Here is a 115343-nt window from a genome sequence, read left to right on the forward strand (position 1 = left end):
AAAAACTCGCTTCGCTCAGACAGTTTCCCTTCCTTTTTCCTCCCTGCAACAGAAATTCAAGGCGCCATCTAGGGCAGGAAGGTCAAAGGACAACAGCCACACCTTCTGGGCGCCAGCCCAAATGCCAAGGCCAACCTCACGACGGGTTGGCCTTTCTCTTTTGACGTTGAGCCCTTGATGGCGCCTTGAATTTTCGTAAGCGGGCGGAAAAAAGAACGGGAACTGTTTGAGCGCAGCGAGTTTTCCCGTTCTCCGCCCGGTTACGCAAATTCAAGGGGTCTTTCGCCATCTCGGGCGCGCCTTTCTTTTGCTTACTTTTCTTTGGCAAGACAAAGAAAAGTGAGTCGTGCCCGGCAGGGTACGAAACAGGGATAGACCACAAGAACAAAAACAAACCCCAGCGAAAATTCACTGGGGTTCAATTTCACTCAGCAACCCGCCGAGCAATATGCTCCAACGCCTCCTCCACCTGATCAATCAAAATCAGGCAGAGATCCCCCGGCTGCAACCGCCCCAATGCGGTGTCGATAGCCAGAAATTCACCACGGATTTCATCAACACGGCTCGTGCGCGACGCACCCTGCAGCCCTTCACGCAACAGCGCGAGCACTTCACCGTCGGCGCGCCCGCGCTGGCATTGGTCTTCGTACAGGACCACATCATCAAACACGCCGCCCAGAATCTGCGTCTGCCGGCGGATATCCTCGTCGCGGCGATCGCCCGCCCCACTGATCACCACCGAGCGGCGCTTGGCCGGCATGGTGGCGACGGCGTTGCATAGCGCCTGGATGGCGTCGGGATTGTGGCCGTAGTCGGCGATGAGCGTGGCGCCCTTGTAGTCAAATACGTTAAAGCGGCCGGGCGCGGTGGCGGCGTCGTTCACAAAGGTGGCGAGGCCGCGGCGGATCACTGCCCAATCGATGCCAAGCGCCCATGCAGCAGCAATCGACGACATTGCGTTTTCCACCTGGAAGCCGATCGTGCCGTTGCGCGTGAGCGGAATGTCGGCCAGTGCGATGCGCGTTTCGCTGGCGCCTTCGGTAGCCACAATCTCGGCACCATCGACGAACACCACGCGCTTGCCCTGCGCGCGGTGCAGGGCCATGGTCGGCAGGCTGGCGTCGTGCGCGAAGAACGTGACCGATCCGGGGCAGCCGTCGGCCATGCGCGCGACCATCGGGTCGGCGGCGTTGAGCACCGCCATGCCGCGCGGCGCCACGTTCTGCACGATCACGCTCTTGAGCACGGCCAGGTCTTCCACCGTGCTGATGTAGTTCAGGCCCAGATGGTCGCCTTCGCCCACGTTGGTCACCACCGCCACATCGCAGCGGTCGAACGCGAGGCCTTCGCGCAGCAGGCCGCCACGCGCGGTTTCGAAGACGGCGGCGTCGACGTCCGGATGCAGCAGCACGTTACGCGCACTGCGCGGGCCGCTGCAGTCACCGGTGTCGATGCGCTGGCCCTGAATGTACACGCCGTCGGTGCCGGTCATGCCCATGCGCAGGCCGCTGGTGGCGAGCAGATGCGTGATCAGGCGAACCGTCGTCGTCTTGCCATTGGTACCGGACACCGCCACCACGGGAATGCGCCCGTCGTCTCCATCGGCAAACATCGTGGAGATGATCGCCTCGCCCACCGCGCGGCCCTTGCCGTACGACGGCTGCAGGTGCATGCGCAGGCCGGGCGCGGCGTTGACTTCCACAATGCCGCCGGCCTGGTCCTCGAACGGCTTGAGCATCGTCTCGCACACAGCGTCCACGCCGCAGATGTCGAGGCCGACCATCTGCGCTGCCGCCACGGCACGCGCCGCGATGGCGGGGTGCACGTCGTCGGTCACATCGGTGGCGGTGCCGCCCGTGGAGAGGTTCGCGTTGTTGCGCAACACCACGCGCGTGCCCTTGGGCGGCACGGCGTCGGCGCTCAGGCCCTGCTTGGCGAGCGTGGCCAGCGCAATGTCGTCAAAGCGGATCTTCGTGAGCGACGTGGCATGGCCCTCGCCGCGGCGCGGGTCGCGGTTCACTTCATCGACCAGCTCACGCACGGTGTGCTTGCCGTCGCCAATGACTTGCGGCGGGTCGCGGCGTGCAGCCGCCACCAGGTGCTTGCCCACCACGAGCAGACGATAGTCATGGCCGGGGATGTAGCGCTCGACGATCACGTCCGACGAAATGTCGGCGGCCACTTCGTAGGCCGTCATCACTTCTTCGCGCGTGCGGATGCGCACGGCCACGCCCTTGCCCTGGTTGCCGTCGCGCGGCTTGACCACGACTGGGCCGTGGATTTCCTGCGCGGCTTCCCAGGCTTCCTCGGCGCTGCGCACCGACCGGCCCAGCGGTACCGGCACGCCGGCCGCGTGCAGCAGGGTCTTCGTCAGATCCTTGTCCTGCGCGATGGATTCGGCCACGGCGCTGGTCATGTCGGTTTCGGCGGCCTGGATGCGGCGCTGCTTGCTGCCCCAGCCAAACTGCACCATCGAGCCCTGCGTGAGACGACGGTACGGAATCCCGCGCGCCACAGCGGCGTAGACGATGGAACCGGTGCTGGGCCCCAGGCGCACGTCTTCGTCCAGCTCGCGCAAGCGGTGCAGCGCCTCGTCCAAATCGAACGGCTGGTCGTCGCGCGCGGCCAGGCAAAGTTGGCCGGCCAGCTCGAATGCAAGTCGGCCCACTTCCTCTTCGCTGTATTCCACGACGACCTGGTACGTGCCGGGTTCGAGCGTCGGCTCGGTATGGCTGAACGTCACCGGGCAACCGGCGGCAGCCTGCAGGCCCAACGCGGCGGCTTCCAGCGCGTGCGCAATCGATGGCGCATCGGCTTCGTCATCTGGCCGCAAGGGGCCAATCGCCGGAAAGCGCGCGCGCAGGCGGTCTTCGAAGCCCGGCAGTTCGGCCAACAGTTGGGATTGGTCCGAGCAGGCCACGATGGCCTCGATGGCCGTATGGCGGCACCAGAGATTTGGGCCGCGCAAGGCCCGGATACGAGAGACTTCCATGCAATCAGCTTTCCGTTGTGCTTTGGGCGTTCTTTTGGATTCAGGCCCGATCGTCAGTTCTGGGATTCGGCGCGGCCCATCCACTGGTGGACCTGCTCGACGGTGCCCTCGATGGCGCACTCGTCGCATTGCAAGACCAGCAGGTCGCCTGCCGTGAGCTGCGAGAGCGCCGCATCCACGACATCCCGGCGCTTGGCCCCTTCGACAACGACTTCAGCCACGCGACCGCCCGCCTGCAACCCTTGCTTGAGCAGCGCGCGCGCCTGGCGATCAAACTCGGCATCGGTGCGCTTGACGCTGGCGTCTTCGCACAGCAGCACGCGGTCGAACGTCTGGCCGATGACGGTGCCTTGTGCAATCAGGTCTTCGTCGCGGCGCTGCAGGCCGGCGCCAAATACGAGCGTGCGGCGTTGGGCGGGGAAGTTGTCCAGTGCAGCGGCCAAAGCTTCCAGCGCCGAGGCGTTGTGCGCGTCGTCCACCACGATGGTGGCGCCGTTGTGCTGGAACAGCGTGAAGCGGCCCGGCACATCCACCTGGCCCACATCGAAGGTGACGATGCCCGCGCGCATCAGGTCGTTGGAAATGCCCAGCGCCCAGCCGGTGGCCACGGCGGCCAGCACGTTCTCAAGTTGGAACGGCACGCGGCCGGCGTAGGTCAACGGAATGGCCGACACGTCGGCCAGTGTCAGTTCGGTCGCGCCAGTAGCGAGCACCACCTTGCCGTCACGCACGAACACGGCCCGTTTGCCAGCGGCACGATGCGCGGCAATGGCTTCCAGATCGCCCGACAATGCGAAGAAGATCACTTCGCCGTCGCACAGCTCGGCCATTTCAACGAGGCGCGCATCGGCGGCATTGAGCACGCCCACACCGCTTTTCAGCACCACGTCGATCTGCGTGCGCAGGACGCTAACCATGCGGTCTTCGTCTTCGACGTAGAAATCGCCCAGGTGATCGGGCTTGCCGAAGTTGGTCACCACGCCGACCTGGCAGCGGTCATACGGCAATCCTTGCGAGAGGATCATGCCGCTGTCGTTCTCGAACACGGCGGCTTCCACCGCGCGGTTCATCAGGATGCGATGGCAGGCGTCCCACGCGGCGCGGTCGCTGCGGGCGCCGGCTTCCACCTGTCGGCGATCGAGGTAAAGGCCGTCACTGCAGCCCAGCCCTGTGTGCTTGCCCGAGAGCTGCAGCAACTGCGCGACAAGCTTGGCCACGACGGTCTTGCCGTTGGTGCCCGTGATGCCGACGATGGGAATGCGGCCATCATCCTGCGCGCCGTCCTTGTCAGAAAACAGGTGATCCACAATCGCGCGGCCCACCGGGCGCGGTTCGCCCTCGGCGGGCCGGATGTGCATCAACAGACCGGGCCCTGCGTTGACTTCCACAATGGCGCCACGCTGTTCGCCCAGCGGGCGCGAGATGTCGTCGGCCACCAGGTCCACACCGGCAATGTCGAGCCCGACCACCCGCGCGGCCAGCGATGCGTGCGCGGCCACGCTCGGGTGCACGCGGTCGGTCACGTCAAAAGCGACGTTGCCGTTGCGCTGGATCAGCACGCTGCGGCCCGCGGGCGGCACGGCGCTGCCATCAGCATAGCCCTGGCGCTTGAGTTCGAGGCGCGCGGCGGAATCCAGGCGCACGCAGTTCAGCGGATGTTCTTCGGTGCTGCCGCGGCGGGGGTCGGAGTTGATCTGCGATTCGATCAGTTCTTCGATGGTCGACGTGCCATCGCCGACCACCGACGCGGTCTCGCCCATCGCGGCCGCTGCCACGCGGCCGCCCACCACCAGCAGGCGGTGTTCGTTGCCGGAGACGAAGCGCTCGACGATCACGCCGTTGCCTTCCTCGATGGCCACGGCGTAAGCGGTTTCCACCTCTTCGCGCGTCATCAGGTTGGTGAACACACCGCGGCCGTGGTTGCCGTCGTACGGCTTGACGACCACCGGCACGCCGATGTCTTCAGCGGCGTCCCAGGCGTCTTCGGCGCTGTCGACCATGCGGCCTTCCGGCACCGGCACGCCGCACGACTGCAGCAGGCTCTTGGTCAGGTCCTTGTCGCGCGAGATCGATTCGGCAATGGCGCTGGTGCGGTCGGTTTCGGCCGTCCAGATGCGGCGCTGGCGTGCGCCGTAGCCGAGCTGCACAAGGTTGCCGTCCGACAGGCGGATCGACGGGATATTGCGGTCATCGGCGGCATCGACAATGCAGGCGGTGCTGGGGCCGAGGCAATGTTCGTCCACCAGGTCGCGCAGCGTCTCGACGGCGGCATCCACGTCGTACGGGCGGTCTTCGATGGCCGCCATGACCAGATCACGGGCGGCGAACAGGGCAGCGCGGGTCACGTCTTCGTGCCAGGCACGGACGATTACCTTGTAGACGCCGCGCACCGGCGTCTCGCGCGCCTTGCCAAACCCGCCGGGCATGCCGGCCAGGTTCTGCAATTCGAGGGTGACGTGTTCCAGGATGTGGCCGGGCCAGGTGCCTTCCTTCAAGCGCATCAGGAAGCCGCCGCGCACGCCGGGGCTGCAGCGGTGCTCGATCAGCGTTGGGAGCCATGTCGAGAGGCGCTCGTAGAAACCCGGAATCGTGTTGGAAGGAAAATCCTCCAGTTCACCAATGTCGACCCATGCCTCCAGCACTGGCCGATATGTCCACATATTCGGGCCGCGCAGCGACATGACATCGAGAATCTCAATGTCCTTCTTCTTCATTGAATTTGCTTGGAAGCAGGGGGCGATGTACCCGTGAATTGGTCCGTGGAATCGAACCGTTACCTTTCAATAACGTTACAACGGCGTCGGCGTTGACGTCTTGAGCCCGAAGTGCGTTGTGCAGCGCACCAAATGCCGTGCTGGCGTGGCTATGTATACTTGCGAGCAAAATTTGCAGGCCGCAACAATTGCGACGCCACGCTCTTGCCTCGATTTATGTTCGTCCTTTTCCCGTTTTGGGCTGTTTTTTGGCCATTTGGACGCGCTTTTTGAATTCTTTGCGCCACTGATGACCCAGTCCTCCCCATCGTCCGCCCCCACCGTCGCCCGCGCTCAGGAACCCTGGAGTGTCGCGCTGGGCTCAAGCCTCGCTCCAGAAGAAACCGTCCAGGCCGGGCTACAGCTGGATTTGGACGCAAGGCTGCATTTTACCCAAGGGTGGCTGGTTGTTACGAACCGCCGCCTGGTCTGCCAGGCGCCTGGTGAAAAGGTTTTACAAAGCTGGGATATCGCCCCCGGCATGACACTTGCCCACAGCGACCACGCCGGCGTGGGCACGCTCGAGCTGTCCGACGGACAGCGCCGGCTGGCAAGCTGGCGTTACACGCTGGGCCACAACACCGACGCACTGCGCCTGGCCGACGCCTTCGACGCCCAGCGCAACGCCCTGGCCACCGGCGCCCAGGCCGCACAGCCCGACGCGGAGGTCTGCCCCACCTGTAAGGCGCCCCTCCCGCCCGGCGAAGATAACTGCCCGCAATGCAGCCGTGAACTGGAGCAGCCGCCCTCGACTTGGGCGCTGCTGCGCCTGTGGCGCTTTGCCCGGCCGTATCGGTGGGAATTGCTGGCCGGCTTCGCCCTGCTGCTGATCGGCACGGCCGCTACCCTGGTGCCGCCGTACCTGACGATGCCCTTGATGGACAAGGTGCTGATCCCCTATCAGAACGGCCAACCCGTCGATTACCGCCTGGTCACGCTCTACCTGTCGGGCCTGTTTGGCGCCGCGCTGGTGGCGTGGGTGCTGGGCTGGGCGCGCACCTATCTCCTGGCGCGCGTGTCCGAGCGCATCAGCGCCGACTTGCGCACGACCACCTACGAGCACCTGCTCAAGCTGTCGCTCGAGTACTTTGGCGGCAAGCGCACCGGCGACCTCATGGCGCGCATCGGCTCGGAAAGCGACCGCATCAGCGTGTTCCTGTCGTTGCACCTGCTCGACTTCGCCACCGATGTGCTGATGATTGCGATGACGGCCGTCATCCTGGTCTCGATCGATCCGTGGCTGGCGCTCGTCACGCTGGTGCCGCTGCCGTTCATCGCGTGGATGATCCACCTGGTGCGCGACCGCCTGCGCCACGGCTTCGAGAAGATCGACCGGATCTGGTCGGAAATCACCAACGTACTGGCCGATACCATCCCGGGCATCCGCGTGGTCAAGGCCTTTGCCCAGGAAAAGCGCGAAGTGACGCGCTTTGCCGAGGCCAACAAGCACAACCTGGCGATCAACGATCGCGTCAACGCGGTGTGGTCGCTGTTTACCCCGACCGTCACGCTGCTAACCGAAGTCGGGCTACTGGTGGTGTGGATCTTCGGCATCTGGCAGGTGAGCCACGACGCCATTACCGTCGGTGTGCTGGTGGCGTTCCTGACGTATATCAGCCGCTTCTACACACGTCTGGATTCCATGAGCCGCATCGTGTCCGTCACGCAGAAGGCGGCGGCCGGCGCCAAGCGCATCTTCGACATTCTCGACCACGTATCGAGCGTGCCCGAGCCGGCCAAGCCCGTGCACATCGAGAAGGTGAACGGCGCGATCGAGCTGCGCGACCTGGGCTTCCGTTACGGCAACCGCGCGGTGATCCGCGGCCTGAACCTGTCGATCCAGCCGGGCGAGATGATCGGGCTGGTCGGGCACAGCGGCTCGGGCAAGAGCACGCTCGTGAACCTGATCTGCCGCTTCTACGATGTATCGGAAGGCGCGATCCGCCTGGACGGCACCGACATCCGCTCGCTGCCCGTCTCGGAATTCCGCCGCAACATCGGCCTGGTGCTGCAGGAGCCGTTCCTGTTCTTCGGCACGATTGCCGACAACATCGCCTACGGCAAACCCGACGCCACGCGCGAAGAGATCATTGCCGCCGCGCGTGCCGCCCATGCACACGAATTCATCCTGCGCCTGCCGCACGGCTACGATTCGCTGGTGGGCGAACGCGGCCAGGCGCTGTCGGGCGGCGAACGCCAGCGTATTTCGATTGCGCGCGCGCTGCTCATCAACCCGCGCATCCTGATCATGGACGAGGCCACATCGTCCGTGGACACGACCACCGAGAAGGAAATCCAGAAGGCGCTCGACAACCTTGTGCAAGGGCGTACGACCATCGCCATCGCGCACCGTTTGTCGACGCTGCGCAAGGCGGATCGCCTGGTCGTCATGGATCGCGGCCAGATCGTCGAAGTGGGCAACCACGATGAGTTGCTCGCGCGCGAAGGGGCTTACTACAAGCTCTATCAGGCGCAGGCCCGCAATGTCGACGCCGACACCGATCTGACCAGCGATGGCGAGCGCGTGGACGCCGCCGCGCCGGCTTACGCGCAGTGAACCGCTATTTGAAATGACTGCGATGCAAACGCCCGATTTCTCCCTGAGCCGCAACGGCTTTGGCAAGCTTGTGATGACCCTGGCCGACGGCACCGTGCATGAAGGCGTGGTGCCCGTGCGAGCCTTCCCCATCTCCGCCGCCGACGAGGGCTTGAGCCTGATGAGCACCGACGGCCGTGAGCTGGCATGGATCACGCAGCCGGCAGCGTTGCCCGCGCCCATGCGCGCACTGATCGAGGCCGAACTCGGCGCGCGTGAGTTCATGCCCGAAATCCGCAAGATCGTCGGCGTATCGACCTACGCCACGCCGAGCACGTGGACGGTGCAGACCGACCGCGGCCAGACCGACCTCGTGCTGCGCGGCGAAGAAGACATCCGCCGCCTGACCGGCACCACGCTGCTCATCTCCGACAGCCACGGCATCCACTACCTGATCCGCGATCTGCTGACGCTCGACAAGCACAGCCGCAAGATCCTCGACCGGTTCCTTTAAGCTCGTCCAGTCACGTTGCCGTTACCGGGGTGATGGCCGCACGGCTGTCATGACTTGGTCGAGTAGGTTTTCAGCCTGTTTCCAGCTGGCCCGCTGGTTGTAATCGCCCGCCGTGGTGACCATCACCATGTCGAGCCCCGGCACGATCCACAGACGCTGGCCGCCGTTGCCGATGCCACCGATCCACGCCTGTTCGGTGCCGCCGGCCACCACCTTGCCGAGCCACCACTGATAGCCGTACTGCAGGTCCATTCCGGTATCGATGTGCGGGCGTGTTGATTCGGCAATCCACTCCGCAGGCACAATCTGCCGCCCATTCCATTGGCCGTGCTGCAGCACGAGCTGTCCGATGCGCGCCAAATCTCGGGGGCGCAGGCGCACGCCGGCAAACGCCAGCGGGCGGCCACGGTAGTCGTCCACCCATTCCCAGTCGGTGATGCCCAGCGGTTCGAACAGTTGCGTGCGCGCGTACTCCGGCAACGACATGCCCACGCGCTCTGTCAGCAATTGCGCCAGTACCGCCGTGTTGCCGCCGTTGTAATTGAACTGCGTGCCAGCCGGCGCCGCCATCGGGCGGTCGAACACGTAATGCGCCTGAGACGTGTGCCAGAACAGTCCGAACTCGTCGTTGTTCAGAAAGCTTGTCGCACGCCATTCGTTCCAGGCAAGGCCGCTGGACATCGACAGCATCTGCGAAAGCGTAATCGCCTCGCGGCCATCGCGATTCAGATCGGCCAGCCCGGGAAACAGCGACAGCACTGGCGTGTCGAGCGGCGGCATCTTCCCCTGCCCTTGCGCAATGCCCCACAGCAGGCTCGTCACCGATTTGCTGATCGAGCGGATGTCGTGGAGCGTGCTGGCGTCGAACGTGCGCGCGGTGCGGAACAGATCCTTCACGCGCTCATCTTTGCCGGCGTGATAGACCTCCGCCACCAGATGGCCATGGCGCACCACGAGCAGGCTGTGGAAGTTGATATCGGCGTCGGCAAAACCGCGCAGCACGGCGCAGAGTTGGCCGGCATCGAAGCCGGCTGCGGCGGGGTCGGCTTCGGTCTGCCAGCCGTCGTTCAACTGGGCTGGCGCGTCGCAGGGCGCTGCCTGGGCGCCGCCTACCGCGCAAACCAATGCCAAAGCGATGCCGATGCTGCGCAGTCGTAGCGTCATCCCAGCCCCCGTTTGATGTGTCATCAAGTATCGTAACCGGCACTTGAAAGGTCAAACGCTCTGCGATGAATGGTCGATTTGGGCGTCCGAACGGCGCTGGATCGGCCATCCGGGGGAGTGTTCAGCCCGCGTCGGAACCTGGGCCCGCGTTACCATGTCGGACCCTTCTTATTCATCAGTCACATCACAGGCACCTATGGTCACACGTCGAACCCTTCTTGCCTCCGCATCCGTTACCGCCACGCTGGCGGCGCTCGGCATCACGCCCGAAGCGCTGGCCGCCAATCGCGTCAAGCTCGGCGATGCCGCGCCGTTTTCATTCGATGCGCTGATCGAACGCGCCCGCTCGATGGCCGGCAAGCCTTACACGCCGCCCGCCACGGCACCGGCTGACATCCTGTCCAAGATCGATTACGAGGCGCACGGCAAGATCAAGTTCGACACCGCCCACGCGCTCTTTGCCGACGGCCCCGGCCAGTTTCCGGTGACGTTCTTCCACCTGGGGACGTTCTTCCGCGCGCCGGTGCGCATGCACGTGGTGGAAAAAGGCGCCGCACGCGAGATCGTCTACGACGAATCGTATTTCGACATGCCCGCCGACAGCCCGGCGCGCAAGCTGCCGCGCGGCAGCGGCTTTGCCGGCTTCCGCTTCCAGGAAAGCCGCCTGGGCGATCAGAAAAAACTCGACTGGAAAAAGAACGATTGGGTTGCCTTCCTGGGCGCGTCGTACTTCCGCGCCATCGGCGAGCTATACCAGTACGGGCTGTCCGCACGCGGCATTGCGCTCGACGTGGCGCAGGCCGGCAAGCCCGAAGAATTCCCCAACTTCACGCACGTGTGGTTCGACACGCCGGCAGACAACCGCGCCGATTCCGTGACGATCTACACCCTGCTCGACGGCCCGAGCATCACCGGTGCGTACCGCTTCGTAATGCACCGCACGAAGGGCGTGGTGATGGACATCGACACGGCCATCTTCCTGCGCAAGGACGTGGACCGCTTCGGCATCGCGCCGGCCACGTCGATGTACTGGTTCTCGGAAACCGCCAAGGGCACCGCCACCGACTGGCGCCCCGAGGTGCATGACTCGGATGGCCTGGCCCTCTGGACCGGCAACGGCGAACGCATCTGGCGCCCGCTGAACGATCCGCCGCGCACGATGGCGTCTGCCTTTGGGGACAACAACCCGCGCGGCTTCGGCCTGCTGCAGCGCGACCGCGATTTCAACAACTACCAGGACGGCGTGCATTACGAGCGCCGTCCGAGCCTGTGGGTGGAGCCGCTGGAAGGCTGGGGCGAAGGCGCCGTGCAGCTCATCGAGATCCCGACCGACGACGAGATCCACGACAACATCGTCGCCATGTGGGTGCCGAAGGCACCGGCGCGTGCGGGCAGCCAGTACCGTCTGCGCTATCGCCTGCACTGGCTGGCCGACGAGCCGTATCCGACGCAACTGGCGCGCTGCTTGGCCACGCGCATGGGTAACGGCGGCCAACCGGGCCAGCCGCGTCCGCACGGCGTGCGCAAGTTCATGGTCGAGTTCAAGGGCGGTCCGCTCGAGAAATTGCCCTTCGGCACCAAGCCAGAGGCCGTGCTGAGCACCTCGCGCGGCACGTTCTCGTATGTGTTTACCGAAGCCGTGCCGAATGGCGTGCCTGGGCACTGGCGCGCGCAGTTCGATCTGACAGTCGACGGGAAGGAGCCAGTGGATATGCGGCTGTTCCTGCGCGTGGATGGCAAGCCGCTGTCGGAGACGTGGCTGTACCAATACCACCCGTTCCAATCGCCGGTGGGGCCGGTGGCGTCGTAAACGCCATCGCGGCGGTCGACAAATAAGGCGGGGATTCCCGCCTTTTTCATTACTGGTAGGACAGTGTCACCACAGCCAGTGCTGGTTCCGCCCCCGCCGCCCGCGACAAGGTCAGCGTGCCGTTGTTTGCCGTCAGCAGGTTGGCCTTGAAGCCGCCGTATTTGGCCAGGACGTCCGCCTTGCCGCGTGCATCGCCCACACGCAAGGGCTTGAGCGACGATGCCGCGCACGCCTCCACCGATACATCAACCGGTACGACGCGCATCGCCGGCGAATGAAACTCCAGTACCACCTGATCGCCAGCTGCGGACGCACGCGCCTGCACTGCATTTTCCGCGCCGGTTGACCGCTGTACCGACTGCAGGCGAAAACCTGCCTCGACGATGGCGCCCGTAAAGTGAATCACGCCGTCTTGGCTACCGGCCGCAAGCGCGCTACTCGCGCCGAGGGCGGCCGCCATGGCGACCGCCGTTGCCTTGTCAACCTTGAACATGAGGACCCTCGATGTGCGCATCCGCCGCCTTTAGGCAGACCGGCGCAATAGTTTTTTACGATTTTCATCGTCCTCAGGATCAATCTCATTGTGGATTGCGGGCATCCCTGATTGCGGGTCAGACGGCGAAGCCCGCAGATGCCCTCTCACGGCGCCGGCCACACCTCCAGCGCCTGCATCAACTGCTTGCCCAGCGGAATACGCTTGGCCATGTCGCCCTCGCGTGGCATATCGATGTTCAGTGCGAACGCATACACGTGGCCTGCACGCTCCACCCAGCCGACCCACCAGCCGATCTGCGGCTGGTATTCCGTGGCAACGCCCGTCTTGGCGTACAGCGCGGCATCGCCCTGCTGCTCGATCAACAACATGCGGTGGACCATGTCCCACGTGCGCGGCTTCACCGGCAATTGCTTGAGCGCCATGCGGCTGGTGAAGCGCGCTTCTTCAAACGCGGAAATTTCCAGCGGGCCGCGTAGCCAGAATTGATCGATCACGCTGCCGAGCTGGCGGTTGCCGTAGTCGAACGCATCAACGTAGGCCTGCATGCGTTCAAAGCCGACGCGGCGCGCCACCTCCTGGTAGATCGGCACGGCCGACAGGCGAATCGCCTCGGGCAACGCCATGTCGTGCTCCCACTGCTTGTAGGCCTGCGGCTTGCCGCCGTAGGGCAGCACTTCGTGATCGTCGCGCACAGCGCCGGTGTCGAAGGCGATCAGGCTGTTCGGAATCTTGAACGTCGATGCCGGATGGATGCGCCGCGCGGCGCGCGCCGGATCGACGACATACGTGCGGTCGGCGCTGATATCCATCAGCACGAAGGTGCCGGAGACGCCGGCATCGTCGAACACGCGCTTGAGGTCATTGCGCACGACCAGCTCGGCGTGGGCCGTGGCGGTGCTCATAGCAACGGCGCACGCCGTGAGGGCAAACGCGAAGGTCTTCGACCAGCGAGAGAACATGGAAAGCTCCTTGAATTGAGTGATTGGCTGCCGGCAACCCTCGACACGCGGATGAGCCGGCGCTGCGCATCGTAGGGAGCGCGCCGTGCCACCGCCAGCGCACCCACCTCGCCGCACGTCACGCGCGTAACTCCTGTAACAAGGGGCTTGGCGCACAATGGCGCCACGTTTCGCTTCGCCAGATTGTTAGCATGACGCCGCCCCCCCTGCCCGCCCTCCATGTCGAGCTGACCACACCGCAAACCGTCGACGGCCGGCGTGCGCCGTTCCAGAGCCTGTGGCTGCTGGTGCGGCTTGCCTACGCGCACCGTCTGTCGCCGGAACAACCGCTGGTGCGCCTGGCCGACCTGCGCGGCGCCGTATCGGACGCCAGCACGCAGCGCATGATGATCAGCCGCGCCTTTCGCGACTGGCAGAACTGGGGCGTGCAGGCCGGCTGGGGCGAGGCGCGCGATCGCGAGCCGCGCTTTCTCAACGCAGACAAGCGCAGCCAAGGGCCCTTCTGGCTCACCCCCGAAGACGCAGAGCGCGTGGTCTGCGTGGTTGAAGGGCGCATTGCCGATGATGCCGATGTGCGTGCCTTCCTCGGGATTGCCGCGCCGGATGGCAGCACGGACAACACCACCGAAGCCAATGCCAGCGCGCTGTCCGGCCCGGCGCCTGGCACGCCCAACCCCGCGTTCTGGCACGCCTTTCTGACCGCGCGCCACGCCATGCGCGAAGGCCGTCTGCTGCATGCGCTGGGCGCCAGCACCGGCGCGTCCGACACCGAGCGGGGCGGCGCCCTGCTTGCGCTGCGCCACGCCAGTGACGCCGCCGACAACGACTTCCAACGCGCCCTCGTCACCCTGGGCGAGGCAATGGCCGCGCGCCGCCTGGGCGACTCCACACGCGCCAGCGCCCTGCTCTCGCAACTGCGCGCGCACCGCCGGCAGCGCCATGTACTCGGTAACGATTTCCTCGCCGCCATGGAGCGCATCGTCACCGCATGGTGTGCGTATGACCGCCGCGACCTCGACCTCGCCGCCGGCCTGCTCGCCCGTCTGGCCGATGCCGAGCCCGGCCGCAGCCTGCTGCGCTATCACCCACAGATCCGCTTCGAGTGGAACAACCTCAGCGCCCTCATCGAACGCGCGCGCCTGCTCTACGCCGATGCCGATGGCCTTGCATTGGACGTACGCGCCCAGGCCGCACAGCGCATCGTCGCGCAATTCGAAACCGCGCTGGCTGCCGCACTGGAAAGCCAGGCGTCCGACGCGGTGCAGCAAGTTGCCGCCAACCTCGGCATGACGTGCTGGCTGCTGCGCGATGAGCTTGGCAACTCAGCGCATGCCGACGGCACGGTCGATGCCGTCCGCTGGCTGGCCATGAGCGAATGGCAAGCGCTGCGCAACGGTGGGCCGCTGCAATCGGCGTGGAACGCCATCGCGCTGATGCGCATTGCACGGGCCGACACAAGTCGCGCAGCGCTCACGTTGGCCGACCTCCGCACGCAGGCGGGGCCGTTTGCAGAAGCATTTGACTCGCGCTACTGGCCGCAGCGCTGGACCGATGTGGCCGCACTGCGCCTGCGCGAACACGACAGCGGCCGTCATCGCTACGGCCATGTGCAGGTGAGCGGCCTGCTGCTGGAGCTGGCGTGGTTTTCACACGCAGACGGCGATCACGTCATCGCCCGCACAACGATGGAGCGCCTCTCGCAAGCCATGCAGGACTTGGCGCCGCACGATCGGGCGTACTTCGTCCAGGCGCTGAAGCAGCTGACGCAGATGGCGGAAGCGGCGCCTTAGGCTGCACGTTAAACGGATCGGCAAAGTAGGCGCAGCTGCGATGCACTGACACACGCAATGTCACGTAACCGAACCGACGCGATAGGCCAGCCAGGCTTCTTCTCTTGCGCGACAACAATCAGGCCACCAGCGGCATCAGCAACATCCGCGCAGCCAGCTCCTGTCGGAAGCCTTCCAAGGCCCGCATGGCGGAATCGGCACCGCGTGCCGTGTTCTGCAAGCGGATGCCTTCGACCTGACGGATGCCCACCGTGGCAAACACATACCGCAGATACGGCATCAGGAAATCGGTCTGCGCGTGGGCGCCATCGAAGTTGCCGCCGGAAGCAGACACCACCAGCACCGAGCGATCGGTCAGCATGCCCACCTTGCCCGTGGGCGTGCGGCGGAACGTGCGCTCGGGCCGCACTACCAGATCGATCCACGCCTTCAACGCCGAAGGCACCGTGTAGTTGTGCACCGGCGTGGAGATCAGCACGGCATCCGCCGCTTCCAGCTCGCCGATCAACGTTTCCGACAACGCCAGCGCGGCGCGGTGCGCTGCAGTGCGGTCGGCATCGGGCATGAGGCTGGCCTCGACAAAGCCGGCATCGGGATGCGGCAGCGGTGTCGCCGCCAGGTCGCGCTCGATGATGCGCAGGCTACCGACGGCTTCAGCCAATTGTGCAATCACCAATTGCGCGCCACGCCGGCTGTGCGAGCGATCGTCGCGCGGGCTCACGGTCACGTGCAGCAACGTTGTCATCGTGCAGCTCCGGGTTGCATGTTTATGCCAAAGCGCAAAGCACCTGCGAGCAGCCCATTGCGATAGTAGAAGCGATGGCCGAGCACGTTGGACAGCGGCGTGTCGAGCACGAGCCGTGCACAGCCCAGGCGCTCGGCTTCGGCCTTGAGGTGGTCCATCAGCACGTTGCCGAGGCCGCTGCTGCGCAGGTTGGCATCGGTCACCAGATCGTCGACATACATGAACGGACCGTAGACGAGGTTCTCCTGCTGCCGATACCCCGCCAGCGCAACCGGCACGCCATCGCGCCAGACGGCGATGAGGCGATAGCCGTCTTCCACCTGCCGGCGCCAGCGCGCGGCCAGCTCGTCGGCGTCGGCAAGATGCGGCCGCAGTTGATGCATGACGGGAAAGCACGCACGCAACGCGGCTTCGTCTTCGATGGGGCGGATGGTGTCCATGGTCATGCTTCCTCTGCGGCCACGGCGGCCGGCACGTGCGGCGCAAAGCGCATCGCGACGGCAATACGGTTCCACGCCTGGATGTTGGCGACGGCGGCCGTGAGGAACGCGACTTCCGTCCTGGAGAAATGCTGGAGCACGGCGTCGTATTCGTGATCTTCCACGCCGTGGTCGGCGGCGCGGGCCAGGGTGGTCAGCGCTTCCGTCCAGGCCAGCGCGGCACGCTCGCGCGGCGTGAAAACCGCCGGCGTGTCGCGCCAGACCGCCACCAGATCGAGCTTGGCCGGCGCCACGCGCAGCTTGCGCGCCAGGTTCAGGTGGAACTGCACGCAGAACGCGCATCCGTTGATTTGCGACGCACGCAGCTTGACGAGCTCGGTCAGCGGCTTTTCCAGCCCTGAGGCATCGACTGCCTTGCCAAGCGCCTGCAACGCCGGGGCCACGCCGACGGCGGTGTCGACAAATTCCGAGTAATCCATGCGAGGGGAGAGATCTTCCATGTCTGGCTCCTGTTAAAGGCCCGGGTTGGAGGAATGGTAATATCAGTGCTCGAACATCATATTCGAACTCTGACATCATGAGCAAGCGCACCCCTACCGCCGGCAAGGAAAGCGACCCGCCCCGCACCTCGCCCTCCATCCCCGAGCCCGGACAGGGCAAGCGCGGCGAAGAAGGCTATCTTGGCTATCTGCTGCGCCAGGCCAGCGCCGCGCACCGGCTCCGCATGGAGCGGGCCATGGCCGACGTGGGTGTCACGCTGCCGCAATTCCTGGTGCTCACGATGCTCCGGGCCTACCCGGGCATCTCGAATGCCGACCTCGCCCGGTTGACCATGCTCACACCCCAGACGGTGAGCGTGATCGTCACCAACCTGGAGCGCAGCGGCGCCATCACCCGCCGGCCCCACGCCGTGCACGGCCGAATCCAGCACATCGATGTCACAACGGAGGGCTCTGCCCTGCTTGCAGCGTGCCGAGAACGCTCCGGCGGCATCGAGCAGGACTTGCTGGAAGGGTTCTCGGCCAAGGAAGAAGAGATCGTGCGGCGTTGGCTTGTACACGTCGCAACACTCGGCAGCGACAAACCCGCCCCCTGATTCGCACGTCATTTTTCTCCGCTGTCCTTGACTTCTGGACGGCTGCCACTATCATCCGATGTATCTTACGATATATCTGATGATGTTCTTCAGGAGAATGACAATGCGCGGTTGGTTCGGACATCACCACAAAATGTGGATTGCAAAACACTTCATGATGGGCCGCCACGGTCACGGCGGACACGGCTTCGGGCGTGGCATGGGCGGTTTTGGCGGCCCCGGCGGCTACGGTGAAGGCGATGACGACGGTGGTAGCCCGTGGCGCGGCCGCCGGCTCAGTTCGGCCGACTTGCAGCTCGTGTTGCTGGCGCTGCTCAAGGGCACGCCCCGCCACGGCTATGAATTGATCAAGGCAGTGGAAGAGCATTCGCTCGGCTTCTACACGCCAAGCCCGGGCATGGTGTATCCGGCGCTGTCGTACCTGGAAGACCACGGCTTTGCTTCCGTTACCGCCGAGGGCAACAAGAAGCGCTACGGCATCACGCCCGAAGGCGAAACGTGGCTGGCCGAGCGCCAGCACAGTGCCGATGCCATCCTCGCGCAACTGCGCGCCATGGGCGAGCGTGTGAAGCGCATGAACGAGGCCATGGCCTTCGACCGCGAAACCGACAACGCCGCCGAGTGGACGGACACGGGGCATGACCCGCTGCGCACCGCGCGCTGGCGTCTGAAGTTCGCGCTCATGGAAAAACGCTTCGCCTCGCGCGAAGAACAGCAACGCGTGGCAGACATCCTGCTACGCGCCCTCAAGGAAATCACCGGCGAGCGGTAAGCGGCAAGCAGCAGCATCTGTTCAGCCGCCCCGGGGGATGTTTCGTCGCCCGGGCACCGCGTCGGTCCAGTCGGTTCATTTCGCAGCCATCTATGTTTGCTTTCAATCGCACACAAGGTCTCATGTCGCAGCTGCTCAGTTCTGTCAAACCCGCCACACGCCGCATGCGTGTGCGCGCTATCCATACCCTGTCGCCGCGCATGCGCCGCGTGGTGTTTACCGGCGTAGCCGCTACGGATCTCGCCGATCTGGCCAGCGCTGCGCCCGGCGCGGCCATCAAGCTGATGTTTCCGCACGATGCCGCAGGCAGCGGTCGCACGCTTGGGCGCGCTTACACCATCCGCCGCTATCACCCTGCCCGCGGCGAACTGGAAATCGATTTTGTCGTGCACGACGAAACGCCCGCCACGCAGCATGGCCCGGCGGCACGCTGGCTCGAACACGCCGCCCCGGGCGATGAAGTGGAATTTGCGGGCCCTAAGCGCGGCTTCCGCGCCGACCCCGCTGCACCGTGGACCCTGCTCATCGGCGATGAAACGGCGTTGCCCGCGATCTTCGCAATTCTGGAAACATTGCCCGAGCACGCGCAGGTGCTGACCTATATCGCCATCGGGGACGCTCGCGCCAGACTGCCCCTGGAAGGCGCCTTGGCAAGCCACCCGCGCAGCCGCAACATCCATTGGGTAGAGAGCGATACGGCGCACGCCGGCGCAATGATGGTCGGCGCACTCAGCGCCCAGTCCATGCCGACCGGCACGCCGCAGGTGTTCCTGGCCGGCGAGGCGTCCTTGCTCAAACAGGTCCGCACGCTGCTCGAAGGCGCCTGGGCCGTGCCGCGCGACGCCATCGACGCCAAGGGCTACTGGACGGCAGGGCTCTCGCGCGAAGAACGCAAGGCGGCCGAGGCGCGTTGATCTTCGAGTCGCTTCAAGTGGCGACTTCGGCACTGGGCGCGCCACCCCGCACCCAATCGCGCAGCAGGCGCTGTCCGTAAAGCAGCGCCGCGTCCATCGCTTCGCGCGGCGAGCCAAACGTACATCCGGGCCGCACCGCTTGCGAGCCCGACAACGATTGCCCTTCCGCGCCGCGGAACACCACCTCGACACGCGCCTCCCAGCCCCGCCCACCGGCGGGAACCACACGCGGGACGATTTCAACGTCTCCACAGATCTTGTGCACCTTGTTCCTCCATCTGCAGCGCCTGAACGGCGCATTGCCAGCAAGGTAGCAACGGCCATGCCCATCTGGGCACCGCCTTGTGATTTGATCGAGATCAACTGCCGGCGCCCGCATCACCTTTAGCCCGTCGCGGGCGTGCCGATGCAAAGGAGGAAAGCGCGTTTCTCGCGCGCCCCTCCTTCCGTCCATCTGCGCCCACGAAGCGCGGCACAACCATGCGCAAGAATCTGCCGGTCACCCAAGCCGAAACCGCCCTCAACCCGACGGACTACCTCATCTCCCGGACCGACCTCAAAGGCCGCATCGTCTTCGCCAATCCGGCGTTCGTGCGCGTCAGCGGCTATTCGCAGGAGGAACTGGTCGGTGCGCCGCACAACCTCGTGCGCCACCCGGACATGCCCGAAGCCGCGTTCGCCGACTTGTGGGCCACGCTGCAAGCCGGCAAGCCGTGGCGCGGGTTCGTCAAGAACCGCCGCAAGGATGGCGGTTTCTATTGGGTGCTGGCCAACGTGACGCCGGTGTTTCAGAACAATGCGGTGGTCGGTTATACGTCCGTGCGTTCGATGGCCACGCCTGCGCAGATCGCGCGCGCGCAACGCGCCTACACCGCCATCAACGAGGGCGATACGTCGTACACGGTGCGCGCCGGCCGCATTCTTCGCACAGGCTGGCGGCGCGCCGCGAATCTGTTCCAGCGCGACAGCCTGCGCTTCAAGGTGATCGGCCTGCAAACACTGATTGCGTCGGCCATCCTGATCGGTACGCTGTGGGCGCACATCGCGCTGGAAGCCGCCGATCTGCATGGCGCAGCGTGGCTCGTGTTCAGCCGCGACTGGCTGTGGCTCACCGGCGTCGGTTGCGCGGGGCTGGCGACGATGTCGGGCGTGTTGCTTGCGCGAACGCTCATCCGCCCGCTGGAAGAAGCCGCCATGCTGGCCACGCGCCTGGCAGCCGGCGATCTGACCACCGTGGTTGAAGCCCGCTCCAGCGACGAACTGGGCGAAGTCATGCGCGCCATGGCCACCATGCGCGCGAGTCTGTCGTCCATCGTGCGCGATATCCAGGACGGCGCCGCCAACGTCGCACACAGCACGCTGCAGATTTCTGCCGGCAACCATGACCTCTCTGCCCGCACCGAACAGCAGGCTGCCGCACTGGAAGAAACCGCATCAAGCATGGAAGAACTGACATCGATGGTTGCGCAGAATGCGGACCACGCCCGCGCCGCCAGCGCGCTTGCCGAGGAGGCCTCCACGATCGCGGCCGACGGCGGCCAGGTCGTGCAGCGCGTCGTGCACACCATGGACGCCATCCGCGCAGACAGCCAGCGCGTGACGGAGATCATCGCCACCATCGAGAGCATCGCGTTCCAGACCAACATCCTTGCGCTCAACGCGGCTGTGGAAGCCGCCCGCGCAGGTGAAGAAGGCCGCGGCTTTGCGGTCGTCGCCGGCGAGGTACGCAGCCTCGCGCAACGCAGCGCGCAGGCCGCAGCACAGAGCAAGGAGATCATCCGCGCCTCCGACCAATCCGTGCGCGACGGCGTTGACCTCGTCCACAAGGCCGGCGCCACCATGACGCAGATCGTGCAGTCGGTGCAGACCGTCACGCAGCTCATGTCGGAAATCTCGGCCAGCTCGCGCGAGCAGAGCAGCGGTATTGCGCAGATCAACGCGTCGGTGTCGCAGCTCGATGGGGTCACGCAGCAGAACGCCACGCTGGTGGAAGAGGCAGCGGCGGCCACCTCGGTGCTGGCGCGCCAATCGGAAGATCTGAAGCACGCCGTCGCGGTGTTCCGCGCCTAGCGCCGCAGCAGCAGCAGCGCCTTACAGCGTGAAGCGCGTGTCGCTTTCCAGCAGTGCCGTCACCGCCTCGGGCAACAGTGGCTCGCTAAAGTAATAGCCCTGCAGCACGTCGCATTGGTGCGACGTCAGGAAGGCAGACTGCGCGGCATCTTCCACGCCTTCTGCGCACACTTTCACGCCCAGGTTGTGGGCAAGCACCACGACGGTCGTGCAGATGGCGGCATCGTTGGAATCGCGGTCGATGTCCTTGACGAACGCGCGATCGATCTTGATGAGGTCGATTGGCAAGCGCTTCAGATAGGCCAGGCTCGAATAGCCTGTGCCGAAGTCGTCGATGGCAATGCGCACGCCAAGCTGCCGAATGGCAGTGAGGTCTTCGATGGTGCGCTCGGTGCCCTCCATCAGCATCGACTCGGTCACTTCCAGTTCAAGGAAGCCCGAGCCGAGGCCGTATTGGCGCTGGAGCTTGAGCAACGTCGGCAACACGGTGCCGCGTTTGAACTGCAACGGCGATACGTTCACCGCCAGCGTCAGGTCATCGGCCAGGCCGCGCTTGTGCCACTCAGCGTGCTGCTGCGCGGCCTCGGTCAGGACCCAGTTGCCGATCTCGACAATCAGCCCGCTCTCTTCGGCCACCGGAATGAACGCGGCCGGCGGCAGCAACCCGCGCGTCGGATGAACCCAGCGGATCAGCGCTTCGAGCCCGCACACGCGGCCCGTCTTGGTGTCGATCTGGGGCTGATACAGCAGGCGGAACTGGCCTTGTTCCAGCGCTGCCCGAATCTGGTGTTCCAGGTTCAGCCGGTACGACACGCCGATATCCATCTCGGGCGCGAAGAATTCCAGGCGATTACGGCCGTTCTGCTTGGCGTAGTACATCGCCATCTCTGCATGGCGGATCAGGCTATCGGCGTCTGTACCGTGCGCCGGGTATTCGGCCACGCCAATGCTTGCCGTCACGAACACCTCGTGCCCTTCCACGCGCACCGGCTCGGCAAACAGGTCGAAGCCGAAATCGACACCGCGCGAACCCGCGTGCGAGATCACCAGTGCAAATACGTCACCGCCAAAGCGCGCCACAGTGTCCACCGTATCGGCCGCATCGCGCAGGCGCTCGGCCACACGGCGCAGCACCTCGTCGCCCAGCAGGTGGCCAAGGCTATCGTTGACGACCTTGAAACGATCAATATTGACGAGCGCCACATAGAAGCGGCTGCGCTGGCGTGCGGCCATCTCCACCGACTGCTGCACACGGTCGGCCAGCAGCGTGCGGTTGGGCAGGCCCGTGAGCGAATCGATGGTGGCGTGCTGCGCCAGGCGCGTGCGCGTCATCTCCTGCTCGGTCACGTCGTCCTGAATGCCGACGTAATGCGTGACCGCGCCTTTGGCATCGCGCACCGGCGAGAGCAGGAAGTTGTTCAGGAATGCGTGGCCGTCCTTGCGGAAGTTGCGCAGCAGCACGCGGATCTCGCTTTCGTCGCGCAGGGCGGCACGCACTTCATTGAGCGGGGGCTGCCCCGGCTCGGACGAGTGCAGGAAGCGCGCATTGCGGCCCAGCACTTCTTCTGCGCGATAGCCCGTCATGCGCTCGAAGCCGGGGTTCACATACACGATCGGAAGGTCGGGTTGCTGCGCGTCGGCCACGGTAATGCCGGACGGCACTGACTCGACCACGCGACGCAGCAACCGCAGTTGCTCGTCGGAATCGCGCCGCTCCGTGATGTCCTGCATGGTGCCGAACAGGGCGACAACCTCGTCGCGATCATTGCGCTCGATGTTGCCGCGCGAAAGCACCCAGCGGTGTTCGCCGTCACGGCGGATCATCTCCAGGTCCAGCGCGTACGGTTCACCTTCGGTCACGGCGCGGCTGGCGGCCTCACGCAGGCGGTTATAGCTGTCGGCGGTAAAGAACTGCGCCTGCTGCGCAAAGGCCGGAGGCGCGCCCAGCGGCATGCCCGTCAACACATACATGCCCGATGACCACGTTGTCGAGTCGCGCAGCACGTCCCAGCGCCAACTGCCCAGGAGCGCAATCTGCTCGGCTACCCTCAAGTTCGCTTCGCTGCTGCGCAGCTCTTGTTCAATCGCGGAGCGCTGCGAAATGTCGGTCACCCCACCGACCACGCGCACGGCGCGGCCGTTCTGATCTCGATACAGGCTCGCGCGAATTTCCACCGTGCGCGTGGCACGGTTGGCATCGATCACGCGGCAGACGTGCTGCCAGCTGTCGCCGTCCGAATTCAGTACGGCGCGCAGTTCCTTGGCGAAGGCATCGACGTCGTCCGGGTGGACGAATTGGTGGAAGGTGAGCGTGCGCGAGGTACCCCCGCCTGCGCCGTCGTCGTCGCCAGGGCTCAGCAGCGCATCACTGCCAAGCAGCCGATGCAGGCTGGCGTTGGCCCAGGACTCGCCGGTGGCGATATCCCAGTCGAAGATCCAGTCGTTAGTGGCACGCGCCACGCGCTGAAAGCGTTCGGTCAGGCGGTGAACGGTGGCGTCGTGGCGCTGGATGGCGGCGCGCATTTCGTTGAAGGTACGTTCCAGCAGCGAGAGTTCATCGCGCGAGGTGCCGTGCTCAGGCACGCGGGCAGAAAAATCGCCCGTTGCGTAGTGGCGTGCCGCATCCACGAGCGCATCGATGCGGGGCATCACCATCCGTCGCAGGGCCATCTGGATCAGCGCCAGCAGCATCACGACCATCAGCAGGATGGCGCCGCCGCCAGCCAGCGTCACGTTGCGCTGCTGGCGAACGATATCGGTGGCATCCACACCGCGCACAATGCGCAAATGCCCGCCGGCCGCATGCGGCACCACCATGGCGGCGTAGGCACGGCGCACGCCGTCGGTGTCGTCCACCAGCAGCGGCTCGCCCGGCTGCTCCCCTGCTGCAGCCAGCAGCGGCCCCCGAACCACCGCCGGCACTTGCGCTGCACGCAACGTGCCCTGCGTCGACAGCACGTTGCCGTCGGCATCCACCAGATAGACCGGCGCTTGCGGCATGCCGTCCACGGCTGCCGCAATCAACGCGCTCTGTCGCACGGCTGCATATGCCACGCCGCGGATCGCGCCGTCGCTGCCTGTCATCGGCCGCGCTGAAATCAACACGGCCTGGCTGGAGGCGCGCCCCGTCACGAACGTCGACAAGGAAGGCCGGCCCGTCGCCAAGATCTCGTTGAGGTACGGCCGGTCCGACAGATCGACGCCAAGCTTCGCCGTGTCGGGCGTACATACCAGCTTGCGGTGCGCGTCGATGATGCCGAGGTTCGCGAGTTCGCTCTGGTTATGGAAGACGCGGTTGACGAAGCTGCTGCACTCTTGCTGCTCCATGCGCAGTGCCGAATCGTCGGCAAGCAGCACCGAGAGAAGCGTATTGGCGTTGGAGAGCACCATGCCGACGCGCGCGGCGGCGGCCTCGGTTTCGTGGGTCAGGTGCTGAGCAAGGTGATCGTTGAGCCGGTCACGGTAAAGCGCCACACCGGCAATCGCCACAACGATGGCCGGCAAGGCGGCCACCGCAGCCAGGGCAAGCAAGCGGCCGCGCAGCGTGGTGGGAAAGAAAGCGTGCTTCGGCACTTGAATGACCGGTAGAGCCTTATGAGGAGAGCGAATGCACTCTGCGGTTGCACGATGCGCGGCTCAAGGACCATCCCCTCGGCGCACGATGCAGTTGCGGCATCGTGCCGGCGGACGGCTGACGCAGTGCGCAAGCATTTTGCTTGCAATTCCTATCGCACGCAACTTGTGGATAGTCTGTAGGTAACCGTGCCGCAAATCGGCATGGCAGGCGGCATGACAGGTGGTAGCGGTGTTGGCAAAGCGGTGCCCCAACACCCGTTGCCGCGACGCTGCTCAACAGCAAGGCGAGCTCGTGGTCACGGTGCCGGCAGCGTCTGGCGCGGGACGTCTGTGCGCGGCAAGCGCCCATAGAAAAAGCCACCGAATAGCGGTATCCGGTGGCTTCAAGAATACGCTTTGAACGGGGAAGTTCAGCGCAGTTGAAGGATAGGCAAGCCCCCCGATCACGCCAATACCCAGGATAGGGTAATTTGGGAAAAACCCTGCATGGCAGCGGGTTTCACCACCCTGCGCCTTTCGCGTGTGCTTTCTGCACAACGCCTGACTCCGTAACAACCCGTCCTCCGAAATATCCATCCCAGCGACCGGGTGCCGCAGCCCGTCACACGGGATGTTGCGTTATAATGAAAACGATTCGCATTTAGCCTCCCTGCTTGTACCACCCTACGTTAACGATCACGCACGATGCGGCTTTCCGAGCTTTCCCGCCGGGCGACGGCGGTGGTGGATCACGTTGAAGACCGTGAACCCGCCGATCCCATCAGCCAACGCCTGCGCGAACTCGGGTTCGTGACGGGCGAAGAGGTGCGCGTAGTGGCTGTCGGCCCGTTTGGCGGCGATCCGCTGGTCGTGCAGGTGGGCTTCACCCGCTTTGCACTGCGTCGCCAGGAGGCTGCCCGCGTGCGCCTGCGCGCCCAATCGGCAACGCAACCCGCTGCCGTCATCGCCGCTCCCGAGACGGCCCCGCCCGCCAAGGTACGCGAGGCGGCATAGCCAGCCTCCCATTGCCGCCGCCTTCCGGCTCCGCTTATCCGGCTTCATGCAGATGCACGCTTCTTCCTCCTCCGCTTCCACCCCCGCATTGCGCGTTGCCCTAGTCGGCAACCCCAACTGCGGCAAGACCGCGCTGTTCAACCTGTTAACAGGCAGCCGCCAGAAGGTTGCCAACTATGCGGGCGTGACGGTCGAGCGCAAGGAGGGCCGCTTTACCGCGCCGTCGGGCCGGCATGTGCAGATTCTCGACCTGCCGGGTGCCTACAGCCTGATCGCCACCAGCCCCGACGAAGCGATCACGCGCGATATCTGCCTTGGCACGTTCCGTGGTGAGTCGCGCCCCGATTTGCTGATCTGCGTGGTCGACGCCACCAACCTGCGGCTGCACCTGCGCTTCGTGCTGGAGCTGGAACGCCTGGGCTTGCCGATGGTGCTGGCGCTGAACATGGTCGACGCGGCCGAGCGACGCGGCATCCGCATCGACCGTGCCAAGCTGGAGGCCGCCCTGGGCGTGCCGGTGGTGCAAACCGTGGCCATCAAACGCAACGGCGCGGCCGACCTTGTCGCCCATATCGATCACGAAAAGCTGCCGGCCGTGCCGGTTGGGCTGCCGGCCGACGCCGATCCGCACGTGGAAGTGAAGCGCCTGCTCGATGCCGCCGTGACCATGCCGCGCAGCACGGCCGAGCTGGACGACCGGCTCGACCGCATCGTGCTGCACCCGGTACTGGGCCTGATGCTGCTGGCCGTGCTGATGTTCTTGATGTTCCAGGCGGTGTTCTCGTGGGCGCAGCCGCTCATGGACGGCATCCAGGGCGCCGTGGAAGCCGTGGGCGTGTGGGTCGGCAACGTCATGCCCGACGGCATGCTCAAAAGCCTGTTGGTGAACGGCATCATCGCCGGCACGGGCAGCGTGCTGGTGTTCCTGCCCCAGATCCTGATCCTGTTCCTCTTCATCCTGTCGCTGGAAGAGTCAGGCTATCTGCCACGCGCAGCCTTCCTGCTCGACCGGTTGATGGCGGGCGCGGGGCTGTCAGGGCGCTCGTTCATTCCGCTGCTGTCCAGTTTTGCGTGCGCGATTCCCGGCGTGATGGCCACGCGCACGATCCAGGACCCGCGCGACCGGCTGGTGACGATTCTGGTTGCACCGCTGATGACCTGCTCGGCGCGGCTGCCCGTGTATGCGCTGCTGATCGGCGCGTTCATCCCGGTGCGGCAGGTGTGGGGCCTGTTCAATCTGCAGGGGCTGGTGCTGTTCGGGCTGTACATGGCGGGTATCGTGTCGGCTCTTGTCGTCGCTTACGTACTCAAGTACCTGAAGCGCGATCGCAACGAGCACCCGCTCATTCTCGAGTTGCCGTCGTACCGACTGCCCAGCGTGCGCAACCTGATCGTCGGCCTGATCGAACGTGCACGCATTTTCCTGCGCCGCATCGGCACGGTCATCCTCAAGATGATGGTGCTGCTGTGGTTCCTCTCGACATTCCCGGCGCCGCCGGCCAACGCCACGCTGCCGGCCATCGATTACAGCTTTGCCGGGATGATCGGCCGTGCGCTTGAGGTCGTGTTCGCGCCGATCGGCTTCACATGGCAGATGTGTATTGCCCTGATTCCCGGCATGGCTGCACGTGAAGTCGCCGTGGGCGCGTTGGCAACGGTGTACTCGCTGTCGGCCACGCATGAAGATGCGGCTGCGCAGCTGGCGCCGATCATCTCGCAGCAATGGTCGCTGGCCACGGCATTGGCCTTCCTGGCTTGGTACGTCTACGCGCCGCAGTGCATCTCGACGCTGGCCACCATCCGCCGCGAGACCAACTCGTGGAAGGTCATGGCGGGCACCGCCGGCTACCTCTTCGCGCTGGCCTACCTGGCCGCTTTCGCTACCTACCAGATCGCACGGGTGCTGACATGAGCGTGTATCACGTTGTCGAAACCGGCGTTGTCGCCACGGTCGTGGCGCTGAGCGCGTTGTCGCTGACCGGCCGCTATGCGCCAGCGATGCGCGCCCGCACGGCGGCGCGCGTGGCAGGCTGGTGTGATCGACCGTCGCGGCCGGGCTGGATGCGCGCCTTCGGCCAGCGCCTGCTCACGCCGGGCGAGTCGCCCTCGTGCCACTCCGATCCGCTTTCGGGCAGCGCCTGCGGCAGCGGCTGCAGTGGCTGTGCATCGGGTGAATCGTCGTCATCCTCGGCGGTTGAACAGCCGATCCACTTCGTGCGGCGCAAATAACGGCCGACGCAACGTCACAACACCAACGGGCTCGCATCACGCGGGCCCGTTTTGTTTTTGCGCAGCGCGGGCGTAGACTGGTCCAAACCTGAACGGGGGACGCGTCATGACCGAAGAGCTGCTGGTCCAGTTGATTGCGGAAGTCGAGAAGGAAGACCCGGTGGATTTCGCCAACCTGCCCTTTGACGAGCAGATGTTGCGCGACCTGGTCTGCAAGCTGGTGTCGCGCCAGCTGACGCAAATGGAAAATGCCCATTTCAGCCAGGATGAGGTGATCGTCTCGCTCACGGCGAGCATCGCCAAGCTGGTCCTCGAAAACCTCGTGCTGAATGCGCGCCTGCTGGCACAGCAGGGGCACGGTGAAAGCGCACGCGCGCTGCTGGAGCGGATCTCCCGCCAGGCGAAGGGATAGGCGGCGCGGTTACCGGGCCGGCACTACGTTGTACTGCGTGCGGGCGCGCGTCAGCAAACGCTTGGCGACGGACAGGCCGCGAATGGCGGCGGCATCGTCGTCGGCCGGAAAATCAAATTCGGCGCTCCAGTTGCAGCCGGTGTGATCGGGGCGGTGAATGCACATCGCGCGCAGTTCGCACTGTGCGCATTCCGGGTGTTGCTGGACGCAGCGGGCCAGCAATGTCTTGAGTTCATCTTCGGACTTCAGACGGCGTTGCATCGGCATCTCCTGAATAACAGGGAGTTGGAACACCGAGCGCGCAGTGAGTTTCGCCATGATTGCGCCGATACTGTTTCAGCAAGTTACCGGATCACGTCACGCGTTCAACCCAATCGCGCCCGACATACCGGCGCCCGCCTGACACGCCGGGCATACGCCGTAAAGCGCCAGCGCGTGATCGCGCAGCACAAAGCCGCGCTCGTTGGCCACACGCTCCTGCCGCGACTCGATGGCGCTGTCGTGAAACTCTTCCACGCGACCGCACGTCAGGCAGATCAGGTGATCGTGGTGCGCGCCCTCGTTCAGCTCATACACCGCATGGCCGGCCTCGAACGCATGACGCAACAGCACGCCGGCATCGACCAACTGATTGAGCACGCGGTAGACCGTTGAGATGCCGATGTCGAGTTCCGACGTGAGCAATTGGCGGTACACATCTTCTGCGCTCAGGTGGCGGCCGTGTTCCGTACCGGCGGTGAGGATTTCCAGGATCTTGACGCGCGGCGAGGTGGCTTTGAGCCCCGCCCGGCGCAGGTCGGTCGAGTTTGGCATGGCGTTCGTTGGGCGAGATTTGGGTACGGCAGGCGGGGTATTGCAGCGGGCGAGGACCGGAAACGACAAGGCCGCAAGCATGCAGGCCGGGTCGACAAGTCCTAAAAAAAAAACGGCATGGCTGGCAGCCCGGAAAAGTCGCAGTCGGGAAAGCGGGGTCTGAGTGCTTTCCCGACTGTCGGGCGGCTTGCTACTGCCAAACGCTCTGTGTGTCAGAGCGGTCCCCACAAAAGATCGGGTGCCGGGCGCTGCCCATGGAATAGCGAGCGCACGCAGCGAAATTCGGTTCGATGCGGCGTGCGTTTGAGGGATGTGCCCTAGGGGGCGGATCCATCGGCTGCAGCGCCGTCGATGGACACACTATAAATGCGAATGATTCGCATTACAAGAGTTTTCTTTGCGATCTATTGAAGACCCCGATCTGAGCGCGGCTTTCTCGACGCCGCAAGGGGCATCACCCCAGTGCGGTAGCGCGGGCGTAGCCGGACCCACCCTCAAGGCTGACGATCGGACGGTGTATCAAGCGTCCGCTACAGTCCTTTCACTGCCGGCGTACGCATCGATCTGGCGACGAGTCAGCAGATTGGCTTGCTGCTGATCATGTCGGTTGCGAGCAAAGGGGCTGCGTGGACGTCGTCGGTGAGTGCTTCGGCTTCGAACTGCTGATGGCTACGTATGGGGCGACAAGGCAGCCAATTGACTAAGCGCCCGGTTGAACGCGCCCGGGTTGGCGATGTTCATGCCATGCGACGCGCCCGCGATGGTATGACGCTCAGCCTGCGGAATCCACGCATGGAGTTTGTCGACGGTGTTCCGGAACATGCGCGGGCTCTTCTGCCCGTCGATCAGCAACGTGCGGCACTGGATTTCGCCGGCCGCCTCAAGCGTATAGGCCGGGAGCGGATCACGCAGCTGCTTTGGCAGCGTGAGCGCGTTGTCGAGCGCCATCCTGCGGAAGCTCTGCGTGCTCTTGACCCAGAAGCCGGGCATGGTGACCGAGTCCACAAATAGATTCAGGCCTGCGTCAAATTCACCCTGTTCGATCAGGTCGGCAGCCTGTGCTCTCAATGCCTGGACCGCGGGCGGCAAGGCGCCGGCGGCGGCTTGCGGCGCTGCCTGCAACGGGCCGCCCGGATCGGCCAGCGTGAGCGTCTTTACCAGGTGCGGGTACTGCCGCGCCAGATGGAACGCAACGCAACCGCCGCGCGAATGGCCAACCAGGTGCACCGGGCCCAGCCCGAGCGCCTCGATGAACTCTGCCATCTCAACGACGTGCGCTTCCCAGCTGAAATCGCCGTGCCCGAATGCGTGGGTTTCCGGCCAATAGTGGCCCAGGCTCGGCGCGAAGCAGCGGAACTTTTTCGACAGCGCGGCGAGTTGCGGATCCCAATAGCGGTAATCGCACAACGACCCGTGAACAAAGACCATCGGCTCGCCGCTTCCGGCTTCTACGTAGGGCACCGAGGTGCCCGAGGCGGTGGCAGCAAAAGCGGGTTGTGGCCATACGCCGGCAAGAGCCAGCGTCGTCAGGGGCGTTCGCGCATTCATTGTTGAAACTCCGTTTTCCCGAGACTTTGCTGCACTGCGATTGAAAAGGAAATCGCATAATATTGATGGAATCTTTCAGTTTTTCTGATACATCCTCGCAAGCGAGTGCACATGAGTACCGAGATGAAAGCCCTGGACGTCGACGTTCTCACCATGATCGTCGCCGTTGCCGACACAGGCACGATCAGCCGGGCGGCAGATCTCGTGCACCGCTCGCAATCGGCTGTGAGCATGCAGATCAAGACGCTGGAATCGGCACTAGGAAAGGCGCTGTTCGTGCGCAAGCCGCGTAGCGTGATACCAACACAAGACGGCGAGGTGCTGCTGGCGTATGCGCGCCGGATCATTGCGCTGCGTGATGAAGCCTGGGCAGCGGTCGTGCGGCCGGACGTGACGGGCCGCGTGGTGATCGGGGTGCCCGACGACTATGCGTCGTCGCTGTTCCCGCCGATTCTCAAGAAATTCTCGGCCAGCTATCCGAAGGTCGAAATCCAGGTCATCGGCTTGCCCAGCGTGGCGTTGGCGCCGATGTTGCGTGATGGCACGGTGGACCTCGTCTGCGCCACGCGCGTCAAAGGGCTGACCGGCGAATTTTTGCGGCACGAACCGATGGTGTGGGCGGCGGGCCCGGGGACCACGGAAATCTGGCGTGAACGGCCATTGCCCATTGCGGTGTTTCTGCCGGGCAGCGTCGCGCGCGAGAAGGCGATCCGCAGTCTCGAGCGCGCAAAGATCGCCTACCGGACTTCGTATGAAAGCCCGAGCCTGCTGGGCTTGCTGACGATGGCCCGAGCGGGCCTCGCCATCACGCCATTGGCGCGATGTGCCGTGCCCTCCGACTTTACGTTGCTCGGATCCGCGCACGGCCTGCCGGAGATCGGTACGTTGGAGATCGTCTTGGCGCGTAGTGTCACTTCCAACCGTCAACCCTGCGATTTCCTGGCCGAGCGAATTGTGGCCGAGCTAAATGCGTGAGCCCGCTTCGCCAAGCTTCCCTTGACTGATCGGGGAATCGCTCGCCTCTGGAACAACGGCGGCTAGGTCGTTGAATCTCGCGGCGCAGGTTCAACTCCAGCGCGACGCGCCTCCCAATCTTCGTAAAGGCCCTGCTCGCCCGTTGGCCTGAACGGATGCAGTTGCAGCTCACCGCCCTCCGGCGCGCGACGCATCTCCGCATACATTGCAGCGGTCGACATACCGAAAGGCTCGCCATCTTCGTTCGAATAGGCAAAGTACGCCGTGCGAATGCCGCAGCGGTACATGGCCGCAAAGCACATCGGGCACGGATGGCCGCTGGCGTACATCACTGCACCGCGCAAGTCGGCCGTGTCCAGCGTCTGGCTTGCCTGGCGGATGGCCTGCATTTCGGCATGGGCTGTGGGGTCATTGGTGCCAAGCACCTCGTTCACCGCACGCGCAACGATCTTCCCGTCGCGCACAAGCACCGCCCCAAACGGCAAGCCGCCGCCGTTGACGTTACCGCGCGCAAGCGCCACCGCCTCACGCATGTACTGCTCGTCGGACATCGGGTTCTCCGGAGACGAAATTGCGGGTCGATTATGGTTGCGCCCCTAAACATGTTGAAATTAAATAATGAAATGAGATTCAGTGGGTTTTCCAATGATTGATCTTGTGTTGCTGCGCAGCTTTGTCACGGTGGTCGATACGGGCAACTTCACACGCGCGGCCGAGCATTTGCACCTGACACAATCGACCGTCAGCCAGCAGATCCTGCGGCTCGAGCAGCAGTTGGACTGCCGCCTGCTCGACCGCAGCCAGCGCCAGGTGTTGCCGACGGAAGAGGGCGACCGCCTGCTCGGCTACGCCCGCCGCCTGCTACGCTTGGCCAACGAAGCGAGCGAGGCGCTCAGCCCCGAACACACCGGCGGCGTGCTGCGCCTGGGCGTGCCGGAAGACCTCGGCAGCGGTGCGCTGATGCCGCTCATCGCGAGCTTTGCGCGCGAGCGCCCGCGGCTGCGGCTGGAAGTGGAAAGCGGTCTCTCACACCACCTCCTGCGTCTGTATCGCAATGGCGATCTCGACATGCTGCTCGTCAAGCAATGGGGCACTGATAGCGATTGCCATGCGCGCTGGGCTGAACCGGTTTGCTGGATCGACAGCGCCGAGAGGCCGCACACGCTGCCGCTTGGGCCATCGCAACCTGCGTTGCCGCTGGTGGTGTTTCCGGTGGGCGCGCTGTATCGGCAGGAGATGCTGCACGCGCTGGAATCGATCGGCCAGCCGTGGCGCATCACGTATTCAAGCCCGAGCCTGGCGAGCCTGTGTGCGGCTGTCAGCGCGGGGCTGGGCGTGAGCCTGCTGCCCGCCAGCACCGTGCAGGCCGGACATCGCGTGGTTGGCGCTGCCGATGGTTTTCCGGAGATCGGCGGGCTGGAGCTGGCGCTGTTTGCGCGACCCGACCTCGACAGCGCGGGGCGCGCGTTGCGCGATCGCCTTGTCGACATGTGCTCCGCGCGTGCGCAGGCGCTGCAGTCCGCCGCTGGCTGAGCACCGAGGCATCAAAGAAAAAGCCGGACCCGCAGATTGCGGAGTCCGGCTCGGTACGAGTACGGCTTCGTTCAGCTTCAGGCAGCTTCGGCCAGCGGCACGCGGATCAGATGATCGAACGCCGACAGCGCGGCCTTCGCACCATCGCCGGTGGCAATGATGATCTGCTTGTACGGCGTCGTGGTCGCATCGCCTGCGGCGAACACGCCTTCCGCGCTGGTCTGGCCGCGTGCATCGACAACGATCTCGCCAAAGCGGTTGCGCTCAAGCGCACCATCCAGCCATTCGGTGTTGGGCACCAGGCCGATCTGCACGAACACGCCTTCGAGCGCGACCGTGTGCTCGACGCCATCCACGCGGCTCTTGTAACGCAGGCCATTGACCTTCTGGCCGTCACCGGTGATCTCGGTGGTCTGCGCGTTGGTCACGATGGTCGCATTCGGCAGGCTTTGCAGCTTGCGCACCAGCACGGCATCGGCCTTCAGCTCACTGGCGAATTCCAGCAGCGTGACGTGGCTCACGAGGCCGGCCAGGTCGATGGCGGCTTCCACACCCGAGTTGCCGCCGCCGATGACCGCCACGCGCTTGCCCTTGAACAGCGGGCCATCGCAGTGCGGGCAGTACGCCACGCCCTTGTTCTTGTATTCCTGCTCGCCTGGCACGTTGACGTTGCGCCAGCGGGCACCCGTCGACAGGATGACCGAGCGGCCCTTGAGCACCGCGCCGTTGGCCAGCGTCACCTCGGCAAAGCCACCCGGCTTGTCTGCCGGCGTGAGCTTGACCGCGCGCTGCGTGTTCATGATGTCGACGTCGTACTGGCGCACGTGCTGCTCAAGCGCGGCGGCAAACTTCGGCCCTTCGGTCTCCTGCACGGAGATGAAGTTTTCGATGCCCAGCGTGTCGAGCACCTGGCCGCCAAAACGCTCGGCCACCACGCCGGTACGCACGCCCTTGCGTGCCGCGTACACGGCAGCAGCGGCACCAGCCGGGCCACCACCGACGATCAGCACGTCAAACGCTTCCTTGGCGGCGAGCTTTTCAGCATCACGCGCAGCGGCGCCAGTGTCGATCTTGGCGACGATCTCTTCCACGCCCATGCGGCCCGTGCCGAACGTCTCGCCGTTCAGGAACACGGTCGGCACGGCCATGATCTGGCGCGCCTCGATTTCGCCCTGATACAGCGCGCCGTCGATGGCGACGTGCTGGATGCGCGGGTTGATCACGGACATCACGTTCAGCGCCTGGACCACGTCCGGGCAGTTCTGGCACGTGAGCGACATGTAGGTCTCGAAGCGGAAATCCCCTTCGATATTGCGAATCTGTTCGATGACGTCGGATTCGAGCTTGGGTGCATAGCCGCCCACTTGCAGCAGCGCCAGCACGAGCGAGGTGAACTCGTGACCGGTCGGGATGGCGGCAAAACGCACGCTCACATCGGTGCCGGTGCGGCGGATCAGGAACGACGGTGCGCGCTCGGCGGCATCGCGTTGTTCGGTCAGCACGATCATGCTGGACTGCTCGGCCACGTCGCGCAGCAGGTCCATCATGTCGCGGGAGCCCTCGCTGTCATCGACGTTGGCGACCAGCTCAATAGGCTGCACGAGGCGTTCGAGGTAGGCCTTCAGTTGGGCCTTGACATCAGCATCCAGCATGACGACTTCCTTTATTCGTTTTGATTCAGTGACAGGGCGCGGCACATGCCTGCGCCCTTAAGCAAACGGCCGGCAGAGCCGGCCGTTTTTCACGCTGCATGTCTGCAGCAACAGCCTTTACAACTTAGATCTTGCCGACCAGGTCCAGCGACGGCTTGATCGTCTTGGCGCCTTCGTTCCACTTGGCCGGGCACACGTTGCCCGGGTTGTTGGCGACGAACTGGGCAGCCTTGAGCTTGCGCAGGGTTTCCTTCACGTCACGGGCGATAGCGTTGTCGTGCACTTCCATCGTCTTGATCACGCCTTGCGGGTCGATCACGAACGTGCCGCGCAGTGCCAGGCCTTCTTCCGGAATGTGCACGCCGAATGCGTTGGTCAGTTGGTGCGTCGGGTCACCCACCAGCGGGAACTGTGCCTTGCCCACGGCCGGCGACGTTTCGTGCCACACCTTGTGCGAGAAGTGCGTGTCGGTCGTGACGATGTAGACCTCGGCGCCAGCCTTCTGGAATTCTGCGTAGTTGTCCGCTGCGTCTTCCACTTCGGTCGGGCAGTTGAAGGTGAATGCGGCCGGCATGAAGATCAGCACGGACCACTTGCCCTTGAGCGACTCATCCGTGACTTCGATGAACTTGCCGTTGTGGAACGCTTGGGCCTTGAACGGTTGGACTTGAGTATTGATCAGCGACATAGTGGTTTTCGGTTGGGTTGCTTGGTTGACAACGGAGTGGATCGTATCGTCGATCAGTGCATTGCACAAGTTGATTGATATGATTTTGTCGATTGTTTTTTTCTATTGCCTGAGCAACCGAGCGCTTACCGACTGAAGCGCCACATATCCAAAAGGTGCGCCTGCGTGCATAGACGAAATTACATGGCACACCCGCAGGTTGCACACCCCGCACGTGTTCTCGCAGTGCGCACATCACGTAGAGCCAAGGCGGCGCGCGCCAAGACTACAGCCTTGTCAGCGTCTGTCTGACTGGCATAGGTCTTGCGCGAAGAGGTCGATCGCAAACCTCCGCCGCGCATCGGCGCCGTCCACTGCTCATGCAGTTGGCTGACGGCCCGGCAGGCAAATTCCTCCGGGAGCATGACCTTGTTGCTGAACGTTCTCTTTGTCGCTTCTGAAGCTGTGCCGCTGGCCAAGACCGGCGGGCTTGGAGATATGGTCGGGGCCTGCGCGAACGCATTGCGGCGCGCCGGCATGAAAGTGACGGTGATGCTGCCGGGCTATCCCGACGCCATCACGCAGTTGCAGCACACGCGCACCGTGTGCGAATGGACCGACCTGCCGGGCGGCCGCGCCCGCCTGCTGAACGGCCGCATGGGCGCACAGGGCATCCCGGTGCTGCTGTTCGACGCCCCGGCGCTGTTCGCGCGGCCCGGCAATCCTTACCTCGACGACCACGGCCAGCCATATGACGACAACGCGCTGCGCTTTGCAGCGTTCAGCCAGGCCGCTGCGCGCGTTGCCGGCGGCGTGCCCGGGGTGCATCGCTTTGACATCGTGCAGGCGCATGACTGGCATGCAGGGCTGGTGCCGCTGTTCGTCAAGCGTGCGCAGGCGCCGGTGAAGACTGTCTTCACGATCCATAACCTCGCGTTCCAGGGCAATTTCCCGATGCACGTGGTGCCGGACATTGGCGTGCCGCCCGATGCGGCGCACGAAGCCGAGTTCTGGGGCCAGTTCAGCTTCCTGAAGGCCGGCCTGCTTTGGGCCGATCGCATCACCACGGTGAGCCACGCGTATGCGCGCGAAATCCTGACCGAGACAGCAGGCTGCGGCATGCAGGATCTGCTGCGCGCACGCCAGCAAGACCTCGTCGCCATCCTCAACGGCATCGACAACGACGTGTGGAACCCGTCGAAAGACCCGCTGCTGCCGCAGCCGTTTGTTGCTTCCAACCTGAGCGGCAAGCAAACCGCCAAGCGCGTCCTGCAGCAACGCTTCGGCCTGCCGGAAGACCCGAAGGCGCCGTTGCTGGCCGTCGGCAGCCGCCTGACGCATCAGAAGATGGCCGACGTGGCGTTGCAGGCGCTGCCCCAACTGCTGGAATCCAACCCGCAATTGCAGGTGGCCGTGCTCGGCTGCGGTGAACACGCCTATGAGACCGGCATGGCTGAGCTGGCGGCGCGCTATCCCCGCCAAGTGGCCGCGAAGATCGGCTACACCGAGGCCTATGCCCACCTGCTGCATGCCGGCGCCGACATCCTCCTGCACGGTAGCCGCTTCGAGCCGTGCGGCCTGACGCCGCTCTATTCGATGCGCTACGGCACGGTGCCTGTTGCGTCGCGCGTGGGCGGGCTGCTGGACACCATCACCGACCACGGCTCGCCCGAAGCGGCAGTGCACGGCGCCACGGGCTTCCTGTTCGACGGCGACACCGCCGACGCCATGGTGGCCGCGGTGGAACGCGCCCTGCGCGTCTTCGCCCAGCCGCAGGCGTGGCGCATCCTGCAATACAACGGCATGACGACCGACTTCGGCTGGTCGCAGCCGGCCCGCGAATACATCGCGCTGTACCGCAACCTCGTGCCGGCCGCCACACCCATGCCCGCCGTGGCGCTTGCGCAGACGCCCGTCGCACCCGACGCGCTGCACACGGCCCGCCCCGATCAACCTGTGCGTACGCCGGCGCGGCGACGCTCGACGGCGCTGTCCGACGAGATCCGAGCGCACGCGGTGGCGCGCGCCGCCAGTGCCGAGAAGATCCGTGCCTGACCGCGCCTGACGCTCTGCCCCGCTTTCACGCATGCCCGAGACCAAGTCGCCCAAGCCCGCCACTCCACGTAAAAACACGGCCGCACTCAACGCGGCCAAGCCACCCGGCAGCAAAGCCAAATCGGTGACCAGGCCGGCAGCAATGCCGAGCCCAGTCGCGCCCACCGCGGCAGAGCCTCCATACGCCCCAGCCATCTGCTACGTGCACCCGCTCCAACTGGGCAGGCTCGACCGCTGGGACGGCGTGCTCGATCGCATCGCCTCATTGGGTTTCGATCATGTATTGATGGCGCCGCCGTTTGCGGTGAGTGCGGCCGGCAACGTCTTCGTCACCCGCGACCATGCGCAACTGCATGCGGCGCTGGGCGGCGGGCCGGCCGACGCAGCCCTCGCCAAGCTGGCTGAAGGCAGCCGCTCGCGTGGGCTTACGTTGCTGCTCGACCTGGTAATCGACCGCGTGGCGGTGGATGCGCCACTGCGTGCCGACCACCCCGACTGGTTCGCCAGCCACGCCGAAGACGGCGACGCGCTGGACCCACGCCTGCCGCCTTCGCACCTTGAGGTGGCCTCGTTCCGCCACGACGACCCGCGCAACGCAGATGCCATCCTCACGTGGTGGGCTCAGCAACTGCGCAACTGGGCCGCATTGGGCATCGGCGGGTTCCGCTGCGAAGCGCCTGCCCGCCTGCCAGCCGAACGTTGGCGCACGTTGATTGCCGACGTGCGCAAAGACGCCGGCGCCGTCCGCTTCCTGGCGTGGACGCCCGGCATGGACGGCGCGGCAATCGACGCACTGGCAGGCGCCGGCTTTGACGCGACGTTTTCATCGTTGCGCTGGTGGGATTTCCGCGCGGGCTGGATGGTGGAAGAGCACGCGCGCCTGGCTGCCGTGGCCCCGCCCATCGCCACCGTGGAAGCACCGTTCGGCACGCGCTACGGCCAGGCGTTTGGCGACGCAATGGTCCGTGAACGCGCATACCGCCGCCTCCTGCACGTGGCCGACACGCTCGATGCCGGCTGGCTGATGCCGCTGGGCTTCGAACGCGGCGCCCTGCTGCCGATGCTGGCCGAGCGCGGTGACCCATCCGACCAGCAATGGATCGACGCCCATGCTGCGTTTGACCTGAGCGATGCCGTGCGCGATGTGAACGCCACCATCCGCGCCGCACGCGAGAAGAACACCGTCGCACCGCACGCCGAACTGCGCATGCTGACCGGCCCCGACGCGCCCGCCACCGCCCTGCTACGCGCCGACGGCCCCGACCTGCGTGCAGGCGATGCCGCCACGCTGACCGTCATCAACCCTGATCTGCACATGGGCGTGTCGGTGCATGCCGACCACTTTCTGCCCGGCGTGGCTGGCGGCTTTACGCGCGGCGTAGCGCTCGACCTGCTGACCGAACCGGTGGGCAGTTGCGACGACACGCTGCGTGCCAATGCACGGCCCTTGGCCGAGATCGATTTGCTGCCCGGCGACGTGCAGGTCTGGCGCGTGTTCCGCAATGCTCCGGTGCACTATCCCGCGACAGCCAAAGCCGCCAAGAGCCCGCGCACCAAGGCCGGCGAAGCGAAAGACCCTGTCAACGCGGCCATTGCGTCGCCGCGCATCGGCATCGAACAGGTGCAGCCCTCCGTTGAAGACGGCCGCTTTGCCGTGAAGCGCCTGGTGGGCGATGACATCATCGTCGAGGCCGATGTGCTGATGGACGGGCACGACAAGTTGGCCGTGCACCTGCTGTGGCGCGCGCAAGATGAAGACACGTGGCAGCACGTACCGATGATGCCGCTCGGCAACGACCGCTGGCGTGGCGCGTTCCGGCCCGAACGGCTGGGGCGGCACGCCTATGCCGTGGCCGCGTGGCGCGATGCGTTCGGCACCTATCGGTCTGAACTGGAGAAGAAGCACACCGCCGGCGTGGACGTAACGCTGGAGCTGGAAGAAGGCGCGCAGCTCGTCGCACAGGCAGCAGAACATGCGCCGAAGGACGCACCGGTCGACGCCTTGCACAAGCTGGCCCACCTGTTGGCCGAGGCGGACCACGCGCACCGTCTCACGCTGCTGTTGGACCCCGTGACCGCCCACGTGATGGCGCAGGCTTCGCACTACCGGCCGTTCTACGTGGAAAGCGTGGCGTATCCGCTGGACGTGGAACGCGATGGCGCGGCGTTCGCGAGCTGGTACGAGCTGTTCCCTCGCTCGGCATCGGATGACGAACAGCGGCACGGCACCTTTGATGACGTGATCCGCCGGCTGGGCGCTATCCGTGGCATGGGCTTCGACGTGCTGTATTTCCCGCCCATCCACCCGATCGGCCGCACCAACCGCAAGGGCCGCAACAACAGCCTGCGCGCGGAGCCCGACGACCCCGGCAGCCCGTACGCCATTGGCGCTGCCGAAGGCGGGCACGACGCCATCCACCCGCAGCTCGGCACGCTGGAAGATTTCCGCCGCCTGGTGCGCGCCGCGCGTGAAAAAGGCTTGGAACTGGCGCTCGACTTCGCCATTCAATGCTCGCCCGATCACCCCTGGCTGCGCGAGCACCCCGGCTGGTTTGCATGGCGCCCCGACGGCAGCATCAAATACGCCGAGAACCCGCCCAAGAAGTACGAAGACATCGTCAACGTCGACTTCTATGCCGACGATGCCAAGCCCGGCCTGTGGACCGCACTGCGCGACGTGGTGATGTTCTGGGCGGACGAAGGCGTGCGCCTGTTCCGCGTCGACAATCCGCACACCAAGCCGCTGCCGTTCTGGGAATGGATGATCGGCGAGGTGCGTGCGCGCTATCCGGATACGGTGTTCCTGTCGGAAGCCTTTACGCGGCCCAAGGTGATGTACCGGCTGGCAAAGGTCGGGTTTTCGCAGTCGTACACGTACTTCACGTGGCGGCACACCAAGCAGGAATTCATCGATTACCTGACCGAGCTGACGCGCACGCCGGTGCGTGAATATTTTCGCCCGCACTTCTTCGTCAACACGCCGGACATCAACCCGGTGTTCCTGCAGTCGTCGGGCCGGCCGGGCTTTTTGATTCGTGCCGCGCTGGCGGCCACGCTGTCCGGCCTGTGGGGCGTCTATAACGGGTTCGAGCTGTGCGAAGGCGCTGCGGTACCCGGCAAAGAGGAGTACCTCGACTCCGAAAAGTACCAACTGCGCGCGTGGGACCACAACCGCCCCGGCAACATCGTCAAGGAAATTGCGCTGCTCAACCGCATCCGCCGGGCCAATCCGGCGCTGCACTCGCATCTGGGCGTGACGTTCCAGCCGGCATCGGGCGAGCAGATCCTGTTCTTCAGCAAATCGACGCCGCCCGTGCTACCGGCGCAGTTGGGGGCCACCCCGGCCGAACTGGCCAACGCCCTGCCGCCAGACCGCTTTGGCGACAACACGGTGTTCGTGGCCATCAACCTCGACCCGCACCACGCGCACGAGTCCGACATCGAACTGCCACTGTGGCAATGGGGCCTACCCGATCACGGCGCACTGATGGCCGAGAACCTCGTCAACGGCCAGCGCACGGTGTGGCGCGGCAAGTGGCAGCACATCCGCCTTGAACCCGAGCAGCCGTTTGCCATCTGGCGCGTGCGCCCGGCCCTGCCTTCGGAGGAAAACCCGTCATGACGCGCAATCCGACCGCGCTGCTGGTGGACGACGCGCTCTGGTACAAGGACGCCGTCATCTATCAGCTGCATGTCAAATCGTTCTGCGATTCCGACAACGACGGCGTCGGAGACTTCCCCGGTTTGATCTCCAAGCTCGACTACATCGCCGAGCTGGGGGTGGACGTCATCTGGCTGCTGCCGTTCTACCCATCGCCGCGCCGCGACGACGGCTACGACATCGCCGAATACCGCGGCGTCCACCCCGATTACGGCAGCATGGCCGACGTGCGCCGCTTCATTGCCGAAGCGCATGCGCGGGGCCTGCGCGTGATCACCGAACTGGTCATCAACCACACGTCGGATCAGCACCCGTGGTTCCAGCGGGCGCGGCGCGCCAAGCCGGGTTCTGCGCTGCGCGACTTCTACGTGTGGTCCGACAACGACAAGAAGTACGCCGGCACGCGCATCATCTTCATCGACACCGAGCCGTCCAACTGGACATGGGACCCGGTGGCCAACGCGTACTACTGGCACCGCTTCTATTCGCACCAGCCCGATCTCAACTTCGACAACCCGCGCGTGCTGAAGGCCGTGATCGGCGTGATGAAGTACTGGCTGAACCTGGGCGTGGACGGCCTGCGGCTCGATGCCGTGCCCTACCTCGTGGAACGCGAAGGCACGTCGAACGAGAACCTGCCCGAGACGCATGACGTGCTGCGCAAGATCCGCGCGGCCATGGACGGGGAATTCAAGAACCGCCTGCTGCTGGCAGAAGCCAACCAGTGGCCGGAAGACACGCAGGAATACTTCGGTGCCGGTGACGAATGCCACATGGCGTTCCACTTCCCGCTGATGCCGCGCATGTACATGGCGATCGCGCGTGAAGACCGTTTTCCGATCACCGACATCATGCGCCAGACGCCCGAGGTGCCGCCCGGCTGCCAATGGGCCATCTTCCTGCGCAATCACGACGAGTTGACGCTCGAAATGGTGACCGACGCCGAGCGCGACTACCTCTGGGAGGTCTACGCCAGCGACCGCCGTGCGCGCCTGAACCTCGGCATCCGCCGCCGGCTCGCACCGCTGCTCGAACGCGACCGCCGCCGCGTCGAGCTGATGAACAGCCTGCTGTTCTCCATGCCCGGCACGCCTGTCATGTACTACGGCGACGAAATCGGCATGGGCGACAACATCCACCTGGGGGACCGCGACGGCGTGCGCACGCCGATGCAGTGGTCACCCGACCGCAACGGCGGGTTCTCGCGCGCCGACCCGGAACAGCTCGTGCTGCCGGCCATCATGGGCTCGCTGTACGGCTATGAATCGGTGAACGTGGAAGCGCAGAGCCGCGACGCGCATTCGCTGCTGAACTGGACACGCCGGCTGCTTGCCACGCGCAAGCGGCATCGCGTGTTCGGCCGTGGTTCCATCCAGTTCCTGCAGCCGTCCAACCGCAAGGTGCTGGCGTATATCCGCGCGCTGGAAGGCGAGGCGCCGATCCTCTGCGTGGCCAATCTCTCCCGCGCCTCGCAGGCCGTCGAACTGGACTTGTCCGCCTTTGCGCAGCGCGTGCCGGTGGAGCTGATCGGCGGGACGGCGTTTCCGCCCATCGGCCAGTTGTCGTATCTGCTCACGCTGCCGCCCTACGCCTTCTATTGGCTGGAGCTGCGCGAGAACGAGCCCGGCCCGACCTGGGCGCAACCGGCCGCCGAGCAGTTGCCCGAGTTCACGACGCTGGTGCTGCGCGCGGGGCTCGATGCCCTGGCCGACACGCGGCAGCGCGAGGCACACCGCCAGTTGATCGAACGCGAAATCCTGCCGACGTATCTGCCCAAGCGCCGCTGGTTTGCCGCCAAGGACAGCGTGCTGCGTAGCGCAAAGTTTGCCTGGGGCGCGACCGTGCCGGTGGATGCCGCATCCACCAACCGCCCGCTGGCTGGCGCAACGCGGCCCGAGGTGTTCCTCAACGAAGTGGCTGTCACGCTGGGCAGCCCCGACGGCAGCGAGCGCGTCGAGCGCTACCTGCTGCCGCTTTCCATCGCTTGGGAATCGGCCACGCTGCCGGCGCTGCCCATTCAACTTGCGCTGGCGCGCGTGCGGCGCGGCCGTCATGTCGGCTACCTGACCGACGCCTTCACCACCGAGACCTTCGCGCGTGCGTTGCTCACCAACCTTGTGCGCGGCACCACACTGGAGGCCAATGACGGCACCGTTCGGTTCGAGCCCGAACCGAACATTGCAGAGCTGGCTGAACCTGCCGAGACATCGGATGCCGGCAGCACACGGCCCGCACCGCTGCCGCTGGCGCCCGACACGCCCATCCAGTGGCTGGCGGCCGAACAGTCGAACAGTTCGCTGGTGATTGGCGAGTCCGTCATCGTCAAGCTCATCCGCCGTATCGCCACGGGTATCCACCCCGAGGTGGAGATGACGCGCCACCTCACGCGCGTGGGCTATGCCAACACGGCGGCGCTGATCGGCGAGGTCTCTCACCACGCTGCCGACGGCGAACGCTCGACGCTGGCCGTCATGCAGAGCTTTGTGCCCAACCAGGGCGATGCGTGGACGTGGGCGCTGGACTACCTGCGGCGCACCATCGACGAACTGGCCGTACAGATGGAAGGCGTGACTTCTGGCGATGGTGAATCGTCCCCAGTGGCCGTCTCGGAAGCGCGCGTGGATACCGACGAGGCATTGGCCGGCTACGTCAACTTCATCGGCGTGATCGGCACGCGGCTGGGCGAATTGCATGCCGCACTGGCGGCGCCCACCGAAGACCCGAACTTCGGCGCGCGCATTGCCGATACCGACGATGCCGCCTACTGGATAGCCCGCGTGAGCGAACAGCTCACCCGCGCGCATGACAACCTGTCGACATGGCAACGGCAAAACCCCGACAGCCCGCGGCAAGCCGACGTGCAGTGGCTGCTGTCGCAACACCAGGCGCTGCTCGACGCTGCGCGCGCGCATGCCGAAGACGGCCTGGGCACCACGCTCTCGCGCATCCATGGTGATTTCCACCTCGGCCAGGTGCTGGTGGCGCAGGGCGATGCCTTCCTGATCGACTTTGAAGGCGAGCCCTCGCGCCCTGTGGAAGAGCGCCGGCGCAAGACCAGCCCGCTGCGCGACGTCGCCGGGCTGATGCGCTCGCTCGACTACGTGGTCGGCGCCATGCGTCAGGGCCCTGAGCACGTGGCCGGGCCCGCGCAGGAGCGTCGCAATGTCCTGCTGGAGCGGTTCCGCGCTGCGTCCACCGAACGCTTCCTGGAGGCGTATGCCGCTGCTATCCGCGGGCCCGATCTGAACGCGCTGGATCAGCCCGTGGTCGACTTTCACCTGCTGGATCTTTTCCTGCTGGAGAAGGCCGCGTACGAGGTCAACTACGAAGCGTCCAACCGCCCGACCTGGCTGCCGATTCCGCTGGAAGGCTTCACACGCGTGGCACGCCGCCTGCTGCATGCAGAGCCACCATCACCCGCTGCAGAAGACTCGACGGGAGGCCCACCGTGACCGCACTCGACTTTGCCTCTCCAACCAAAACCGCTGCCGAACCCGAAGCGCCGATCGTGCTGCCGGCGGGCGTCGACCAGATGCGCGTCGATGCGCTCACGCACGGCCGCCTGGGCGATCCATTCGCCGTGCTGGGGCCGCATCGCATGGACACCGAAGACGGCACGCGATGGGTGGTGCGCGCTTTCTACCCCGGAGCGCGCCGTGTCCAGGCCATCGACTCGCGCGGCCAGATCATCACGGAGATGACGCCGGTCGGCCGCACAGGACTGTTCCACGGCCCGCTGCGTGCCGATGCGCAGGACGTGTATGGCCACCCGGAGCTTTATCGCCTGCGCATCATCTGGCCTGCGGGCACCGGCCATGAGGCCGTGCAGGAAACCGAAGACCCATACGCCTTCGGGCTGCTGCTCGGCGATCTGGACCTGCACCTGCTCAACGAGGGCACGCATTGGGCGCTGGCAAGCTGCCTGGGCGCGCAGGCGATGCGCATCGACGGCATCAGCGGCGTGCGCTTTGCGGTGTGGGCACCGAACGCGCAGCGCGTGTCGGTGGTGGGCGAGTTCAACCAGTGGGACGGCCGTCGCCACCCCATGCGCCTGCGCCACCAGGCCGGTGTGTGGGAATTGTTCCTGCCCAGCGGCCTGGGCGTCGGCCCCGGCGCACGCTACAAGTTCGAACTCATCGGCGCCGACGGCCGGCTGATGGTCAAGGCCGACCCCGCCGCGCGCCAGACCGAACCGCCGCCCGCCACCGCCTCGGTGGTGGCCGACCCGGCCCCGCTGCGCTGGAACGATGACGACTGGATGCAAACGCGCGCCGAACGCCAGAAGCCCGACGCCCCCATCAGCATCTATGAAGTGCATGCCGGCTCGTGGTTGCGCGACCTGGAAGACGGCGGCCGCAACCTGCAATGGGATGAACTGGCTGACCGGCTGATCCCCTACGTCACGGCGCTCGGCTTTACGCACATTGAACTGCTGCCGGTGGCAGAACATCCGTTTGGCGGCAGTTGGGGTTATCAACCGCTGGGGCTGTTCGCGCCGTCTGCGCGCTTTGGGGCGCCCGAGGCGTTTGCGCGCTTTGTTGACCGCTGCCATCAGGCTGGCCTGGGCGTCATCGTCGATTGGGTGCCCGCGCACTTCCCGACCGACGCCCACGGGCTGGCGCAGTTTGACGGCACCGCGCTGTACGAACACCAGGACCCGCGCGAAGGCTTTCATCAGGACTGGAACACGCTCATCTACAACTTCGGCCGCAACGAAGTGCGCGGCTTCCTGATCGCCAGCGGGCTGGAATGGCTGGAGCGCTTTCACATCGACGGCCTGCGCGTGGATGCCGTGGCCTCGATGCTCTACCGCGACTACTCGCGCCGCGCCGGCGAATGGGTGCCCAACCGCTACGGCGGCCGCGAAAACCTCGAAGCCGTGGCGTTCATCCAGCAGATGAACACGGTGGTGCACGAACGCTGCCCCGGCGCCATCACCATCGCCGAAGAATCGACGGCGTGGCCGGGTGTGACCGCGCCGGTCGAGTTCAACGGCCTGGGCTTCGACTACAAGTGGAACATGGGCTGGATGCACGACACGCTGCACTACATGCAGCGCGACCCGGTGTACCGGCAGCACCATCACGACGGCATGACGTTCGGGCTGGTGTACGCGTTCTCCGAGCATTTCATCCTGCCGATCTCGCACGACGAAGTGGTGCACGGCAAGGGTTCGCTGCTGGGCAAGATGCCGGGCGATGAATGGCAACGACTGGCGAACCTGCGCGCCTATCTGGCGTTCATGTGGACGCATCCGGGCAAGAAGCTGCTGTTCATGGGCTGCGAGTTTGGGCAAGTGGGCGAATGGAACCACGATGCCTCGCCCGAATGGCACCTACTGGATGATCCACGGCACCGTGGCGTGCAGCGGCTGGTGCACGACCTCAACGCGCTATACCGGAATGAGCCGTCATTGCATGCGCGGGACACGGCGCCCGAAGGGTTCAACTGGGTGATTGGCGATGACCGCACCAACAGCGTGTTTGCGTTCCTGCGGCTGGATGGCGAAGGGCGGCCGATGCTGGTGGTCGCGAATATGACACCGGTGCCGCGGGAGAGGTATCGCATTGGCGTGCCGCCGGCGGACGGGGCCACGCAGTGGCGTGAGGTGCTGAACACGGATGCTGCCGTGTATGGCGGCAGCGATCTGGGGAATGGTGGGGCGGTGGATGTAGACCACGTGGCGGCGCATGGGCAGGGGCAGTCGTTGGTGTTGAGGCTGCCGCCGTTGGGGGTTGTGGTTTTGAAGGTTTGATTTTGATTTTGGTGTTGGTGGTCTGCCTTCGTTTCATCCCCTGCCGGGGCTGACTCACTTTCTTTGTCTTGCCAAAGAAAGTAAGCAAAGAAAGGCGCGCCCGAGATGGCGAAGGATTCCTTGAATTTATGTCGCAGAGAGGGAGGGGAGGCAAACTCGCTTCGCTCAAACAGCCTCCCCTCTTTTTCCTCTCTGCAACAGAAATTCAAGGCGCCATCTAGGGCAGGGTACGGCCACACCGTCGTGGTACTGGCGTTGATGTGTGAGCACACCGGTTCGTGCGCCGTGCTCGTGCTGCGACTTGGGGGTCCGCGCTTCAACTTCGAAGTTCAGAACGCGTACATCGAGGTTCTGAACGGGTGCTTTGGAGTTCAGAGACTTCGACTTTGAAGTTCTGAACTTGGACGTTGAGGTTCTGAACTTCAGCTTTGCGGTTCTGAACTCCGACTTCGGGGTTCCGAACTTGAGCTTTGGGGTTCTGAACTCGGACTTTGACGTTCTGAACTCGGACTTTGGCGTTCTGAACCTGAGCTTTGCGGTTGGGAGACTTCGACATCAAGGTTCTGAACGCCAGCTTTGAGGTTCCGAACGGCAACGTTGAAGTGCTCGAACGCCAACGTTGACGTTCCGAACCCCAATCCCCGGGTTTTGAGCCTCGACAGAAGGAGGCAAACAGCGCCCCGGGCGGTGCCCAGCCGGTTTGGCCGTACCCGCCCTAGATGGCGCCTTGAATTTTCGTAAGCGGGCGGAAAAAAGAACGGGAACTGTCTGAGCGAAGCGAGTTTTCCCGTTCTCCGCCCGGTTACGAAAATTCAAGGAGGGGGTCGCCATCTCGGGCGCGCCTTTCTTTGCTTACTTTCTTTGGCAAGACAAAGAAAGTGAGTCGGCCCCGGCAGGGGACGAAAGCGAGGCAAACCACCAAGGCAAAGACAATACTGAAACCAACCGCTAATGCTCCGCTTCCCCAAAACCCTCGCCCCCGGCAAACCCTTCCCCCTAGGTGCCCAATGGGACGGCCTGGGCATCAATTTCGCCGTCTTCTCGGCCAACGCCAGCAAGATCGAACTCTGCATCTTCGACCCCACCGGCCGCAAGGAACTGACCCGCTTCGCCCTGCCCGAATGCACCGATGAGGTCTGGCACGGCTACCTGCCCGGCGTGGAAGCCGGCCTCGTCTACGGCTACCGCGCCTATGGCCCGTGGGAGCCGCAGCACGGCCACCGTTTCAACCCGCACAAGCTGCTGCTCGACCCCTACGCCCGCCGGCTGGTGGGCGCGCTGCGCTGGTCTGATGCGCTGTTCGGCTACCGGCTGAACTCCAACCGCGGCGATCTTTCGTTCGACCGGCGCGACAGTGCACCGGCTATGCCCAAGGCTGTCGTTACCGACGAGTCATTCAACTGGGGCAACGATATCCGCCCGAACACGCCGTGGTCGCGGACGGTGATCTACGAAGGGCACGTTCGCGGGTTCTCGATGCTGCGCGAAGATTTGTTGCCGCCCGAACGCGGCACCTTCAGCGCGCTCGGCGACAGCGTCTTCATCGAGCGCCTGCAGCGGCTGGGCATCACCGCCATCGAACTGCTGCCCATTCACGCCTTCCTGCAGGACCAGTTCCTGGTGGAGCGCGGCCTGCGCAACTACTGGGGTTACAACACGCTGTGCTTCTTTGCGCCGGAGCCGTCGTACCTGTCTGCGCCATCGCTGCATGAGCTGAAGGTGGCGATCCGGCGGCTGCATGCGGCGGGCATCGAGGTGCTGCTCGATGTGGTCTACAACCACACCTGCGAAGGCAGCGAGCTGGGGCCGACGCTGTCGTTCCGGGGGCTCGACAACGCGAGCTACTACCGCCTCGTGCCGGGCCAGGAGCGTTACTACATCAACGACACGGGCTGCGGCAACACGCTCAACCTGTCGCACCCGCGCGTGCTGCAGATGGTGATGGATTCGCTGCGCTACTGGGTCAACGCGTTCCATGTGGATGGCTTCCGCTTTGACCTGGGCGTCACGCTCGGGCGCGAGGGCAACGGCTTTGATCCGGGCTCCGGCTTCTTCGATGCCATACGCCAGGACCCGGTGCTCTCCACCGTCAAGCTCATCGCCGAGCCTTGGGACGTAGGCCCCGACGGCTACCAAGTGGGCAACCACCCGCCGGGCTTTGCCGAGTGGAACGACCGCTTTCGCGATGGCATCCGCCGCTTCTGGCGTGGCGATTCGGGCCAGCGGCCGGACCTTGCCGCTCGCCTGACGGGCAGTGGCGACCTGTTCGACCGCCGGCACCGCCGGCCGTGGGCGTCGATCAACTACGTGGCGTCGCACGACGGCTTCACGCTGCACGACCTGGTCAGTTACGCCGACAAGCACAACGATGCCAACGGCGAAGACAACCGCGACGGCCACAACGACAACTGCAGCGCCAACTGGGGCATGGAAGGCCCGACCGACGACACCGCCATCCAGGCCCTGCGTGAACGCGTGACACGCGCGCTGCTGGCCACGGTGTTCTTCTCCAACGGCACGCCGATGCTGCTGGCGGGTGACGAGTTCGGCCGCACGCAAGACGGCAACAACAACGCCTACTGCCAGGACAACGCGCTGTCCTGGCTCGACTGGTCAATGCTGGAGAAAGACCCTGGGCAGGCACTTGCGCGCTATACGGCGCGGCTCATCGCGTTGCGCAAGGAAAGCCCCGCGCTGCGCTGGCCGCATTACGTGCACGGCAACGCCGAGATCCTGCCTGGCGTGCAGGACATCGCCTGGTTTGATGAGCGCGGCCAGGTGCTCTCGCCCGAGGCGTGGAACGACAGCGAGGCGCGCGCGTTGGCACTGCGTCGCGCATGTGTCGAGACCATCGACGGAGAAGCGCGCCCGCATGTGGCGCTGCTGCTCATCAACGGCGCGGCGACGGACCTCACGTTCACGCTGCCCGAGCCTGCCATGGATTGGCAAATCGCCATCGACAGCGCAGCACCGGAGCAGGACACCCGTCCGCACGGCAGCGGCACGCTCAAGGTTGGGGGGCGCAGCGTCGTGCTGCTGCTCGCCACGCAACTCGCCACGATCGCCCACATTGCCGGGCAGCCCGATGCGGACGTCAGCGGTGAAACCCTGGGCCCGGTTCCCGAAACGCACCACGCACTGCAGGACGACACGGCCGGGCAACCCGCCACCGACGACGAGCGCACCGCCCCGACCGCGGGCCAAGCCGCCAACGATGACACTGGAGACGCCACGCAATGACCGCACCTGCCCCCCGGTTTGCGCACGACATGCCATTCGGCGCCACTGTCCTGGCGGATGGCAACACCCGCTTCCGCCTGTGGGCGCCGGACGCGACCGCCGCGTGGGTCGAGATCGATGACGCGCGGGGCGACGTGGCCATCCGCATGGATGCCGAGCCCGAGGGTTGCTACGCAGCGGTCACCCCCGTGAGTGCCGGCACGTGCTATCGGTACCGCATCACCAATCGGGACGGCGTGACGCTGTCCGTGCCCGACCCGGCCGCTCGCGCACAGTGGCAGGACATTCCCGGCCCAAGCCTCGTCGTCGATCCGCAGCGCTACCGCTGGCAGCACGCTGGCTGGCAGGGCCGGCCCTGGCACGAGACCGTGCTGTACGAACTGCACGTCGGCACGCTGGGCGGCTTCAAGGGCGTGCGCGGGCGGCTGCCCGAACTGGCGCGGCTGGGCATCACGGCCATCGAGCTGATGCCGGTGGCGGAGTTTCCGGGCGCGCGCAACTGGGGCTATGACGGCGTACTGCCCTTTGCGCCCGACGCCAGCTACGGCACGCCGGACGACCTCAAGGCCTTGATCGACACCGCGCACGGGCTGGGCATGATGGTGTTTCTCGATGTGGTCTACAACCACTTCGGGCCCGACGGCAACTACCTGCACCACTACGCGCGCAGCTTCTTCCGCGACGATGTGCATACGCCCTGGGGCGCTGCGATCGATTTCCGCATGCCGCAGGTGCGCGAGTTCTTCATCCAGAACGCGTTGATGTGGCTGATGGAATATCGCTTTGACGGCCTGCGGCTCGACGCCGTGCACGCCATCACCGAGCGCGACTGGCTGGGTGAACTCGCGGCGCGCGTGAGGCTGTCGGTGGAGCCCGGCCGGCATGTGCATCTGGTGCTGGAGAACGAGCACAACGCCGCGTCGCTGCTGCGCGATGGCGATACCCATGGCGACTTCGATGCGCAGTGGAACGACGACGGCCACAACGTGCTTCACGTGCTGCTGACCGGCGAGCGCGAGGCCTACTACGCCGCCTATGCCGAGGCGCCCGCGCAACGCCTGGCGCGCGTGCTGCAAGACGGCTTCTGCTACCAGGGTGAGCCATCACCCATCCATGAAAACGCACCACGTGGCGAACCGAGCGCACATCTGCCGCCCACCGCGTTCGTGCTGTTCCTGCAGAACCACGACCAGATCGGCAACCGCGCCTTTGGCGAACGGCTGACGCAGCTCGCCCACCCCGATGCATTGCACGCGGCGCAGGTGCTGTTGCTGCTGAGCCCACAGATTCCGATGCTGTTCATGGGCGAGGAATGGGGCAGCACATGCCCCTTCCTGTACTTCACCAGCCACCACGGCATGCTGGCCGAAGCCGTGCGGGAAGGCCGGCGCCGCGAGTTTGCCAAGTTCGAGGCATTTGCCGATCCGCGCCAGCGCGAGCGCATTCCCGACCCGAACGACGAGCGCACCTACCTCACCTCCTGCCCCGGCGAGGCGAACCTCGCCGACCCGGGACAGCTCAACACACTGAACCGCACGCACCGGCTGCTGGCACTGCGCCATGCGGAAATCATCCCGCGCCTGCCCCGTGCGCGCGCGCTCGACGCGGTGGCACTGGGCCATGCCGGCGCCCTTGCCCGCTGGCGCATGGGCGACGGCAGCGTGCTCACGCTGATGGTGAATCTGTCGGATCAACCCGTGGCGGTGCCCACGGTGCTGGCGGGCAGCCCCGCCGATCTGCTGCACGAATCGCGCGAGGGCGCCGCTGCCGCGCTCATCGCGCATCGCCTGCCGGAGCGTGCGTGCGTGGCATTGCTGCACACCCCATCGCCCACCTGACGTCTGACAACACCAACGGGCCAACGCATCATGGACCGCACGACCCCCTCCTCAGGCACGCAGCGCACGCCGCTCCAGCAACTGGCCACGGATGCCGGGCTACTGGTCGACTGGGAAGACGCTGCCAGCCGCCCCATGCGCGTAGCCGATGAAGTGCTGCGCGCGGTGCTCGTTACGCTGGGGCTGCCGGCCGGCACGCCGACCCAGGTATTGGAAAGCCAGGCCCGCCTGCGCGCAGAAGCCGAAGCGGTGGCCATACCGCCGCTTGTAACCGGCGTGGTCGGACAGCCGATCGTGCTGCAGACCTCGGCGCCGCAAGCCGCGTTGCTGGGCGGCCAAATCTATCGTGTCGACTTTGAATCCGACGGCAGCACGGAGGGCAAGATCAGCGTCAGCGCAAGCGAGCACCATGCAACGCTGCGCCTGGCGCCGGTGCAGGCCGCGGGCTACCACCGCCTGACCATCGACGCGGGGCCGGGCACCGTGATCGAAGCCACGCTCGCCATTGCGCCTGCGCGTTGCTATGGCGTGGCCGACGCGCTGCGCCAGCACGATCGCCCGGCCGACACCCGCCTGTGGGGCGCCTCCGCACAGCTCTACGGCTTGCGATGCGATCCCGCACGCGCCGCCAGCAGCGCGGGCCTTGGCGACTACACCGCTGCGGCCACGCTGGCGCGGCATCTCGCGCAGCGCGGTGCGGATGCATTGGCGCTCAGCCCCGTGCATGCCATGTTCACGGCTGACGCGCGTCGCTATTCACCGTACTCGCCATCGAGCCGCCTGTTCCTGAACGCGTGGATGATCGACCCGGCCGCGCTCTTTGGGGACGAAGCCGTGCGGCAGGCCGTCGTCGACTGCGATCTTGTCGCGGACTACGCTCGCCTGGAAGCCGCACAGCTCATCGACTGGCCGGCCAGCGGCAACGCCCGCATGACGGTGCTGCGCGCGCTGCATCGCCGCTTGCTGCAGGCGCCGCTTGGAGACACCGTCGCCCAGATGCTGCTGGACGATTTTCGCGCGTACTGCATTGATGGCGGCACGAGCCTGCGCGATCACGCGCACTTTGAGGCACTGAATGCGCACCTTGGGCCCGCGCATTGGAAGCAGTGGCCCGAGCAGTATCAACATCCGAGCTATCTTGGCGTGCAGGCCTTCGCACGCGAGCATGAAGATGCAGTGAATTTCCACCTCTTCCTGCAATGGGCGGCGGCGCGCCAGTGGGCCCTTGCGCAGCGCACCGCGCAGAACGCCGGCATGACCATCGGCCTCATCGCCGACCTCGCTGTGGGCACCGACAGCGCGGGCAGCCATGCATGGGCCCGGCAGCGCGACTTGCTGATCGGCGTGACAGTGGGTGCGCCGCCCGATGTGTTCAATGCGCAGGGCCAAGGCTGGGGGCTGACGACATTCAGCCCGCGCGCCATGCGCACGCAAGGCTTCTCGGCGTTTATCGAGATGCTGCGCGCAGTGATGGCCGTGCCCGGCGGCGTGCGCATCGACCACGTGCTCGGGCTGATGCGGCTGTGGGTGATTCCCGATGGCGCACGTCCGCTCGACGGCGTGTACCTGCGCTACCCGATGCAGGATCTGCTGCGGCTGGTGGCGCTGGAATCGTGGCGCAATCGCTGCATCGTCATTGGGGAAGACCTCGGCACCGTACCGCCTGGCCTGCGCGACAAGCTTGCCGACGAGGGCCTGCTCGGCATGCGCATCCTCTGGTTCGAGCGCGAATACACGCGCGACGATGCCCCCTTCAAGGCGCCGCGTACATGGGCGCCGGCATCGGTGGCGATGACGAGCACGCACGATCTACCCACGCTCGTCGGCTGGTGGATCGGCAACGATCTGCGCTGGCAAGCCCAGCTCGGCCTGCTGCCCGCCGGCATGACCGAGGGCGAAGCGCACGCACGCCGCATGGACGATCGCGCCGCGCTGGTGGCGGCCTTTGCAGAGCACAACCGCCTGGTGCTGGCCGATGGCGGTGTGCCGATGATCGGCGTGGCGCCGCTGCAGGCTGCGTTGGAACAGGCGCGCGCGGCCACTGCAGCACAAGCCGAAGTCATCCTGCAAGCCAGCGCGCAGGACTTTGCCACGGCGGCCACCGTTTTCACGGGCGCTGCCAACACGCCGCTTGCGCTGGTGCCGCTGGAAGACCTGCTGGGCCTTGTCGAACAGCCGAACCTGCCAAGCACGATCGACACCCACCCGAACTGGCGGCGTCGCCTGCCTGGGCCGTCCGGCACGCTGCTTGACACGCCCACGGTGCAAGCGCGCCTGTCCGCGCTGGCCAACGCTCGCAACAGCACGTCATGAGCGAACAGACCACCCTCCTCGCCCCCGTCACCCTCCAACGTGTGCCCCGCGCTACGGTGCGGCTGCAATTGCACCGCGACTTCACGTTCGACCATGCGCGCGCGTTAGTGGATGACTTCGCCGCGCTCGGCATCTCGCATCTCTACACGTCGCCCATCACCACGGCGCAGCCAGGCTCCGCACATGGCTATGACGTAGTCGACCCCACACACGTGAACCCCGAGCTGGGGGGCGAACGCGCGCTAGAACAGTTGGTGGATGCGCTGCATGCGCGTGGCATGGGCCTCATCGTCGATATCGTGCCGAACCACATGGGCGTGGGCGGCGCACACAACGCGTGGTGGCTGGACGTGCTCGAATCCGGGCCCGACAGCGCTTACGCCAACTTCTTCGATATCGACTGGCAGCCGCCCAACCCCGCACTGCGCAACAAGGTGCTCGCGCCTTTCCTGGGCGAGAACTACGCCGACGCACTGGCCGGCGGCCGACTGCAACTCGCCTACGACGACACAGCCGCCCGGCTGGCCATCGCGTACTACGACCACCGGTTCCCGATTGCGCTGGCCGACTACGCCACGCTGCTTCGTGCCGGCAACGCCGACACCGCCACACACGCGGTGGCAGACCGCTTTGCCGCGCTCGGCACGATCCGCTCACTGCGCACGCGCCGCGAGCGTGCCGATGAAGCACGCGACGCGCTGCGCAACCTGGCCACCACCGAAGCCGGCGCCGCACACATCGCCGAAGCCGTGCGCACGCTCAACGCGCAGCCCGATCAACTCGATGCGCTGATGGCGCGCCAGTATTGGCGCCTGGCTCACTGGTGCACCGCCAACGACGAGATCAACTGGCGCCGCTTCTTCGACATCGGCTCGCTGGCCGGCCTGCGCATGGAGCGCACCGAGGTGTTTGAAGCGACGCACGCGCTGCTGTTCCGGCTTTATCGCCTGGGCTGGATTGACGGCGTGCGCATCGACCACGTCGATGGCTTGGCCGACCCAGCCGCGTACTGCCGCCAGCTACGCCGCCGCCTGCAAGCCGAACATGCGGCACGCCCTGCTGACCGGCTCACGAGTCGCCCGTGGATCGTTGTTGAAAAGATCCTCGCCCCCGATGAAGCCATGCGCACCGACTGGGGCGTCGACGGCACCAGTGGCTACGACTTCATGAACCAGGTGAGCGCGCTGTTGCACGACGCGCACGGCGAGCCCCCTCTCACCCAGGGCTGGCTTGAGTGGATTGGCGCACCGGTGGCTGAAGCGTCGTTCTCGGCCACGGCTGTACCCGCACGTCGCCAGATCCTGCATGCGCACTTTGCGGCAGAACTCGATGCAGCCACGTCAGCACTGCACGCGGTGGCACAGCAGAACCGCAGCAGCCACGACATGACGTGGCACGCCATCCGTCGTGCGCTTGCTGAGGTGATCGTCCACTTTCCCGTGTATCGCACCTATGCGAATGCGCAACAGCGCGATGCGCAGGATTCGGCCATCGTGCAAACCGCCATGTCGGGGGCGGCAACCTGCCTGCGGCACGTTGATCAACCGGTGCTCGGCTGGCTTGATGCCTGGCTGGGCGGGCAACCTGCCGGGCAGGACAAGCTGCGCCAACTCGCATTGCGGCGGTGCCAGCAGTTGTCGTCGCCGGTGGCGGCCAAGGCGGTGGAAGACACGGCGTGCTACCGCTACGGGCGCCTGCTGTCGCGCAACGAGGTCGGCGCGGATCCGGGCGAGTTCTCGATGAGCGCCAACGCGTTCCATCACGCCATGCAAGCGCGCGCCCACACCTGGCCGCACGCGATGCTCGCCACCGCCACGCACGACCACAAGCGCGGCGAAGACGTGCGCGCCCGGTTGGCCGTGCTGTCGGAACGTCCCACGCAGTGGCTGGCCGCCGCACACCAATGGCGCACAGAGCACGCTGCATGGGTGCGCCAACTGCCGACCGGCCCAGCCCCCTCACCCGCCGCTCAGTGGATGCTGTATCAGACACTGGTGGGGATCTGGCCTGCGGATCTGGACTGGCATGACGCCGATGCCGTGCGCGAGCTGGCCGAGCGTGTCGCGCAGTGGCAGGAAAAGGCACAGCGCGAAGCCAAGCTGCGCACCGACTGGTTCGCGCCCGATGCGGACTACGAAACCGCCAGCCGCGATTTCGTCTTGACGCTGCTGACGGGCGAGGCCGCCCCGACCTTCCTGCCTTCCCTCTCGGCCTTCGTGCAAAGCGTGGCCCCGGCCGCGGCCATCAACAGCCTCGCCCAGACCTTGCTGCGCACCACGTTGCCCGGCGTGCCCGACCTGTATCAGGGCGCTGATTTCTGGGACACCAGCCTTGTTGATCCCGACAACCGCCGGCCCGTCGACTACGCCGCGCGGCATCGCGCATTGCGGGCATTGCACGTGCATGCCGGACACAGCCTCGCATCGCTGCTCACGCATTGGACCGATGGCCGCATCAAGCAAGCCGTGCTGGCACGTGCTCTTGCCCTGCGTGCCGCGCTGCCAGCGGTGTTCGAATCCGGCGACTACCAACCGCTGGCCGTAACCGGCAGCGGCGCACACCACGTGCTGGCGTTTGCGCGTGTGCATGGCGCCCAGGCGGTCGTCGCGATCGTGCCGCTGCATGCCTCCGCCTTGCTGGGCCATACCGCCGCACCAACCTTTGCGGACGGCGCGTGGCGGGACACCACAGTCTGCCTGCCGGCCGCGCTTTCGCACACGCCGCTGCATAGCGCTTTTGACGGCCAGACCCTGCACAGCCCCCGCCTTGCGTTGGGCCAGGTGCTCGCCCACCTGCCGGTCGCCCTGCTGCACACCTGACCGCCGTTTCACCTCCGCTCGGGTTAACACCGACTGCACCGTCTCCTGCTGCGCCCTAGAATTCCTCTATTCATATAGATGACTAGAGTAATGCGTGATGAACGCGACGCTCACGTCACCCGGAGGAGACCGCATGTTCGGCTGGTTCAAAGAGATTTCGAAAGGGGAGAAGCGCACGTTCTGGGCCTGCTTTGGCGGCTGGGCGCTCGACGCGCTGGACGTGCAGATGTTCAGCCTCGTCATCCCGACCATCATCGCGGCCTGGCACATCGGCAAGACTGAGGCCGGGCTGGTGTCGGGCGTCACGCTGGTGGCGTCGGCCCTGGGCGGCTGGATTGCCGGGGCGTTGACCGACCGCTTCGGCCGTGTGCGCACGCTGCAGATCACGGTGCTGTGGTTTTCGCTAGCCACATTCGCCTCGGCGTTTGCGCAGAATTTCGAGCAGTTTCTGGTGCTGAAGGCCATTCAAGGCTTTGGCTTTGGCGGCGAATGGGCGGCGGGCGCCGTGCTGATGGCCGAGAGCATTCGCGCTAGCCACCGCGGCAAAGCCATGGGCACCGTGCAGAGCGCGTGGGCCGTGGGCTGGGGCGCGGCGGTGCTTCTGTATGCGCTCACCTATTCCTTCATCGAGCCGGACCTCGCCTGGCGCGTCATGTTTGCCGCCGGGTTGCTGCCGGCGCTGCTCATCATCTATATCCGCCGTGGCGTGAAGGAACCCGTGCCGGCCGCCAAGCCGGATGCGAACGCCAATGCGATGCCGATCTCGCGCTTTCCGCTGCTCGACATCTTCCGCCCGCAGGTGCTGCGCATGACGCTGATCGGCGGCCTGCTGGGCGTGGGCGCACACGGCGGCTACTACGCGCTGATGACGTGGCTGCCGACGTATCTCAAGACGGAGCGCCACCTGTCGGTGCTGGGCACGGGCGGCTACCTGGCCGTGATCATCTTCGCCTTCTGGTGCGGCTGCGTGGCCAGCGCGTGGCTGCTGGATGTGCTCGGCCGCCGCGGCAACATCCTGCTGTTCTCGTGCTGCTGTGTGGTAACGGTGCTGGTGTATCTGCTGGTGCCGCTGTCGGATGGCGCGATGCTGGTGCTGGGCTTTCCGCTGGGCTTCTTTGCGGCGGGCATTCCGGCCAGCATGGGCGCGCTGTTCAACGAGCTGTATCCGCAGGGCGTGCGCGGCACGGGTGTGGGCTTTTGCTACAACTTCGGCCGCGTGGTGTCTGCCGCCTTCCCGGTGCTGGTCGGCAAGATGAGTGCATCGATGTCGCTGGGCACGGCCATCGGCATCGACGCGGCCATCGCCTATTCGATCGTCGCGGTGGCGGTGCTGATGCTGCCCGAGACGAAGGGCCGCGACCTCGCCGCCGTCACCGTCTGAACACCCATCACAAAACCATGACGACGCACTCGATCCGTCGCCGCCAGGAGACCCCATGCCCACTCGCCGCGCCTTCAACACTGGGTTGCTTGCCATGCTAGGTTCCACCGCCCTTGCCGGCTGCGCCACCACCAGCAACATCTCGCGCGGAGGCCCCGTTCGCATCACCGCCATCGACACGCACGCGCATGTATTCGAGCGCGGCTTGCCGCTGGCCGGTGCGCGCCGCTATGCGCCCACCTATGACGCGCCGCTGTCGGCCTACCTCGCGCAGCTCGACGCGCATGGCGTGTCGCACGGCGTGCTGATCCAGCCGAGCTTTCTGGGCGTCGACAACAGCTACCTGCTGGCCGCGCTCAAGCAAGCGCCGCAGCGCCTGCGCGGTGTGGCCGTGATCGACCCGGCCGCGCCCGAGACCTTGCTCACGCAGATGAACGCCGAGGGCATCGTCGGCATTCGCCTGAACCTGATCGGTGCGGCAGACCCGCAATTGAAATCGCCCGTGTGGCAAGCCGCGCTGGCACGCCTGCATGCGCTCGGCTGGCATGTGGAATTGCATGTCGAGGCACGCCGCCTGCCCGCGCTGCTGCAGCCGCTGCTGGATGCGCAGGTGAACGTGGTGGTTGATCACTTCGGCCGCCCCGATCCGGCGCTCGGCGTGGATGACCCCGGCTTTGCCGCATTGCTCGCCGCTGGCCGCTCGCGCCGCGTGTGGGTGAAGATTTCCGGCGCTTACCGGAACGGCGCCAACGGCCGCGGCGATGCCATCGCCCAGGCCGCCATGCCGCGCCTGAAGGATGCACTCGGCCTGGACCGCCTCGTCTGGGGCAGCGACTGGCCGCACACGCAGTTCGAATCGCAAATCAACTACGACAAGATGTGGGCCTTCGCCGGTGTGCTGCTGCCCAACGCAGCAGACCGCAAGCAGGTGCTGATCGACACGCCCGCGCAGTTGTTCCGCTTCGTCTGAACGCGCAACTGCTGCTGCCGCCCGCGCGATACCCCATTTCGCGAATCACGAATTTCGCCGCGCGGGCCGCGCTCCTACACTGGCCGCTCCTGATCCCAACAAGCCACAAGGAGCAGCCATGCAGCAGCATCGACTCGTCGACCAGCAATTCGGCCAGGTCGCCCAGGCCTACCTGACCAGCGCAGTGCATGCGCAGGGCGCCGATCTGGACGCGCTGGCGGCGCTGGCGCAATCGGTGCCGCATGCCAAGGTGCTTGATCTTGGCTGCGGCGGCGGGCACGTGAGCTTTGCGATGGCGCCGCACGTGGCGGCCATGGTGGCGTATGACCTGTCAGAAGACATGCTCAGCGTGGTGGCCGCCGAAGCAGCGCGCCGCGGCCTTGCGCAATTGCACACGCAAGCCGGCCGCGCAGAGAGCCTGCCCTTTGACGATGCCGCGTTCGATATCGTTGCCACCCGTTTTTCCGCTCACCACTGGTACGACGTGCGCAAGGGCCTGGCTGAAGCGCGCCGCGTGCTCAAACCCGGCGGCAAGCTCGTCATCGTGGATATCGTCGCGCCGGAAGCACCGCTGCTCGACACGCTGCTGCAAACCGCCGAGGTGCTGCGCGACGCGTCGCACGTGCGCGACTACCGTGTGTCCGAATGGCAGGCCATGCTGGCCGAGGCCGGTTTCCAGCCCGGCACCCCGCGCACGTGGAAGCTGACGATGGCCTTCGACAGCTGGATCGCCCGCATCCGCACCCCGCAGGTGCGCGCAGATGCCATCCGCGACCTGTTCGACCGCGCGGCCGATGAAGCACGCACGTACTTTGCCGTGGCGCCCGACCATTCATTTGCCATCGACGCGATGCTGATCGAGGCCACCTGAGCCATGTGAGCGGCTCGGGCGCCGTCATCCTTCTCATCCTTTTTGTCACACCCGTTGGAGGGGTGCCGCGATACGGCGCCGTTTTCAGGGTTTCGCTTAATCCAGAATGAAAAAAATGTGATATCGGAACACGTGTACGAACGCGGGGTTGCCGGTAGCCTTCCGGGTTACCGTCGATCCTGGTCGGCATTGGCGCGCGGCCACTGCGCCGACTTCCGATTTCCATGTACGCCCTGTTCCCCGCCTTCGTCTCGTCGCTCTTCCTGTTCTACGGCGTCTACGTCGTGACCACGCGCGGCCGCACGCGCGCAAGCCTGGCGTTTCTCGGCATGACGACGCTCACGTGCCTGTGGCAAGGCATCTGGGCGTTTCTCTTCCAGACGCAAGACGTGGGCACGGCCCAGGTGCTGGCCAAGCTCGGCTGGATCGCCATCCTCGTCATGCCGACCATGCTCTATCACTTTGCCGTGGAGGTGGCCGAGGCACCGGGTGAGCGGCGCTGGCTCGTGGCTGCCTATGCGCTGGACGCTATGCTGATCGCGCTGCTGCTGACCACCAATCTCGTCATCGACGGTGTGTATCAGTTCCACTTCGGGTTCTATCCGAAGGCAGGCGTGCTGGAGGCCGTGCATATCGTCCAGACAGCCGCGCTGGTCACGCGCGGCATGTGGGTGCTCTACCGCGAGCAGCAGCATGCCACGGCCGAGAAGCGCAAACGACTGCTGACGTGCCTCGTCGGCGTGGGACTGATTTCGTTGGCGGCAGCCGACTACGCAGTCAACTACGGCATGGCGTTCTACCCGCCGGGGGTGCTACCCCTGGCCATTGCGCTCGGGATCATCGCCGTGGGCGTGGTCAAGTTCGACTTGATGCGCCCTTACGCACTGGCTGCCACCGTGGCACACGAGGTGCGCACGCCGCTGACGACCATCCGCTTGCAGGCGGCAGAAATCGCCCGCGCCTGGCCAGACGTCTATCGCGGCTATCAGCTCGCCATCGACAACGGCCTTTGCCAACCGCCGCAGCATCCGGCCATGCTGGACCGCCTGTCCAAACTGGCGGGAGCCATCACGTCGGAAGTCGCGTCCGCACACAGCGTGATCGAGATGGCCCTGGCCTCCGTCACGCTGGAGCGCCTGGACCGTCGCACCTTCGCCGCCCATTCGCTGCACGAATGCGTCCAGACGGCCGTGGCGCAGTACCCGTTCCAGGCTGGTGAGCGCGAACGCGTGCAGGTGCAGGCGTTCAACGCCGACTGGCGTTTCGTGGGCTCCGACACGCTGCTGGTGTATGTGCTCTTCAACCTGCTGAAGAATGCGCTGCATGCCATCCAGATCGCGCGCAAGGGGCACATCGAAATCTCCGCCCGCCAGGATGGAGACGCCTATGTGCTCGTGGTGCGCGACAGCGCCACCGGCATTCCGCCCAGCGTGCAGCGCCGCATGTTCGACCCGTTCTTCTCCACCAAGCATGTCGGCAAGGGCTCGGGCGTGGGCCTGACGTTCTGCCGCCGCGTCATGCAGGCATTTGGCGGGCGCATCCAGTGCGAATCTGTGGTTGGGGAATACACGCTGTTCTCCATGCGGTTTCCCCAACCTCCTGCTATCTGACGTTCACACCTTCAGAACGTCAGGACACGTGCGCCAGCTCCGGCAGCGTGTCCAGCTCATACGACTTCACACGCGTGCGCACGTGGTCGGGCAAGCGCTGAATCACGCGCTCGGCGTTGGCGCACACCACCTGCTGATACCCTAGCGACACCAGCCGCCCGCCTGAAACAAACCGGAACACCATGTAGAACGAGCACGGCTGCACCCGGAAGGTGTTCAGGTGGCATTCCACGCGCTGAAATGGGAATGTCTCTTCAACGAATTCCTGATGCGCCAGCTTGGTCACGAAGATCACGCGCCCGCTCATGAGCAGGTCCGCGTCGATGCATTCGTGAAACCACCGCTCGCGCACCACGCCCTGCCACTCGAAATACCGGGCGAAATACGTGTTGGCGTAGGCGTTGGAATCCTTCAGATAGACATCGAAGGCGTGCTGGAACGTCTGCTGCGCAGAAATGGCTTCGGGCAGCTCGGCTTTGCGCAGATAGTGGTCGACGACTGTGGCAATGGATTGGCCTGTCGGCATCGCATACTCCAAGAATGGAATTGGCTGCTGGCGGCAGCCGCGCATGCGCGGTGATCCCGCGCATGTGTCCATTCTTCCGAGGCACTTGCCGTTGCGTAACAAGCCAATGCCGTAGCCCTACGAACGGGCGGCCTACTCCCCGCCAGCAACACTCCGCAGCCCTGGCGGACTCTGATGAAAGCGGAACGTATTGCGCCCGCTGCGCTTGGCATCGTAGAGCGCCGCATCGGCCCATTCCAACAATACGTCCAGGTGTTCGTCGGCGGGCGTGAGGGTGACAGCGCCCGCCGACAGCGTGACGTACGGCGCGGCAACGGACGCCGCGTGCGGTTCGGCCCGTTCTGCCACCATGGCCACCGCACGCGCCACGGCCAGCCGGGCCTCGTCGCGATCCAGGTCAAACAGCATGGCGACGAATTCTTCTCCGCCCACACGCGCGATGAAGTCATCGGGGTGGCGGCACGCCGTGCCCAGCGTGTCGGCCACCATGCGCAGGCAATCGTCGCCACGCAGGTGGCCGTAGGTGTCGTTGTATTGCTTGAAGCAGTCGATGTCGAACAGCGCCAGCGTGACAGGGCGCTTGTCACGGCGGGCGTGGTCGAACAGGCGCGGGGCCTGTGTCTCAAAAAAGCGCCGGTTGAACAGGTGCGTAAGTGCGTCGCGGTTGACGTCGTTCTCCAGCACGCTGAGCTTGGCCTGCGTGCGCTGCAACTCGCCGCGCAGTGCATCCTGGGCGCTAGCCATGCCGGCACGCTGCAACTGCTCGACCGTCACGTCGCGCAGCAGCAGGAATACGCCGGCATGCCGGCCGCGCGCGTCGCTCAAGCCTTCGAGCGTGACTTCCAGCGTGCGACCCGTGTCGGGCAACCAGACCTGATGGCGGTTGGGCAGGCGCGTACGCTCAAACTCGCGCAGGATGCCGGCCACGTTCAGCACGCCTGGCGGCATTGCATGCACCTTGGCAGTCGGCAGCAGGTGGCGCGCGGCGGCGTTGATGCTGGCGATGGAGCCATCGCGGGCGAGCACGATGCAACCATCACGCATGGATTCGATGATCTTGCCGCGAGCATAAGCGGCGGTATCGCGCAGGCGCGGCCGCAAGACGATCCAGCCGAGCAATGCTGTACTGACGGCAAATGTGGCGGGTGTGAGATCGCCGCCGAGAGCCGTCGTCCAACGCTGCAGATAGGCAAGATGCGCCACCAGCGGCAGCAGTTGCCCGATGACGAGCGCCAACCGCACCTGCGTGCGCGACGACACATAGAGCCCGGAGGCAACTTCGTCGATGGGCAACACCAACAGCACTAGGCTGATGGCCAGCAGCACGTAGTTGTAGGCGGTGGCCACCCAGAACATGCGCCCGTGCTCGAACACCGCGCCCCGTATGCCGTCGATGACGACGAAACGCGCATCAAGCCATACCAGGTGATGCAGTTCATTGGTAGCGACCAGCCCGACGAATCCGGCGCCCACGAGCAGCGTCAACACCCAACCCACGCGCACCAGCAGCAATGCATTAAGTTCTGGCCGTATGAGGCCAACGACCATGCGCAGCCACGCGGCCGGCACCATCATGATCCCGAGATAGGCGACTTTGGCCCAGCCCACGCGCACGGGCATCTCGAAGCTCACGACTTCCATGAGGCGCGCGCCACTCCAGAGCGCGGTACCGAGCGCCAGCAGCATGAAGGCGGAGACTTCCGTGTCATCGCGACGCGGCCATGAGAGGCCAATCAGCGCGATCGAAACGAGTGCAGCGCAGGCCAGTGCAGCGATCAGCATGATCGGCACGCCCAGTGCGCATGGCGATGCCGGCGAATGACGACGCCAGCGGGTTGGTCCACGTATATTCCCCGTTCGTTCGTTGTTTCTTGCAGTGTATCGACCACTGTTGCCGGGTGATTGACTGCGTGGTGCGCACTTGATCACCTTCCAGCGCTATCGGCATGAAATGTAAAAACTGAAGGCCCGTGCGGCTTTGCGGCGCATGGCGGAACCGGCCCGTGCCCGCCGACGCATATCGAACGCCGCGACGAATCGTTTGCGCGGCGCAAGGATCACTCATGTCCGGCTTAATGCAAAGCACCTGGAGAGGAGCGGCGCGACGAGTGCGCCGCCGCCAGCCTGTGGGCGAAACGCCCGCGCAGCACGCGACTAGGTAACATTTCCCGCGCCGCGCAAATGTCCCGTTTTCGGTGCTGTGACTTAAGTCCCATCGCTATCTTGGCTTCACAAAACGTCGGTATCATCGAACACATGACCGATACCCGCGCCACAGCCCATCTCTATCCTGCGCACGACCTGGCGATCTGCACTGACGCCAACACCGCTGTCGAGCGCATCACCGCCATCTACGAGCGCTCCGCGCAGGCCATCCGCGATCGTTTCCACGCGTTTGCGCGTGGCGAAGATTGCAGCGAGGACCTGTCCGCCTGCTACCCCTACCTCGGCATCACCGTCGACCCGAAAACGCTGGTGAGCGACGCGCGGCCGGCGTGGGGCACGGTGGCGTATCCGGGCGTGTACGGCACGACGCTCACGCGGCCGGATCTCTTCCGTGATTACTACCGCGTGCAGATCGAACGGCTGCTGCACTATCACAACAGCCCCGTCGTGGTGGGCGTGAGCAACCGGCCGATTCCGCTGCCGTTCGTGGTGGAAGCGTCCACCGTGGACATCACGCCGGAACAGGCGCGCGCGCTCGGCGGTGCGTTTACGCTGCCCGACCTCGCGCAGATCGACGACTCCATCGCCAACGGCACATACCGCCCGATCGGCGACGAACCGCAGCCGCTGTCGATGTTCACGGCCGAGCGGGTCGACCTCGCCCTGCAGCGCCTGTACCACTACACAGCCACGCATCCGAAGCACTTCCAGCGCTTCGTCCTGTTCACCAACTACCAACGCTACGTCGATGAGTTCGCTGCCCTCGGGCGCAAGCTCATGGAAGACGGCAACGACGAAGGCTACATCCGCTTTGTCGAGCCCGGCGACACCGAACACGAACTCGGCACGCCCGCCCCAGACGACTCCCACCGCATCAAGGGCCTCCCGCAGATGCCCGCTTACCACTTGGTGCGCGAAGACCGCCTGGGCGTGACGCTGGTGAACATCGGCGTGGGCCCTTCCAACGCGAAGACCATCACCGACCATCTGGCCGTGCTGCGTCCGCATTGCTGGATGATGATCGGCCACTGCGGCGGCTTGCGCCGTTCGCAGCAGCTGGGCGATTACGTGCTCGCGCACGCCTATGTGCGCGACGACCACGTGCTCGACCAGGACCTGCCGCCCTGGGTGCCCGTGCCGCCCATCGCCGAGATCCAGGTGGCGCTGCAGGAGGCTGTGGCGCGCATCACGGGGCTCTCGGGCGCCGACATGAAGTCGCGCATGCGTACGGGCACGGTGGTCTCCACCGATGACCGCAACTGGGAGCTGAAGTACCAGGCGCTGTACAGCCGCTTCAACCAGTCGCGCGCGATTGCCATCGACATGGAAAGCGCGACCATTGCTGCCAACGGCTTCCGCCTGCGGGTGCCCTACGGCACCCTGCTGTGCGTATCGGACAAGCCGCTGCATGGCGAGCTGAAGCTGCGCGGCATGGCCAACCTGTTCTATCGCCAACGTGTGAGCCAGCACTTGGACATCGGCATGGAAGCCGTGCGCCTGTTGCGCGAAAGCGGCGTTGAAGCGCTGCACTCGCGCAAGCTGCGCAGCTTTGACGAACCCGCGTTCCGGTAGCGCGGGTTAGCGCGGGGGCTGCTCCGGCAGCGCCTCGCGCAGGAAGTCCAGAAACACCCGCACCACTTCGGGCAAGGTGCGGCCCGCCAGGGTCTGCAGTTCCACCGTCCGCCCACGCATGCCGCGCTCGCGGATCTCCGCGGCATGCAGCTCACCGCGCTGCACGCGCTCGCGCACGGTGATCTCCCCGGCAATGCCCAGGCCGCCGCCTTGCAGCACGAAACTCAAGAGCCCATCGAAGCGGTTGCTGACCAGCACCGGCTCGAACACGAGCCCGCGTTGGCTGCAGCCCATGTCGAACAACTGGCGCACCGTGTTGTCCGGCCCGGAAAGCGCTATCGGAAATGGGTGCATCTGCGCGAGCGTCACGCTGTTGAACTTCGCCAGCGGGTGGTCGGGCCGCATGATGGCGAACACCGAGCCGCGCTGTTGATACGCCACGCGAATGCCCTGCACGGCGGCGCGGCTGTACGTCAGGCCGATGTCCACATCGCCACGCAAGACGGCCTCGGTCACGCGCATGGGCTCTTCGGCGCGCAGGTCGAACTGGATGCCAGGATGCCGCTCCCGAAACGCCACGATGGCGCGTGGCACAAACTCGATCGCAAAGCCATCGGAGCACGCAATGCGCACGCGGCCGCGCTGCAGCCCTTGCAGGCCCTGAATATCCGAGACCACGCGCTCCGCCTCCAGCGCCCCGCGCAGGGCATGCGCGGCAAGCAGTTCGCCGGCGGCGCTGGGCCGCATACCGCGCGGCTGACGCTCGAACAGCGGCACGCCCAGCAGCTCTTCAAGCATCGCAACTTGCCGGCTGATGGCCGATGCGCTGACGTGCAGGCGCGCAGCCGCCTCCGTCAACGAACCGCTGCGCACAACCTCCAGAAAATAGCGGAGGGACGTCTCCTGCAGGCGATGGGATGACATGAGCGACGTAGGCGCCGGAGCCCTTTTGCTTTACATAAAACGCAAAGATATCCCAAGAAAATTCTAATGGTCAAAAAGGTGTGGCATACGCAGACTCATCCGGAACTGTTCGATCAGCGGAGTGCCCAGATGCCCCTTCAGCCCGCAGCCCGTCAAACTGCCTCGCCCCGCGCATCCCATCGCCTTCGGGCGTTGGTGGCGGCCCTCATGCTGGGTGCCGCTGGCTTGGCCGGCGCCACCGAACTCTCTGCGGCAGACGCCGAACGCCATGCGCAGGCAACGTACCGCGAATACTTTCAACTGCTCTCCCTGCCCAATGACGCCATCGCGCCGGAAGATGTCCGCAAGAATGTCGACTGGCTGGAGCAGGCATTCCGTAAGCGTGGCTTCACGACAAGGCAGTTGGCAAACAACGGCAAGCCGATGCTCTATGCTGGAATGCCAAACCCGGATGCTGCCCGCAAAACCGTGCTGTTCTACATGCACCTCGACGGCCAGCCGGTGATTCCCGCACAGTGGGCACAGAAAAGCCCGTGGACACCCGTGCTCAAGCACAAGACCGCACAAGGCAACTGGGAAGAGATCGACTCGGCGCAGCTCTTCAGCGGCCCGCTCGATCCGGAATGGCGGGTATTCGGCCGTTCGTCCGCCGACGACAAGGGCCCGATCATGATGATGCTGGCCGCCATCGACGCACTGAAGGCCAGCGGCGCCCAGCCTGCCGTCAACATCAAGATCATTCTCGACAGCGAAGAAGAGAAAGGCTCGCCGTCGATCAGCAAGGTGATGCAGGCAAACCGCGACCTGTTGCGCTGCGACGCCATCGTCATCCACGACGGCCCCATGCACGCGAGCAATCTGCCGACTCTCGTCTTTGGCAACCGCGGGGCGGCCGAAGCCCGCCTCACCGTCTATGGCGGCAAGGTGCCATTGCACAGCGGACACTACGGAAACTACGCCCGCAACCCGGCACAGCAGTTGGCCAACCTGCTGGCATCGATGAAGAACGACGAGGGCCGGGTGACGGTGCCGGGCTACTACGACCACGTGAAGATCAGCGAGGCCGACCGCAAGATCATAGCGGCCGTGCCCGACGACCAGGCAGCGCTCAACAAACGCCTGGGCATTGCGCATGCCGACAAGGTCGGTGCCAATTATCAGGAGGCGATGCAGTACCCGTCATTGAACGTGCGCGGCATGGCCTCTGCGGCCGTGGGCGACAAGGTGGCGAACATCGTGCCAGACAAGGCAGTCGCCGAACTCGACCTGCGAACCACGCCAGACTCCAGCGCAGCCTACCTCGGCAAGCTGATCGAGCAGCACATCGAGCGCCAGGGCTACCACCTCGTCAAGAACGCCCCGACGGATGAAGAGCGCAGCCGCTACGACAAACTGGCCACCTTCACCTATCAAAGCGAAGGTGCAGACGCTGCCGGCTCACCGATCGACTCGGCCGTGGGCACATGGGCCTACACATCGCTGACCGACACCTTCGGCGCCAATCCGGCGCCGGTTCGCATCCGCATGATGGGCGGGACCGTGCCCACCGCAGAAATCGTGGGCGTGTTGCAGGTGCCCTTCGCGATCATTCCTCTGGTCAATGCCGACAACAACCAGCACGCTGCCAACGAGAACCTCCGGATGGGCAACTACGTGAGCGGCGTGCGCACGATCTACGGCCTGCTGACGCACCCGCTGTGACGGGGATCTGCGCCTAGGCCGGGCGAAACAGCCCATGCAGGCCGAGCGGCGCCACACCGTTCAGGCTTGCCATGGCCACAGGGCCCGCGGCGACCTGTTGTGCATCGAAGGCCGTCAGCCTCGTGCAACCGGCATCCACATCGAACACCGTGCCGATCAGCCAGCCCTCGCCTTCACGGGCGCTGGCCGAGGCCGGCACGAACACGTGTTCCTCCACCAGCGTGTGGTGCCCAAAGCGGTACTGCTCTACCTGCCCGGAATCCGTATCCACGCGCATGACGGTATCGAACCCGTTGAGCGACTGCGGAGTGCCGCTGGACGACGGCGCCGTGTGGGCCACCATGAACAACGCGTGATGACGCTGCGCGGTGCGGCGTGGGTCGATCTTCGGGAATTCGGCCACATGCCCGGTGCTGAACTGCTTGGCACGGCCGGTGCGCAGGTTCAACTGCACTTGCGTGAAGCGTGCGCCCGGCGACGGACGGATCTGACCGCGCATCAGTTCACGCAGCGACGTGGTGACGACCGTGGCATCGTCCGAGCGGATGTAATCGAGATGGACCTCCTGCCCATCCGGCGACGACCACGCGTTGCCCAGATGGAAGACAAAGCCCGCCGGCAACTGCAGCCAACGCATGCGCGTGACGTCGTCCTTGTCGAGCACGAGCACACGCATGCCCAGCTCCGGCCGCCAGACATGTGAATCCAGAAACGACATGCCCGCGCGCGAACGTTCCACGTCGTACACGAACGGCGGCAGCAGAAACACCAGGTGGCGCTGCGCCACGGCAAAGTCGTGCACCATCGCCACGTCCGGCACCTTGAGCGTTTCCACACGCTTGAGCGCACCGTCCGGGCCCACACAGTAGACGGTCAGCAGACCGGCCGCGCTGCTCACACCAAAGTTCCACAGCGTGCCGTCGGGTTCGACCTTGGGGTGGGCGGAAAACGGCATGCCCTTGTAGTCGTCGCGCCAGGTCTGCACGCCCAGCGTGCGCAGTGAATCCGGATCGACGCGCGTGGCCGAGCCGCCTTCCCACAGCGCAAGCATCTCGTCGCCGTGCATCACCAGGCTGGTGTTGGCCACATTGATGCTGTCGGGCGAAGCGACCGGCTCCATGTCGGGGTTGGCGGTGCCGAATGTCGCGCGCAACGGCCGGCCGGCGGCGGTGTCGGCGATGAACTTGTCCGTGCGCACGAACACGCCGCGGTGCATCACGCCCTGCTCGCTGATGTCGTAACGCTGGATCATGCCGTCGCCATCAAACAGGTGGTGGTAGCGCACGCCGCCGATCTCATGCCGCGCCGGGCCGTTTCGATAGAACGCGCCGTGCAACGCGGGCGGGAACCTGCCTTCCACCTTCAGCGCGCGAGTCGGCATGTCGGCGCTGACGCCCTGGTATCCCGCCAGCCACGGATACTGCGCGCACGCCGCTGCAAACCCGGCAGCCCAAGCGTCCGGGGTGGCGGCCATTACATCGGTCAGGGTCAAACCAAACGGTGCGGCGCCCAAGGCCGCAATGAAGGATCGGCGTTGCATGACGGGACCTCGCTCAGCATCAGTGCAAGTGAATCGTCACGCGCTGGTCGCCCTGCACGTCGATGGCAGCATCGTCAAATGCGGGTGGTCCGAAGCGGCCGCGTGCATCGCGGCTAAAACCGTATGGCTCGATGGGAATGCCGGCCGGGTTGGTACCGAGCTTGGCATCGTTGTTGGCGTCATGGAAGACCGACAACGCGTAGCGCCCCGCCGGCAAATCCGGATACACGAAGGTGACGCTTGCGCCTGACACGCTATCGACCGCTGCAATGTCAGCCCGGATGGCCGCATCGGGCTTGAGCCAACCAGCGGCGTCGCGGAACATCGCGGCACGCACCGCCCCCTGGCGCCCTTGCGCGCCCTCCACCACCACAGTCAGCGTGGCGGCGGAGGCACTTGCGGCAAGTGCTGTCAGCGTCAGGGCCAGCGCAAGGCGCGGCAGAGAAAACATGGCAGTCATGAACGTCTCCTGAGTGGCCGGCGATGCGTTGGCAGGCCAGCGGTCAGGAGGCAATGTAGGCAGACATTTCGCAGCAGTCAGCGGCAATGCGACGAAGTGCGAGCGCCGGGGCGCAAACGGTCGCTTGCGGGCGATGAGCGAATCACAGCAGCTTGAGGAGACCACGCCAGGAGGCTTCACTAAAACGCCCGCGGATCGGCGGGCGCTTTGTGATGTTGGCGCTAATGCGGCAAGCTCGACAAGCGGTGGTCGGCCAGCAACACACTCGCGCTCAGGGCAAGCTGGGCGGAGATAAAGCCTTCCGGCATCTCAACGTCTTCCCAGTCACACACGATATGGCCGGCACGGCAAATCTGGAAACGGGCCGTCCACCGATGATCGTCGCGTTGCAGCGGGTCAACGAAGATGACATGCGAGCCGTGCGTCACTTCCTGAATCGCCATTGTGGTTCCCCCGTTCGTGATCGTTGGGAATTCACCTTAACAAAGGCCCGTGACACAAATCTGTCCGCCGCTCACCTACAAATGGGGGAGGGCGCACCTCAACCGACCAGCGGATCGGGCCGCGCAGAGGAGCGCGTGCCCGGCAGCGGATGATTACCGGGGCCGTAGTACGTAAAGACCGCCGAGAACTTGACGGCGCCGGTCTGGTTGGCGCGGGCTGCGTGGAAGGTGTTGCAATGGAAGAGCAGCACGTCGCCGGGCAGCAGCGGCACAGGGCGCGCGGTGTCGATCAATGCGCGGTTTTCTGGCAGCTCCTGGCGCAGGAACAGCTTGGCGTCGAACCGGTCGGCGGGCAGGTCAAGCGTGTGGCTGCCGGGGATCACCCACAGGCAGCCGTTGTCTACGGTCTCCTCCACCAGGGCCAGCCACGACGACACCAGCTCGTTGCGAGCGAACGACCAGTAGCGGCTGTCGCGGTGCCAATGCGTGGCGGTGCCAAACGCGGGGTGCTTGGTCATCACGCAGTTGTGGTGCGCGAGAGAGAGATGCACAGGGCTGCCAATCAGTTGCGCAATCGCGCCGGCCACGCGTGGGTCGCGCGCCCATTCCGTATAAGGTGTGCCGCGTGAATCGGCGTCGAGCAGGCGGCGCACCGTCTGGCCGCCCTCGGCTTCGCGCGAGAGCGGTGCCCCGGCATAGCCGACGTCGGTTTCCAGCTCCACCGGCGCCACAGCCCTGGCCAGCCCGTCCTGTGCGGCTGCAAGCAACGCGGCACTTACCTGCTGGCTCACGAAGCCTCGCAACACAACGTAGCCATGCTCCTTGAAGAAAGCTTGCTGCTCGTCGGAAAGCGGGTGTGCGTGGGTGGCAATGGGGGCAGACGCGGACATGGTGGAAAGAGCGTACGGAGACGGCGAAAGACAACGAGTGTAACGCGCCGCCGTGTGCATTGCAGACCCGCTCCCCGGCTGACCTGCCCAGGATCAAACGCAGTGCGCGTCGTCCTGATCGGGCTTTACCAAAACGCCTGTTGGCCTGACAACCGAAAGTATTTCGCGATCACCATCAAGCCGAGCAGCCGTTCCTGATCTCGGTTCATGAATTGCGCTACCCAACGATTAGCGTTGCGCACGATCGCCAGTGCATCGCCAGGGTGCTTCCGGTAATGCTCCATTTTCTCCTGGAGGTCCGAATAATCGTCCTTCAGCAAGACATAATGCACATCCGGAATCAACCTGCCCTCCATGAACCATGTCTCATATCGAGGCCGCCGCATGAAGCAAAGCGAGTTGGAGGACATGATCCATTTGAGATTGGTGGCAACGTCGTTTCCCTCGACGCTCACGATGAATTTATATTGCAATTGCTCTGCAATCGTCATCGGTGACTTGTAAGTCGCCTTCCCAATTTCCGATTTTCGAGTATCGCCAATGTCAACGTTTGCCAAGTCGTGACAGCGATCGACAAACGCTTTCCGATGTTCCTGATGGCACGGCCCCCGAAAAACCGCCATGGGCTTCTTGTCGTGGAAATCGATCTTGTCGCGTGCCAGCGAAAAATGCCGGATGGCGTCCAGCTTCAACAAAATCCCATTATGTGAGCTGCTCTTGATGGGACGGCTTTTCACGAATGCCGGATGGGCCGGCTCGGCAGTGACGTCGCCGCAGTCGTAGTCGAAGCTGTAGCCGGGGCCAAAATAGTCCATCAGATCAACGAGATCATAGAAATAGGTGCTGCCTATTTCACGCCCCTTGTTCACGATGGTGCTGGTTGAAGACTTCAGAAAGAACCGTGAATACTCGACGGCATTGCGGCTCGGGTCAAATGACTCCGACACCGAGTTGTAATAACTCAGTCGATCGATGACGTCCTGCATGCCACTGTGGGCGCCTTTTCTTTTCAGAAGAGCCTCGGCTCTTCCATTCTTTGTGGCGCCCGCCAGAAAATGGCTCGAGGCATTTGAAAAGTAATACCAGAATTTTTTTGCAGAGACTCTGCTCAAGCGGTATTTGAATTGACGCATGAACCAAAAGATGCCGCGGAAATTTAAACCCGGGGTGTCGCCTCTCGAGCGAAATGTCCAGCCCCCTACACGCAGATTCAAGTGGCATACGATCCACTTCTGCTCGCCGCTGACACACGTTGCGGCCGATCGCGCATCTCCGATCACTTCAGGACAGCGCATCGACCCCGTCTGCCTCTCGCATTCGCGGCGGCCCTCACTTTACCGTAAGTATCTTGCCGCTCATTGCGTTTCTTGGCGTCGCGCCCGCCGCTTCGGTGGTCGTCCCGTTTGCCGCAGCTTGGCTGTTGTCATGACGTAACACTTTGCCGTCGTCCGAGGCCGACGAATCATGTCAGCCTCGTCCACTGCATTGACGGCACGGGAAAACAGAAGCCCCCGGCCCTCGCGTTACTGCACGTCCAACGCCGTCACGGTCAATGCGCCGTTCACCTTCTCGGCGACAAAGCGCACTTTGCTGCCAACGTGCACTTTGGTGAGCATGGCCGGATCCTGGACTCGGAACACCATCGTCATGGGTTCCATACCGAGGTTCTCAAGCGGGCCGTGCTTGATGGTCAGTTTGCCGGCAGCGGTATCGATCTTCTTGATCTCACCTTCTGACATCGGGGCGGCAGCGGCAGCGGTAGCCGCAGGGGCGGAAGCGGCATCCTCAGCCGCGTGGACAAACGGTGCACCGGCCAGCAGCACGGTCAGCATCAGGGCGTAGCGAAACATGTTGGACTCCTTGTTCAAAGACGGGGTTGGGGAGAAATCAGGATCTGTTGCCGCGCACTTGCACGGCGCCGCGCATGCCGGCTTCGAAATGTCCGGGCTGCAGACAGGCAAATTCCACCGAGCCGGTGCGCGTGAAGTGCCAGACGATCTCGCCATGCTGGCCTGGGTCAACGGTCACGGCATTGCCGTCGGCGTGCTCCATCTCGGGGTGCTTGCGCATCTGCTCAGCGTGGGCCGCGAGGTCGGCTGGTGTGCCCAGCGTCATCTCGTGCCGCACGTGGCCGCTGTTGACGACCTCGAAGCGGATCGTCTCGCCACGCTGCACGGTGATCTGCGCGGGCGTAAAGCGCATGGTGTCGGCCATGTCGACGCGCACGGTGCGTGTGATGCGGGCGGCGTCGCCGGGTTCGCCGATGGCGGCATCGCCATGGTCATGCCCGCCGGCGTGGTTGCCGGATGCGTGGGCGATGGCGGCCATCGACATCAGCGCGGCCAGGAAGGTGGAACGGATCAGATTGCGTTGCATATTCGGTCTCGGTTTCGTATGGGATGTGGATTCGGGCATCGATCAGTCGTCGATGCCGGTGCCGGTGTACTCGTAGGCGACGGTGCCCTTGGGGTGCTTGTACCAGCCGGGGTCTGCGTAGCTGTTGCGCGGCAGATCGCGACGCACCTTCATCACCGTGAACATGCCGCCCATTTCAATGGCACCGAATGGGCCCTGCCCCGTCATCATCGGCAGCGTGTTGTCGGGCAGCGGCATTTCCATCTCGCCCATGTCGGCCATGCCTGCCTGGCCCATGCCCATGTAGTCGGGCACCAGCGCGTTCATCTTCTTGGCAAGATCTTTCTGCTGCACGCCGATCATGGTCGGCACGTTGTGCCCCATGGCGTTCATCGTGTGGTGGGACTTGTGGCAGTGGAAAGCCCAGTCGCCCGGGTTGTCCGCGATAAACTCGATGGCGCGCATCTGGCCCACAGCTATGTCCGTCGTCACCTCCGGCCAGCGCGCGCTGGGCTGGACCCAGCCGCCGTCGGTGCCGGCCACTTCGAAGGTGTGGCCATGCAAGTGCATCGGGTGGTTCGTCATCGTGAGGTTGCCCATGCGGATGCGCACTCGATCGCCAAGGCGCACGGGCAACGGGTCGATGCCTGGGAATACGCGGCTGTTCCACGTCCACATGTTGAAGTCGGTCATCTGTGCCACGCGCGGCGTGTAGGAACCGGGGTCAATGTCGTATGCGGCGAGCAGGAAGACAAAGTCGCGGTCCACACGGTGCTGCGCCGGATCTTTCGGATGCACGACGATGAAGCCCATCATGCCCATCGCCATCTGCACCATCTCGTCGGAGTGCGGGTGATACATGAAGGTGCCGGACTTCTTCATCTCGAACTCGTAGACGAACGTTTTGCCGGGCGGAATGTGGGGCTGCGACAGGCCGCCCACACCGTCCATGCCGGCCGGCAGGATCATGCCGTGCCAGTGCACCGTGGTGTGCTCGGGCAGCTTGTTGGTGACGAAGATGCGCACTCGATCGCCTTCCACGCATTCGATTGTCGGGCCCGGGCTCTGGCCGTTGTAGCCCCAGAGGTGTCCCGTCATGCCTGGCGCGAATTCGCGCTCGACCGGTTCGGCCACGAGGTGGAATTCCTTCCAGCCACCACGCATGCGCCACGGCAGCGTCCAGCCGTTGAGCGTCACGACAGGGTTGTAGGGCCGGCCGTTGGGTGGCACGAGCGGCGGCTGTGTGGCCGGCTTCGTTTGCAGCGGTGCTTCGGGCAGCGAGGCGGCGCCGGCACGCGAGACCATCGCCGCGCCCAGCATGGCCGCGCCCGTGCCGCCGAGAAATTGACGTCGGGAAACCATGTTCAATGTCCTTGAGGAGGGTTCGGCGCAGGGGCTGCAGCATTCGCTTCGACCGGCGGCAACTTGCCGCCCAGCGCCATCTGCAGATCGGTCTGCGCAATCCAGTAGCCGCGCAGCGCGTCGATGTAGCCATTGACCGCATTCACCTGCTCGCGCGCATCGGCCAGCAACTCGAACACGCTCACGAGCATGCCGTTGTAGCGCAGCAGCATCTCGTCGGAGATGGTCTTGCGCAGCGGCACCACCTCGTCGCGGTAGTGGCGGCTGAGGTCATATGCGGTCTGATAGCGCATGTACGATTCGCGCACTTCGGAACGCGCACGCACCGCCGTGTCGGCAAGCTGATCGGCGGCCTGCATGTAGATCGACTGCGCACGCGCTACGCGGGCACCGCCCCAGTCGAACAGCGGGATCTCGATGCCGATCTCGTAGCCCGTTTCGCGTGGCTCGTTCGATTTGCTGTTGCGCACGTAGCCGAGGTCGAGCACGTTGATGAAGCGCGTTGCCTGTGTAAGCCCCAGCGACGATGCCAAGCCCTCGAGCTGCAACTTGCCCGCCTGGATATCGAGCCGGTTGCGTAGCGCGTAGGCTTCAATCTGCTGCAGCTCGGGGCGATCCTTCGGCAGGTCGGGCAGCCGCTCCGGCAACTTGAAACCGGTATCTGCGCCCCACACACCAAGCATGCGGGTCAACGCCTCCCGATCCGCCTGCGCCTGCTGACGCATGCGCGCCAGGGTGGCAGTGGCCTCCGCATAGAAGGCCTGTTCGCGAGCACGATCCAGCTTGCTGAAGTTGCCGGCCGAAGCCAGGCGCTTGGCGAACTCGGCACCGGCTTCGGCGGCCTGCTGGACCTGCTCCGCATAGCGCGCCGATTGCTCCGCCGCCACGGCATTCACGTATGCGCGGCGCGTATCGGCTGCCACCTGCAGCATCTGGTTGGCGACCAGCAGCTTGGTCTGCTCGAAGTATCGGCTTTCGATGCGAGTGGCCATCGGCAGCGTCAGCAGGTTCAGGAACGAGAGCGAGAACGTGCGCTCGATCGACAGGTCATCACCGCTGCGTGTGCGTTTGAAACTGAAGCCGGGATTCGGCAAGCGGCTGGCCTGCACGAGCGCGGCTTCAGACAAGCCCAGCTCCGCATACGAAGCCTGCAGGCCACGATTGTTCAGCAGCGCGATCTGCACGGCGCTGTCCATCGTCAGCGGCTGGGCGAGCAGCTCGCGCGTGCGCTGCGCGGCGCTGTCGCGTGCTTCCGGTGAGCGCTGCCACGTCGCGTCCTTGCCGAGTCGATCGCGCGCCACGTCGGCAACGGTCTTGAAGCCGCTGTCTTGCGTGATGGTGGCGCAGCCGCCCAGCAGCAGCGTAGCGACCAGCGCGCACACGGCGAGCCGGCGTGTGGATGGTGTGAGCACGGCGCCTCCTAGTGGTGGTGCATGCCGGGCATGGACTCGCCGGCAGGCTTGTTGGGGGAGGCGGCGGGCGCGCTCGCAGGCATGGCGTGCCCCGCGTGGCCACCCTGCTCAGTGGCGCCCGGCTTGGGGCTCACGGCCGCGTTGGTCTCGCGCCAGGGAGCGGGGCCGGTATCGCGATACGCGTGGTAGCTGTCGAACGTACGTGGCGCGGCCACAGCCGGCACAGCCGCGTCCGCATTCAACGGGTCAGGCGCAGAGGCCGCCGGCGCAGACGCAGCGCCTTGCGCCAACACCCATGGCGGCGCCAGCGCCAGTAGCGCGGCGGCCACGAACCATCGTGAGAAAAGCATGAGAAACCTCGATCAAGCGTGATGACGTACGGCCGCATGCGGTGCACGGAGCCGTCAAACCAGAGGCCAGCCCGTTCTATGGACGGACTGGTGGCGTCAAACGCGAATCGAGGGTGGACGTTGCAGCGCTTCGGGAATGAAGCTGCGGAAGGAAACAGCAAGGCCACGCGGCGCAGCGGCCGGCAGCTTGATCAGCGGCACGCCAAGGCTGGCGGCCAGGGGAACGACCGAACCGAGCGAACAGGCCGCGCAGATCGGACAAGTCTTGCAGTGCGACTGCGCCGGCGCTTTGGGCTCGCCGTCGGCAGCCATGGCGTCTTCATGCTCATGGCACGCGTCGGACATGACGGCGCCGTCATCCGGCATTGCCATGGCAACCATTGAATCGTCCATTGCACCGCCGTGCGCCATCATGGCCGTCGCGGCAAACCCTTGCAGGGGCAGTGCCAGGACAACCAACCAGAGCAGGAGGCGGGTCAGCAATCGGTGCATGGAAAACAGGACGGGCTGAAAATCGTTTGCCAGTGAAGCCGCTAGTGTAGCGCGATGCCATCAAATTTCACGCAATGCAGCACAAGATGAGTCGAGCGCGGCACAATGAAGGCCTGCTGCGTACCCATTTCTGCGCGCACGGCTTTCCCATTGTTCCAGCTTCAACGCCCCCCCATGAATACGCAATCCCACCAGCTCAGCATGACCGTGCTGATGACGCCCGACATGGCCAATTTTTCCGGCAACGTGCACGGCGGCCATATCCTCAAGCTGCTCGATCAGGTCGCGTATGCGTGCGCGAGCCGCTACGCCGGCCGCTATGTCGTGACGCTGTCGGTGGACCAGGTGGTGTTCCGCCAGCCGATTCACGTGGGTGAACTGGTGACGTTCCTCGCGTCGGTCAACTACACCGGCCGCACGTCGATGGAAATCGGTATCAAGGTCGTGACCGAGAACATCCGCAATCAGGTCGTGCGCCATACCAACAGCTGCTATTTCACGATGGTGGCCGTGGACGACGAAGGCAAACCGGCCGACGTGCCGCCGCTGGCACCTGCCAACACCGAAGAAAAGGAACGCTTCGAAGCCGCCCAACAGCGCCGCGCGCTACGTCAGGAAATGGAAGCTCGGCACAAGGCGATCAAGGCGACCTACAGCACGGCAGCTCCAGCAAACTGAGCTGTCTGCCTACGCAGTCAGCAAAGCACTGCAGAGCGCGTGGTATCGCGGTCGGGCATCGTTATCCACAGGCTTACCCACTGTTTCTGTGGATAACGCGCGGCGCCAGTGTTGCGCAAACGCACTCGGCCTTCACGCTACCTAGGGCGGAGGAAGCCCGTGCAGAAACGCCAGCACGGCGTCGTTGAACAATGCCGGTCGCTGCAATGGCGCGAAATGGCTCACGCCCCGCAGCAACACAAACTGCGCGTCAGGAATGGTCCGCGCGAGATACTGCGCGTGCTCGGGCCGGATGAATTCGTCGTGCTCGCTCTGCACGATGGTCACAGGCACACGGGTGGCGGCAAGCTCTTCGGCTGTTGCATTCGGCTGCGTCTGCATCATTTCGGTGACAGCCGCGACGAATGCATCAAAGTCGTGGGGTGTGGATGACAGCGTGGTGTAATCCTTTCGGTGGCGCGAAAGACAGCGATCGATGACGGGCGTGGGCTCAAAGGGCTTGGCGCCGCTTGGGTCCATGTTGCAGCCAAAGAAGAACACACCCGCCGCGCGTTCCGGCGTCTGCATGGCCAGGGTGAGCGCAACACAAGCACCGTCGCTCCAGCCGACGAACGGCGCACGGTCGATGCGCAGCACATCCATGACGGCCCGCACATCAGAAGCCATGCGCGTGTAGGCGTAAGGCTGTGCGTCGCGTGTGCTTCTGCCGTGCCCACGGCTATCAATGACGATGGGCCGGTAGCCCGCAGTCATGAGTGCCGGAATCTGATACCCCCAATTGCCGCTATGGCCGAGCCCGCCATGCAGCAGGATCACAGGCCTGCCGACGCCGAAGGTCGCATACCAGATGCGGGCGCCGTCGTGCTCGACATGACCTTGCGCAACGGCGGCCGGCAGCGGTCCAGTACCGTGGGCGGCAAAGCATGTCAGATCGTCGTCGAAGGCGTCCATGTCGATCAGGTATCAGTTAGCAGAGCCAAGCGGCGTGAGGGGCTGGCGTTCGGCATCACGGTAGGCCAACTTGGCGCCGCCCAACAGAAACACATGGGGGAATTCTTGTTCCGACACGATACCCTCCTCCGTTCTGAAAAAATCATGTCGATCAGGCTGGCTTGACCACCAACATCATCAGCGCCGTACCCAGCAGCACGGCGCAGAACGCCAGCCGCAAATGCCGCGCTGAAAACCGATAGGCCAGGCCCACACCCCACGACACACTCACCACACCACCGGCCGCCAGCGGAATGCCCGTTCCCCAATCCACATGGCCGGCATGTGCATACGTTGCGAGTGCGATGAGCGAGCCGGGCACCACCAGCGCGAGCGCCATGCCCTGGGCGCGTGTCTGCGGCAAACCGAAGAACGTCACCAGCGCCGGCACCACCACCAGCCCGCCGCCGACCGTGAAGATGCCCGACATTGCCCCACTGGCGACGCCCATCAACGGCAGAGCGGCGGCCGGCATGGCATGTGGGGCAGCGTGCACGGCATCAGCGGCATTCGGCTTCTCTTTGAGCTGCGAGGCAAAGTACACCGCCAGCACGATCAGGAACACGGCAAACGCCGTATGAAGCAGATGAGCGTCCAGCCCGGCAGCAAAGCGCGCAGCAACGTAGGTCGCCGCCATCGAGAACACGCAGATCATCGCAACGGAGCGCAGATGCACCGGATGCCGCTGGTGATACCGCCAGAAGCCGATCAGCACATTGGGGGCAATCATCACCAGCGCCGTGCCTTGCGCCAGGTGCTGGTCCATTCCGTACAGGTAGCCGAGCACAGGAATGGCAATCAGCCCGCCGCCAATGCCGAGCAAACCGCCTGCCACGCCAAGGCCCATGCCGAGCAGCAAATTGACCAGACCCGTGAAAACCGCGTGAGACGCCATGCCGACAAGAAGGGAGGGAGGAAAAACAAACGCGGCGGCGCACTGTATTTGCTACAGCGCGCCGCCGGAAGTGAGGCTGGAATTGTAGCGCTCGCCGCCCCGGCCGGGCCTAGGCAAGGTGCGCGGCAAAGCCTGTTTTTTCGGGTGCAATCTCGGCCCGCAGCGTGAGCGCCGGGATCTCGTATTCACCGGCATTCTGCTGGCGGAACGGGATCGGCGCTGCGGTGAACAAGGTGTCGAGCCGCTCGCCCAGTGCCTGGGTGGTCTGCGCAAAGCGTGCCTCGTCCATGCGGCCGGTGCGGTAGCTCACGAATGGCGGCACCACATCAAAACCGGGGTAGTACAGGATGCCGTGCTGGATCGGGAACAAGATGTCGTCGATCGGGCCGTTGATGCCGCGCGGGCTGTAGTGCGACTCCCACCCGCCCGTCGTGACGATGAGCATGGCGCGTCTTCCTGCGAGCGTACCTTCGCCGTAGCGGTCACCCCAGTGGGTGTCGGAGTGCTCGCCAACGCCATAGGCGAAGCCATACGCATAGACACGCTCGACCCAGCCCTTGAGGATGGCCGGCATCGAAAACCACCACAGCGGAAACTGCAAGATCACGGCGTCGGCCCATTGCAGCTTGGCTTGTTCGGCAGCAATGTCGGCGGCTTGCAGGCCGTTCTCGAATGCGTGCCTGGAATCCAACGACGGGTGGAAATGCGGACCGACCGGCGCGACGGTACTGTCGCTCGCATCGAGCGCGGCCTTCCACTGCATGGCGTACAAGTCCGATACCTGCACGGTGTGGCCGGCCGCCTCCAGGCGCCGGACGGCAAAGTCCTTGAGGGCGCCGTTGAGCGATTTGGGTTCGGGATGGGCGTAGACGATCAGGACATTCATGGTGGCACCTCCAAATTAGGAATGGCTCCAGAATGCGGCGTGCCCAGGTATATTGGAAATGAATTATCAATATTCCAGGCATAGCCATGAATAATCTCAGGCGGTTGGACCTGAACCTGCTGGTGACGCTCGATGTGCTGCTGACCGAGCACAACGTCACGCGTGCGGCGCAGCGGCTGAACTTCTCGCAACCTTCCGTGAGCGTGCATCTGGCCAAGTTGCGCGACATCTTTGGTGATCCGCTGCTGCTGCCGGGCCCGCGCGGCATGCGCCCAACCGCCCGCGCTGAAAGCTTGCGCGAACCGCTGCGGCTGGCGCTCGAAGCGCTGGAGCAGGCCGTCGCGCCCGCCAGCCCGTTCGACCCGGCCCAAGCCACCAACACCTGGCGCGTGGCCGCCACGGATTACGGCGAATCCACCATCGCATTGCCGGCGCTGAACACCCTGCGCACAAGCGCGCCGGGCACGCGGCTCGCCATGCTGGAGCTGGTGCCCACGCGTATCGAAAAGCAAGCCGAGCAAGGAGAGATTGATCTCGCGTTCCACACCACCGACGGCGCACCACCCGGCCTGCGCCGCCGCGCGCTATTCACTGAGCGCTATGTGCTGATCGGCCGCGCTGGACACCCGCGACTGAAACGCAAGCCGACGCTGGCGCAGTTCTGCACGCTGGATCATGTGATCGTATCGCCCGATGGCGGTGGCTTCTTCGGCGTGACAGACGAAGCTCTGAAGGCCGCCGGTGCCACGCGACGCGTCGTGCTGTCAGTGCCGCACTTCCTCTTTGTGATGACGGCGGTCGCCAGCACTGACATGGTCGCCATGCTGCCCGAGCGGCTGGTGCGCGGGGCCAGCGCACTACAGGTGGTTGAACCGCCAGTGGAGGTGCCAGGCTATGAGATGTCGATGCTGTGGCATGAGCGCGTGCACCGAGACCCCGGGCATCGGTGGTTGCGGGACGTCATTGCAGGCGCAGTCTGAAAAACCGCCCCACAGGCATCAAAGCCCGACCTTGGGCGCCGTAAAGATCAGGCGCAGCCCGAGCGCACCGATCGCCACGGCGGCGACGCGATCGACCCAGGTCTTGGCACGCAGGTACATCTCACGCGGCACCCGGCTAGAGAAGCACAGCGCGACGATGGTGTACCACCCGAACTCGACCAGGAACACCAGCGGCGGCAGCACGAAGTAGCACCACACCGGCGGATGTTGCGGCAGCAGCGCGGCAAAGATACTGCCGTACCAGATGGCCGTCTTGGGATTGCTCATCTGCGTGGTGATGCCGGTCCAGAACGACTTGCGTGCGCTGCCGGCTTGCTGTGTCAGGCGATCGTCCATCACCATGGGCAGCTTGGCGCCGCGCCAGATCTTCCACGCCATGTAGGTCAGATACGCGCCACCAGCAATCTTGAGGCCGATGTAGAGCCACTCGACGGCTTGCAGCAACGTATACAGCCCCGCCAGGGCCAGGCCACCGAAGAACAGGGCGCCCGCGCCCATGCCAAGTGCGGTGGCCAGGCCGTCGCGGCGCGACAACCCGATGGCATTGCGCGCCACCAGAACAAAACTCGGCCCGGGAATCATGGCGCCCAGCAACAGCGCAACGAGAATGGCAAATACGGCGGCAGATGCAGTCATCGGGAGTCTCCTTTTGTGGGCGCAGACGTTCACGGATGCAGACCGCGATTCTGCCACGCCGACGGGGCCAGCGTCGGCCTGGGTGGCAAGGCAGCGGCGGCACCTCTGCCGCCACCCGCCCTGCCCCTACTTGCACTGCTGCTTGTTGATCGACACGTCATTCAAGTCGGCGGCGGTGTAAACCGGCGGCACGTTCGGGTCGCCAGCAACCATCATTGCCACATTCAGGTTCGCCAGCGCCTGGAGATGGCCAGCCTCGCCGCTTGAAAAGCGCTGCTGCGCCGATTTCGATGCGCCGTACATGCCGTTGCACAGGAGCGCCTTGTGGAAAATCTCCAAAACCGCGATCCGCGCAAAGTACGTCTCGCGCCGTTCGGCCGTAGTGGCCGGCGCATGGTTGATCTTGGCGTAGTGGTTGGCACACTGCGTGCCGAGAATCGGGTACGCATCCTTGATGCCGTCGCATGTTGCGACGGTCGCGGGCGGCGCGGCCAACGCGGCCGTGGCCGCCAATGACGCAATCAGGGACACCACCGCCAACAGCACGATGCGGATGACAGGCACATTCGAGCGGATGTTCATTGCAGGTTCTCCTCAGTCAGATACGTGGACAAAAAACGCGGCGGCAACCATTGGCGCTGCGTGGACCGACGATACGGGCGGGTTCTGCGGCTGCGGAATGCACCAGAGGTTCTGGCGCGAGTCAGGGGAAACGCGGCAGGGGAGGAATGGCGACCAGGCCGTCCATGCTTCATTGGCGCCCATGGTTGATTGCCATGGCAGCGCGCAACGTGGGGTCCAGACAACGCTTCACGCGGCAGCCGCGCCGTTTGCGCAATCTCAGTTTGCCGGGCTGGCGCGGCCCCGGTAGAGTCTTTCCCCAATGGGTTCACACCCAGAGGTCTGGGCAAAACCGGAGTGATCCGGCGACGCAAAGCTACAGGGACTTCTCTAAATGAAGTCAGCCAGTTGCCCGCCAACCCGCAAACGGGGCGGGCCTGATGACACACGCAACGAACTGCGCGGTCGGGGGCACATAATGAAAACGATTCAAACGGGGGGGCGTTCGCCCGCATCCGCCACGCTGGCCGTGGCATCGCAACTGGGCAACGCAAAGCGCAGGTTCGCGCGCGCTGCATGTGCGGCATTCGCACTGGTGTCGGGCGCGCTGATGGGCGCACCGCATGCCAGCGCTGAAGGGCTGCTGGTGCCGTCCTACATCTATCCGTCAGGCACCGGCGCAACGCAATGGAATACGTTGGCGACAACCGCGACGTCGGTACCGACCACGGTCATCCTGAACCCGAACAGCGGCCCAGGCACGACGCAGGACCCCAACTACGTTGCCGCCGTCGCCAAGGTGCATGCCGCTGGCGGCAAGGTGATCGGGTATGTGTCCAGCTCGTACACAAATCGGTCGTTGTCGGCGGTGGTGCAAGACATCAATACCTACCAAGCGCTGTATCAGGTCGACGGCTTCTTCATCGACGAGATGACCGCCGACAGCACAACCGCGCACATCCAGTTCTACCAATCGGTCTACAACTACATCAAGGGGCTGTCGCCGAACTACACGGTCACGGGCAACCCGGGCACCAATGTGCCGGAGATCTATGCCAGCCTGCCGGTGGCGGACCAGCTCGTCGTATTTGAAGACAACGCCAAGCACTACGCCAACTATGCCCCGCTGGCGTGGCAGGCCAACTACCCGACTTCGCGGTTTGCGCACATCGTCTACGCCGCGTCGGCCACGCAGATGCAAACCTTCGTTCGCAACGCATCGAGCAAGCGCGCTGCCGCCGTGTTCATCACCAACAAGACGCTGCCGAATCCGTACGGCGCGCTGCCGACTTATTGGAGCCAGGAGGTCTCTGCCGTCGCGGTTGCCCCGTAACGGCATTGGCGTGACGTACGCCGCATGTGCGGGCTGATGCTCCGCACATGCTTTATATTCGGGCCACACCGCATCCCTACCCTTCGCCGCCCGCCGGCGTTGAGGCAACAACAAGGAGAACTCCGTGGCCCTGTCTTCCAACAAGCTGCCCCCGTGGACAATCGCTGCTCCGCTGCTGGCGTGGGCGGTGTTGGTTGGTGGCGTGCTCATGACGCCCCCAAGCTGGCTGATCGCGCTGATGGCACTTGCGCTGGCCGGCGCCGTCTTTGCCGCCGTCCACCATGCAGAAGTCGTCGCACACAAGGTTGGCGAGCCCTTCGGCACGCTCGTGCTGGCGATTGCCGTGACCGTGATCGAAGTCGCGCTGATCGTCTCGGTGATGCTCTCTTCCGGTCCAGAGAAAGCGGGATTGGCCCGCGACACCGTGTTTGCGGCGGTCATGCTTATCTGCAACGGAATCGTGGGCGCTTGCCTCTTCGTGGGGGGCCTGCGTCACCGCGAGCAGGCGTTTCAGGCGCCAGGCGCCACCGCCGCGCTGGCCGTGCTGGCAGCGCTGGTCACGCTGACCATGGTGCTGCCCAACTACACCAGCTCCACGCCGGGGCCTGTCATGACGTCATCGCAACTGGCCTTTGCCGGCGTGACATCGCTGGTGCTGTACGGCTGCTTCGTCATCGTGCAGACCATCCGCCACCGCGATTACTTCCTCGTCGACAGTGCCAACGAAGACGTGCATGCGCCGCCGCCGCCCGCGCGCGTGGCGGCGCTCAGCGGGGTCTTGCTGATGGTGTCGCTGGTGGCCGTCGTCGGGCTGGCAAAGGTGCTCTCTCCTTCGGTGGAAGCCGCCATCCTGAATGCCGGCGCGCCGCCCGCGACGGTCGGCATCGTCATCGCCGCGCTGGTGCTGTTGCCGGAATGCCTGGCCGCCCTGCGCGCCGCCAATGCAGACCGCATCCAGACGAGCCTGAACCTCGCGCTGGGCTCGGCACTGGCGAGCATCGGCCTGACCATCCCGACCGTGGCTGCCGTGTTCATCTGGATCGGCCGCCCGCTCGAACTGGGCCTGGGCCCGAAGGAAATGGTCCTGCTGTTCCTGACGCTGATCGTGTCGACGCTCACGCTCGGCAAGGGCCGCACGACCATCCTGCAAGGGGTCGTGCACCTGGCGATCTTTGCGGCGTACCTGTTTCTTTCGATCGTGCCCTGAGCGGCACGCACGGCAGCGGGTTGATATCGGGGGCGCCGCAGGGCGCCCTTCGTTTTTCTGGCGCCATGCCCGGCGTTATTACACCGGCTCCATGCTTTGCAGCAACGTGGGAATCAGCTCCGACACCGTCGGGTGAATGTGCATGGCGCGGCTGATGGTCGAGTAAGGCGCCTTGGCATACATCACGTCGAGGATCGAATGCACGGCCTCGTCGCCGACCACACCGAGGATCGACGCGCCCAGGATTTCGTGCGTCTGCGCATCGACCACCACGCGCATGAACCCCTGGCTCTCGCCCTTCTCCACCGCGCGGCCGACGCGCGTCATCGGCCGGTTGCCGACCAGCAACTTGCGGCCGGATTGCTTCGCCTCCGTGAGCGACATGCCGACGCGCGCAAGCGGCGGGTCGATGTACATGGCGTACGCCTGGATGCGGTCTGACACCTTGCGCGGGTCGTCGTCGAGCAGATTGGCCGCGACGATCTCGTAATCGTTGTAGGCCGTGTGCGTGAACGCGCCCCGTCCGTTGCAATCGCCCAGGGCCCAGATACCGGGCACGTTGGTGCGCAACTGATCGTCAACGACGATATTGCCGCGCTTGTCGGTTTGCACGCCGGCCTTGTCGAGGCCGAGATCGTCGGTATTGGGCACGCGCCCCACGGCCATCAGCAGATGCGAGCCCGACACCTCACGCGCACCGCTGCCGCACTCCAGGCCGACCACGACATTGCGGCCCTCGCGTCGCACGCGCAGGCAATCGGCGTTGACCTGCACGTCGACGCCCTCGGCCTCGAGAATCTCGCGCACCGCCTGCGATACGTCTTCGTCTTCGCGGGCGATCAGGCGCGGGCCCTTCTCGACAATCGTCACGCGCGATCCAAAGCGGCGAAACATCTGGCCGAACTCCAGCCCGACGTAACTTCCCCCAATCACGACAAGGTGCTCGGGCAGAAAATCCACGTCCATCATGGTGGAGTTGGTGAGAAACGGCACTTGATCGAGCCCGGGCATGGGCGGCACCAACGCCCGGCCGCCGACGTTGATGAAGATGCGCTCGGCTTCGAGCAGCTCGTCGCCAACGCGCACCGTGCGCGCGCTTTCGAAGCGGGCATGGCCCTGGAAGACGGTGCAATGCTCCAGGCCGCGCACCCATTGCTCCACGCCATGGCTGGAGCGGCCGGAAATTTCATCCTTGCGGGCCTTGACGCGTTGCATGTCGACGGTGACACCGCCGTTGATCACCACGCCGTATTCAGCCGCACGCTGCGCCATGCGCGCCGCATAGGCGCTGGCCACCATGGCTTTCGTGGGAATGCAGCCGGTGTTGACGCACGTGCCGCCAAAGCGGCCGCGCTCGACGATGGCGACCTTCATGCCGGCGCCAGACAGGCGCGCAGCCAGCGGCGGGCCCGCCTGGCCGGTGCCGATGATGATGGCGTCGAAGCGTTGCGTCATGGCGCTCTCCTCCGTGTGGTTGCCGATCGCGGCCGTCTCGGTATGGTAGGCGGCGCGCGTGGCAACGGCGAGTCGCGGCGACAGGTTTTGCCGGCGCCTGGCAACGCACGCGGACAGCGCGGTCGCCGGAAGGAAAGCAAGAAAGCGGCCGGTGCGCTCAGTGGCGAGCGCCCCGGCGCATCAGATCAATGGTGGTGATGGTGCTTGCCGTGGCGACGGTAGCCGCGGCCGCGGTCGTCGCGGTCGGAATACGAATTGCGCTGCACGTTGCCGCCCAGTGCCGCACCGGCGCCGCCACCCAGGCCCGCTCCAACGATGCCGCCCGTGCGGCCCCCCATAGCATTGCCTGCAGCCGCACCCACGCCGCCGCCCACTGCGCCACCCACGATGGCGCCCTTGCGCTCGCGGCCGTTGGCCGTCAAAGCGCCGCCCGCGCCGCCGCCGATCGCCCCGCCGATGACCGAGCCGGTCTGCCCGCCGAGCGCGCCGCCAACGGCCGCGCCGCCAGCGCCACCCAGCGCGCCGCCCAGGGCATTGCGCAGGTCATCCGCCGCTGCGGGCAAGGCCGTCAGGCCGGCGAGCGTTGCCACAATCAGGGCAGGTGCAATCTTCTTCAACATGGTGTTCTCCTTATGCGCAAATGCAGGATGCGGCACTCAAACCAGTACTGAGGGGGCCGATCCGGGCTCGATGTGTTCGGGGCGCAGAATACAAGTCACGCAACGGGGCGGGTTAAACACATTCGTCAATCTCGTAACAGAATGTTGCCAGTTCGAGGGCGCCCGTAAGCCGTTGATAAGACAGAGGAACAAGAACACAGGAGAACCCATGCCCAGCTATATCGCCTTCCTGCGCGCCGTGAACGTAGGCGGCACCGGCAAACTACCCATGGCCGAACTGCGCGCGATGTGCGAATCGATCGGCCTGAGCGGCGTACGCACCTACATTGCGAGCGGCAACGTGGTCTTTCAGAGCCGGCTGGCAGAGGCGACCATCAAGGCGAAGCTGGAACGCTGCCTGGAGGATTACGCCGGCAAACCCGTGGGCGTGCTCGTGCGCACAGGTGCCGAGCTGGCGGCGGTGCTGGAAGGCAATCCGTTCAAGACGGCGGCGCCCAACCGAACGGTCGCGATCTTCCTGGACATGCCGCCACCCGCCGATGCGCTCGCCGCTGCCACGGGCCACAGGGCGGAAGAGATGGCCCTGGGCACCCGCGAAATCTACGTGCACTACGGCGACGGCATGGCCGATTCCAAACTGAAGATCCCCGCCGCCAAGACGGGGACGGCGCGCAACATGAACACCATCGCCACGCTGGTCGACTGGGCGACCGAATAGCGGCGCTAAGCGCCCGTCATTGCGCTGCCGCTTTGCGCTTGGTCATGTGGTGAAAGTACGCCAGCAGATCGTTGAGCTGCGCATCGGACAGCGTCTTCTCGTCGATGGCGGACATGCGTGCGTTGGGCCACCAGCGCAGCGATTGCGGATCGCGGATCAGGTGGCGCAGCTTCTCGTCGCCGAGGTATTCCACGGGGCTGTACGGCACGTTCAGGTCGGGGCCAAGGTTGGCGTCGCCGGCACGATTGAGCGTGTGGCACGAAAAGCAGACGCGCTGGAACGTGGCGAAACCGCGCATGACCGGGCCATCTGCGGGCAGCCCCGCGGCGGGCCGGATGGCCGCGAAGCGCTCGCCCGGCAGCGCCGCCACATCGATGCGCACGATGCTGTAAGTCCACAGGCTTTCGTTCACGACCGACGCCTTGGCCGCGGGCGCCGTCCAGATCAGCCGGAACGGGCCGATGTCCTGGCCCTTGAGCGTCGGCCACGGTGCGGCAGGGTCTTCGACAGCCAGCCAGGCGCGGGGCCCGTCGGCGCGATCGCCCAGCAGCAGGCGCATCGGCAGGTGCGAAACGTAGCCGTCGCTGGCAGCGGTAGTGGCGCTGGCATCCGGGCTGACCGTCTGCCCGCGGAACAGCGCCGTCACCGGGATCGCCTTGAAGGTCAGACGGGCCTTCAGGTTCTGGTCTTCCACGGTCACGCTGGTCAGGTGCGGATCGTGCAGCAATGCATCGCGCGACAGCGTGCGGTGCTCCGTGCCGATGTTGACGGTCAGCGTCGCGCCATCAGCAGGGGCATCGGCTGCATGGGCGGTGCTGCTGAACGCCACGCATGCGCAGAGCGTCCATCCTGCGATCGTCGCAAGCCAGTTCTTCATGAGGTCTCCTGTGGGCAAATCGGGCTGTTTCGTTGCGACGAGAGTGTAGGCAAGCGCACGAGGTTTGGCACGGTTTTCGTTATCGATCCATCTCCGCTTCCACGCGCCGCCTCACGGTCTGCAACGCGGCGTCGAGCCGGTCGAGCGCGACGGAGCCCAGCGCCAGACGCAGCGCATGCGGTACCTGCTTCGATGTCGCAAACGGCTCTGCGGTCGACACGGAGATGCCGTCCTGCTGTAGCGCCACGGCGACGCGGTCGGCGCGCACCTCAGGCGGCAGTGCAAGCCAGACAAAGTACGACACCGGATGTGTGACCAGCGTCAGCCCGGCCAGCGCCTTGCGGGCAATCGCCTGACGCGCTGCGGCATCGCACCGTTTCTCGGCCTCCAGGCGCTCGACCGTGCCGTCGTCCAGCCATGCGCATGCGAGGCTGGTGACAATGGCCGGGGTGTTCCACGTCGTGGCGCGGATGGCACGTTCCAGTTGCGGCACCCACACCGCCGGCGCGGCAACGAAGCCGAAACGCAGGCCGGTGGCAACGCTCTTCGATAGACCCGAGATGTAGATGGTTGATTCCGGCGCCAGCGCAGCCAGCGGCACCGGCGGGTTGTCTTCCAGAAAGGCATAGGCCGCGTCCTCCACGGCGAGCAGGCCGTGGCGGCGCACGATGGCTGCCAGTTGGCGCCGCCAGCCGATGCCGCCCACCCAGCCGAGCGGGTTGTGCAGCGTCGGCATGACATAGATGGCGCGCACCCGGCGGCGTGCGCAGAGTCGCTCCAGTGCATCCAGGTCCAACCCTTGCCCGGCGGCGGGCAGCGGGGCCAGTTCCAGATGCAGCATCTCGGCGATGACCTTGAACCCGGGATACGTCAGCGCGTCCACCGCAACCACATCGCCGGGCTTGAGCAGCGCCATCGCAGTCACGGCCAGACCGTGCTGCGCACCGTCGACCACGAGTACGTTGTCCGGCGCGACGGGCAAGCCACGCTGTGCCAGGTGGCGCGCCACGCAAGCGCGTTCATGCGCGCGGCCTCCGTGCGGCGCGTAGCGCAACAGCGCATCCAGATCGCCGCCGCCGGCCAGCTTGCGCAGCGCACGGCTCAGCAGCCGGGCCTGTCCGGGCAGCGACGGATAGTTGAAGTTCAAATCCACCACGCCGGCAGCCACGGCTTGCTGGTCGATACCGAGGCCGCGCGGCAGCGTGTTCTCGCGCACGAAGGTGCCGCGCCCCACTTCGCCGCTCACCAAACCCATCGCTTCAAGCTCGGCATACACGCGCGTGGCCGTGACCAGCGCAACGCCGTGGCGCTGGGCCAGTTGCCGGTGCGTGGGCAGGCGTGTGCCGGGCGGCAGACGGCCGCTGCGGATCTGCGCGACCAGTTCGTCAACGAGCGGTTGGTAGCGGGCTTGGGTCATGTCTGGGTGTACTAAGGACAATTTTTTGATTGTATTGCCCTGTGCCCCTAGCATGCGATCTTTCCCAACGCGACAGCACACGATCATGCACATCGCCATCCTCACCTTCGATGGGTTCAACGAACTGGATTCGCTTATCGCTTTTGGCGTGCTTCACCGCATCAAGAAACCGGACTGGCGCGTGAGCCTGTGTTGCCCGCATACCGAAGTCACTTCGATGAACGGCGTGACGATGCATGCGCAATCGATGCTGGAAGACGCACGCACCGCAGATGCCGTGCTCGTCGGCAGCGGCATCCGCACGCGCGACGTGGTAGCCGATCCGGCTTTGATGGCGCGGCTGGCGCTCGATCCGTCACGCCAGTTGATCGGCGCACAGTGCTCGGGCACGTTGGTGCTGGCCAAGCTGGGGCTGCTCGGCAGCGTGCCGGCCTGCACGGACTTGACCACCAAGCCCTGGGTGCAGGAGGCCGGCGTGCAAGTGCTGAACCAGCCGTTCTACGCCAACGGCAATGTGGCGACGGCAGGCGGCTGCTTTGCTTCGCCGTACCTGGCGGCGTGGGTGATTGCACGCACGGAAGGCGTGGAGGCCGCAGCAGAGGCGTTGCACTACGTGGCGCCCGTCGGCGAGAAAGCGGCCTACGTGGAAAACGCCCTGCGCAACCTGCGGCCTCACCTGCCTGGCTGATCGCGGTGGCGCGGGCGTGTCGATAGACTGGACGGCCCTTCACGCATCGCAGACACGCGATCAGGAGTCACTTCTTGAACACGCTGACGACACTGAAGACGCTGGCCATTCCCGTTACCGTTGCGCTGCTGGCCCACAGCGCTGGCGCGTTTGCAGCCGAAAGCCTGGCCAACGGCATCAAGCGCCGTGCGCCGCAAGGCATTTCCACCAAGTTGTATGCGTGCGTCGACAAGGCGCCGGACAATGCCGACGCTATCGACGCATGTCTCTCCACAGAAAAGACCGCGCAAGACGAGCGTCTGGACCGCTCGTACAAAACGCTCTTGAGCCGATTGAATGGCAAGCCAAAAGAGGCACTGGTAAGTTCAGAGCAGGCGTGGCAGGACTTTCACACCAAAACGGCCGCCCTTGAAACCGCCATCTACGGCAAGGACAAGCGCGACGATCTGCAGCGTCTCGAGAACGAAGTCTTCCGCCTGAGCGAGCGCGCCAACGCGCTCGACAAATATCTGGCTGCGAAGGGGCAATAAACCGTTCAGGCCGCGGCGGTGGTCGACAGCCATTTACGCAGGATGGCCACGCTGTAGCGTGAATCCACCTGTGCGATGAACTGCGCGAAGTCGACGCTGGCGGCGTCATCGGCGCGGTCTGAAATCGTCCGGATCGCGGCAAACGGCACGGCCCACTCGTGGCACACCTGCGCCACGGCGGCACCTTCCATCTCGACGGCCAGGGCATCCGGCAATGCCGTACGCAGCACCGCGCTTTCTGCCGAGGTGCAGACAAAGCGGTCTCCGCTGACGATCAGGCCGCGATGCACCTGCGGCGCCGCAATCCCGAACGCGCGCATGACATCCGGGCCGAGCAACGCATGCGGATCCGCCAACACCGCGCCGGCGCTTTCCCGCAACCCGTTAGCGAGCGACGTGTCAGCGGGGAAACGTGCCATGCCGGTCAGCGGAATCTCCCAGCGCGGGAACAGCGGTGAGGCGTCGACATCGTGCTGCAGCAGTTCTTCTGACACCACGACGTCGCCCACGGCCACGCCCGGCGCCAATGCGCCGGCCACGCCGGCAAACACCACCGCGCGTACGTTGAACTGCGTGATCAGCACCGCCGTGGTGGACGCCGCCGCGACCTTGCCGACGCGCGACAGCACCACAACCACCGCGTGGCCGTCGAGCCAGCCCGTCCAGAAATCGCGGCTGCCGATGTGGACGCACTGTGCATCTGTCAGCCACGTCAGCAGCTCGTTAATCTCTTCATGCAAGGCAGCAACGATGCCTATCGGGCCACGGGCGTTGGGCTGGGAAGACGGAATGTTCATGCAGGAGGCGGCGCCCGCTTGGGGCGTGGATACGTCGAAAGACGCCATTGTCGCCGTAATCCGGCCGCCCGCCGGCGCCGTTACTCAGAGGCGCTGCGCCGCCCGCTGCACGGCGTCGTGGCGATCGGCCCGCAAACGATCGAGCCGCGAGGTCACCGCTTCGAGAATCTCCGGTGCCGCGCGCTCGGGGCGGCCGCAATCGAATGGCGGCGCGGGGGCGTATTCGATACCGAGCTGCACGGCCTGCGCATGTTCGGCACCGGCAATGTCCGCCATGACCGTGAGCGCCATGTCGATGCCGGCCGTCACGCCGCCGCCGGTGATGAGATTGCCGTCACGCACCACACGGGCTTCATCTACGGTGGCGCCAAACGCCGGCAGCAGGTTGCGCCAGGCCCAGTGGCAGGCCGCGCGCTTGCCCTGCAGCAACCCTGCCGCACCCAGCACCAGCGAGCCAGTGCAGACGGAGGTGACATAGCGCGCGCCGTCGGCCAGTCGCCGCACCTGACGCACGAACTCGGCATCTTCCATGGCTTCGATCACGCCAAAACCGCCGGGCACGCAGATCAAGTCGGCATGCGGGATATCCGCCAGCCGCTGCACGTTCGAGATCGTGAGACCGCCATCGGCATGGATCTCGCCACCGGCTGCGGAAGCCACCACGCATTGCGCGCCCGGCAGCCGCCAGAACACTTCATGCGGGCCGGTGAAATCCAGCTGCGTGACGCGGTTGTACAGCGCAAAGACAACGATGAACGGGGAATTCGTCATGGTTCGGCTCTCCTGAGCGTGATGCGGTGGTGGTTGACGCTTCACAGGATCGCGCTCTATCGTGTTGGCAGCAATGACCAGTCTCCCACTTTTTCTGCCATGGCCCACCGCATCGCTGTGCTGATCTTTCCGGACTTCCAACTGCTCGACGCCGCCGGGCCGGTGGCGGCATTTGAAGTCGCCGGCCGGTATCGTGACGACCACTACGCGCTGCGCACGATTGCCGCGCAGGCCGGCCTTGTTCGTAGTTCGTCCGGTGCCCGCTGGGATGCCGACGCCCTGCCCCCGGCCAGGCAGGTCGACACGCTGCTCATTGCCGGCGGCGACGGCGTGGATGCAGCCATGGCCGATGCGCGCACGCGCCGCTTTGTGCAGCGCTGCGCAGCCCGCGGCGCGCGCGTCGCCAGCGTGTGTTCGGGCAGCCTGTTACTGGCCGCCACGGGCTTGCTGAACGGCCGTCGCGCCACGACCCACTGGAGCCGCAGCGAGCAGTTCGCGCGCACGTTTCCGCAGGTGCAGCTCGAACCCGACCACATCTACGTGAACGACGGCCCGATCTGGACCAGCGCCGGCATCAGCGCGGGCATCGACCTGGCGCTTGCCCTCATCGCCGAAGACCTGGGCGAGCGCCTGGCACGCGCGGTGGCGCGGCAGTTGGTCGTGTACTACCGCCGGCCCGGCGGGCAGTCGCAGTTTTCAGCGCTGAATGAGATGGATTCGGCACGCGGCCGCTTCAAGCCGCTGCTCGACCACGTGCGGCGCAACCTGGGCGCACCGCATCGCGTGGGCGATCTGGCCGAGCACGCCTGCATGAGCCCGCGCCATTTCGCACGCGCGTTTCAGGTTGAAACCGGTCTCACGCCTGCAAAGGCCGTGGAAAAATTGCGCGTGGAGGCTGCACGCGCCGCGCTGGAAAGCGGTGCCGTCTCCATGCAGCGCGTGGCCACCGAATGCGGTTTTGGCGATACCGAGCGCATGCGGCGCAGTTTCCAGCGCCTGTTGGGTGTACCTCCGTCTTCATTGCGCGCACGCTAACTTCACTTAAACCCGCACCGCTGCGCCATTCGCCTTCCTCAGGCCCAAACTTTGCGTCCGAGCTCCGGCGCCGCCCAACCTCGACAAGAAAGGGCGAGCAAAACGGACACCGGGAACGCAACGAGCGAAGGAGGAGACGCGTATGAACACTCGGGAAATGCTGGCCATCGTGGGCGTTACGCTGGCCGTGATCACAGCCTATTCGCTTGCCCGCGATCTGACCGACGAGCCGCTGGGCCTGCGGGCGCCGCAGACCGGTCTCGTGTACGTGCAAGCGCAGGTGAATGCGCCGCATCAGTGACGCGCATAGCGCGCAAAGGCCGCCGCACCTCCCTGACCGAATGACCGCCGCGGCTGGTGAAAGACATCGCCCGCGCGGGGCACAGCAATGACCGTGCACATCGGCATTTCAGGGTGGCGCTACGCAGGCTGGCGCGGCGTGTTCTACCCGGAAGACCTGGCACAGCGCCGCGAGCTGGAATATGCATCGCGCCAGTTCGACACCATCGAGATCAACGGCTCGCACTACTCGCTGCAATCGATCACAAGCTGGCAGGCCTGGCACGACACCGCGCCCGACAGCTTTGTTTTTGCCGTCAAGGGGCCGCGCTACCTGACCCACATGCTGCGCTTCCGTGACGAGACGGCGGTGCCGGCGCTGGCTAACTTCTTCGCTTCCGGGGTGCTGGCGCTGCGGCGCAAGCTCGGACCGTTCCTGTGGCAGTTTCCGCCCAGCTACCGGTTCGATGCAGGGCGGTTCGAGCGTTTCCTGTCACTGTTGCCGCGCGACACGGCAGCCGCCCGTGCGCTGGCCCGACAGCACGATGGACGCGTCAAGGCGCCGTGGTTTGCAACCCGCGAACAGCACAGCCTGCGCCATGCAGTGGAAGTGCGCCACGACAGCTTCTGCACACCGGAGTTTGCCTCGCTCCTGCGCCGGCATCACGCTGCGCTGGTGGTCTCGCATGCGATTGCGGACTGGCCGTACCTTGAAGACGTGACGAGCGATTTCGTCTACCTCCGCCTGCACGGCGCCGATGCGCTCTACAGCGGCGCCTATGCCGATGCCGCGTTGGACCGCTGGGCCGACCGCATCCGCCAATGGGCTGCGGGGAGCGAGCCGGCCGACGCACACCGCGTTGGCGCGCCCGCCAAACTTCGGCGCAGCGGCCGCGACGTCTATTGCTACTTCGATAACGATAAAAAAGTCGAAGCGCCGTCCGATGCGCGACGCTTGCTCGAACGGCTGCGTGCCGAATGAGATGGCGGCTCGCCTCTGAGCGCTAGCGCTCAGCCCGTCTTCACCCGCTGGCGCTTCGCCTGCTTGACGGCTGCGGGGTGGACGACCGCCGTATCCTCCGGTGCCAGGGGGCGCCCGTCTTGCGCACGGAGTTCAAGGCGGGGCACCGGCTTCCCCGTTGCCTTGTCCACGAGGACAACGTGCGCCTCATCCGGCGCAAAGCAGAACGCTTCACCCCATTGCCGCAGCGCCACGAGCAATGGAAACAGCGCGCGTCCTTTCTCAGTCAGCACATAGTCCTGATACGCGCTGCCGTCTGACGCCGGCACCGTCTCGAGAATGTCGTGCGCCACGAGGTTGCGCAGGCGCACCGCCAGGATGTTTTTCGACAGGCCCAGACTGCGCTGAAACTCGCCAAAACGGCGCAGGCCATCGAACGCATCCCGAACGATCAGCAGCGACCACCAGTCGCCAATGGCATCCAGCGGCCTGGCGACGCCGCAAAGAGACTCCGCGTGGCTCGTACGTTTGACCATCTGTATCGCGCTTGCTGTGCGCGTCCTCATATTCAATGTGGTTGCAATATAAAACCTCGACTGCTATAACGCAACGGTTTCATATTGCAACCACTTAAGGCAAGGAGGAAGCACGACATGCGCGTTGATACGTTCGATGGGATGTACCCCTATACCCCCCGCTTTACCGATGCACCGGGCTTCTCGATGCATTTCGTGGACGAGGGCCCCGCCGATGGCGAAGTCGTGCTGTGTCTGCATGGCGAGCCCACATGGGGTTTCCTCTTCCGGCACCTGATCGCGGCACTGCGCGGCGCCCACCGCGTGGTGGCGCTCGACCACATGGGCTTTGGCAGGAGCGAAACACCGCCATCTCGCAGCTACTGGTTGCAAGACCACATCGACAACCTTGAGCGCTTCGTGCTCGCGCTGGACCTGCGCGGCATCACGCTCGTCATGCACGACTTTGGCGGGCCAGTCGGGATGGGGCTCGCGTCACGGCATCCGGATCGCATTCGGCGCATCGTCAGCGTCAACGGGCCAACGCCGTTCGGGCAGGCGACGTTGGGTGAACGCCTGGCCGCCAACGCGGCAGTGTCGCCATGGTTTCAGTGGATCATGCGGGCCGAATCGGAGGGGCGTCTTGAAGCCGTACTGGGTGAACTCGGCTTCAACATCCTCAGCACCTTAAAGCTCAACGGCTTTGAAGACCACGGGCTCATCAACGATGCGTGGTTGCAGGCGTACGGCGCGCGCTTTGCAACGCCGGCGGACTGCGCTGGCGCCATCGGTTGGGCCAAAGGCTTTGCGACCGGCGCCCATCGCTTTGAAGTGCCGGACGCTGCAGCGCGCCGTGCCATCGCCACCAAACCCGCCATGGCGATTTGGGGCATGGCAGACCGCACGTTGCATGCAGTGCATTTCCTGCCGCTGTTCAGTGAGCTGTTTCCGGACGCGCCGGTGCATCGGTTGCCCGGCGTTGGGCATTACAGCTTTGAAGATGCGCCCGGTGCGATTGCCGATCGCATCGCGACGTTTCTCGCGCAAACGTGAGGGCGTAGCATCCGCCAGCTACCACGCCGCATACATGCACAGAACACAGCGAACGCGAAGCCGGCGCCCAAGCGCAGGCTACGCTTGCTCGCGCTGCCCTGGCGCGGCCGCCTGGCCGAGCCTGACTTCCGCCACCAGCCCACCGCCTTCGCGATTGCGCAACGTGAGCCCGCCGCCTGCAGCCACAGCCAACTGCTGCGCGATCGCCAGGCCCAGCCCCGTGCCGCCCGTCTCGCGGCTGCGCGAATTCTCCAGCCGCACAAACGGCTGCAGCACCGCATCGAGCTTGTCTTCCGGAATACCGGGCCCGCGGTCGCGCACTTCGATCACCACGGCATCGCCGTCGCGGCGCACACTCACTTCAGCCGCGCCACCAAACTTGATCGCGTTGTCGGTCAGGTTGGTCAACACGCGGCGCAATGCGTGCGGGCGCGTGACGATCGCACCGGTAGCGTGCTGCTCCAGCGTGACGGGCTTGCCGGTGTCCTGGTAGTCGTACACCAGGCTTTCGACAAACGATCCGACGTCGATGCGCGAGGGCTTTTCACCATCGCCATGCGCGCTGCGCGCATAGGCCAGGCCCTCGCGCACGAGCGTTTCAATCTCGGCCAGATCGTTCAACAGCTTGCGCTTTTCTTCGGAGTCTTCCGCCAGTTCTGCGCGCAGCTTCATGCGCGTGATGGGCGTCTGCAAGTCGTGCGAAATGGCGGCCAGAATCTGCACGCGCTCTTCGACAAAGCGGGCAATGCGCTGGCGCATGGCGTTGAACGCGTGCGCGGCGCGGGCCAGTTCGGTCGGGCCGTTCTCGTCCAGCGGGGGCGTCTGCGCGTTGGGGTTGAGCGCATCGGCGGCGTCGGCCAATGCCACCAGCGGGCGGATCGACAATCGCACCGCAAACCAGCAGCACACGATCAGCAAGAGCAATTGCACCACCAGCACATACGGCAGCCACTGCGCAATGGGCGTCATGCGTGGATGCACGTCAATGGTGAGCGTGCTGCCGTCGCTGAGCGTGAGGTGTGCCTGCAGTTGCTTGCCGTCGCCGGGGATCGACTCGACTGTCACGGGAAAGCGGCCGCCGCTCGCCTCGCTGATGCGGGCGGCGATGTCCTTGCCACGCTGCGTCATCTCAGGAACACCGGGCAGGCCGGGGCCGAGGATGTACTGATAGTTGCCGCGGTTCAGACGCGGCAGCCACTGCGGGCGCTCCTCGGCAGGCAAGCGGTCAAGGATGGCGATAGCGGTGGACACATCGGTTTCCAGCGTGCCGAGCATCACCTCGCGCGCGCTCATGTAGCGCTCGGAAAACAGCACGGCAAACGACAGCGCATACGCCACCACCAAACCCGCCAGCAGGATCACAAAGAGGCGCGAGCCCAGCGTGCGCGGCCATGCCCAGGCACGCGTGCTCATGGTTGCGGTCATTGGCGGGCCTCCTTGATCTCCACCGGCTTGGCAAAGACATAGCCCTCGCTGCGCACGGTCTTGATGTACGCCGGATCGCGCGCGTCGTCGTTCAGGCGCTGGCGCAGGCGGCTGACCAGCAGGTCGACGGATCGCTCGAACATCTCGGCCTCGCGGCCCTGCGTGAGGTTGAGCAGTTGATCGCGGTTGAACACGCGCATCGGGTGGTCGACAAACACGCGCAGCAGCCGGTATTCCGCACCGCTCAGCGCAACGATGGTGCCCTCGGCGTCGATCAGGTGGCGCGCGGTCGTATCGAGGTGCCAATCGCCAAAGGCCAGCATCTGCCCAGCTTCGGAGATCTGCAGGTTGGGCGGCAGCATGCGCGTGCGGCGCAGCACGGCCTTGATGCGGGCGAGCAACTCGCGCGCGGCAAACGGCTTGGCCAGGTAATCGTCGGCGCCCATTTCCAGGCCGATGATGCGATCGGTCTCGTCGTCGCGCGCGGTCAGCATCAGCACGGGCGTGGCCTTGTGCTTGCCGGCGCGCAGTTCGCGGCACAGCACCAGGCCGTCGTCGCCGGGCAGCATCAGGTCGAGCACGATCAGGTCGACGGTGTTGGCTTCCAGGAACGCACGCATGTGGCGCCCGTCGGGCGAGGCGGTCACCCGCAGCCCGTTCTTGGTGAGATAGGTCGAAACGAGTTCGCGGATCTCGCGGTCATCATCGACGATCAGGATGTGGTCGACGTGGGCGTCCATGGGTGGTGACCTCGGCACGATGGAAGGTGGAAGGAAGGCGCCATTTTGCGCCTGTCCGTGTGACGTCGCGAGCCCGTGTTGTATCGCAATGCATCTGGCGGATGCGTTTGTACAGTTCGATACAAAGTCGCCCCCATGGTGATACATGCCAGCTACGCGCGCGGTGTCTGATGGAGGCCATCCCGATCCCTTGCCAAGGAATGTCGACCATGAGCCTGCTGATACTCGCCTACCTGGGCGGCGCGCTGACCATCCTGAGCCCGTGCATCCTGCCCGTTCTGCCGTTTGTGCTGAGCCGTACCAACCAGCCTTTTGTGCGCGGCAAACTGCCGATGCTCGCCGGCATGGCCCTCACCTTTGCCGGCTTTGCGACGCTGCTCTCGGCCGGCGGCGCGTGGGCGGTGCGCACCAATGAAGTCGGCCGGTTTGTGGCGCTTGCGCTGCTGGCCGTGTTCGGGCTCTCGCTGCTGTGGCCCAGGCTGGGCGATCTGATGGCCCGGCCGGTTGTGGCGCTGGGCAACCGGCTGGCGGGGCAAGCATCCACGGGCGGGGCATCAGCAGAACCTTCGGTGGCGGGCTCGCTGCTGCTGGGCGTCGCCACGGGGATGCTGTGGGCGCCGTGCGCCGGCCCGATCCTCGGTTTGGTGTTGACCGGCGTGGCGCTCAATGGCGCGAGCGTGTCCAGCGCGCTGGCGCTGGCGGCCTATGCCGCGGGTGCGGCCACGTCGTTGGCAGCAGCATTGGGGCTGGGCGGCCGCGTGTTCACGGCCATGAAGCGCTCCATGGGCCTGGGCGAGTGGGCGCGTCGCATCATGGGCGCAGGCGTGCTGGGCGGCGTGGCCCTCATCGGGCTGGGCGCCGATACGCGCCTGCTGGCGCGCCTGTCTTCCGGCGGCACCACGCAACTTGAACAGGCACTGGTCAACGGGTTGGGCGTGACTCGGCCGACACCGCAGGCCAGCCTCAACGTGGTGTCCAAAGCCAACGCCGCGCCAGTGGCGAAACCCAGCGGCTTGCCCGTGGAAGGCCGCCTGGCCTCGTTCGACGGCGCGGTGCAGTGGCTCAACTCCGCGCCGCTCACGGCCGACCAACTGCGCGGCAAGGTCACGCTGGTCTATTTCTGGACGTACTCGTGCATCAACTGCATCCGCACGCTGCCATACCTGCGCGCGTGGGCCGACAAGTACAAGGACCAGGGCCTGACCGTGGTCGGCGTGCACGCGCCGGAGTTCGCGTTCGAGAAGTCGCCCGAGAACGTCGCCCGCGCCGTCAGCGGCTTCCGCGTCAATTTTCCGGTCGCCATCGACAGCAACTACCGCATCTGGAATGCCTTCCACAACAGCTACTGGCCCGCCGCGTACTTTGTCGATGCCCAGGGCAACATCCGGCACCACCAGTTTGGCGAGGGTGATTACGCCGCCTCTGAGCGCGTCATCCAGGCGCTGCTGGCCGAGGCAGGCAACCAGCAGGTGGCGGGCGGCGTTGTCGAGCCCGATGCGCCCGGCGCGCAAGCCGCACCAGACCTGGACAACATCCGCTCACCGGAAACGTATGTCGGCTACGCGCAAGCCGCGCGTTTTGCATCGCCCGGCGGCGCGCAGATCGGCACGTCGCACGCATACCGCGTCGGCAAGCTCGGCCTGAACGATTGGGGCTTGTCGTGGCAATGGACCATCGACGCCGAGCAGGCCACGCTGGACCGCGCTGGCGGCAGCATCGTCTACCGATTCCACGCGCGGGATCTGCACCTCGTGCTCGGGCCCGCCGCCGACGGCCGTGCCGTGCGCTTCACCGTCACGATCGACGGCAAGGCCCCCGGCGCCAGTCACGGTGCCGATACCGATGCAAACGGCAACGGCGCCATCACGCAAACGCGCCTCTACCAGCTCATCCGGCAAGCCGGCACGGTGGGCGAGCACACGTTCGAGATCCGCTTTCTCGATGCCGGGGCGCATGCCTACGCCTTCACCTTCGGCTGACCGCGCGCCACCGTTTTGTACGCGTTTGTATCCAGCCGCGACGCAGATACGTACCCAGACAAAACGGCCCTTCCGCGCTACGTCAGGGATACGTCGGCCTTCTTTAATACGTCTCGTGGCCCCGGCAACCAGCGAACACCAAGCCGCCCAAGCCGGGACGCAAATCCAACCCCAGTCTTTCCCTTTCATCAAAAGGAGATCTCCATGACCCGCATCGAAAACGTTCTGTACACCGCCAAGGTCAACGTCACCGGCGGCCGCGACGGCCAGGCGCACAGCGATGACGACCGCCTGAACCTGAAGCTCTCGCCCCCGGGCAGCAACGGCCGCGGCACGAATCCCGAGCAACTGTTTGCCGCGGGCTGGTCGGCCTGCTTTATCGGCGCGATGGGCCGTGCGGCCAGCCAGATGAAGATCAAGCTGCCGGCCGATCTGGCCTTGAACACCGAAGTCGACCTGGGCACCACCGACGACGCCTTCTTCCTGCAGGCACGGCTGAACGTAAGCCTGCCGGGCCTGGACCGCGAAGTCGCCCAAGCCGTGGTGGAAGCGGCCCACCAGCTGTGCCCGTATTCGAAGGCCACGCGCGGCAACATCCACGTCGAGCTGAACCTGGTCTGACGCACCGCATGGCCCGCCGCACGCCGCATGCCACCAATGGCCGCGGGCCTTCGCTCTCAACCTTTCACGGATTCCACATCATGCGCACGACCTTCCGCGCCGCCCTCGCGGCACTCGCCATCGGCGCCGTCTACTTTGTCGGGACTGGCGCGCCCGCGTTCAGCCAGACTGCGGCCACCGGCGCCGCAGCGCCAGAATTCACGGGCATCAACCAGTGGCTGAACTCGCCGCCGCTGTCCATGAAAGACCTGCGCGGCAAGGTCGTGCTGGTGGATTTCTGGACGTACTCCTGCATCAACTGCCTCAACACGCTGCCGCACGTGAAGCAGTGGTACGACAAATACAAGGATCAGGGCCTGGTCGTGGTGGGCGTGCACACACCGGAATACGCGTTCGAAAAATCGACCGCCAACGTGCAGGAAGCGCTCAAGCGCCTGGACGTGCACTACCCCGTCGCGCAGGACAACAGCTACGCAACGTGGTCGGCCTTCCACAACCAGTTCTGGCCCGCGCTGTACCTGATCGATGCCGACGGTCGCATCGTCTACCAGCACTTTGGCGAAGGCCGCTATGCCGAGACGGAAGCCGCCATCCAGAAGCTGCTGGCAAATCAAAAACCGCAGAAGCCCGCGTGATGGCGCGGCGTGAGACAACCCGCCCGCACGGCGCTTACGAGCGCCAACGGGCGGGGCGCTTTTCCAGGAAGGCGTCAATGCCCTCGCCGGCGTCTTCTTCCATCATGTTGCGGGCCATGACATCGCCTGCGTAAGCGTAGGCGTCGGCAAGCGGCATCTGTCGCTGTCGATAGAACATCGCCTTGCCGTAGCGGATAGCGGTGGGGCTCTTCGAAACGATGTCCGCCACCTTGCGAGCCACGGCAGCATCCAGCTCCTCAGCCGGCACGGCCTCGTTGATGAGGCCCCAGTCGGCGGCCGTGGCGGCATCGATAAAGCGGCCCGTCACCAGCATGTCGAATGCGCGCTTCGCAAGCACGTTGCGCGACAACGCCACCGCAGGCGTCGAGCAGAACAGGCCGACGTTGATGCCCGACACCGCAAACCGCGCCGCATCAGAGGCAATGGCCAGGTCACAACTGCCAACCAACTGGCAACCCGCAGCGGTCGCCACGCCGTGCACGCGGGCGATGACCGGCACCGGCAGCGCCTGGATCGCCTGCATCACCACGCTGCATCGCGCAAACAGCGCCTGGTAATACGCAAGTTCAGGCGTGCCGCGCATTTCCCGCAAGTCGTGTCCGGCACAGAAGGCCTTGCCCTCGGCGCCGAGCACCACGCAGCGCACCGTCGCGTCTTGCGCAATGTCGTCCAGCACGCGCTGCAGCGCATCCAGCATGGCTTCGGATAACGCATTGAACTGCAAAGGCCGATTCAGCCGCAGGGTGACGACACCGTCGCGGTCATCACGCAGGACGGGTGCGTCGGTGGCGGCGTTGGTGGTGGGGTGGGGTTGCATGCGCGCTCCTTTGCAGGTGAGTGCTCTGGGGTGGGCACCAGTCTATCTTCGCCGGGCAGGCACCGCACTCAGGCTTTGCCAGTAGGTGCCGGCTGGCCGCCGGCGACGCCAGACCTGAAAGGCCTACCCCTTCGCCGCTTTGACATTGGGCGGGCGGCTGACTATCACGCGTCTATAAGAGGTCGGGCGGCGCCGCCCCCCAAAAATGCGCGGGGGCGCACCATTGAAGACGGCCGCCTGGCAACAATCACATCGCACTCGCACCGCAAGTCACACCACAAGCGAACGAGTGACACAGTCAGCGCAAAAGGGGGCCAACGTGATGTCGGAAACGCTGGACATGCAGCGGGGCTTGTTGCTGAGCCTCTCTCCAGGACGCCGGACGTACTGGATGGCGCAGGCGGTGGCGTTGCTGTCGCTGGTGGTTTTGGTGTCGGCCGTGCCGTTCGCCAAGGTGCAACTGGCGCATCTTCCCTCGTTCGTGCCGCTTTACGAATCGGCCCTCATCCTCAATGACCTGATTACCGCCGCGCTGCTCTTTGGGCAGTTCGCCATCACGCGGTCGCGCGCCATGCTGGCCCTCGCCAGTGGCTACCTGTTCACAGCGGCCACTGCGGTGGGGCTCTTGCTATCGTTTCCGGGGCTGTTCGCGTCCGGCGGCCTGCTCGGCGCGGGGCCGCAGAGCACCGCGTGGATCTACATGTTCTGGCACGCGGGCTTTCCATTGTTTGTCATCGCTTACGCCGTGCTGAAGGCGCGCGAAGAGCAGGAGCCCGACCGCTTCCCGGCTCATACGCTCACGCGACAGACGGCGTTGGGCACGATGGCGGCCGTGCTGGGCGCAGCGGCCGCCTGCGTGGCGCTGGCCACCGCCGGCGAACACCTGCTGCCCACCATCATGGCCGCCAACCGCTACACGCCGACCATGTGGATCGTGGCCGGCGGCACATGGTGCTTTTGCGTGGTCGCGCTGGTCGTGCTCTGGCGCAGCCGCCCGCACCTGACGCTCGATATCTGGCTGATGGTGGTGCTGTGCGTGTGGATCTGCGATGTCGCGCTCAGCGCCGTATTCAACGGCGGGCGCTATGACCTCGGCTTCTATGCCGGCCGCGTGTTCGGGCTATTGGGCGCGAGCTTTGTGCTGTTGCTGTTGCTGATCGAGAACACGGTGCTGCACTCCCGATTGGCAGCGGCACGGGCAGAACTCAGGCGGCTGGCGGCGAGCAATATGGGGGATCGGCAAGGCTGACAGCCGCGCCGGACCGAGTTGGCGTGGAGCGAAGTGCGAGTGACCAGCGGAGGTGCTTACTTCTGCAACGTCCTCTTTGCTTCCTGGCCGCCCCACCGCATCGCATAACGCGTCACCATCCCACGCAACACCCCCACCATGTACTCCTGGTGCCTCGCCTCCTGCGTAGGATCGCTCCAATGCGGCACCGGGTACCGCTCACCCTGCAAGTTGACGCGCTGCGCATCGGCCATCCGCTGACGCCACTCCTGCAGCACCTGGTCGAGTTGCGCGTCGTCGTTCTGATACCAGGCCTGCACCACCCGATCGCCCAGCAGGCGTTGCCGCAGGCGGTCGCGCTGTTCGCGCCAGACGGCGATGCGTTCGATATCTACAGTGGCGGCCTGCATGTCGCTGCTCAGGTGCTGGGCTGTCAGCAGCTCGTCATGCGCGTGCATGTACGCCTGATAGCGTTCGGCCAACCGGACGGCCTCCGCCGACGCAGTGGGTGGGAGTTTGCTGCTGAGATAAGCCTTCAACTGTTCAGCGCGATCATCGTCGTGCTTGAGAAGGAACGTGTTGAACACGTTCAGCAAAGCGGTGTCCACGACCAGTGTCTGCTGCGCTGTGATGGTGAGCGCAGGAGCATCGCCCCCTCCGGCTGACGTTGTGATCGGCATGCGGTTGGGTGCGGGCGATATGAGATCGGCGCCAGATGCGTGCGGCTCAACCGCTGCAGGGTTTTCCGATTCAGGCAGCCGCGTCGTCATTACGCCAATCGACAAGCCGACGACGGCCGCACCGACCGCAACGGCGCTCAGATGCCAGGTGCGCCGGTCGCGCAGGGGTTCAGTCTGGATTCGCATTGAAGGCGCCCGCGCCATGCAGGACCGTAAGACGCCACTGCATGGCAAGGTACGTGCGGCCGATCAGAACGAACAGCTCGGCACACTGCCCGACATCGTGAAGCTCGACGTAGTCACGCCGGTGCCCGACGGCACATCGTTCGACTTGTACAGGCCGACATTGGCGTACTGGTCACCGCTTTGCGCCGTGGCATCCAGGCTGACGTTGGCCAGGTACGCGTTGACCGGGAAGCTCACGTTGCGGCCGTCGATCTTCGTGTACGCACCCGACACCGATTGCGTGGAGTACGCACCGTTGACCACGATGTTCGACAGCGACGGGCTGCCGCCGGTCGTGCACGCGTTGTAGTTCGTGTCCATCACAATCAGATGCTTCACGCCGGTCATGCAGGTGTTGACATAGCTCACCTGCTTGACCGTGAGGGAGCACGGCCCCGTCTTCACGTTGATGCCGTTGTTGTTGGTGGACTGCGTGCCGCTCAGGTCATTGCCGTACACGTAGTTGTTCGTGAACAGGATGTTCGACACGGTGTTCTGGTCGATGCTGCCCACCGACAGGCCATGCGTGCCGTGCAGCCGCGTGTTCGACACCGTCACGTTGGAAATGTCGCCCGAGTTGGTCTTGACGGCAATGCCATCGTCTCCGGCCTCGATATCGGATCGCGTGACGGTGGCGTTGGTCAGGCTGTCGATGTCGATGCCGTCTGCGTTCTTGCGCGTGGCCGGCGTGCGGATGGACACACCCCACGCGGTAAAGCCGTTGCCGCCTTCCACATACAGGTTCGGGTGCGCAGCCTGTGCCAGCGTGACGTTGTAGACGGTGAAGTTCGTGATGTTGCTCGCCTGCACGAGGCGCGGCGTGCCGGTGATGATGTCGCCACGGCCATCCACCGTGCCCGGACCCATGAGCGATGCATTGGTGCCCGTAAACGACAGCAAGTTGGCGTTGCCGCTGTAGCTGTCGTTGCCGAACAGCGTCACGCCGGAATTGATGACGAGCCCCGCTCCGCTGATAGACAGGCTGCCCGTATAAAACGCGTCATTCGATCCGGAAGCGGCCAGCACCACGCTCTTGCCGGTGCCTTTGCAGTTGGTCAGTGCCTGCTGAATGACGCTGGTGTCGTCAGCCGAAGACGATGGCGGCGACGCGCGCTGCGCGCTTGAATACCGCGCGTTGATCGTCGTGCAGATACCCGGATACGTCGGCTGCGTGACAGTGCGGCTGTCTCCCGTGGCCAACGTCTGCGCACCGGCGGAGCCCGCAGCGCCGGCAGCCAACAAGGATGCGGCCAGGATCAACCCGACCTTGGTTTGCATGTTCATCGATGTCTCACTCCTGTCTTGGTGTTCGGCACCGGAAGGGCAGCGTGTCGGTGCCACCTGGGCAAACCGCACCCTCGATTCACGATATATCAATGCATATTCATTGGTATATCAGTGAGGAAAATTGAGGATTCAACCGGAACCCGGCTCGATTGGCGTTTTGCCGCCGAAGACCTGTTCACAAATACGAAAGCTCACCGCCGTATCGCCCGGCTGAAGGGTGACGCCACGGCGCCAGTTACCTAAGATGCTGCGCTCCCGACGGGTTGCTACAAGCGGCCATGCCGGGTCCGACGGTCATGCGCAACACTACGTGCATGGCCGTCAACCTCTGGCCACTACTCAGTGCAACCCACTCCCGATGTCGAAGATCAGCAGCGCGAACGGTATCCCGCCGCGGCATGACAGCCCGCATGACGGGCCGCACGCAGGGCGCCCGACGCGCGTTGCACCTTCGCCCGCCTGCATCCCCCGGGCGCCGGGCCCTGGCCTCACGCAACTGCCCAAACCCACCGCTGCACGCCAACCCGCCGCGCCAACCCGCGTCAAAGCCTTGCGGACACTCGAAACGCGGCAGCGCCTGCACCGCTTGCGCAAAGAACTCGGCAAGATCGACCCACCACCCGGCTGCGCCCAAGACGCCCATGCCGACATCCTCGCGGCCATGGCACGCGCGGGCTTGGGCGGCTGGACATTGCCCGCCCTCACCGACCCCGCCAATGCGCGCCATGCAGATGGATCGGTGACGGTGTCGCTGGTGTCGCACACCATCGTCTTCAACGTCGGGGGCGCGTTCCGCATCATCGACCTGCTGCCGCCTGGCAGCGTGTACTTCGAGTTGGCCGGGCGCGACGGCACAGCGTTTGTGCTGCCGTGCGGCTGTGCCCCCGTCGCGGCCCATTAACGCACGGCACCACTGCGTTTAGAGGCTCGTCCCGATATCTCAACAATTCTCGCCTCAGGGTTATCCGCCATTTCGGCCGGCCCTCACCTTTTCGACACTCCTGCCACACCACCAATAAAACAAGGGGCGGAGACAGGTATGGACCGGAGGCAATTCGTACGGAGTTCAGTAGCACTGGGCGGCGCAATGATGCTGTCGCCCATGGCGCGCGCGGCGGAGGCCGGCGTGTTTGCAGACAAGATCGTCTTTGGGCAGACGGTCGGGTTCGACAGCGTGTGGGGCGGGCTGTACAAGAACTACACCAATGGGCTGCTGGCCGGCTTCGAGCAAGTCAACGCCCAGGGCGGCGTAGCCGGCCGCAAGCTGGTCGTCAAGCGGCTCGAAGACAACTACCTGCCCGACAAGGCCGTGGCCAACGTCAAGACGCTCATGCAGGAAGGCGTGTTCGGGCTGGTGTGCATGGGCGGCACCGGCAACACCATCGCCGCATTGCCGCTGCTGGAGCAATACCGCCTGCCGATGGTGGGCGCCATGACAGGCGCCACCGCCGCGCGCAAAGCCAGCGCACCGCTGTTCCACACGCGCGCCAGCTACGCCGACGAAGTCACGAAGATGGTGCAGCACGCCACCACCATCGGGCTCAAGCGCGTGGCCGTGGTCTACCAGGACAACCCCTTCGGCTCCGGCAATGCCGACGCTGCCAAAGCCGCCGCCAGCAAGTTCGGTGCGCAGATCGTTGCGCTCATTCCGCACAACGCCAAGGGCGACGACATCGACATGGTGGTCGACAAGATTGCCGCCGCCAACCCGCAGACCACGCTGCTGTTTACGTCGCCCGCCTCCGTGGCCGACATGCTGATGCGCTATCAGGCCAAGCACGGCCCCGTGCCATTGCCGCAGCCGTGGATCCTGTCTGTTACCACGCCCAAGACCGTGTTCGAGAAGGCCGGCACGCTGGCCCATGGCGTGGCTGTCACGCAGGTCATGCCGGGCCCCAACGTGCGGACCCAGCCGCTGGTGCGCGCGTTTCGCGAGGCCAATGACAAGTTTGGCGACCACAACAACCAGACCTACGAAGCAGTGGAGGGCTTTCTCACCGCCCGCGTCATCGTGGAGGGCCTGCGCGCCTGCGGCAGCAACCCCACGCGCGAAGCCTTCATCCAGGCGCTGGAAGGCTTCGGCACACGCGACTTTGGCGGCGTGCGCGTCCATTACGACCGCAACAACCACGCCGGGCTGGATTACGTGGACGTAACCATGATCGGAAGTAACGGCCACCTGGTCGGCTGAATCATGCGCGGCTTGTGAGTTAAAGGGCTTGACGCCCACCCGCCGCCAAGGACGTTCAATCCGGCGGCGGGCACGTTGTTTTAGGTGACGGGCGTTGTAGGCCGATTGCCTCCCTCAGAAGAGTTACTCCCACACTTCCAACAACGCGCGCTAAAGAACCGGCGCGCCACCGCCGTTACCTGACAGTGGAGACAATCTCGGCAGGCCGGCGCGCAGCGGGATTGATATATCAGAACGGATACAACACAAGAGGAAGTCCCGCCATGCAATGGTTCGCCAGTCTCAAGTTAGGTCACAAGCTCATGGGCTTGTTGCTGCTCTGCGCAGCCACCACGGTGGTTGTTGGGGTGGTCGGTACCGTCAAGGTGCGTGAGCTCGCCACCATGCAAACGACGATGTACGAGAGCGAAGTCGTGCCCATCCGGCAGATTGGCACCGCCGCGTGGCAAGCGGCAGCGCACTATCGGCGGCTGTACGACTACGTCGTGAAGACCGACCCGAAGGGCCGCGAAGACACACTGGCATTCAACAAGGGCGGCGAGGCCGCCATCATCGCCGCGTTCGACTACGAACGTGCGCACCCGTTTGACGATCGGCAAAAGCAATTGCTGGCGGATTTTGATGCCACCTGGCCGATCTATCTTGCTTCCGTGCAGAAGGTGGAAAACCTGGCGCGCCAAGGCGACCAGCCCGCTGCGCTTGCCGAGATGCAAGCCAACACGGATGGCCTGCACGTGAAGATCCGCAAGATCCTGATCGAATTCTCCAACCTGCGCGATGCCTCGGCCAAAACACGCGCCGAAGCGGGCGTCGCACTCGTTGCCGGGGTCACGCGCTGGATTGTGGGTTGCGCGGCGGTAGGCGTGGGTATCGCGCTTGCGCTGGGTCTGGCCGTTGCCCGATCGATCGTGCGGCAGATCGGGGGCGAGCCTGCGCAGGTTGCGCGTGTGGTTGCGCAAATTGCCGGTGGCGACTTGCAAACACGTGTGGACACGCGTGCGGCCGACCGGCAGAGCATCCTGCATGCGATCGTGCAAATGCAGGGCAGCCTTGCAGCGGTGGTCGGGTCAATTCGCACGAGCACGGAATCGGTGTCTGTGGCATCGCGCGAGATTGCCAGCGGCAACGTTGATCTGTCCTCGCGCACGGAGCAGCAGGCCGCCTCGCTTGAGCAAACCGCATCGAGCATGACGCAGTTGACGCAAACCGTGAAGCAGAACGCAGACAACGCGCGCCAGGCCAATACACTCGCCGCACTCGCCACCGAAAAGGCAGACGCCGGCAACGACGCCATGCAAGGCATGGTCAGCACCATTGAAAAGATCAGCGGCAGCTCGACCAAGATCTCGGAGATCACGGGCGTAATCGAGGGCATCGCGTTCCAGACCAACATCCTCGCGCTCAATGCCGCGGTGGAAGCCGCACGTGCCGGCGAGCAAGGCCGCGGCTTTGCCGTGGTGGCCAGCGAGGTGCGCAGCCTTGCGCAGCGCTCTGCGTCCGCCGCCAAGGAGATCAAGACATTGATTGGCGCATCGGTCTCGATGATTCAGGACGGCGCAACGCAAGCCCTGGCCGTCGGCTCCACCATCGGGCAGGTGAAAGACGCGATCAAACGCGTGTCCGACATCGTGGGCGAGATCACCGCCGCGTCGGACGAGCAGACGCGCGGCATCGAGCAAGTCCACACCGCGATTCATCAGATGGACGAGGTGACGCAGCAGAACGCCGCGCTGGTGGAAGAGGCTGCTGCGGCTGCGCAATCGCTGGAGGAACAGGCGGGCAAGCTGAAAGACGTCGTGTCGGTGTTCAAGCTGGTGGGGGCGGGCTGATAAAGTCACCTCCTCTTTCTTGAAGCTCACCGATACAACGCGATGACGGTATCCCTGAGCCTGGACCCGCAGTTCTTCCACCTGCTGGCCGAGAGCCACCAACGGCTCGTCGGCACGCCGCTGATTGACAACGGTATCGCACCCGCCGATGCGGCCCGGTGGCTTTATGAAGACGCGCCCGTCTGGCTGCTGGCACCGCCGGTCACGTTCAACCCGATGCCGGGCACGCTGTTCCGGGGTCGGGCGCTGTAGCCCGCGGCTCAGCCCGCACGCCAATCCACCTGAATGGCAGCTTCTACAGCGAGTCGGGGTGTGGACCCCAGTCACGGTCATCCAAATGCAGGTTGTCCGCGCCAGGCGCGTCTGCGTCGAAGCGGCCCATGCCCGCCAGCAGCCGGTCGCACTCTGCGTCGGGTGCCTGCTTGAGATACGCAATTGCGCGATCCAGGTAGACAAGACGCTTGTGCTCGATCGAGGCACTGAACGTCAGGTTCTTGATCTGTACCTCCATTTCGGGAAGGTTGTCTTGCATGAAGCGGGTGTGCACGGGCTTGTCGTAGCGCGTGGTGACATGGCTGTCGAACCGCTCCATCAAGGACTGCTCCGCTTTATTGACGCTGGCATGACAGTGCGCCGCCGGGTTGGCTTTCAGCCAATCCTTCAACGTCGTTCTGGACTGCGAGTGCTTGACGAACGCTGGTGGAAGAACGCCTTTTCCATCCAACACGCGCACCTTGCCCTTGCCGGCAAGCAGTTCAGCGTCTTGTCCGAGCGCCGTCTTGATTGGCTTTTTGCCCAGATTCTGCTCATGCAGCGCATCGAGCATTGGCGCACTGTCAGCCAGTTTGGAAGCCGCCGACAGGGCAAAAATGCCGCAATCGTTCGTCGACTTCTGCGTATCTACCGCAAGGACCGACAGCGTGACATCCGACTTCAGGGCTTTCTTCAGCAGGGGAAGACTTTGCCGCTCGTATTTCTGGCGCGTCGAGTCTTGCAGGTTCTGTGTGGCGTCTTTCAAGCTGAGAGGCTCGATCACGATGACCGATGTCTTTCCGCCAACGCGGCGCACGTCGGCGGCCACATAGTGGGCCTCATTTCCCGGCATGGGAAAGATCACCCGCGCGTTTGCAGGACGCTTCGCCTTGAGCCAACTGGCGAAGTCCTCGTTGGGCGATAGCAGCGTCAGGTTCAGGTTGGGCGTACGTGCGTTTTCTGCCGCAACAATGGCGGGCAGCATCGCGATTTCATACTTGCCATCCGTCGGACCCGGTGACCAATTGCCCTGCTGAAGCGCCTGAAAATGGGCCTTCACCTGCTCCGCTTGGTGCACCGCTGCCTGTCTGGCAGGCGACTCCACATCGCCGTGCTCCGGTTGCGGTGCATGGGCGATCAGGCCCGCGCCAAAGCCCACGTCGTGCAACGGCACGCGCAACACTTCGGCTGACGCCCCTGGTCCCTCGCCGCGCCGGAACCGCAGTTCTACGCCGGCGTCCTGAGGGAGGCTTTGCCGCAGCCTGGCAAGACCAGGGCCCCGGACAGCCGCCAGCCTCGCCTCTGGCGCCGCGAGCGATACGTCCCTGGCCGCAGCTGCGGCGGTGCGCGGGTGCCCCATCACCCGCCGCTTCAGGCCACTGAGCAATGCCCCGGCGCTGCGGGCGGCTGGCTTCTTGTGCGCTTCGGCAGTTTGCGGCAGGGCCTCGCCGCCTCTCGCACTCGAAGGCAGGTTGGATGGGGCGCTGGATGTGATGGCGCGTGACACGCTGGGCTCCACTTGGAATTCTGTATTCGGCTTCATTGCATCCGACTTGCCGCATGACATGGTGCCCGGTAGCGCAAACATCGAGCGAATAGCGAAAGCACCATGCGGGCGGAAGTGAGTTGAAACACCAGCGTGGCCGATTGATAGAATTTGGCCGCCCCTCTTGAAGACGACCGATACAACGCGATGACGGCATCCCTAAGCCTGGACCCGCAGTTCTTCCACCTCCTTGCCGACAGCCACCAACGGCTGGTTGGCGCGCCGCTGTTCGACAGCACCATCGCGCGCGCTGATGCGGCCCGGTGGCTTTACGAAGACGCGCCGTTCTGCGTGCTGGCACACAACACCGATGCCGACCCGCGCTTCATCTATGCAAACCGCGCCGCGCAGCGCTGCTTTGAATACGATTGGAACGGCATCACAGCGTTGCGCTCGCGTTTTTCGGCCGAGCAGCCGAACCGCGAAGAACGCGCGCAGTTGCTCGAAGCGGTCCGCACCCGTGGGTTCGCCACGGGGTATCGCGGCGTGCGCATCTCGCGCTCCGGCAGGCGGTTCTGGATCGAGGGCGGCACCGTGTGGAATCTCGTCGACAGCGACGGTGTGTACCACGGGCAAGCTGCCACCTTCCACCAATGGCATGACGTGTGATTTGCGGGGCGAAAGCGCACGCGCAGATCGGCTTAGCATTCACCACGCGATACAACAACAACGTACGTTTCAAAAGGGGTAGGAGTTGTCGAAAAAGATCCTCTCGCTGGTCTTGGCCTGCGCTTGCAGCATGAGCCAGGCGGCCTTCGGACAAATCTCAATGGCAGCGCCCCTGACGGACGCGCCGCAAAGCGAAGCGCTCCAGGCTGAAGTCATTCAAGCGGGCACACCTCAAGCGGAAGCGCCCATGCCGGAAGCCCCGCAAGCCGAAGCGCCCGCCCCGGAGCCCACCCCAAAAGCCGAGCCCATCGCCAAGGTCGAACAAAGCTATTGGGAAGCGGAAGGCCTCAGCGCGCGAATGCGCAAGGCGCGTGCGATCACGCTGTATCTGCTGGACCCGGCAATGGCATCGCTCAAGGCCGTGGACGAAGCGCAACTGAAAGACACCGGCTGCGAATACATCACCGAAGACGCCGCGCTCATCGCCAACTTTGTTGATTCCATCGAGCGCAACAGCGTGCGCAGTAACTCGTTCGCACTGCAGTTCGAGCCTCGCGAAGCCGTCTACCTGGCACTCGGCGGCGGCAGCGAGATGAAGCTGCTGTTTGAGAAGCCCTACCAGAACCAATCGGAAGTGCTCGGGCAGATCAATGGTCAGCCGGTCACGGTCGGCAAGAGCCTGGTGGAAGGCTTGTACCGATGGGCCGCGAGGGTTGACCGCGTCCGTCGCTGCGAAAACTTTGTAGGCAAGTACCGCTAAGCCACACACACGCCCTCAAAGCACAGGCGCCAACGCCCGCAGATTGGCATCCAGCACAAACTGCTGACACACGCTCGGCGCCAGCGGTCGGCTGAAGAAGTACCCCTGAAACCGATCGCACCCAAGGGCTGACAGGCGCTTGAGCTGCTGTTCAGTCTCCACCCCTTCCACCACCGTCGACAGGTTCAGCGTACGGCTCAGGCTGGCAATGCTGCGCACGATGTGCTCGTTGACGCTGCCCGCGCTCACGTCGGCCAGAGAGCGGTCGATCTTCACGGTGTCCAGCGGCAGTTCGCGCAGGTAGTGCAGCGACGTATGGCCCATCCCGAAATCATCCAGCGCGACTTTCACACCGGCCTCGCGCAGCTGCTTCAGGTTGCCGATGGCGTTGATGTCCGGCAGCAGCATCGTCGATTCAGTGATCTCCAGTTCAAGCTGCG

General features: G+C 65.0%; 98 protein-coding genes and 1 riboswitch (1 of these 99 running past the window's edge). Of the genes, 49 read left to right on the forward strand and 49 right to left on the reverse strand.

The window, feature by feature from the left end; all coding sequences use genetic code 11:
- Nucleotides 1-424: 424 nt before the first annotated feature.
- Both cphA (ACTJK4_RS18525) and cphA (ACTJK4_RS18530) read right to left on the reverse strand, forming a co-directional pair.
- A complete protein-coding gene (cphA, locus tag ACTJK4_RS18525) occupies nt 425-2992 on the reverse strand; it encodes a cyanophycin synthetase (RefSeq protein ID WP_322017860.1) in 2568 nt (855 codons plus the stop codon).
- Between the two features lie 53 nt (nt 2993-3045).
- Complete coding sequence (gene cphA, locus ACTJK4_RS18530; protein ID WP_440077473.1) at nt 3046-5706, reverse strand: cyanophycin synthetase; 2661 nt, start codon at nt 5704-5706, stop codon at nt 3046-3048.
- A gap of 289 nt (nt 5707-5995) precedes the next feature.
- Here cphA (ACTJK4_RS18530) and ACTJK4_RS18535 point away from each other — a divergent pair, with 289 nt between their 5' ends.
- Both ACTJK4_RS18535 and ACTJK4_RS18540 read left to right on the forward strand, forming a co-directional pair.
- Nucleotides 5996-8302, forward strand: coding sequence for a cyanophycin metabolism-associated ABC transporter (locus ACTJK4_RS18535; protein ID WP_440077474.1), 2307 nt, complete (start codon nt 5996-5998; stop codon nt 8300-8302).
- A gap of 22 nt (nt 8303-8324) precedes the next feature.
- Nucleotides 8325-8795: a cyanophycin metabolism-associated DUF1854 family protein gene (locus ACTJK4_RS18540; protein WP_440078072.1), complete on the forward strand. Its 471-nt coding sequence runs from the start codon at nt 8325-8327 to the stop codon at nt 8793-8795.
- Between the two features lie 21 nt (nt 8796-8816).
- On the opposite strand, the gene ACTJK4_RS18545 is transcribed toward ACTJK4_RS18540, so the two are convergent.
- Nucleotides 8817-9959, reverse strand: a complete 1143-nt coding sequence (locus ACTJK4_RS18545; RefSeq protein WP_440818625.1) for a serine hydrolase domain-containing protein — start codon at nt 9957-9959, stop codon at nt 8817-8819.
- Between the two features lie 196 nt (nt 9960-10155).
- On the opposite strand from ACTJK4_RS18545, the gene ACTJK4_RS18550 reads away from it, so the two are divergent.
- Nucleotides 10156-11769 (forward strand): glucan biosynthesis protein, encoded by a 1614-nt coding sequence (locus ACTJK4_RS18550; protein WP_440818626.1) that lies wholly within the window; start codon nt 10156-10158, stop codon nt 11767-11769.
- Nucleotides 11770-11818: 49 nt separating this feature from the next.
- Here ACTJK4_RS18550 and ACTJK4_RS18555 read toward each other — a convergent pair whose 3' ends face one another.
- Nucleotides 11819-12262, reverse strand: a complete 444-nt coding sequence (locus ACTJK4_RS18555; protein WP_440818627.1) for a hypothetical protein — start codon at nt 12260-12262, stop codon at nt 11819-11821.
- A 146-nt stretch (nt 12263-12408) separates the two neighbouring features.
- Nucleotides 12409-13224, reverse strand: a complete 816-nt coding sequence (blaOXA, locus tag ACTJK4_RS18560) for an OXA-60 family carbapenem-hydrolyzing class D beta-lactamase (protein WP_260801315.1) — start codon at nt 13222-13224, stop codon at nt 12409-12411.
- Between the two features lie 191 nt (nt 13225-13415).
- On the opposite strand from blaOXA, the gene ACTJK4_RS18565 reads away from it, so the two are divergent.
- Nucleotides 13416-15014 carry a hypothetical protein gene (locus tag ACTJK4_RS18565; RefSeq protein WP_440818628.1) on the forward strand — a complete coding sequence of 533 codons (1599 nt, stop codon included), beginning with the start codon at nt 13416-13418 and terminating at the stop codon, nt 15012-15014.
- A gap of 118 nt (nt 15015-15132) precedes the next feature.
- Here ACTJK4_RS18565 and ACTJK4_RS18570 read toward each other — a convergent pair whose 3' ends face one another.
- From ACTJK4_RS18570 to ACTJK4_RS18580, 3 genes are read right to left on the reverse strand one after another with little or no spacing between them, the layout of a single operon-like run.
- Nucleotides 15133-15759 carry an FMN-dependent NADH-azoreductase gene (locus tag ACTJK4_RS18570; protein WP_433867739.1) on the reverse strand — a complete coding sequence of 209 codons (627 nt, stop codon included), beginning with the start codon at nt 15757-15759 and terminating at the stop codon, nt 15133-15135.
- Nucleotides 15756-16205: a GNAT family N-acetyltransferase gene (locus tag ACTJK4_RS18575; RefSeq protein WP_232040046.1), complete on the reverse strand. Its 450-nt coding sequence runs from the start codon at nt 16203-16205 to the stop codon at nt 15756-15758. The genes ACTJK4_RS18570 and ACTJK4_RS18575 overlap by 4 nt, the downstream gene beginning before the upstream one ends.
- On the reverse strand, nt 16202-16699 hold the full coding sequence (locus ACTJK4_RS18580; RefSeq protein WP_316881475.1) for a carboxymuconolactone decarboxylase family protein: 498 nt from the start codon (nt 16697-16699) through the stop codon (nt 16202-16204). The genes ACTJK4_RS18575 and ACTJK4_RS18580 overlap by 4 nt, the downstream gene beginning before the upstream one ends.
- Before the next feature lie 77 nt (nt 16700-16776).
- On the opposite strand from ACTJK4_RS18580, the gene ACTJK4_RS18585 reads away from it, so the two are divergent.
- From ACTJK4_RS18585 to ACTJK4_RS18595, 3 genes are all read left to right on the forward strand, one after another.
- Entirely contained in the window at nt 16777-17295 is a 519-nt protein-coding gene (locus ACTJK4_RS18585; RefSeq protein ID WP_440077481.1) for a MarR family winged helix-turn-helix transcriptional regulator, read from the forward strand.
- A 103-nt stretch (nt 17296-17398) separates the two neighbouring features.
- The gene (locus ACTJK4_RS18590; protein WP_316869517.1) at nt 17399-18067 is read left to right on the forward strand and encodes a PadR family transcriptional regulator; all 669 of its coding nucleotides are present in this window, start codon (nt 17399-17401) and stop codon (nt 18065-18067) included.
- 92 nt (nt 18068-18159) lie between these two features.
- Nucleotides 18160-18981, forward strand: a complete 822-nt coding sequence (locus ACTJK4_RS18595) for a siderophore-interacting protein (protein WP_440476498.1) — start codon at nt 18160-18162, stop codon at nt 18979-18981.
- A 13-nt stretch (nt 18982-18994) separates the two neighbouring features.
- Here ACTJK4_RS18595 and ACTJK4_RS18600 read toward each other — a convergent pair whose 3' ends face one another.
- A complete protein-coding gene (locus ACTJK4_RS18600; RefSeq protein WP_260801309.1) occupies nt 18995-19246 on the reverse strand; it encodes a hypothetical protein in 252 nt (83 codons plus the stop codon).
- Between the two features lie 215 nt (nt 19247-19461).
- On the opposite strand from ACTJK4_RS18600, the gene ACTJK4_RS18605 reads away from it, so the two are divergent.
- Complete coding sequence (locus ACTJK4_RS18605; protein ID WP_322017872.1) at nt 19462-21051, forward strand: methyl-accepting chemotaxis protein; 1590 nt, start codon at nt 19462-19464, stop codon at nt 21049-21051.
- 21 nt (nt 21052-21072) lie between these two features.
- On the opposite strand, the gene ACTJK4_RS18610 is transcribed toward ACTJK4_RS18605, so the two are convergent.
- On the reverse strand, nt 21073-24624 hold the full coding sequence (locus ACTJK4_RS18610) for an EAL domain-containing protein (RefSeq protein ID WP_440818629.1): 3552 nt from the start codon (nt 24622-24624) through the stop codon (nt 21073-21075).
- A gap of 687 nt (nt 24625-25311) precedes the next feature.
- Between ACTJK4_RS18610 and ACTJK4_RS18615 the strand changes: the two genes are divergently transcribed.
- From ACTJK4_RS18615 to ACTJK4_RS18630, 4 genes are all read left to right on the forward strand, one after another.
- Nucleotides 25312-25620: a FeoA family protein gene (locus ACTJK4_RS18615; RefSeq protein WP_232040054.1), complete on the forward strand. Its 309-nt coding sequence runs from the start codon at nt 25312-25314 to the stop codon at nt 25618-25620.
- Between the two features lie 46 nt (nt 25621-25666).
- Nucleotides 25667-27532: a ferrous iron transport protein B gene (feoB, locus tag ACTJK4_RS18620; protein ID WP_440818630.1), complete on the forward strand. Its 1866-nt coding sequence runs from the start codon at nt 25667-25669 to the stop codon at nt 27530-27532.
- Entirely contained in the window at nt 27529-27849 is a 321-nt protein-coding gene (locus ACTJK4_RS18625; protein WP_232040056.1) for a DUF6587 family protein, read from the forward strand. The genes feoB and ACTJK4_RS18625 overlap by 4 nt, the downstream gene beginning before the upstream one ends.
- A gap of 106 nt (nt 27850-27955) precedes the next feature.
- Nucleotides 27956-28261: a hypothetical protein gene (locus ACTJK4_RS18630; protein ID WP_004627974.1), complete on the forward strand. Its 306-nt coding sequence runs from the start codon at nt 27956-27958 to the stop codon at nt 28259-28261.
- Nucleotides 28262-28270: 9 nt separating this feature from the next.
- Here ACTJK4_RS18630 and ACTJK4_RS18635 read toward each other — a convergent pair whose 3' ends face one another.
- The 3 genes from ACTJK4_RS18635 to ACTJK4_RS18645 all read right to left on the reverse strand — a co-directional run bounded on the left by ACTJK4_RS18635 (nt 28271) and on the right by ACTJK4_RS18645 (nt 30622).
- Nucleotides 28271-28522, reverse strand: coding sequence for a hypothetical protein (locus ACTJK4_RS18635; protein ID WP_322017875.1), 252 nt, complete (start codon nt 28520-28522; stop codon nt 28271-28273).
- 96 nt (nt 28523-28618) lie between these two features.
- Entirely contained in the window at nt 28619-29074 is a 456-nt protein-coding gene (gene fur, locus ACTJK4_RS18640) for a ferric iron uptake transcriptional regulator (RefSeq protein WP_316881485.1), read from the reverse strand.
- 669 nt (nt 29075-29743) lie between these two features.
- Nucleotides 29744-30622 (reverse strand): alpha/beta fold hydrolase, encoded by an 879-nt coding sequence (locus tag ACTJK4_RS18645; protein ID WP_440077484.1) that lies wholly within the window; start codon nt 30620-30622, stop codon nt 29744-29746.
- 123 nt (nt 30623-30745) lie between these two features.
- On the opposite strand from ACTJK4_RS18645, the gene ACTJK4_RS18650 reads away from it, so the two are divergent.
- Nucleotides 30746-31597, forward strand: a complete 852-nt coding sequence (locus tag ACTJK4_RS18650) for a LysR substrate-binding domain-containing protein (RefSeq protein WP_260801301.1) — start codon at nt 30746-30748, stop codon at nt 31595-31597.
- Between the two features lie 62 nt (nt 31598-31659).
- Here the strand turns inward: ACTJK4_RS18650 and ACTJK4_RS18655 are convergent, their stop codons facing one another.
- Entirely contained in the window at nt 31660-32148 is a 489-nt protein-coding gene (locus tag ACTJK4_RS18655) for a nucleoside deaminase (RefSeq protein WP_440077485.1), read from the reverse strand.
- 94 nt (nt 32149-32242) lie between these two features.
- Here ACTJK4_RS18655 and ACTJK4_RS18660 point away from each other — a divergent pair, with 94 nt between their 5' ends.
- The gene (locus ACTJK4_RS18660; protein WP_260801299.1) at nt 32243-33130 is read left to right on the forward strand and encodes a LysR family transcriptional regulator; all 888 of its coding nucleotides are present in this window, start codon (nt 32243-32245) and stop codon (nt 33128-33130) included.
- Nucleotides 33131-33207: 77 nt separating this feature from the next.
- Here ACTJK4_RS18660 and ahpF read toward each other — a convergent pair whose 3' ends face one another.
- Both ahpF and ahpC read right to left on the reverse strand, forming a co-directional pair.
- Complete coding sequence (ahpF, locus tag ACTJK4_RS18665; protein WP_440077486.1) at nt 33208-34782, reverse strand: alkyl hydroperoxide reductase subunit F; 1575 nt, start codon at nt 34780-34782, stop codon at nt 33208-33210.
- Between the two features lie 124 nt (nt 34783-34906).
- Nucleotides 34907-35470 (reverse strand): alkyl hydroperoxide reductase subunit C, encoded by a 564-nt coding sequence (ahpC, locus tag ACTJK4_RS18670; RefSeq protein ID WP_024978277.1) that lies wholly within the window; start codon nt 35468-35470, stop codon nt 34907-34909.
- Between the two features lie 402 nt (nt 35471-35872).
- Between ahpC and glgA the strand changes: the two genes are divergently transcribed.
- The 12 genes from glgA (at nt 35873) to ACTJK4_RS18730 (ending at nt 61962) form a co-directional block, all read left to right on the forward strand.
- Entirely contained in the window at nt 35873-37504 is a 1632-nt protein-coding gene (gene glgA, locus ACTJK4_RS18675; RefSeq protein ID WP_440818631.1) for a glycogen synthase GlgA, read from the forward strand.
- Nucleotides 37505-37535: 31 nt separating this feature from the next.
- On the forward strand, nt 37536-41126 hold the full coding sequence (locus ACTJK4_RS18680) for a maltotransferase domain-containing protein (protein ID WP_440818632.1): 3591 nt from the start codon (nt 37536-37538) through the stop codon (nt 41124-41126).
- Nucleotides 41123-44617 (forward strand): maltose alpha-D-glucosyltransferase, encoded by a 3495-nt coding sequence (treS, locus tag ACTJK4_RS18685; protein ID WP_440818633.1) that lies wholly within the window; start codon nt 41123-41125, stop codon nt 44615-44617. Before ACTJK4_RS18680 ends, treS begins: the two co-directional genes overlap by 4 nt.
- Nucleotides 44614-46920: a 1,4-alpha-glucan branching protein GlgB gene (glgB, locus tag ACTJK4_RS18690; protein ID WP_440818634.1), complete on the forward strand. Its 2307-nt coding sequence runs from the start codon at nt 44614-44616 to the stop codon at nt 46918-46920. The genes treS and glgB overlap by 4 nt, the downstream gene beginning before the upstream one ends.
- Before the next feature lie 951 nt (nt 46921-47871).
- Nucleotides 47872-50160: a glycogen debranching protein GlgX gene (gene glgX, locus ACTJK4_RS18695; protein ID WP_260801293.1), complete on the forward strand. Its 2289-nt coding sequence runs from the start codon at nt 47872-47874 to the stop codon at nt 50158-50160.
- Nucleotides 50157-51998 carry a malto-oligosyltrehalose trehalohydrolase gene (gene treZ, locus ACTJK4_RS18700; RefSeq protein ID WP_322017882.1) on the forward strand — a complete coding sequence of 614 codons (1842 nt, stop codon included), beginning with the start codon at nt 50157-50159 and terminating at the stop codon, nt 51996-51998. The genes glgX and treZ overlap by 4 nt, the downstream gene beginning before the upstream one ends.
- A 30-nt stretch (nt 51999-52028) precedes the next feature.
- On the forward strand, nt 52029-54311 hold the full coding sequence (gene malQ, locus ACTJK4_RS18705) for a 4-alpha-glucanotransferase (RefSeq protein ID WP_440818635.1): 2283 nt from the start codon (nt 52029-52031) through the stop codon (nt 54309-54311).
- Nucleotides 54308-57130: a malto-oligosyltrehalose synthase gene (gene treY / locus ACTJK4_RS18710; RefSeq protein WP_433867732.1), complete on the forward strand. Its 2823-nt coding sequence runs from the start codon at nt 54308-54310 to the stop codon at nt 57128-57130. Before malQ ends, treY begins: the two co-directional genes overlap by 4 nt.
- Nucleotides 57131-57263: 133 nt before the next feature.
- A complete protein-coding gene (locus ACTJK4_RS18715) occupies nt 57264-58511 on the forward strand; it encodes an MFS transporter (RefSeq protein WP_232040071.1) in 1248 nt (415 codons plus the stop codon).
- Between the two features lie 55 nt (nt 58512-58566).
- Nucleotides 58567-59481, forward strand: coding sequence for an amidohydrolase family protein (locus ACTJK4_RS18720; RefSeq protein WP_440818636.1), 915 nt, complete (start codon nt 58567-58569; stop codon nt 59479-59481).
- A 118-nt stretch (nt 59482-59599) separates the two neighbouring features.
- On the forward strand, nt 59600-60352 hold the full coding sequence (locus ACTJK4_RS18725; RefSeq protein ID WP_316869493.1) for a class I SAM-dependent methyltransferase: 753 nt from the start codon (nt 59600-59602) through the stop codon (nt 60350-60352).
- Between the two features lie 224 nt (nt 60353-60576).
- The gene (locus ACTJK4_RS18730; protein WP_316869492.1) at nt 60577-61962 is read left to right on the forward strand and encodes a sensor histidine kinase; all 1386 of its coding nucleotides are present in this window, start codon (nt 60577-60579) and stop codon (nt 61960-61962) included.
- A 19-nt stretch (nt 61963-61981) separates the two neighbouring features.
- Here the strand turns inward: ACTJK4_RS18730 and ACTJK4_RS18735 are convergent, their stop codons facing one another.
- Nucleotides 61982-62488, reverse strand: a complete 507-nt coding sequence (locus tag ACTJK4_RS18735) for an acyl-CoA thioesterase (protein ID WP_316869491.1) — start codon at nt 62486-62488, stop codon at nt 61982-61984.
- A gap of 132 nt (nt 62489-62620) precedes the next feature.
- On the reverse strand, nt 62621-64270 hold the full coding sequence (locus tag ACTJK4_RS18740) for a GGDEF domain-containing protein (RefSeq protein WP_414561587.1): 1650 nt from the start codon (nt 64268-64270) through the stop codon (nt 62621-62623).
- 474 nt (nt 64271-64744) lie between these two features.
- On the opposite strand from ACTJK4_RS18740, the gene ACTJK4_RS18745 reads away from it, so the two are divergent.
- Nucleotides 64745-66226, forward strand: a complete 1482-nt coding sequence (locus tag ACTJK4_RS18745; protein ID WP_092975103.1) for an AMP nucleosidase — start codon at nt 64745-64747, stop codon at nt 66224-66226.
- 6 nt (nt 66227-66232) lie between these two features.
- Here the strand turns inward: ACTJK4_RS18745 and ACTJK4_RS18750 are convergent, their stop codons facing one another.
- Nucleotides 66233-67150, reverse strand: coding sequence for a LysR family transcriptional regulator (locus ACTJK4_RS18750; RefSeq protein ID WP_232040083.1), 918 nt, complete (start codon nt 67148-67150; stop codon nt 66233-66235).
- Between the two features lie 207 nt (nt 67151-67357).
- On the opposite strand from ACTJK4_RS18750, the gene ACTJK4_RS18755 reads away from it, so the two are divergent.
- Nucleotides 67358-68851: a M20/M25/M40 family metallo-hydrolase gene (locus ACTJK4_RS18755; RefSeq protein ID WP_440818637.1), complete on the forward strand. Its 1494-nt coding sequence runs from the start codon at nt 67358-67360 to the stop codon at nt 68849-68851.
- Nucleotides 68852-68864: 13 nt separating this feature from the next.
- Here ACTJK4_RS18755 and ACTJK4_RS18760 read toward each other — a convergent pair whose 3' ends face one another.
- The 11 genes from ACTJK4_RS18760 to ACTJK4_RS18810 form a co-directional block, all read right to left on the reverse strand.
- Complete coding sequence (locus tag ACTJK4_RS18760) at nt 68865-70391, reverse strand: carotenoid oxygenase family protein (protein ID WP_440818638.1); 1527 nt, start codon at nt 70389-70391, stop codon at nt 68865-68867.
- 19 nt (nt 70392-70410) lie between these two features.
- Entirely contained in the window at nt 70411-70851 is a 441-nt protein-coding gene (locus ACTJK4_RS18765) for a DUF2141 domain-containing protein (protein ID WP_232040088.1), read from the reverse strand.
- 221 nt (nt 70852-71072) lie between these two features.
- Complete coding sequence (locus ACTJK4_RS18770; RefSeq protein WP_232040090.1) at nt 71073-71294, reverse strand: hypothetical protein; 222 nt, start codon at nt 71292-71294, stop codon at nt 71073-71075.
- A gap of 98 nt (nt 71295-71392) precedes the next feature.
- Complete coding sequence (locus ACTJK4_RS18775) at nt 71393-72184, reverse strand: phytanoyl-CoA dioxygenase family protein (protein WP_260801280.1); 792 nt, start codon at nt 72182-72184, stop codon at nt 71393-71395.
- A 125-nt stretch (nt 72185-72309) separates the two neighbouring features.
- Complete coding sequence (locus ACTJK4_RS18780) at nt 72310-73479, reverse strand: glycosyl transferase family 90 (protein WP_433867724.1); 1170 nt, start codon at nt 73477-73479, stop codon at nt 72310-72312.
- Between the two features lie 228 nt (nt 73480-73707).
- Nucleotides 73708-74034: a copper-binding protein gene (locus tag ACTJK4_RS18785; RefSeq protein WP_232040093.1), complete on the reverse strand. Its 327-nt coding sequence runs from the start codon at nt 74032-74034 to the stop codon at nt 73708-73710.
- 37 nt (nt 74035-74071) lie between these two features.
- Nucleotides 74072-74560, reverse strand: coding sequence for a cupredoxin domain-containing protein (locus tag ACTJK4_RS18790; RefSeq protein WP_232040094.1), 489 nt, complete (start codon nt 74558-74560; stop codon nt 74072-74074).
- 42 nt (nt 74561-74602) lie between these two features.
- Nucleotides 74603-75901 (reverse strand): multicopper oxidase domain-containing protein, encoded by a 1299-nt coding sequence (locus ACTJK4_RS18795; RefSeq protein WP_440818639.1) that lies wholly within the window; start codon nt 75899-75901, stop codon nt 74603-74605.
- Between the two features lie 2 nt (nt 75902-75903).
- Nucleotides 75904-77313 carry a TolC family protein gene (locus ACTJK4_RS18800; protein ID WP_440818640.1) on the reverse strand — a complete coding sequence of 470 codons (1410 nt, stop codon included), beginning with the start codon at nt 77311-77313 and terminating at the stop codon, nt 75904-75906.
- Nucleotides 77314-77321: 8 nt separating this feature from the next.
- Complete coding sequence (locus ACTJK4_RS18805) at nt 77322-77663, reverse strand: hypothetical protein (RefSeq protein ID WP_260801276.1); 342 nt, start codon at nt 77661-77663, stop codon at nt 77322-77324.
- Between the two features lie 96 nt (nt 77664-77759).
- Complete coding sequence (locus ACTJK4_RS18810; protein ID WP_440818641.1) at nt 77760-78155, reverse strand: DUF2946 family protein; 396 nt, start codon at nt 78153-78155, stop codon at nt 77760-77762.
- 174 nt (nt 78156-78329) lie between these two features.
- On the opposite strand from ACTJK4_RS18810, the gene ACTJK4_RS18815 reads away from it, so the two are divergent.
- Nucleotides 78330-78833: an acyl-CoA thioesterase gene (locus ACTJK4_RS18815; protein ID WP_232040103.1), complete on the forward strand. Its 504-nt coding sequence runs from the start codon at nt 78330-78332 to the stop codon at nt 78831-78833.
- A gap of 141 nt (nt 78834-78974) precedes the next feature.
- On the opposite strand, the gene ACTJK4_RS18820 is transcribed toward ACTJK4_RS18815, so the two are convergent.
- The 3 genes from ACTJK4_RS18820 to ACTJK4_RS18830 all read right to left on the reverse strand — a co-directional run bounded on the left by ACTJK4_RS18820 (nt 78975) and on the right by ACTJK4_RS18830 (nt 81604).
- Nucleotides 78975-79784, reverse strand: coding sequence for an alpha/beta fold hydrolase (locus ACTJK4_RS18820; RefSeq protein WP_440818642.1), 810 nt, complete (start codon nt 79782-79784; stop codon nt 78975-78977).
- Between the two features lie 151 nt (nt 79785-79935).
- Nucleotides 79936-80718 (reverse strand): sulfite exporter TauE/SafE family protein, encoded by a 783-nt coding sequence (locus ACTJK4_RS18825; RefSeq protein WP_433867718.1) that lies wholly within the window; start codon nt 80716-80718, stop codon nt 79936-79938.
- Nucleotides 80719-80827: 109 nt separating this feature from the next.
- Complete coding sequence (locus ACTJK4_RS18830) at nt 80828-81604, reverse strand: NAD(P)H-dependent oxidoreductase (protein ID WP_440818643.1); 777 nt, start codon at nt 81602-81604, stop codon at nt 80828-80830.
- An 86-nt stretch (nt 81605-81690) separates the two neighbouring features.
- Between ACTJK4_RS18830 and ACTJK4_RS18835 the strand changes: the two genes are divergently transcribed.
- Nucleotides 81691-82584, forward strand: a complete 894-nt coding sequence (locus ACTJK4_RS18835) for a LysR family transcriptional regulator (protein WP_414561579.1) — start codon at nt 81691-81693, stop codon at nt 82582-82584.
- An 18-nt stretch (nt 82585-82602) separates the two neighbouring features.
- Here the strand turns inward: ACTJK4_RS18835 and ACTJK4_RS18840 are convergent, their stop codons facing one another.
- On the reverse strand, nt 82603-83241 hold the full coding sequence (locus ACTJK4_RS18840) for a LysE family translocator (protein ID WP_024978243.1): 639 nt from the start codon (nt 83239-83241) through the stop codon (nt 82603-82605).
- Nucleotides 83242-83367: 126 nt separating this feature from the next.
- Nucleotides 83368-83823 carry a hypothetical protein gene (locus ACTJK4_RS18845; RefSeq protein WP_433867716.1) on the reverse strand — a complete coding sequence of 152 codons (456 nt, stop codon included), beginning with the start codon at nt 83821-83823 and terminating at the stop codon, nt 83368-83370.
- Between the two features lie 314 nt (nt 83824-84137).
- Nucleotides 84138-84218, forward strand: a riboswitch (cyclic di-GMP riboswitch).
- 62 nt (nt 84219-84280) lie between these two features.
- On the opposite strand from ACTJK4_RS18845, the gene ACTJK4_RS18850 reads away from it, so the two are divergent.
- Nucleotides 84281-85135: a spherulation-specific family 4 protein gene (locus ACTJK4_RS18850; protein ID WP_322017898.1), complete on the forward strand. Its 855-nt coding sequence runs from the start codon at nt 84281-84283 to the stop codon at nt 85133-85135.
- 124 nt (nt 85136-85259) lie between these two features.
- Complete coding sequence (locus tag ACTJK4_RS18855) at nt 85260-86342, forward strand: calcium:proton antiporter (RefSeq protein ID WP_433867715.1); 1083 nt, start codon at nt 85260-85262, stop codon at nt 86340-86342.
- A gap of 78 nt (nt 86343-86420) precedes the next feature.
- Here the strand turns inward: ACTJK4_RS18855 and ACTJK4_RS18860 are convergent, their stop codons facing one another.
- Together ACTJK4_RS18860 and ACTJK4_RS18865 are read right to left on the reverse strand one after the other, a co-directional pair.
- Nucleotides 86421-87797 (reverse strand): FAD-containing oxidoreductase, encoded by a 1377-nt coding sequence (locus ACTJK4_RS18860; protein ID WP_433867714.1) that lies wholly within the window; start codon nt 87795-87797, stop codon nt 86421-86423.
- Between the two features lie 185 nt (nt 87798-87982).
- Entirely contained in the window at nt 87983-88417 is a 435-nt protein-coding gene (locus ACTJK4_RS18865; RefSeq protein WP_232040120.1) for a hypothetical protein, read from the reverse strand.
- A 208-nt stretch (nt 88418-88625) separates the two neighbouring features.
- Here ACTJK4_RS18865 and ACTJK4_RS18870 point away from each other — a divergent pair, with 208 nt between their 5' ends.
- Entirely contained in the window at nt 88626-89135 is a 510-nt protein-coding gene (locus tag ACTJK4_RS18870) for a DUF1697 domain-containing protein (protein WP_260801267.1), read from the forward strand.
- Nucleotides 89136-89151: 16 nt separating this feature from the next.
- On the opposite strand, the gene ACTJK4_RS18875 is transcribed toward ACTJK4_RS18870, so the two are convergent.
- Both ACTJK4_RS18875 and ACTJK4_RS18880 read right to left on the reverse strand, forming a co-directional pair.
- A complete protein-coding gene (locus tag ACTJK4_RS18875; RefSeq protein ID WP_433867713.1) occupies nt 89152-90012 on the reverse strand; it encodes a c-type cytochrome in 861 nt (286 codons plus the stop codon).
- Between the two features lie 79 nt (nt 90013-90091).
- A complete protein-coding gene (locus ACTJK4_RS18880) occupies nt 90092-91429 on the reverse strand; it encodes a PLP-dependent aminotransferase family protein (protein WP_440818644.1) in 1338 nt (445 codons plus the stop codon).
- Nucleotides 91430-91514: 85 nt separating this feature from the next.
- Between ACTJK4_RS18880 and ACTJK4_RS18885 the strand changes: the two genes are divergently transcribed.
- Nucleotides 91515-92117 carry a DJ-1/PfpI family protein gene (locus ACTJK4_RS18885; RefSeq protein WP_440818645.1) on the forward strand — a complete coding sequence of 201 codons (603 nt, stop codon included), beginning with the start codon at nt 91515-91517 and terminating at the stop codon, nt 92115-92117.
- Between the two features lie 74 nt (nt 92118-92191).
- On the forward strand, nt 92192-92647 hold the full coding sequence (locus ACTJK4_RS18890; protein WP_260801263.1) for a lysozyme inhibitor LprI family protein: 456 nt from the start codon (nt 92192-92194) through the stop codon (nt 92645-92647).
- A gap of 5 nt (nt 92648-92652) precedes the next feature.
- Here the strand turns inward: ACTJK4_RS18890 and ACTJK4_RS18895 are convergent, their stop codons facing one another.
- Together ACTJK4_RS18895 and ACTJK4_RS18900 are read right to left on the reverse strand one after the other, a co-directional pair.
- Nucleotides 92653-93444, reverse strand: a complete 792-nt coding sequence (locus ACTJK4_RS18895; RefSeq protein WP_440818646.1) for a 5'-methylthioadenosine/adenosylhomocysteine nucleosidase — start codon at nt 93442-93444, stop codon at nt 92653-92655.
- Nucleotides 93445-93528: 84 nt separating this feature from the next.
- Entirely contained in the window at nt 93529-94215 is a 687-nt protein-coding gene (locus ACTJK4_RS18900; RefSeq protein WP_414561553.1) for a DJ-1/PfpI family protein, read from the reverse strand.
- Nucleotides 94216-94314: 99 nt separating this feature from the next.
- On the opposite strand from ACTJK4_RS18900, the gene ACTJK4_RS18905 reads away from it, so the two are divergent.
- The 3 genes from ACTJK4_RS18905 (at nt 94315) to ACTJK4_RS18915 (ending at nt 96511) form a co-directional block, all read left to right on the forward strand.
- Nucleotides 94315-95250, forward strand: a complete 936-nt coding sequence (locus ACTJK4_RS18905) for a GlxA family transcriptional regulator (RefSeq protein ID WP_440818647.1) — start codon at nt 94315-94317, stop codon at nt 95248-95250.
- 142 nt (nt 95251-95392) lie between these two features.
- Nucleotides 95393-95551 carry a hypothetical protein gene (locus ACTJK4_RS18910; protein WP_260801259.1) on the forward strand — a complete coding sequence of 53 codons (159 nt, stop codon included), beginning with the start codon at nt 95393-95395 and terminating at the stop codon, nt 95549-95551.
- An 87-nt stretch (nt 95552-95638) separates the two neighbouring features.
- Nucleotides 95639-96511 (forward strand): DUF72 domain-containing protein, encoded by an 873-nt coding sequence (locus ACTJK4_RS18915; protein WP_440818648.1) that lies wholly within the window; start codon nt 95639-95641, stop codon nt 96509-96511.
- 29 nt (nt 96512-96540) lie between these two features.
- Here the strand turns inward: ACTJK4_RS18915 and ACTJK4_RS18920 are convergent, their stop codons facing one another.
- Complete coding sequence (locus ACTJK4_RS18920; RefSeq protein WP_414561550.1) at nt 96541-97026, reverse strand: winged helix-turn-helix transcriptional regulator; 486 nt, start codon at nt 97024-97026, stop codon at nt 96541-96543.
- 117 nt (nt 97027-97143) lie between these two features.
- Here ACTJK4_RS18920 and ACTJK4_RS18925 point away from each other — a divergent pair, with 117 nt between their 5' ends.
- On the forward strand, nt 97144-98058 hold the full coding sequence (locus tag ACTJK4_RS18925) for an alpha/beta fold hydrolase (protein WP_343618751.1): 915 nt from the start codon (nt 97144-97146) through the stop codon (nt 98056-98058).
- Nucleotides 98059-98136: 78 nt separating this feature from the next.
- On the opposite strand, the gene ACTJK4_RS18930 is transcribed toward ACTJK4_RS18925, so the two are convergent.
- Together ACTJK4_RS18930 and ACTJK4_RS18935 are read right to left on the reverse strand one after the other, a co-directional pair.
- Nucleotides 98137-99471: a sensor histidine kinase gene (locus ACTJK4_RS18930; RefSeq protein ID WP_414563301.1), complete on the reverse strand. Its 1335-nt coding sequence runs from the start codon at nt 99469-99471 to the stop codon at nt 98137-98139.
- A gap of 8 nt (nt 99472-99479) precedes the next feature.
- On the reverse strand, nt 99480-100223 hold the full coding sequence (locus tag ACTJK4_RS18935) for a response regulator (RefSeq protein WP_232040149.1): 744 nt from the start codon (nt 100221-100223) through the stop codon (nt 99480-99482).
- 209 nt (nt 100224-100432) lie between these two features.
- On the opposite strand from ACTJK4_RS18935, the gene ACTJK4_RS18940 reads away from it, so the two are divergent.
- From ACTJK4_RS18940 to ACTJK4_RS18950, 3 genes are all read left to right on the forward strand, one after another.
- Entirely contained in the window at nt 100433-102202 is a 1770-nt protein-coding gene (locus tag ACTJK4_RS18940; protein ID WP_440818649.1) for a cytochrome c biogenesis protein DipZ, read from the forward strand.
- Between the two features lie 204 nt (nt 102203-102406).
- Nucleotides 102407-102823 (forward strand): organic hydroperoxide resistance protein, encoded by a 417-nt coding sequence (locus ACTJK4_RS18945; RefSeq protein WP_260801246.1) that lies wholly within the window; start codon nt 102407-102409, stop codon nt 102821-102823.
- Nucleotides 102824-102903: 80 nt separating this feature from the next.
- Entirely contained in the window at nt 102904-103458 is a 555-nt protein-coding gene (locus ACTJK4_RS18950) for a thioredoxin family protein (RefSeq protein WP_440818650.1), read from the forward strand.
- A gap of 34 nt (nt 103459-103492) precedes the next feature.
- Here the strand turns inward: ACTJK4_RS18950 and ACTJK4_RS18955 are convergent, their stop codons facing one another.
- Nucleotides 103493-104296: an enoyl-CoA hydratase gene (locus tag ACTJK4_RS18955; protein ID WP_316869450.1), complete on the reverse strand. Its 804-nt coding sequence runs from the start codon at nt 104294-104296 to the stop codon at nt 103493-103495.
- A 322-nt stretch (nt 104297-104618) separates the two neighbouring features.
- Here ACTJK4_RS18955 and ACTJK4_RS18960 point away from each other — a divergent pair, with 322 nt between their 5' ends.
- Nucleotides 104619-105545, forward strand: coding sequence for an MASE4 domain-containing protein (locus ACTJK4_RS18960; RefSeq protein ID WP_440818651.1), 927 nt, complete (start codon nt 104619-104621; stop codon nt 105543-105545).
- Nucleotides 105546-105601: 56 nt separating this feature from the next.
- Here ACTJK4_RS18960 and ACTJK4_RS18965 read toward each other — a convergent pair whose 3' ends face one another.
- Together ACTJK4_RS18965 and ACTJK4_RS18970 are read right to left on the reverse strand one after the other, a co-directional pair.
- Nucleotides 105602-106294 (reverse strand): hypothetical protein, encoded by a 693-nt coding sequence (locus tag ACTJK4_RS18965; RefSeq protein WP_440077561.1) that lies wholly within the window; start codon nt 106292-106294, stop codon nt 105602-105604.
- Between the two features lie 159 nt (nt 106295-106453).
- Nucleotides 106454-107713, reverse strand: a complete 1260-nt coding sequence (locus ACTJK4_RS18970) for a glycosyl hydrolase family 28 protein (RefSeq protein ID WP_440818652.1) — start codon at nt 107711-107713, stop codon at nt 106454-106456.
- 361 nt (nt 107714-108074) lie between these two features.
- On the opposite strand from ACTJK4_RS18970, the gene ACTJK4_RS18975 reads away from it, so the two are divergent.
- The 4 genes from ACTJK4_RS18975 (at nt 108075) to ACTJK4_RS18990 (ending at nt 111988) form a co-directional block, all read left to right on the forward strand.
- Complete coding sequence (locus ACTJK4_RS18975) at nt 108075-108617, forward strand: hypothetical protein (RefSeq protein ID WP_440818653.1); 543 nt, start codon at nt 108075-108077, stop codon at nt 108615-108617.
- Nucleotides 108618-108755: 138 nt separating this feature from the next.
- Nucleotides 108756-109907: an ABC transporter substrate-binding protein gene (locus tag ACTJK4_RS18980; RefSeq protein ID WP_440818654.1), complete on the forward strand. Its 1152-nt coding sequence runs from the start codon at nt 108756-108758 to the stop codon at nt 109905-109907.
- A gap of 263 nt (nt 109908-110170) precedes the next feature.
- Nucleotides 110171-111736 (forward strand): methyl-accepting chemotaxis protein, encoded by a 1566-nt coding sequence (locus ACTJK4_RS18985; RefSeq protein ID WP_440818655.1) that lies wholly within the window; start codon nt 110171-110173, stop codon nt 111734-111736.
- A 42-nt stretch (nt 111737-111778) separates the two neighbouring features.
- On the forward strand, nt 111779-111988 hold the full coding sequence (locus ACTJK4_RS18990) for a hypothetical protein (protein WP_440818656.1): 210 nt from the start codon (nt 111779-111781) through the stop codon (nt 111986-111988).
- A 43-nt stretch (nt 111989-112031) separates the two neighbouring features.
- Here ACTJK4_RS18990 and ACTJK4_RS18995 read toward each other — a convergent pair whose 3' ends face one another.
- A complete protein-coding gene (locus ACTJK4_RS18995) occupies nt 112032-113495 on the reverse strand; it encodes a YopJ family acetyltransferase (RefSeq protein WP_440818657.1) in 1464 nt (487 codons plus the stop codon).
- A 186-nt stretch (nt 113496-113681) separates the two neighbouring features.
- Here ACTJK4_RS18995 and ACTJK4_RS19000 point away from each other — a divergent pair, with 186 nt between their 5' ends.
- Nucleotides 113682-114143, forward strand: coding sequence for an MEKHLA domain-containing protein (locus ACTJK4_RS19000; RefSeq protein ID WP_440818658.1), 462 nt, complete (start codon nt 113682-113684; stop codon nt 114141-114143).
- A gap of 160 nt (nt 114144-114303) precedes the next feature.
- Nucleotides 114304-114903, forward strand: a complete 600-nt coding sequence (locus ACTJK4_RS19005; protein WP_440818659.1) for a hypothetical protein — start codon at nt 114304-114306, stop codon at nt 114901-114903.
- Between the two features lie 15 nt (nt 114904-114918).
- Here the strand turns inward: ACTJK4_RS19005 and ACTJK4_RS19010 are convergent, their stop codons facing one another.
- Nucleotides 114919-115343 carry the 3' portion of a PTS sugar transporter subunit IIC/EAL domain-containing protein gene (locus ACTJK4_RS19010; protein ID WP_440818660.1) on the reverse strand. Its footprint extends 1747 nt past the window's final position, so only the last 425 of its 2172 coding nucleotides appear in the window; its start codon lies off the right edge, out of view; the stop codon is at nt 114919-114921.

The organism is Ralstonia sp. 22111, assembly GCF_052045895.1.
Taxonomy (GTDB): domain Bacteria; phylum Pseudomonadota; class Gammaproteobacteria; order Burkholderiales; family Burkholderiaceae; genus Ralstonia; species Ralstonia wenshanensis.

Coding starts and splice junctions, on each gene's coding strand:
- cphA (WP_322017860.1), bottom strand. CDS start 2,992: ATGGAAGTCTCTCGTATCCGGGCCTTGCGCGGCCCAAATCTCTGGTGC.
- cphA (WP_440077473.1), bottom strand. CDS start 5,706: ATGAAGAAGAAGGACATTGAGATTCTCGATGTCATGTCGCTGCGCGGC.
- ACTJK4_RS18535 (WP_440077474.1), top strand. CDS start 5,996: ATGACCCAGTCCTCCCCATCGTCCGCCCCCACCGTCGCCCGCGCTCAG.
- ACTJK4_RS18540 (WP_440078072.1), top strand. CDS start 8,325: ATGCAAACGCCCGATTTCTCCCTGAGCCGCAACGGCTTTGGCAAGCTT.
- ACTJK4_RS18545 (WP_440818625.1), bottom strand. CDS start 9,959: ATGACGCTACGACTGCGCAGCATCGGCATCGCTTTGGCATTGGTTTGC.
- ACTJK4_RS18550 (WP_440818626.1), top strand. CDS start 10,156: ATGGTCACACGTCGAACCCTTCTTGCCTCCGCATCCGTTACCGCCACG.
- ACTJK4_RS18555 (WP_440818627.1), bottom strand. CDS start 12,262: ATGTTCAAGGTTGACAAGGCAACGGCGGTCGCCATGGCGGCCGCCCTC.
- blaOXA (WP_260801315.1), bottom strand. CDS start 13,224: ATGTTCTCTCGCTGGTCGAAGACCTTCGCGTTTGCCCTCACGGCGTGC.
- ACTJK4_RS18565 (WP_440818628.1), top strand. CDS start 13,416: ATGACGCCGCCCCCCCTGCCCGCCCTCCATGTCGAGCTGACCACACCG.
- ACTJK4_RS18570 (WP_433867739.1), bottom strand. CDS start 15,759: ATGACAACGTTGCTGCACGTGACCGTGAGCCCGCGCGACGATCGCTCG.
- ACTJK4_RS18575 (WP_232040046.1), bottom strand. CDS start 16,205: ATGACCATGGACACCATCCGCCCCATCGAAGACGAAGCCGCGTTGCGT.
- ACTJK4_RS18580 (WP_316881475.1), bottom strand. CDS start 16,699: ATGGAAGATCTCTCCCCTCGCATGGATTACTCGGAATTTGTCGACACC.
- ACTJK4_RS18585 (WP_440077481.1), top strand. CDS start 16,777: ATGAGCAAGCGCACCCCTACCGCCGGCAAGGAAAGCGACCCGCCCCGC.
- ACTJK4_RS18590 (WP_316869517.1), top strand. CDS start 17,399: ATGCGCGGTTGGTTCGGACATCACCACAAAATGTGGATTGCAAAACAC.
- ACTJK4_RS18595 (WP_440476498.1), top strand. CDS start 18,160: ATGTTTGCTTTCAATCGCACACAAGGTCTCATGTCGCAGCTGCTCAGT.
- ACTJK4_RS18605 (WP_322017872.1), top strand. CDS start 19,462: ATGCGCAAGAATCTGCCGGTCACCCAAGCCGAAACCGCCCTCAACCCG.
- ACTJK4_RS18615 (WP_232040054.1), top strand. CDS start 25,312: ATGCGGCTTTCCGAGCTTTCCCGCCGGGCGACGGCGGTGGTGGATCAC.
- feoB (WP_440818630.1), top strand. CDS start 25,667: ATGCAGATGCACGCTTCTTCCTCCTCCGCTTCCACCCCCGCATTGCGC.
- ACTJK4_RS18625 (WP_232040056.1), top strand. CDS start 27,529: ATGAGCGTGTATCACGTTGTCGAAACCGGCGTTGTCGCCACGGTCGTG.
- ACTJK4_RS18630 (WP_004627974.1), top strand. CDS start 27,956: ATGACCGAAGAGCTGCTGGTCCAGTTGATTGCGGAAGTCGAGAAGGAA.
- ACTJK4_RS18635 (WP_322017875.1), bottom strand. CDS start 28,522: ATGCAACGCCGTCTGAAGTCCGAAGATGAACTCAAGACATTGCTGGCC.
- fur (WP_316881485.1), bottom strand. CDS start 29,074: ATGCCAAACTCGACCGACCTGCGCCGGGCGGGGCTCAAAGCCACCTCG.
- ACTJK4_RS18645 (WP_440077484.1), bottom strand. CDS start 30,622: ATGAATGCGCGAACGCCCCTGACGACGCTGGCTCTTGCCGGCGTATGG.
- ACTJK4_RS18650 (WP_260801301.1), top strand. CDS start 30,746: ATGAAAGCCCTGGACGTCGACGTTCTCACCATGATCGTCGCCGTTGCC.
- ACTJK4_RS18655 (WP_440077485.1), bottom strand. CDS start 32,148: ATGTCCGACGAGCAGTACATGCGTGAGGCGGTGGCGCTTGCGCGCGGT.
- ACTJK4_RS18660 (WP_260801299.1), top strand. CDS start 32,243: ATGATTGATCTTGTGTTGCTGCGCAGCTTTGTCACGGTGGTCGATACG.
- ahpF (WP_440077486.1), bottom strand. CDS start 34,782: ATGCTGGATGCTGATGTCAAGGCCCAACTGAAGGCCTACCTCGAACGC.
- ahpC (WP_024978277.1), bottom strand. CDS start 35,470: ATGTCGCTGATCAATACTCAAGTCCAACCGTTCAAGGCCCAAGCGTTC.
- glgA (WP_440818631.1), top strand. CDS start 35,873: ATGACCTTGTTGCTGAACGTTCTCTTTGTCGCTTCTGAAGCTGTGCCG.
- ACTJK4_RS18680 (WP_440818632.1), top strand. CDS start 37,536: ATGCCCGAGACCAAGTCGCCCAAGCCCGCCACTCCACGTAAAAACACG.
- treS (WP_440818633.1), top strand. CDS start 41,123: ATGACGCGCAATCCGACCGCGCTGCTGGTGGACGACGCGCTCTGGTAC.
- glgX (WP_260801293.1), top strand. CDS start 47,872: ATGCTCCGCTTCCCCAAAACCCTCGCCCCCGGCAAACCCTTCCCCCTA.
- treZ (WP_322017882.1), top strand. CDS start 50,157: ATGACCGCACCTGCCCCCCGGTTTGCGCACGACATGCCATTCGGCGCC.
- malQ (WP_440818635.1), top strand. CDS start 52,029: ATGGACCGCACGACCCCCTCCTCAGGCACGCAGCGCACGCCGCTCCAG.
- treY (WP_433867732.1), top strand. CDS start 54,308: ATGAGCGAACAGACCACCCTCCTCGCCCCCGTCACCCTCCAACGTGTG.
- ACTJK4_RS18715 (WP_232040071.1), top strand. CDS start 57,264: ATGTTCGGCTGGTTCAAAGAGATTTCGAAAGGGGAGAAGCGCACGTTC.
- ACTJK4_RS18720 (WP_440818636.1), top strand. CDS start 58,567: ATGCCCACTCGCCGCGCCTTCAACACTGGGTTGCTTGCCATGCTAGGT.
- ACTJK4_RS18725 (WP_316869493.1), top strand. CDS start 59,600: ATGCAGCAGCATCGACTCGTCGACCAGCAATTCGGCCAGGTCGCCCAG.
- ACTJK4_RS18730 (WP_316869492.1), top strand. CDS start 60,577: ATGTACGCCCTGTTCCCCGCCTTCGTCTCGTCGCTCTTCCTGTTCTAC.
- ACTJK4_RS18735 (WP_316869491.1), bottom strand. CDS start 62,488: ATGCCGACAGGCCAATCCATTGCCACAGTCGTCGACCACTATCTGCGC.
- ACTJK4_RS18740 (WP_414561587.1), bottom strand. CDS start 64,270: ATGCTGATCGCTGCACTGGCCTGCGCTGCACTCGTTTCGATCGCGCTG.
- ACTJK4_RS18745 (WP_092975103.1), top strand. CDS start 64,745: ATGACCGATACCCGCGCCACAGCCCATCTCTATCCTGCGCACGACCTG.
- ACTJK4_RS18750 (WP_232040083.1), bottom strand. CDS start 67,150: ATGTCATCCCATCGCCTGCAGGAGACGTCCCTCCGCTATTTTCTGGAG.
- ACTJK4_RS18755 (WP_440818637.1), top strand. CDS start 67,358: ATGCTGGGTGCCGCTGGCTTGGCCGGCGCCACCGAACTCTCTGCGGCA.
- ACTJK4_RS18760 (WP_440818638.1), bottom strand. CDS start 70,391: ATGCAACGCCGATCCTTCATTGCGGCCTTGGGCGCCGCACCGTTTGGT.
- ACTJK4_RS18765 (WP_232040088.1), bottom strand. CDS start 70,851: ATGACTGCCATGTTTTCTCTGCCGCGCCTTGCGCTGGCCCTGACGCTG.
- ACTJK4_RS18770 (WP_232040090.1), bottom strand. CDS start 71,294: ATGGCGATTCAGGAAGTGACGCACGGCTCGCATGTCATCTTCGTTGAC.
- ACTJK4_RS18775 (WP_260801280.1), bottom strand. CDS start 72,184: ATGTCCGCGTCTGCCCCCATTGCCACCCACGCACACCCGCTTTCCGAC.
- ACTJK4_RS18780 (WP_433867724.1), bottom strand. CDS start 73,479: ATGCGCTGTCCTGAAGTGATCGGAGATGCGCGATCGGCCGCAACGTGT.
- ACTJK4_RS18785 (WP_232040093.1), bottom strand. CDS start 74,034: ATGTTTCGCTACGCCCTGATGCTGACCGTGCTGCTGGCCGGTGCACCG.
- ACTJK4_RS18790 (WP_232040094.1), bottom strand. CDS start 74,560: ATGCAACGCAATCTGATCCGTTCCACCTTCCTGGCCGCGCTGATGTCG.
- ACTJK4_RS18795 (WP_440818639.1), bottom strand. CDS start 75,901: ATGGTTTCCCGACGTCAATTTCTCGGCGGCACGGGCGCGGCCATGCTG.
- ACTJK4_RS18805 (WP_260801276.1), bottom strand. CDS start 77,663: ATGCTTTTCTCACGATGGTTCGTGGCCGCCGCGCTACTGGCGCTGGCG.
- ACTJK4_RS18810 (WP_440818641.1), bottom strand. CDS start 78,155: ATGCACCGATTGCTGACCCGCCTCCTGCTCTGGTTGGTTGTCCTGGCA.
- ACTJK4_RS18815 (WP_232040103.1), top strand. CDS start 78,330: ATGAATACGCAATCCCACCAGCTCAGCATGACCGTGCTGATGACGCCC.
- ACTJK4_RS18820 (WP_440818642.1), bottom strand. CDS start 79,784: ATGGACGCCTTCGACGACGATCTGACATGCTTTGCCGCCCACGGTACT.
- ACTJK4_RS18825 (WP_433867718.1), bottom strand. CDS start 80,718: ATGGCGTCTCACGCGGTTTTCACGGGTCTGGTCAATTTGCTGCTCGGC.
- ACTJK4_RS18830 (WP_440818643.1), bottom strand. CDS start 81,604: ATGAATGTCCTGATCGTCTACGCCCATCCCGAACCCAAATCGCTCAAC.
- ACTJK4_RS18835 (WP_414561579.1), top strand. CDS start 81,691: ATGAATAATCTCAGGCGGTTGGACCTGAACCTGCTGGTGACGCTCGAT.
- ACTJK4_RS18840 (WP_024978243.1), bottom strand. CDS start 83,241: ATGACTGCATCTGCCGCCGTATTTGCCATTCTCGTTGCGCTGTTGCTG.
- ACTJK4_RS18845 (WP_433867716.1), bottom strand. CDS start 83,823: ATGAACATCCGCTCGAATGTGCCTGTCATCCGCATCGTGCTGTTGGCG.
- ACTJK4_RS18850 (WP_322017898.1), top strand. CDS start 84,281: ATGAAAACGATTCAAACGGGGGGGCGTTCGCCCGCATCCGCCACGCTG.
- ACTJK4_RS18860 (WP_433867714.1), bottom strand. CDS start 87,797: ATGACGCAACGCTTCGACGCCATCATCATCGGCACCGGCCAGGCGGGC.
- ACTJK4_RS18865 (WP_232040120.1), bottom strand. CDS start 88,417: ATGTTGAAGAAGATTGCACCTGCCCTGATTGTGGCAACGCTCGCCGGC.
- ACTJK4_RS18870 (WP_260801267.1), top strand. CDS start 88,626: ATGCCCAGCTATATCGCCTTCCTGCGCGCCGTGAACGTAGGCGGCACC.
- ACTJK4_RS18875 (WP_433867713.1), bottom strand. CDS start 90,012: ATGAAGAACTGGCTTGCGACGATCGCAGGATGGACGCTCTGCGCATGC.
- ACTJK4_RS18880 (WP_440818644.1), bottom strand. CDS start 91,429: ATGACCCAAGCCCGCTACCAACCGCTCGTTGACGAACTGGTCGCGCAG.
- ACTJK4_RS18885 (WP_440818645.1), top strand. CDS start 91,515: ATGCACATCGCCATCCTCACCTTCGATGGGTTCAACGAACTGGATTCG.
- ACTJK4_RS18895 (WP_440818646.1), bottom strand. CDS start 93,444: ATGAACATTCCGTCTTCCCAGCCCAACGCCCGTGGCCCGATAGGCATC.
- ACTJK4_RS18900 (WP_414561553.1), bottom strand. CDS start 94,215: ATGACGAATTCCCCGTTCATCGTTGTCTTTGCGCTGTACAACCGCGTC.
- ACTJK4_RS18905 (WP_440818647.1), top strand. CDS start 94,315: ATGGCCCACCGCATCGCTGTGCTGATCTTTCCGGACTTCCAACTGCTC.
- ACTJK4_RS18910 (WP_260801259.1), top strand. CDS start 95,393: ATGAACACTCGGGAAATGCTGGCCATCGTGGGCGTTACGCTGGCCGTG.
- ACTJK4_RS18915 (WP_440818648.1), top strand. CDS start 95,639: ATGACCGTGCACATCGGCATTTCAGGGTGGCGCTACGCAGGCTGGCGC.
- ACTJK4_RS18920 (WP_414561550.1), bottom strand. CDS start 97,026: ATGGTCAAACGTACGAGCCACGCGGAGTCTCTTTGCGGCGTCGCCAGG.
- ACTJK4_RS18925 (WP_343618751.1), top strand. CDS start 97,144: ATGCGCGTTGATACGTTCGATGGGATGTACCCCTATACCCCCCGCTTT.
- ACTJK4_RS18930 (WP_414563301.1), bottom strand. CDS start 99,471: ATGAGCACGCGTGCCTGGGCATGGCCGCGCACGCTGGGCTCGCGCCTC.
- ACTJK4_RS18935 (WP_232040149.1), bottom strand. CDS start 100,223: ATGGACGCCCACGTCGACCACATCCTGATCGTCGATGATGACCGCGAG.
- ACTJK4_RS18940 (WP_440818649.1), top strand. CDS start 100,433: ATGAGCCTGCTGATACTCGCCTACCTGGGCGGCGCGCTGACCATCCTG.
- ACTJK4_RS18945 (WP_260801246.1), top strand. CDS start 102,407: ATGACCCGCATCGAAAACGTTCTGTACACCGCCAAGGTCAACGTCACC.
- ACTJK4_RS18950 (WP_440818650.1), top strand. CDS start 102,904: ATGCGCACGACCTTCCGCGCCGCCCTCGCGGCACTCGCCATCGGCGCC.
- ACTJK4_RS18955 (WP_316869450.1), bottom strand. CDS start 104,296: ATGCAACCCCACCCCACCACCAACGCCGCCACCGACGCACCCGTCCTG.
- ACTJK4_RS18960 (WP_440818651.1), top strand. CDS start 104,619: ATGTCGGAAACGCTGGACATGCAGCGGGGCTTGTTGCTGAGCCTCTCT.
- ACTJK4_RS18965 (WP_440077561.1), bottom strand. CDS start 106,294: ATGACGACGCGGCTGCCTGAATCGGAAAACCCTGCAGCGGTTGAGCCG.
- ACTJK4_RS18970 (WP_440818652.1), bottom strand. CDS start 107,713: ATGAACATGCAAACCAAGGTCGGGTTGATCCTGGCCGCATCCTTGTTG.
- ACTJK4_RS18975 (WP_440818653.1), top strand. CDS start 108,075: ATGTCGAAGATCAGCAGCGCGAACGGTATCCCGCCGCGGCATGACAGC.
- ACTJK4_RS18980 (WP_440818654.1), top strand. CDS start 108,756: ATGGACCGGAGGCAATTCGTACGGAGTTCAGTAGCACTGGGCGGCGCA.
- ACTJK4_RS18985 (WP_440818655.1), top strand. CDS start 110,171: ATGCAATGGTTCGCCAGTCTCAAGTTAGGTCACAAGCTCATGGGCTTG.
- ACTJK4_RS18990 (WP_440818656.1), top strand. CDS start 111,779: ATGACGGTATCCCTGAGCCTGGACCCGCAGTTCTTCCACCTGCTGGCC.
- ACTJK4_RS19000 (WP_440818658.1), top strand. CDS start 113,682: ATGACGGCATCCCTAAGCCTGGACCCGCAGTTCTTCCACCTCCTTGCC.
- ACTJK4_RS19005 (WP_440818659.1), top strand. CDS start 114,304: ATGGCAGCGCCCCTGACGGACGCGCCGCAAAGCGAAGCGCTCCAGGCT.